The sequence below is a fragment of the Vogesella alkaliphila genome (assembly GCF_014652475.1).
Taxonomy (GTDB): Bacteria; Pseudomonadota; Gammaproteobacteria; order Burkholderiales; family Chromobacteriaceae; genus Vogesella; species Vogesella alkaliphila.
In genome coordinates this window covers 1-112,703 of record NZ_BMYW01000002.1, presented here as the reverse complement: position 1 = coordinate 112,703, position 112,703 = coordinate 1, and the positions used below count along the sequence as shown (strand labels likewise).

Sequence of the window (112,703 nt, the reverse complement as noted above, 5' to 3'; positions counted from 1 at the left end):
AACCTTGACAACGAATACCTGCTGCAGCAGGGCTCGCCGCAGGGGGTGACCTACAGCTTCACCCTGATGGAGCGCACGCCGACCGGCAACAAGGTGCGGGTGCAGGCCGACAACTTCGACCAGCCCTTCGACATCAACGAGGGCGCCAAGCTGGATCTCGGCTCCACCGCCAAGCTGCGCACGCTGGTCAGCTACCTGATGGTGATCCACGAGCTGCACCAGCAGTACGCGCAGACGAGCCGCGAGCAGCTGGCCGCCATCCGGCCCGCCGCCGGCGAGTCCGCGCTGCGCCGCTGGGCGATCGACTACCTGGCGCAGGCGGAGGACAACGACCTGACGACGATGCTGGAGGCGGCGCTGGAGCGGACCTATTCCGCCAGCCCCGGCGAGAGCTTCTTCACCGCCGGCGGGCTGCATACCTTCAACAACTTCGACGAGAACGACGACGGCAAAATACTCACCGTGCGCGAGGCCACCCGCCGCTCCGTCAACCTGGTCTACATCCGGCTGATGCGCGACATCGTGCGTTACTACACGCAGCCGGCGGCAGCCGATGGCGAAACCGCGGACGACGACGCCACGCGCCGCGAATACCTGCAGCGTTTTGCCGATCGCGAAGGGCGCACCTTCCTGGCCGGCTTCTACAACAAGTACCGCCACAAGAGCGCGGCCGAAATCGACACCCTGCTGGTGGCGCGGGCACGGCAGAGCCCGAAAAGACTGGCGGTCATTTTCCGCAGCATCCGGCCCACGGCCGGGCTGGACGCGTTCGCCGCCTTCCTGCAGCTGCATCTCGACCCGAAGCTGCTGCCCGACGCCAAAGTGCAGGCCAGGCTGTACGACGAGTTCGGCCCAGAGCGCTTCAACCTGAACGACCGCGGCTATCTGGCCGGCGTGCACCCGCTTGAACTGTGGCTGGTCGCCTACCTGCACGAGCATCCGCAGGCCAGCTGGTCGGAGCTGGTCAATGCCAGCACGCAGCAGCGGCAGGAGGTCTACCAGTGGCTGCTCAACAGCAAGAACCGGGCAGGGCAGGCGTCGCGCATCCGCGAAATCAAGGAGATCGACGCCTTCAAGAAGATCCACCAGGGCTGGAAGCGGTTGGGCTATCCGTTCGATGTGCTGGTGCCGTCCTACGCTACCGCGCTGGGCGCCTCCGCCGACCGCCCGGCGTCGCTGGCGGAGCTGATGGGCATCCTGTCCAGTGACGGCCTGCGCCTGCCGACGGTCTACCTCGACAGGCTGCACTTTGCCGCCGGCACCCCGTACGAGACCAGCCTCACCCAGCTGCCCGTCAACGGCGAGCGCGTGTTGCCGGCTGAGGTCGCACAGGTGGTGCGCAGGGCGCTGGCCGAGGTGGTGGAACTGGGCACCGCGCGCCGCATCGCCGGCGCCTTCGATCTGGCGGACGGCACGCACATCCCGGTGGGCGGCAAGACCGGCACCGGCGATCACCGCTTCAAGGTGTTTGCCAGGGGCGGGGCGCTGCTCTCCGAGCGGGTGGTCAGCCGTGCCGGGGCCTTCGCGTTCTATATTGGCGACCGCTACTTCGGCACGCTGATCGCCTACGTGGCCGGGCCGCAGGCGGGTGACTACCGCTTCACCAGCGCCTTGCCGGTGCAGGTGCTGAAGATACTGGCACCGACCCTGCGCCAGCGCCTGGCGCTGAAAGCGGCGCCGGTGATGACCGAAGCCGGTTTCCACTCCCCGGGGGCGGGTGGCCACGCCGGGCCTGCCGGCGGGTGGGGCGCGGGCTAATGTGCGTCGCTTTCCTTCCGTGTCGACTGTTCCCTGCTGCGGGGGAGGAGTGGCCCGGGCGCAGGAGGGCATCGCGGCCGGCGGATTCGGGCCTGTCGGCGGCTTGCGGCCAACGTTTGATTTGTCATGTGCAGCTTGAAAGCGCGTCAGTATCAATAAATGTCGAATGACTATTCGGCCAGTTGTGCTACATAGAAAAGGGTCTGTCCCTCGTTCTGACGCGATCCATAGTGAGTTGCCCGAACCATGCAGCGATCAGCCTCATTGCAGTACGAAGGGTTCGCCTTTCTGTCCACCTCTGCCCCCTCGCATAAACAGCAGCGGCTGATGCTGGCGGTGATTGTCATTTCCGCGCTGCTGTTCGCGGCGCTGGTGCCCTTTGCCAGCCAGCCGCAGGCCAAGGTATGGGCCTTTATCCCGGCCTACCAGTCGGCGCTGGTGCTGAACGACCTGATCACCGCGATCCTGCTGTTCGGCCAGTTCTATATCCTGCGCTCGCTGGCCCTGCTGGCGCTGGCCACCGGCTACCTGTTCACCGCCTGCATGGCGGTGGTGCATGCGCTGAGTTTTCCCGGCCTGTTTTCCCCCTCGGGCTTGCTGGGGGCCGGGCCGCAGACCACGGCCTGGCTGTACATGTTCTGGCATGGCGGTTTTCCGCTGCTGGTAATGGCCTACACCATGCTGGTGAGGCGGAAGCGGGAGCTGCCGCCGCACTGGCATCCCGGCTACGCCATCCTGCTGTGCTGCACGTTGGCCGCACTGGCCACGCTGGCCTTGTTGCTGGTGGTCACGCTGGGGCATGCCTATCTGCCGCCCATCATGCAGGGCAACCGCTACACGCCAGTCATGCGCGGGGTGGTGCTCAGCGTGTGGGGGCTCAGTCTGCTGGCGTTTGTGCTGCTGCTGCGCGACCGGCTGCGTACGACGCTGGACTTGTGGCTGAGCGTGGTGATGTTCGCCTGGCTGTGCGATATCGCCTTGTCCGCGGTATTGAACGCCGGCCGCTTCGATCTGGGCTTCTACGCCGGCCGCATCTACGGGCTGCTGGCGGCCAGCTTCGTGCTGGTCGTGTTGCTGCTGGAAAACGGCCTGCTGTACACCCGGCTGGCGCAGAGCGCCGCGGCACTGCGCGCGGCCAAACACGAGGCCGAGCAAGCCACCAGCGCCAAGTCCATGTTCCTGGCCAACATGAGCCACGAGATCCGCACGCCGATGAACGCCATCATCGGCATGTCCTATCTGGCGCTGAAAACCGAGCTCAGTCCGCGCCAGCGCGACTATGTCAGCAAGATCCACAATGCCGGCACCTCGCTGCTGGGTATCATCAACGACATCCTGGACTTCTCCAAGGTGGAGGCCGATCGCATCGAGCTGGAGACGGTGAGCTTCCGGCTGGACGAGGTGCTGGAAAACGTGTCGTCGCTGGTCGGGCAGAAGGCGGCGGACAAGGGGCTGGAGCTGCTGTTCGAGTGCAGCCCGGCAGTGCCGCAGAACCTGGTGGGCGACCCGCTTCGCCTGGGACAGGTGCTGACCAATCTGGTGGGCAACGCGATCAAGTTCACCGAACAGGGGCAGGTGACCGTGAGCATCCAGTTGCTGGAGCAGGTGGGCGACAAGGTCAAGCTGCGCATCGGCGTGAGCGATAGCGGCATCGGCATGGACGAGGCGCAGCAGGCGCGACTGTTCCGGGCCTTCAGCCAGGCCGACGGCTCCACCACGCGCCGCTTTGGCGGCACCGGGCTGGGCCTGGCGATTGCCAAGCGGCTGGTGGAGCTGATGGGCGGCACCATCCAGGTGGAGTCGGCGCCGGGCTGCGGCAGCAGCTTCCTGTTCAGTGCCTGGCTGGGGGTGTCCACAGCGGTCGATACCCGCGGCAAGTCCCTGTCCGAAGTGGCGCGCGGCTTGCGCGTGCTGGTCATCGACGACAACGCCTCGGCGCGCGACATCCTGTCCGAGCAGCTGCGCGGGCTGGGACTGGCCGTCAGCAGCTGCGCTTCCGGACGCGAGGCGCTGGACATCTATCGCCAGGCCAGCATGGATCACCCGTTCGACATCGTGTTCGTGGACTGGATGATGCCGGTGATGGACGGCGTCGAGACCGCGCGCCGCATCCGGGCGCTCAACGGTGCCAGGATCATCATGGTCACCGCTTTCGGCCGTGACGACGTGCGCGCGGCGGCAGAGGCGGTCGGCGTGGACGCCTTCCTGGTCAAGCCGGTGAGCCAGTCGTCGCTGCTGGACGTGATGCTTGGCCTGTTCGGTGCCCGGCCCGAGAGCGACACCGCACGCCCGATGCTGGCCCTGCCGTGTCTGGACGGCGTGCGCGTGCTGCTGGCCGAGGACAACAAGATCAATCAGCAGCTGACGGTGGAACTGCTGCAGGCGGCCGGCGCCACGGTCGAGGTGGTGGACAATGGCCGCGACGCGGTGATCCGCCTGGCGGAGCAGGCGGCGGATCACTACCAGCTGGTGTTGATGGACGTGCAGATGCCGGTGCTGGACGGCATCGAGGCCACACGACTGATTCGCGGTGACCCGCGCCTGCTGGAGCTGCCCATCATCGCGCTGACCGCGGATGTGCAGGCGACCGAGTACGATATTTGCATGGCTGCCGGCATGGTCGACCGCATCCTCAAACCGGTGGACCCGTACCTGATGTTCGAAACCCTGCTGCGCTGGCTGCCGCCGGGGCCGGACGCCGGCGCAGCGGCGCCGGTTACGGTGACACCGGCGGCAGCAGCGTCTGTCCCCGCGGCGCTGCTCAGCCAGAGTGCCGGCCTCGCCAGCGTGGCCGGCAACCGCAGCCTGTACCTGCACCTGTTGCGCCAGTTCGTGGCGGAAGAGGGCGACGCGGCCACGCGTGTCGCGACCGCGCTGGCCGCCGCCGACTACGAGACCGCGGTGCGGGTCGTGCATAGCCTCAAGGGGCTGGCCGGTACCCTGGGCTTTTTGCGGCTGCAGGCGGTGGCGGCCAGCCTGCAGCGGGCCATCGTCGAGCGCGAGGCCTATCAGCAGCTGCTCGCGGACTTCGACCAGCAAATGCAGCGGGTACTGGCGCTGCTGAAGGACGCGCTGGCGCAGGAAGAGGGCGCCAACGAGCCGCGCCCGGACAATACGGCGCTGCAGCTGCGCGAGTTGGCCGCACTGCTGGCGGCCAGCGACGGCGATGCGCTGGGGGTCTTTCTGGAACACTCCGATAGCCTGCGCGCGGCCTTGCCTGCCGCCAGTTATGCCGCTTTCGACAAGGCGATGCGGCAGTTCGACTTTCCCGCCGCGCGCGAGTGGCTGGAGCAGGCCGCGTCGGAGGCGGGCATCTGCTGGCAGGAGGACGCGCCATGATCGACTCTCAGCTACGGCAAGCGCGGCAGACGGTATTGGTCGTCGACGACACGCCGGAAAACCTGACCCTGCTGTACAGCCTGCTGAAAGACCGCTACCGCGTGCTGGTGGCCAACAGAGGCGAGCGCGCGCTGCAGCTGCTGGCCGGCGAGGCGCTGCCGGACCTGGTGCTGCTGGACGTGATGATGCCGGGCATCGGCGGCTTTGCCGTGTGCCGCCAGCTGAAGAGCGACCCGCGTACCGCCAGGATTCCGGTGATCTTCCTGACCGCGATGAGCGAACACGACGACGAGCAGGCCGGTTTCAATGCCGGCGCGGTCGACTACATCGTCAAGCCGATCTCGCCCCCCATCGTGCTGGCGCGGGTGAATACCCATATGCAGCTGAAGGCAGCGGCGGATTTTCTGGAGGACCAGGCTGCCTTCCTGCGGCGCGAGGTAGACATCCGCACCCGGGAGGTGCAGGTGATCCAGGACGTCACCATCATGGCTCTGGCGTCGCTGGCCGAGACCCGCGACCACGAGACCGGCAACCATATCCGCCGCACGCAGAACTACGTGCGGGCGCTGGCACGGCAGCTGCAGTCCCTCCCGCGTTTTGGCGCCGTGCTGGACGACGACACCATCGACATGCTGTACAAGTCGGCACCGTTGCACGACATCGGCAAGGTGGGGATTCCGGATGCGATCCTGCTCAAGCCGGGCAAGCTGACGCCGGAAGAGTTCGAGATCATGAAGACGCACACCACGCTGGGGCGCGATGCCATCGCCACGGCGGAGAAGCTGCTGGACGCACCCAGCAGCTTTCTGCGGCTGGCACGCGAGATCGCCAACTATCACCAGGAAAAATGGGACGGCAGCGGCTATCCGGAAGGTCTGGCCGGCGATGCCATCCCGGTCTCGGCCCGCCTGATGGCGGTCGCCGATGTCTACGACGCGCTGATCTCGCGCCGGGTGTACAAACCGCCGTTTCCGCACGAGCAGGCGGTGGAGATGATACGTGCCGGGCGCGGCCAGCATTTCGACCCCGACATGGTGGACGCCTTCGACGCGATTGCCGAGGAATTCCGCGCCATCGCCCGACGCTACGCCGACGAGTAAGGGGGCGGCAGCCCGTCTGCGGTGACGCCTGCAACAGCCATCAGGCGTCGGAAGTTCAATGCAAAAAGCCCCGGCATCGCTGCCGGGGCTTGGGCTTCACAAGCGCTGAGCACCTGTCGCTCAGGCCTGGCCTTCCAGTCTCATCTGCGGGAACAGGATGACGTCACGGATAGATGGCGAGTCGGTGAGCAGCATCACCAGACGGTCGATGCCGATGCCGCAGCCGCCGGTCGGTGGCAGGCCGTATTCCATCGCACGGATGTAGTCGGCGTCGTAGTGCATCGCCTCGTCGTCGCCGGCGTCCTTCTGCTCGACCTGGGACAGGAAGCGCGCGGCCTGGTCTTCCGGATCGTTCAACTCGGAGTAGCCGTTGGCGTGTTCGCGGCCAACGATGAACAGCTCGAAACGCTCGGTGATCGACTGGTCGGCGTCGGAGCCGCGTGCCAGTGGCGATACTTCGACCGGGTAGTCGACAATGAAGGTCGGGTTCCACAGCTGGCCTTCGGCGCACTCTTCAAACAGCGTCAGCTGCAGGCTGCCCAGGCCTGGTGCCGGTGGCAGCTTGCCGCCCAGACGCTGGATCTCAGCGGCCACCCACTCGGCGTCGAACAGCTGCGCGTCGGTGTACTGCGGGTTGTAGTGCTTGATGGCGCCGACGATGGTGAAGCGGTCGAATGGCTTGCCGAGGTCCACTTCCTTGCCGTGGTAGGTCACGGTGGTGTGGCCGGTGGCGGCGATGGCGCACTGGCGGATGATGTGCTCGGTCATCTGCATCATGCGCTGGTAGTCGCTGTAGGCCTCGTAGAATTCGATCATGGTGAACTCGGGGTTGTGGCGGGTGCTCATCCCCTCGTTGCGGAAGTTGCGGTTGATCTCGAACACGCGCTCCAGGCCGCCGACCACCAGGCGCTTCAGGTACAGCTCCGGGGCCACGCGCAGGTACAGCGACATGTCCAGCGCGTTGTGGTGGGTGACGAAGGGCTTGGCGGTGGCGCCACCCGGGATCGGGTGCATCATCGGGGTTTCCACTTCCAGATAGTGCTGGGCGACCATCACTTCACGGATGGTTTGCACGATCTTGGAGCGCTTGATGAAGGTGTTGCGGCTGTGCTCGCTGGTGATCAGGTCGACGTAGCGCTGGCGGTATTTCTGTTCCTGGTCGGTCATGCCGTGGAACTTGTCCGGCAGCGGACGCAGCGATTTGGTCAACAGGCGCAGCTCGGTCACGTTCACCGACAGCTCGCCCTTGTTGGTCTTGAACAGGGTGCCGCGCGCGGCGATGATGTCGCCCATGTCCCAGTGCTTGAACGCGGCGTGGACTTCCGGGCCGACGCCCTGGTCGTTGATGTAGAGCTGGATCTGGCCGGTCACGTCCTGGATGGTGGCGAAGCTGGCCTTGCCCATCACGCGCTTGAGCATCATGCGGCCGGCCACGGCGACCTGCACGTTCAGCGGCTCCAGCTCTTCCTTGCTGTTGTCGTTGTAGCGGGTGTGCAGGTCGCCGCTGAAGTCTTCGCGCTTGAAGTCGTTGGGGAAGGCAACGCCGGCTTCGCGCAGCGCTTTCAGTTTGTCACGGCGCTCGGCCATGATGTGGTTTTCGTCGTGCTGCGGCTGACTGGATTCGTGTTCCGACATGGTATCTCCATCAATGTAAAAGGTTGGCCGCATCGCGTGCGGCCAACCTTGGGTATCGTTTAAACGCCCTGTTTCAGGCTGGCTTCGATAAAGCCGTCCAGGTCGCCGTCCATCACGCCCTTGATGTTGCCAACTTCATAGCTGGTACGCAGGTCCTTGATGCGCGACTGGTCGAATACGTAGGAGCGGATCTGGTGGCCCCAGCCCACGTCCGTCTTGCTGTCTTCCAGCGACTGCTTGGCTTCGTTGCGCAGTTTCAGTTCGCGCTCGTACAGCTTGGCGCGCAGCATCTGCCACGCTTCGTCGCGGTTGCGGTGCTGCGAGCGGTCGTTCTGGCACTGCACCACGATATTGGTCGGGATGTGCGTCAGGCGCACCGCCGAATCGGTCTTGTTGATGTGCTGGCCGCCGGCACCGGAGGCGCGGTAGGTGTCGGTCCGCACGTCGGCCGGATTGATGGTGATCTCGAAGCTGTCGTCCACTTCCGGATACACGAACACCGAGCAGAACGAGGTATGGCGGCGCGCGTTGGAGTCGAACGGCGACACGCGCACCAGGCGATGGACGCCCACTTCGGTACGCAGCAGGCCGTAGGCGTATTCGCCCTCGATCTTGATGGTGGCGCTGGAGATGCCGGCCACTTCGCCTTCGGACTCTTCCAGGATCTCGACCTTGAAGCCCTTGCGTTCGGCGTAGCGCACGTACATGCGCAGCAGCATGCCGGCCCAGTCCTGGGCCTCGGTGCCGCCGGCGCCGGCCTGGATGTCCAGGAAGCAGTTGTTCGGGTCCATCGGGTCGTGGAACATGCGGCGGAATTCGAGCTTGCCCAGCTTGGCCTCGACCTCGTCCAGATCCGCCTTGACGGCCAGGATGGTGTCGTCGTCGCCTTCGGCGCGGCCCATTTCAAACAGCTCGGCGCAGTCGGAGAGCGTAGCGGCGATGCCTTCGATCACCAGGACCACGTCTTCCAGCTGCTTGCGCTCGCGGCCGAGTTCTTGTGCCTTTTTGGGGTCGTTCCAGATATCGGGATCTTCGGTCAGGCGGGAAACTTCTTCCAGACGGTCTTTTTTACCGTCGTAGTCAAAGATACCCCCGGATATCAGCGTTGCGGGTAGCCAGATCGTCGATCTGTGCCTGGATTTGATTGAGTACTTCGGCTTCAATCATGGTGTTTCGACCTCCAAAAAGAGCGGGATTGCGTTGTGATTCGGTAATTCGGTAAAGACAAAAAGCGCACCTCGCGGTGCGCTTTTGCCGGAACGCTCAGTGATCAACCCAGCAGGTGGGCAACGCCGGCGCGTTCTTCTTCCAGTTCGTTCAGGGTGACGTTGATGCAGTCACGGCTGAACTGATCGATCTCCAGGCCTTCAACCAGCTTGTACTCGCCGTTTTCGCAAGTCACAGGGAAGCCGAACATCACGTCTTTCGGGATGCCGTAGGAGCCGTCGGACGGGATACCCATGGTCACCCACTTGCCGTTGGTGCCCAGCACCCAGTCGCGAATGTGGTCGATGGCAGCGTTGGCGGCCGAGGCGGCGGAGGACAGGCCACGCGCTTCGATGATGGCGGCGCCGCGCTTGCCCACGGTCGGCAGGAACACGTCGCGGTTCCATTCGTGGTCGTTGATCATGTCTTTTACCGACTGGCCATCGATGGTGGCGAAGCGGTAGTCGGCGTACATGGTCGGCGAGTGGTTACCCCACACGGCCAGTTTCTCGATGGCGGCAACCGGCTTGCCGGTCTTGGCGGCGATCTGCGACAGCGCGCGGTTGTGGTCCAGACGCAACATGGCGGTGAAGTTTTTCGGATTCAGATCCGGAGCCGACTTCATCGCGATGTAGGCGTTGGTGTTGGCCGGGTTGCCGACGACCAGCACCTTGACGTTGCGGTCGGCTACCTTGTTCAGGGCGGCGCCCTGCACGGTGAAGATCTCGGCGTTGGCGGTCAGCAGGTCCTTGCGTTCCATGCCTTTGCTGCGCGGACGGGCGCCAACCAGCAGGGCAACCTGTACATCCTTGAAAGCCACTTCCGGGTCGTCGGTCGCAACCATGCCGGCCAGCAGCGGGAACGCGCAGTCTTCCAGTTCCATCATCACGCCTTTAACGGCGGTCTGGGCTTGTGGCAGATCCAGCAGTTGCAGGATGACCGGCTGGTCCTTGCCCAGCATTTCACCACTGGCAATGCGGAACAACAGGCTGTAACCAATCTGACCGGCTGCACCAGTGACGGCGACGCGAACGGGGGCTTTCATCGATGTACTCTCCTTTAGAACTTTGGAATGACTGCTCTTTGGATGCTGCTTTGCAACAGTTTCAGCGAGTTTAGCATGCTGCACTGCCTTTGTGCTGCCCTTGCACCGCTAGCTGCAATCAGGACGTGACTTTTTGTCTTATGTCTTATATAAGACTGGTGTTTACCTTGATCGCGTTTGGTGTTAAAAAGTCCATGAACAGCAAGAGTCTCAATCGTATCCCTTTGTATAGACAGGCAAGACAGCAGATTCTGGAGCGTCTGTGCGACGGGGAGTGGCAGGTGGCGGAGTCGCTGCCCAGCGAGTGGGAGCTGGCCGAACAGCTGTCCGTCAGCCAGGGCACGGTGCGTAAGGCGCTGACCGAACTGGTGGCGGACGGGGTGCTGTACCGGCAGCAGGGCAAGGGCACGTTTGTGGCGCCCGGCGCCGATGACTGGGCCGGGATGTCGATGATCTCGCCGGGGCTGTTGTCGGAGAGTCCGGACCGCCTGCAGCGCGAGTTTCTCGGTATCGCGCGCGGCAACGCGCCGGACGATGTGTCGGCGGCGCTGGGTTTGCGTCGCGCGGCGCCGGTGTTTCGCATCCGCCTGTTGTGGCGGCTGCGCGGTCAGGCGGTGGCGCTGGACGAGGTGCTGTTGTCGGCCGAGCGTTTTCCGGCGCTGGATTCGCGCTGGTTGCGGCAGTTGCCCGGCGTGTGGGCGGTGCTGCAGCAGCACTTCGGCGTCCGCTTGCGGGTGGCGACCGAGCAGTGGCGGGCGGTGGTGCTGGAGCGCGACGAGGCGCAGTTGCTGGCGGCGGTGTCCGGTACGCCGGTGCTGTCGCACCTCAGGTTGGCGGTGGATGTCAACGGTGCGGCGGTGGAGTGGCGGCAGCGCCTGTGCCTGACCGACAGGCTGGCGTTGACGCTGCAGCATTCGCCGGCATGACGCTGTGTCGCAAACGCGGTTTTGTGTGTCGCATTTCGGATAGCCCGGTCGGCAGCGACGCGCAGATTTGGTAGAATCTTCAGATTATGTTGCACGTGCAGCATCGTGCAGCATGATCTTGATGGATCAGGGGTGGCCCCTGGCTCCTAACGGCGACGGCAGTTTTCGGGCCGCCGCTAACGTAAAAAACCACTTGGTTCATGCACATCCAAGGAAGCTATATGCAGAAGCAACGACCAAAGCACTTAGATCTGAGCAAGATCAGACTGCCCGTGCCGGGTATCGTCTCGATCCTGCACCGGATCAGCGGTGTGGCACTGTTTTTCTCCCTGCCACTCCTGATTTACCTTCTCAGCGGTTCGCTCAGTTCCGCCGACGCCTTTGACAGCTACCGCGCTGTTGTCGCCCACCCCCTGGTGAAATTGATCCTGATCGGCTTGTTGTGGGGCTTCCTGCACCACGCCGCCGCCGGCATCCGTTTCCTGCTGCTGGATATCCACAAGGGTCTTGAGCTGCAAACTGCCCGCGCTACCGCGAAAATGGTTCTGGCCGTCAGCCTGAGCCTGACCGCCATCATCGGAGGCATCCTATGGTAAACCGTCAAGTTGTCGGTGCTCACTACGGCCTGAAAGACTGGATCGTCCAGCGTGCCACGGCCGTGATCATGCTGGTGTATACCGCCGCCCTGATCCTGTTCCTGCTGGCGATGCCTTCCGGCTACGAAGGCTGGAAGCTGCTGTTCGGCCAGACCTGGGTAAAAGTGCTGACCCAGACCACCTTGATCGCGCTGTTCCTGCATGCATGGGTAGGTATTCGTGATCTCTGGATGGACTACATCAAACCGGTTGGCGTGCGTTTGACCATGCACACCCTGACCGCGGTTTGGCTGGTGTCCTGTTTTATTTATTCGCTTAAGGTTGTATGGGGGCTGTAATGACCATTCCCGTTCGTCGATTTGATGCAGTAATTGTTGGCGGCGGTGGCGCAGGTCTGCGTGCTGCCTTGCAACTGTCCGAGTCCGGCCTGAAAACTGCCGTACTGTCCAAAGTATTCCCGACCCGTTCGCACACCGTTGCCGCACAAGGTGGTATCTCCGCCTCGCTGGGCAACGTGCAGGAAGACCGCTGGGAATGGCACATGTTCGATACCGTGAAGGGTTCGGACTGGCTGGGTGACCAGGACGCCATCGAATTCATGTGCCGCAAGGCGCCTGAAGCCGTGATCGAGCTTGAGCACTTCGGCATGCCGTTCGACCGTCTGGAAAACGGCAAGATCTACCAGCGCCCGTTCGGCGGCCACACCCAGAACGAAGGCGAAGCGCCGGTGCAGCGTGCCTGCGCCGCGGCCGACCGTACCGGTCACGCCATGCTGCACACCCTGTACCAGCGCAACGTGCGCGCCAACACCCAGTTCTTCATCGAGTGGATGGCGCTGGACCTGATCCGTGACGAAGACGGTGACGTAGTGGGCGTGACCGCGCTGGAAATGGAAACCGGCGAGGTTTACAACTTCCACGCCAAGGGCGTGCTGTTCGCCACCGGCGGCGCTGGCCGTATCTACGCCGCCTCCACCAACGCCTTCATCAACACCGGTGACGGCCTGGGCATGAGCGTGCGCGCCGGCATCCCGCTGGAAGACATGGAATTCTGGCAGTTCCACCCGACCGGCGTGGCCGGCGCGGGCGTGCTGATTACCGAAGGCGTGCGCGGCGAGGGCGGTATCCTGCTGAACGCCAACGGCGAGCGCTTCATGGAGCGCTACGCCCCTAACCTGAAAGACCTGGCCCCGCGCGACTTCGTGGCCCGCTCGATGGAGCAGGAAGTGCTGGAAGGTCGCGGTTGCGGCCCGAACAAGGATCACGTGCTACTGAAGCTGGACCACCTCGGTCCGGACATCATCAAGCAGCGTCTGCCTGGCATCCGCGAGATCGCCATCAAGTTTGCCGGCGTCGACCCGATCAAGGAACCGATTCCGGTGATCCCGACCTGCCACTACATGATGGGCGGTATTCCGACCAACTACCGTGGCGAAGTGGTGATCCCGAAAGGCGACAACCCGGAAGCCCGCGTCAACGGCTTCTACGCCGCCGGCGAATGCGCGTGCGCCTCGGTGCACGGTGCCAACCGTCTGGGTACCAACTCGCTGCTCGACCTGGTGGTCTTCGGCAAGTCGGCCGGTGACAGCATGGTCGAATTCATCAAGAGCGAAATGCCGACCTGGAAACCGCTGCCAGCCAACGCCGGCCAGATCTCGCTGGACCGTATCGCGCGTCTGGACAACCAGACCGGTGGCGAAGAAGTCGCCGACGTGCGTGCCGCGATGCAGCGTACCGTGCAGGCGCGTGCCGCCGTGTTCCGCAACTCGGAAAACCTGGCGCTGGGCGTGAAGGAAATCCAGGAAGTGGCCGAGCGCGTGAAGCGCACCCAGATCAAGGACAAGTCCAAGGTGTTCAACACCGCCCGCGTGGAAGCGCTGGAACTGGAAAACCTGATCGAAGTGGCGGTGGCGACCCTGATCTCGGCCGAAGCGCGCAAGGAGTCCCGTGGCGCCCACGCCCACGCCGACTACCAGGAGCGCGACGACGAAGTCTGGATGAAGCACACCCTGTACTACGGTGAAGATCGTCGTCTGACCTACAAGCCGGTACACACCAAGCCGCTGTCGGTTGAGTACATCGCACCGAAAGTGCGTACCTTCTAAGCGCCGGCCGGAGACTTATATGAAAACAGCACGTTTTTCCATCTATCGCTACGATCCGGACAAGGACGCCAAGCCTTACATGCAGGATTACGAAGTCGAGCTGTCGCCGACCGACGTGAAGCTGCTGGACGTGATCGTGAAGCTCAAGGCGATGGACGACACCCTGTCGTTCCGCCGCTCCTGCCGCGAAGGCATCTGCGGCTCCGACGCGATGAACATCAACGGCAAGAACGGTCTGGCCTGCGTGACCAACGTCGCCGACCTGAAACAGCCGATCGAGCTGCGTCCGCTGCCGGGCCTGCCGGTCATCCGCGACCTGATCGTGGACATGACCCAGTTCTTCAAGCAGTACCACTCGATCAAGCCGTACGTGATCAACGACACGCCGCCGCCTGAGCGCGAGCGTCTGCAGTCGCCGGAAGATCGCGAAGAGCTGGACGGTCTGTACGAGTGCATCCTGTGCGCCTGCTGTTCCACGTCCTGCCCGTCGTTCTGGTGGAACCCGGACAAGTTCGTCGGCCCGGCCGGCCTGCTGGCCGCGTACCGCTTCATCGCCGATACCCGCGACGAAGCCACCAACGAGCGTCTGGACAACCTGGAAGACCCGTACCGTCTGTTCCGCTGCCATACCATCATGAACTGCGTCGACGTATGTCCTAAGGGTCTGAACCCGACCAAGGCCATCGGCAAGATCAAGGACCTGATGGTCAAGCGTGCGGTATGACCGATTTTGATCCGATCGAACTGAAACGGATCCGCTGGCGCTCGCGCCGTGGCCTGCTCGAACTCGACCTGGTGCTGGAACGCTTCCTCGCCAACGGCTTCGAGCAGCTCACCACGGCCGAGCTGTTTGCGTACCAGAAGTGTCTGGATCTCGACGACAACGACTTTCTGGACTACGTGAACGGCAAGGCGGAAGTGGACGATCCCGAACTGGCGCACATCATCGGGATCTTGCGGGCAGCCTGACGCCCGCAGCAGCAAACATTACTACAACGACCATAAATTTAGACTGGGAGTATTGCTGTGGAAAACAATCGTAAAGTGACGCTCACCTACAACGACGGCAAAGACACGCTGGAAATGCCGGTACTGAAAGGTACCCTGGGTCCGGACGTCGTTGACATCCGCGCCTTCTCCAAGACCGGCATGTTCACCTTCGACCCGGGCTTCCTGGCGACCGCCAGCTGCGAGTCCGCCATCACCTTCATCGACGGTGACGTCGGCCAGCTGTACTACCGCGGCTACCCGATCGAGCAACTGGCCGAGAAGAGCGACTACCTCGAAGTCTGCTACCTGCTGCTGAACGGCGAACTGCCGACGGCGGAACAGCGCAAGGAATTCGAGCGCGGCATCATGCGTCACAACATGCTGCACGACCAGATCATCAGCTTCTACAAGGGCTTCCGCCGCGACGCGCACCCGATGGCCGTGATGGTGGGGGTGGTCGGCGCGCTGTCCGCGTTCTATCACGACTCGCTGGACATCAATAACGCGGATCACCGCAAGATCTCGGCGCACCGCCTGATCGCCAAGCTGCCGAACATCGCGGCCCAGGCGTATCGCTACAACAAGGGCCTGCCGTTCTCCTATCCGAAGAATGGCCTGACCTACGCCGAGAACTTCCTGCACATGATGTTCTCCACCCCGTGCGAAGAGTACAAGGTGAATGCCGTGACCGCGCGCGCGCTGGACCGCATCTTCACCCTGCACGCCGACCACGAGCAGAACGCCTCCACCTCCACCGTGCGTCTGGCCGGCTCCTCCGGTGCCAACCCGTTCGCGTGTATCGCGGCCGGTATCGCCTGCCTGTGGGGCCCGTCGCACGGCGGCGCCAACGAGGCCGTACTGAAGATGCTGGACGAAATCGGTTCCGTGGACAACGTGGCCGAGTTCATGCAGGGCGTGAAGGACAAGCGCTACAAGCTGATGGGCTTCGGCCACCGCGTGTACAAGAACATGGACCCGCGCGCCGCCATCATGAAGAAGACCTGCGACGAAGTGCTGACCGAGCTGGGCCTGCAGGACGATCCGAAGTTCAAGCTGGCCATGGCGCTGGAAAAGATCGCCCTGGAAGACCCGTACTTCATCGAGCGCAAGCTGTACCCGAACGTCGACTTCTACTCCGGCATCGTGCTGTCCGCGATCGGTATCCCGGTATCGATGTTCACGCCGATCTTCGCGCTGGCACGTACCGTGGGCTGGATTTCGCACTGGACCGAAATGATCGCCGATCCGGCGATGAAGATCGGCCGTCCGCGCCAGCTGTACACCGGCTCGCCGCGTCGTGACTTCATCGACGAAGGCAAGCGCTAAGCCGTAAGCAAGGTTGGCCGCAGGCTTGCGGCCAACCTTTTTCTGCCCGCCGGGGCAGGGCAGAGCGTTCTGTCAAGGGGAGCGGGGCAACCCCCACTCTCTTTGTCAAAACGGTTTTTGCAAAGCAGCAACGCAGACAAAAGGGTCGAATAATGATGCAATCCCTGTACAGTCATTCCTACCTGTTTGGTGGGAATGCACCGTTCATCGAGGATCTCTACGAGCAGTACCTCGCTGATCCGACAGTCGTTTCGCCGGAGTGGCGGGACTACTTCGACAAGCTTTCTACCGCGCCTGGTGCTGCCGACCGTGACGTCGCCCACCAGCCGATCCAGGAATCCTTCATCCAGCTGGCCAAGCGCCCGCCGGCAGCGTCGCGCAGCAGCGCCGCCACCGACTGGGAGTCGATGCAGAAACAGGTGGCGGTGCTGAAGCTGATCTCGGCCTACCGCGTACTGGGTTCGCGCCAGGCCAACCTCGACCCGCTGAAGCGCATGGACCAGGCGACGCTGCGCGAGCTGGATCACGCCACCCACGGCCTGACCGATGCCGACATGGCGGTGCACTTCAATGTCGGCTCGCTGGTGGCGCCGCAAAAGCTGCCGCTGTCCGAGATCATTGCCCGTCTGAAGCAGACCTACTGCGGCAATATCGGCGTCGAGTACATGCACATCACCAACTCCGAAGAAAAGCACTGGGTACAGAAGCGCTTCGAGGGTGACCTGTCGACCCCGCACTACAACGCCGACAAGAAAAAGCGCATCTTCAAGCAGATCACCGCTGCCGAAACGCTGGAACGCTACCTGCACACCAAGTACGTCGGCCAGAAGCGCTTCTCGCTGGAAGGTGGCGAATCCGCCATCGCCGCGCTGGACCACCTGATCCAGAACGCCACCGCCGTGGGCGTGGAAGAGCTGATCATCGGCATGGCCCACCGCGGCCGTCTGAACGTGCTGGTCAACACCCTGGGCAAGCAGCCGCGCGACCTGTTCGCCGAGTTCGAAGGCAAGGCGGCACAGGAGCTGGCCTCCGGCGACGTGAAGTACCACATGGGCTTCTCCTCCGACATCCCGACCGCCAACGGCCCGATGCACGTGTCGCTGGCGTTCAACCCGTCGCACCTGGAAATCGTCAACCCGGTGGTCGAGGGTTCGGTGCGCGCGCGCCAGGATCGCCGTAAGGACAGCGAGCGCAAGGCCGCGGTACCGGTGCTGATCCACGGTGACTCCGCCTTTGCCGGTCTCGGCGTCAATCAGGGCACCTTCAACCTGTCGCAGACGCGTGGTTACGGTACCGGTGGCACCGTGCACATCGTGATCAACAACCAGGTCGGCTTCACCACCTCCGATACCCGCGACATGCGTTCCACGCTGTACTGTACCGACGTGGCGAAGATGATCGAAGCACCGATCTTCCACGTCAACGGCGACGATCCGGAAGCGGTGTGCTACGTGATGCAGGCGGCGTTGGACTTCCGTATGAAGTTCAACAAGGACGTGGTCATCGACCTCGTCTGCTACCGCAAACTGGGCCACAACGAGGGCGACGACCCGTTCCTGACCCAGCCGATGATGTACAAGAAGATCGCCAAGCACGGCGGCGTGCGCGCGATGTACGCCGAGCGTCTGGTGAGCGAGGGCGTGCTGACCGCCGCCGAAGCCGACAACTTCATCCAGGCCTACCGCGACGCGCTGGATAAGGGCGAACACGTCGAGCAGACCGTGCTGTCCAACTACCGCCGCGAACACGCGCTGGACTGGTCGCAGTACCAGGGCACCCACTGGGCACACCCGACCGACACCTCGCTGCCGCACGCCGACATCCAGCGTCTGGCCGAGAAGTTCACCACCGTGCCGGAAAACTACAAGCTGCACCCGACCGTGAAGCGCGTGCAGGACGCCCGTCGCGCGATGGCTGCCGGCGAGCAGGCGATCGACTGGGGCATGGCCGAAACGCTGGCCTACGCAAGCCTGGTGACCAACGGTTACGGCGTGCGCATCTCCGGTGAAGACTCCGGCCGCGGCACCTTCTCGCACCGTCATGCCGTCGTGCACGACCAGAACCGCGAGCGCTGGGACCAGGGCACCTACGTGCCGCTGCGCAACATGTCCGACAACCAGGCCGATTTCCTGGTGATCGACTCGATCCTGAACGAAGAAGCGGTACTGGCCTACGAATACGGCTACGCCTGCTCGGCTCCGGACCAGCTGGTGATCTGGGAAGCCCAGTTCGGCGACTTCGCCAACGGTGCCCAGGTCGCCATCGACCAGTTCATCTCCTCCGGCGAAACCAAGTGGGGCCGTCTGTGCGGCCTGACCACCATCCTGCCGCACGGCTACGATGGCCAGGGCCCGGAACACTCCTCCGCGCGCCTGGAACGCTGGCTGCAGCTGTGCGCCGAGCACAACATGCAGATCGTGATGCCGTCCGAAGCCAGCCAGATGTTCCACGTGCTGCGCCGCCAGGTACTGCGTCCGTTCCGCAAGCCGCTGGTGATCTTCCTGTCCAAGCGCCTGCTGCGCTACAAGGATGCGATGAGCCCGCTGGAAGACTTCACCTCCCACAGCTTCCGTCCGGTGATCGGCGATGCCAGCATCAGCGACGCCAAGGCGGTGAAACGAGTGATCCTGTGTTCCGGTCAGGTCTACTACGACCTGGTCAACGGTCGCAAGGAGCGCGAGCTGGACAGCGAAGTGGCGATCATCCGCGTCGAGCAGCTGTATCCGTTCCCGACGGAACAGCTGCAGGCCGAGCTGGCACGCTTCTCCCACGTGAAGGAAATCATGTGGGTTCAGGAAGAGCCACGCAACCAGGGCGCCTGGTACCAGATCCGCCACCGTCTGGAGGCGCTGCTGGGCGCCAAGCAGAACCTGCTGTTTGCCGGTCGTCCGTCGTCGGCATCGCCGGCCGTGGGTTACATGAGCAAGCACGTTGCGCAACTGAAGGGCTTCATCGAAGAAGCCATGTCGGTTAACAAATAACACCTGTAGAACAAAGGGCGGCTGCCAGCCGCCCCAAAACGGAGAAGAACATGGCCATTATCGAAGTGAAAGTGCCGCAGTTGCCGGAATCGGTTTCCGAAGCCACCCTGATGTCCTGGCACAAGCGTGTCGGTCAGGCTGTCGCCCGTGACGAAAACCTGATCGATCTGGAGACCGACAAGGTCGTGCTGGAACTGCCGGCACCGCTGGCCGGCGTGATCGTCGAAATCATCGAGCAGGATGGCGCGACCGTGGTTTCCGGTCAGCTGATCGCCCGCATCGACACCGCCGCCACCGCCGGCGATGCCGCCCCTGCAGCGGCTGCTGCTGCTCCAGCCCCGGTTGCCGCGGCACCGGTACAGGCTGCAGCGCCAGGTGGCGCAGCGATGCCATCGGCTGCCAAGCTGGCTGCCGAAAGCGGCGTGGACCTGGCTGGCGTGGCCGGCTCCGGTCGTGACGGTCGCATCCTGAAAGAAGACGTGGCCGCTGCCGCCGCCAAACCGGCCGCTGCCGCCGCTGCCAAGCCGCTGGCGCCGCTGCCACCGGTTGCCGCCGATGCTTCCGGCCGTCCGGAGCAGCGCGTGGCGATGTCCCGCCTGCGCCAGCGCGTGGCCGAGCGCCTGCTGCAATCGCAGCAGACCAATGCGATTCTGACCACTTTCAACGAAGTGAACATGAAGCCGCTGATGGACCTGCGCGCCAAGTACAAGGACAAGTTCGAGAAAGAGCACGGCGTGAAGCTGGGCTTCATGGGCTTCTTCGTCAAGGCCGCCGTGGCCGCGCTGAAGAAATTCCCGATCGTGAACGCCTCGGTTGACGGCAACGACATCATCTACCACGGTTACTTCGACATCGGCGTCGCCGTTGGCAGCCCGCGTGGTCTGGTGGTACCGGTGATCCGCAACGCCGACCAGCTGTCGCTGGCCGACATCGAGAAGCAGATCGCCGAATTCGGCAAGCGTGCGCAGGAAGGCAAGCTGACCGTGGAAGAGCTGACCGGCGGTACCTACACCATCTCCAACGGCGGTACCTTCGGCTCGATGATGTCGACCCCGATCATCAACCCGCCACAGTCCGCCATCCTCGGCATGCACGCGACCAAAGAGCGCGCCGTTGTTGAAAACGGCCAGATCGTGATCCGTCCGATGATGTACCTGGCACAGTCCTACGACCACCGCATCATCGACGGCCGCGAAGCGGTGCTGTCGCTGGTGGCGATCAAGGACGCGATCGAAGATCCGGCCCGCCTGATCCTCGACCTGTAATCCTGTCCGGGACGGCTGGTCCCGCTTTCCCGGTTGCGGCCAACCTTGCGAGGTTGGCCGCAATGAATACAAGGAACAATCATGAGTCAACAGTTTGACGTGGTGGTAATCGGCGGCGGCCCAGGCGGCTACGTCGCGGCCATCCGTGCTGCCCAGCTGGGTTTCAGCACCGCTTGTGTGGACGCCACCAAGAACCCGGAAGGCAAGCCTTCTCTGGGTGGTACCTGCCTGAACGTCGGTTGCATTCCGTCCAAGGCGCTGCTGCAGTCGTCGGAAAACTTCCACGCGGTGCAGCACGACTTCCAGAAGCACGGCATCAGCGTCGATGGCGCCCAGATGGACGTGGCCAAGATGCTGGCGCGCAAGAACGACATCATCACCAAGAACGCCGGCGGCATCGCCTTCCTGTTCAAGAAGAACAAGGTGGCCAACGTGCACGGTCTGGGTAGCCTCAAGGGCCGCCAGGGCGACAAGTGGGTCATCGAAGTGACCGACAATGGCGCCGTGGTTGACACCCTGGAAGCCACCCACGTGATCGTTGCCACCGGCTCCAGCCCGCGTCAGCTGCCGGGCCTGCCGACCGACAACCAGATCGTGCTGGACAACGAAGGCGCGCTGGCGCTGAGCGAAGTGCCGGCCCGCCTGGGCGTGATCGGCGCCGGCGTGATCGGCCTGGAAATGGGTTCGGTGTGGAAGCGCCTCGGCGCCGACGTGACCATCCTGGAAGCCATGCCAACCTTCCTCGCCGCTGCCGACCAGCAGATTGCCAAGGAAGCGTTCAAGACGCTGACCCGCGACACCGGCCTGGACATCAAGCTGGGCGTGAAGATCGGCGAGATCGTCAAGGGCGACAAGGGCGTGACCGTGAACTACGAGCTGAACGGCGAAGCCGTGAAGGCCGAGTTCGACAAGCTGATCGTGTCCATCGGCCGCGTGCCGCACACGGCCGGCCTCGGTGCCGAAACCGTCGGCCTGCAGCTGGACGAGCGCGGCTTCGTGGTGGTCGACGACCACTGCCTGACCAACCTGCCGAACGTATGGGCGATCGGCGACGTGGTGCGCGGCCCGATGCTGGCGCACAAGGCGTCGGAAGAGGGCGTGGCCGTGGCCGAGCGTATCGCCGGCCAGAAGCCGCACGTGGACTTCGGCGTGATTCCGTGGGTGATCTACACCTCGCCGGAAATCGCCTGGGTCGGCAAGACCGAAGAACAGCTCAAGGCCGAAGGCATCGAGTACAAGAAGGGCACCTCCGGTTTCGCCGCCAACGGTCGCGCGCTGGGCCTGGGTCAGGCACAGGGTACCGTCAAGCTCCTGGCCTGCGCCAAGACCGACCGCATCCTCGGCCTGCACATGATCGGCCCGATGGTGTCCGAGCTGGTGACCGAAGGCGTGGTGTCGATGGAGTTCAAGGCGGCCAGCGAAGACCTGGCCCGCATTGTCCACGCCCATCCGTCGCTGTCCGAGGTGGTGCACGAGGCGGCACTGGCTGCCGACAAGCGCGCACTGCACGGCTAAGCACGCTGCACGATTAAACAAGACCGCCCGCACCGCGGGCGGTACAATCGCAGAATTACAGGCATAGCAAGGTTGGCCGCAAGGCCTGCCAACTATCCACCCGAAAGGAAACTCAATGAACCTGCACGAATACCAAGCGAAAGAGCTGCTGGCCAAATACGGCTTGCCGGTGCAAAAGGGCATCCTGGCGAACTCGCCGGAAGAAGCCGCTGCTGCTTACGACCAACTGGGCGGCAAGTTTGCCGTTGTGAAGGCCCAGGTCCACGCCGGTGGCCGTGGCAAGGCCGGTGGCGTGAAAGTGGTGAAAAGCCGCGAAGAAGCCGCCGAAGTGGCCAAGAGCCTGATCGGTACCAACTTGGTGACCTACCAGACCGACGCCGCCGGCCAGCCGGTTCACAGCGTCCTGGTATGCGAAGACATGTACCCGGTGCAGCGCGAACTGTACCTGGGCGCCGTGGTTGACCGTGGCTCCCAGCGCGTGGTGTTCATGGTCTCCACCGAAGGCGGCGTGGAAATCGAAAAAGTAGCGGAAGAAACCCCGGAAAAAATCATCAAGGTGGAAGTGGATCCGCTGGTCGGCATGCAGCCGTTCCAGGCTCGCGATTGCGCGTTCGCCCTGGGCCTGTCCGGCAAGCAGATCGGTGAATTCACCAAGCTGATGCTGGGCGCCTACGACGCCTTCGTGTCCAACGATTTCGCGCTGTTCGAAGTGAACCCGCTGGCGCTGCGTGAAAACGGCGAACTGGCTTGCGTCGACGGCAAGATCAACCTGGACTCCAACGCCCTGTACCGTCACCCAGAGCTGCTGGCCCAGCGCGACAAGTCGCAGGAAAACGAGCGCGAAGTGAAGGCTTCCGAGTTCGACCTGAACTACGTGGCCCTGGAAGGCAACATCGGCTGCATGGTGAACGGCGCTGGCCTGGCGATGGCCACCATGGACATCATCAAGCTGAAAGGTGGCCAACCAGCCAACTTCCTGGACGTGGGCGGTGGCGCCACCAAGGAGCGCGTGATCGAAGCGTTCAAGCTGATCCTGGCCGACACCTCGGTCAAGGGCGTGCTGATCAACATCTTCGGCGGTATCGTTCGTTGCGACATGATCGCCGAAGCGATCATCGCTGCCGTTAAGGAAGTGAACGTGACCGTTCCTGTCGTTGTGCGCCTGGAAGGCAACAACGCCGAACTGGGCGCCAAGATCCTGGACGAATCCGGTCTGAAACTGACCTCCGCCCAGGGCCTGAACGACGCAGCCGAGAAGATCGTTGCTGCCGTTGCCGCGCTTTAATCACCTGCACCGCATAAGGATTTCAAAATGAGCGTATTGGTAAACAAAGATACGAAAGTGCTGGTGCAAGGCTTCACCGGCAAGAACGGTACTTTCCACGCCGAACAGGCGCTGAAAGTCGGCACCAAGGTTGTCGGTGGCGTGACCCCAGGCAAGGGCGGTTCCGAGCACCTGGGCCTGCCGGTGTTCAACACCATGAAGGACGCCGTACGCCAGACCCAGGCTGACGCCTCGGTCATCTACGTACCGGCAGCGTTCGCCAAGGACTCCATCCTGGAAGCCGTTGATTCCGGCGTGAAGCTGATCGTGTGCATCACCGAAGGCGTGCCGACCCTGGACATGCTGTACGTGAAGAAAGCCGTCGACGAAGCCGGCATCCGCCTGATCGGCCCTAACTGCCCAGGCATCATCACTCCGGGCGAGTGCAAGATCGGCATCATGCCGTGGCACATCCACAACCCGGGCCGCATTGGTATCGTGTCCCGTTCCGGCACCCTGACCTACGAAGCCGTGGCACAAACCACCGCCCTGGGTCTGGGCCAGTCGACCTGCATCGGTATCGGCGGCGACCCGATCCCGGGCACCAGCCACATCGACGCGCTGAAACTGTTCCAGGACGATCCGGACACCGACGCCATCGTGATGATCGGTGAAATCGGCGGCTCCGCTGAAGAAGAAGCGGCCGAATTCGCCAAGGCTTACGTGACCAAGCCGGTTGTCGGCTACATCGCCGGTGTGACTGCCCCGAAAGGCAAGCGCATGGGCCACGCTGGCGCCATCATCTCCGGCGGCAAGGGTACTGCCGAAGAGAAGTTCAAGGCTTTCGAGCAGGCTGGCATCGCCTACACCCGCAGCCCGGCCGAGATCGGCAAGACCATGTTCGAACTGCTGAAAAGCAAGGGCATGATCTAAGTCGCAAGACTGCCTGATCCAAGCACAACGCCACCGTTCGCGGTGGCGTTTTTCATGGTGTCGTGGAAATGGCGCGGTGTGATGGCAACAAGGTTGGCCGCATGCCTTGCGGCCAACCTTGTGCGGTCAGGGGGCCTGGCGCGCGGCTCAGTGTCCCGGCAGCAGGATTTCGCGGGTCAGCGTGATCCAGGCGCGGGCGGCGTGCGACAGGTAGCTGTCCTTCTTCCAGATCAGGCCGATGTGCCACACGATGCGCTCCTCGTCGACCGGCACCACGTCGAAACGGTGCGGTTCCAGGTGGCGTGCCACCACCTCCGGCAGCAGCGCGATGCCTAGCCGCGCCTCCACCATCGCGGCGATGAAGTCCCAGTGCGCGCTGCGCCCGGCGATGTGCACGCTCTTGCCGAGCAGGCGGAAGGCATCGGTAATGCGTGCGCTGAGCGAGAAGTCCTCCGGATAGAACACCAGCGGCCGGTCGGCGATGTCGAGCAGGGTGACACTGGCCATGCCGTGCCACGGGCTGCCGGTAGGGGCGACCAGACACAGCCGGTCGCGTACCAGGCTCAGGCTTTCGAACACGCTGTTGTCCACCGGCAGCACCGCGGCGCCGATTTCCAGCAGGCCGTTGCGCACGCTGCTTTCGATGGCGCGGGCGCCGTCTTCCACCATCTTCAGCTCGACATTGGGGTAGCGGTCGCGAAAGGCGCCGACCACCGGCGCGAAGAAGGCGCCGCCGGTCATCGGCGGCAGACCGACCACCAGCTCGCCACGCGCCAGCTCCGCCAGCTCCGCCAGCTGGCTGTTGAGGCGCATCTGCGCCGCCAGCACGTCCTGGCCGCGCTGGTACACCACGCGGCCGGCGTCGGTGAGGTGGAAGCTCTTGCCCTCGCGGATCAGCAGCGGGCTGCCGATCTCGTCCTCCAGCTGTTTCACCATCTTGCTGATGGTGGGCTGGGTGACAAACAGCGCCTCGGCGGCGCGGGTGAAGTTCTGCTGGCGCACCAGCTCGGTAAAGTAACGCAGTGCCTTGATGTCCATCTTGACTATTCTTTAATGGAATTGATTTGATAATTTTAATTCATTTCCAGAATAGACGGGGGCTCCCTATACTGCAATCACTCTCTGTGTTGTGTTGTGGCTCGTAACGACAACCGGCACTGGCACCCAGGCTGCAGGACGGATTCTCCTCCCGACTCGCGCCGCCAGTGGCAGGTTGTGACAGCGGTAGCGATACCGCTGAAGGCATCAGCCGAGTGCTGAATCAGAATTGACTGATGCCTCGTACCACCGGGGATGAGGTACGAGCTTTATTCCTTGGATTCCCCTTACGAGCGTTGTTAGGCCGGCTACTTAGCCGGCTATTTTTTTGCCTGCCGTTGGTTGATTCCTTAATGGAATAATTTTGATAATTTTAATTCATTTCCGGAATGGCTAGGGCCTGCTTATACTGCACTCACTCTCTGTGTTGTGTTGTGGCTCGTAACGACAACCGGCGCTGGCACCCAGGCTGCAGGACGGATTCTCCTCCCGACTCGCGCCGCCAGTGACAGGTTGTGACAGCGGTAGCGATACCGCTGAAAGGCATCAGCCTAGTGCTGAATCAGAATTGACTGATGCCTCGTACCACCGGGGATGAGGTACGAGGTCTATCCTTGGAATCCCCTTACGAGCATGTTAGGCCGGCTACTTAGCCGGCTATTTTTTTGCCTGCCGTTTGTTGATTTCTTGATGGAATGATTTTTATAATTTTAATTCATTTCTGGAATGGCTAGGGCCTGCTTATACTGTACTCACTCTCTGTGTTGTGTTGTGGCTCGTAACGACAACCGACCGCTGGCACCCAGGCTGCAGAACGGATTCTCCTCCCGACTCGCGCCGCCAGTGACAGGTTGTGACAGCGGTAGCGATACCGCTGAAGGCATCAGCCGAGTGCTGAATCAGAATTGACTGATGCCTCGTACAGCCGGGGATGGTGTACGAGGTCTATCCTTGGAATCCCCTTACGAGCGTTGTTAGGCCGGCTATCTAGCCGGCTATTTTTTTGCCCGTCGCCGGCGGATGGCAGGCGCAGGGCTCGCCGCTGGAGGCGTCTTCCAGCGTCTTCAGGATGCCGCAATCGGCCAGCGTGTGCGGGCTGTGACAGCGCCCGCGCAGGGCCAGCAGCTGCCGCTCCAGCTGCTGCAGCGTCTCGATCTGGCTGTGCACGCGGCGGATCTGGTCGTCGATCAGCGCGTTGACGCGGTCGCACGGCTCCGGTGCCGGATGCCGGTGATAGTCGGCCAGCTGGCGGATGTCGGCCAGCGACATGCCCAGCGAGCGGCAGTGGCGGATGAAGTTGAGCTGCTCGACGTGGCCCGGCTCGTAGCGGCGATAGCCGCTGGCGCTGCGCGCCGGCGCCGGCAACAGCCCCTCGCGCTCGTAGTAGCGTATGGTTTCCACCTCGCAGCCAGTCTGTCTGGCCAGTTCCCCGATTTGCATTGCCTGCTCCCGCGCTCATCAATTCGTGCTTGACCCTATAGTAGCTACAGGGTGTGCAATACAGCAACGAAACCTGCGGGAGCCCGCCATGTCCTCTTGTTGCAAGCATCAACACGCCGCCACTGCAGCCCCGGCCTGCGCCACGGCGGAACACGCCGGCCACGATCATGCCGATCACACGGGCCACGCCCATGGCGAGACGCCGCCGCCGGTCAATGCTGCCGGTGCCCGCCTGCAGCTGGCGATCCCGGCGATGGACTGCCCGACCGAGGGCCAGCTGGTCGCCAAGGTGCTGCGCCCGCTGGCCGGCGTCAACGACCTGTCCTTCAACTACATCGAGCGCACGGTGACGCTGTACCACGACGGCGTGGCGGAGACCGAGGTGCTGGTCGCGCTGTCCGCGATCGGCATGCCCGCCACGCTGCACGCGAGTACTGCCCCAGCCGTCACCACCACACATGGCCAGGCCGGCTGGCCGCTGTGGCTGGCCGGGGCTCTGGCGGTGCTGGCCGAGGCGCTGGCCTTCGGCGGCGCCGGCGACGCCAGCCTGCCGGTGGTGGCCTGCGCGGTGCCGTCCATGCTGCTGGCCGGGCGCAGCACCGCGCGCAAGGGCTGGTTCGCGCTGAAGACGGCGACGCTGAACATCTACTTCCTGATGAGCGTGGCGGTGCTCGGCGCGATGCTGCTGGGGCAGTGGCCGGAAGCGGCGATGGTGCTGTTCCTGTTCGCCTTGTCGGAAAGGCTGGAGGCGCGGGCGCTGGCGCGCGCCGGCGACGCGGTGAAGGCGCTGATGGCGCTGCGTCCGGAAACCGCCTGGCTGCAGCAGGGCGACGGCTGGCAGGAAGTGGCGGTGGCCACGGTCAAGGTTGGCCGCATCGTGCGCGTGCGTCCCGGCGAGCGGGTGCCGCTGGACGGCGAGATCCTCAGCGGCCACAGCCAGTTCAACGAGGCGCCGATCACCGGCGAGAGCCTGCCGCTGGACAAGGGGCCGGGCGACGCGGTGTACGCCGGCGCCATCAACGGCGGCGCGCTGGTGCAGCTGCGCGTCACCGCGCCGGCCGACGGCAGCGTGCTGGCGCGCATCATCCGCAGCGTGCGCGAGGCGCAGGCCGGCAAGGCGCCGACGCAGCGCTTCATCGACCGCTTCGCCGCGCGCTACACGCCGCTGGTGGTGGGGCTGGCCGTGCTGCTGGCGGTGGCGCTGCCGGCGCTGGGGCTGATGGGCTGGCAGGCGGCGCTGTATCAGGCGCTGGTGCTGCTGGTGATCGCCTGCCCCTGCGCGCTGGTGATCGCCTCCCCGGTGACGCTGGTGTCGGCGCTGGCCGCCGCCGCGCGCCACGGCATGCTGATCAAGGGCGGCGCCGCGCTGGAGGCCGCCGCGCGCGTCCGCACCGTCGCGCTGGACAAGACCGGCACCCTTACCAGCGGCACGGTGGCGGTGACGCGCGTCGAGCCGTTGGCCGACGGCCACGACGAGGCAACGGTGCTGGCGCTGGCGGCGGCGCTGGAGCAGCACTCCACCCATCCGCTGGCGCGGGCGGTGTGCCGGCGCGCGGCTGCGGCCAACGTTGCCGCTGCCGTGCTGCACGGCGCGGTGACGGAGCGGCCGGGGCAGGGCATGCTGGGCCGTATCGACGGCCGGCAACTGGCGCTGGGCAACCGCCGCCTGGCGCTGGCGCAGGGCGTGGCGGCGGCGCGGCTGGACGCGCTGCTGGCACCGCTGGAGGCGCAGGGCGAGGGCTATCTGCTGTTGCTGCTGGACGGCGAACTGCTGGCGCTGCTGCACGTCAACGACACGCTGCGGCCGCTGGCCGGGCACACCATGGCCGCGCTGCAGGCGCAGGGCTTGCGCGTGCTGATGCTGTCCGGCGACCAGCCGGCGGTGGTGCGCCGCGTCGCCGCCGAACTGAAGCTGGACGAGGCCCACGGCGGCCTGTTGCCGGACGACAAGCTGCAAAGCTTGGCCGCGGCGCAGCGCCACGGCGCGGTGGCGATGGTCGGCGACGGCGTCAACGACGCGCCGGCGCTGGCGCAGGCCGAGCTGGGGGTCGCGATGGGCGCGGCCGGATCGGACACCGCGCTGGAGACGGCGCAGGTGGCGCTGATGGACGACAGGCTGGAGAAGCTGCCCTTGCTGTTCGCCCACGCGCGGCGCAGCATGGCGGTGCTGCGCGCCAATATCGCGATCGCGCTGGCGATCAAGCTGCTGTTCTTCGTGCTGGCGCTGGCCGGGGTGGCCACGCTGTGGATGGCGGTGTTCGCCGATGTCGGCGCCAGCCTGCTGGTGATCGGCAACGGCCTGCGCCTGGCGCGGGCGCGGCTGGGCGATGAAAACAGAAAGGAGGCAACATGATGCGCTGGCTGGAGTGCCGTATCCCGCCGCCACTGGTGGGCCTGACGTGCGCCGCGCTGATGGCGGCGCTGACGTGGTGGCGCGGCGGCTGGCCGCCGCCGCCGGCGGTGCAATGGCCGCTGTGGCTGCTGGCCGGGCTGGCCGTGCTGCTGGACGGCGGCGCGGTGCTGGCCTTCGTGCGCCGGCACACCACCGTCAACCCGCTGACGCCGCAGCGCAGCAGCGTGCTGGTGGTCAGCGGTTTCTACCGCCTCAGCCGCAACCCGATGTATCTGGGCATGCTGTGCCTGTTGCTGGCCTGGGCGTGGTGGCTGCAGCCGTGGCCGGCGCTGCTGGGGCCGCTGCTGTTCGTGCTGTGGCTGAACCGCTTCCAGATCGCACCGGAGGAGCGCGCGCTGCTGGCGCTGTTCGGCGAGGACTACGCCGCCTATTGCCGCCGCGTGCGGCGCTGGTGCTAGCCGCTTGCGGCCAACGTTGGCCGCAAGCGGCGGCACATAAAGTAAACAGCCCGGCAAACGCCGGGCTGTTTTCATCTAACAGGCCGCCGGATAGAGAGCCGGCCGCGATACGGCAGCTAGGCGACCTCGGCGCTGCGCTCGCCGGTCTGCAGCCGCCACAGCGCGGCGTAGCTGCCGTCCTGCGCCAGCAGCGTATCGTGGGTGCCGGATTCGATCAGGCGGCCGTGCTCCATCACGTGGATGCAGTGCGCGTGGCGCACGGTGGACAGGCGGTGCGCGATCACCACCGTGGTGCGGCCGCGCGACACCACGTCCAGCGAGCGCTGGATGGCGGCCTCGGTCTCGTTGTCCACCGCGCTGGTGGCCTCGTCCAGGATCAGGATCTTCGGGTCTTTCAGGATCGCGCGCGCCAGCGCCAGCCGCTGGCGCTGGCCGCCGGACAGCTTCTGGCCGCGCTCGCCGATCGGCGTGTCGTAGCCCTGCGGCAGGCGCTCGATGAACTCGTGCGCCTCGGCGGCGCGCGCGGCGGCGACGATGGCGTCGCGGCCAAGCTCCGGCATGCCGTAGGCGATGTTCTGCGCCACGCTGCCGTCGGTCAGGAACACGTCCTGGCTGACGTAGCCGATGGCGCGGCGCAGGTCGGTCAGCGCCAGCTGGCGGATGTCCTGGCCGTCGAGGCGGATCTCGCCGTGCTGCGCGTCGTAGAAGCGCAGCAGCAGCTTGACCAGCGTGCTCTTGCCGGAGCCGGTGGCGCCGACGAAGGCCACCGTGCGTCCCGGCGGGATGGTCAGCGAGATGTCGTGCAGCACGGTGAGATCGCCGTAGCCGAAGGACAGGTGGCTGAAGCTCAGCTGGCCGCTGACGCTGTCGTGCGGCAGCGCACGGCCGTGGTAGTCGATGGACAGCGGCGCCTGCAGCACGTCCAGCACGCGGTCGACGGCGGTCATCGAGCGCTGGTACAGGTCGGCGATGTCGGCGAGGCCGGTCAGCGGCCACAGCAGGCGCTGGGTCAGGAACACCAGCACCGAGTAGCTGCCGACGCCGATGGCGCCGCTGAGCGCCAGGTGGCCGCCGTACACCAGCGTCACCACGAAGCCGGACAGGATGGCCATGCGGATCACCGGGATGATGGCCGACGACAGGCGGATGGCGGCGGCGTTGGTGGCGCGGTAGTGTTCGCTGGCGTCGCGGATGTGCGCCGCCTCGAACGCCTCGGCGGTGAACGCCTTGATGGTGGCGACGCCGAGCAGGTTGTTGTTGAGGCGGCCGCTGATCACCGCCGCCGCCTCGCGCACCGCCGCGTAGCGCGGCGCGATGCGCTTCTGGAACCAGAAGGTGCCGTACAGGATCAGCGGGATCGGCGCCAGCGCGATCATCGCCAGCGTCGGCGCCAGGTAGAAGAACACCGCGCTGACCATCACCGTCGAGCACAGCACCTGGATGATGCTGTTGGCGCCGCCGTTGAGGAAGCGCTCCAGCTGGTTGATGTCGTCGTTCAGCACCGCCATCAGCTTGCCGGTGCTCTTGTCCTCGAAGTAGGACAGCGGCAGCTTCTGCACGTGCTGGTAGGCGTCCAGCCGCAGCTCGTGCTGCAGGTTCTGCGCCAGATTGCGCCAGCGCAGCTGGTACAGGTACTCGAACAGCGACTCGCCGCCCCAGATCAGCACCGTCAGCAGGCCCAGCCACAGCAGCTGGCTGAAGGCATCGGTCACGCCCAGCGCCGCCAGGAACGACGCCTCGCGGTTGACCACCACGTCCACCGCTACGCCGATCAGCACCTCGGGCAGGATGTCGAAGAACTTGTTGACCACGGAAAAGCAGCTGGCCAGGTACACGTCGCGGCGATAGCGGCGCGCGTACTGGAACAATCGGGACAGGGATGACATGATGGCGACGGCACAGACAAGAGGGCGGGCAACGATTGTACGCTGCCGTGCCGCAAAAATGCATAAAGGATAGGACAGAATGCTTGAACACACTGTAAACCAGCGCGAACTCACCATGTCGGTGCTGATGACGCCGGACATGGCCAATTTTTCCGGCAACGTGCACGGCGGCGTGCTGCTGAAACTGCTGGACCAGGTCGCCTACGCCTGCGCCAGCCGCTACGCCGGCTGCTACGTGGTCACGCTGTCGGTGGACCAGGTGCTGTTCAAGCAGCCTATCCACGTCGGCGAGATGGTGACCTTCCTCGCCAGCGTCAACCACGTTGGCCGCACCTCGATGGAGGTCGGCATCAAGGTGATCGCCGAGGACATCCAGAAGCGCAGCGTGCGCCACACCAACAGCTGCTACTTCACCATGGTGGCCTTCGACAACGGCAAGGCGATGCCGGTGCCGGCGCTGTCGCTGGACAGCGATACCCACAAGAAGCGCTTCCGCGAGGCGGAAATCCGCAAGAAGATGCGCATGGAAGCGGAACAGCACATGCAGGCCGCCGCCGAGTGACTCACGGCGGCGCGCTGCAGCCCTTGCTGGCCGGCGAGCAGCAGGCCGCCTACGCGCTGTACCGCAACGCGATGATGCCCGGCCTGCGCCGCGTCGCACGCTGGGACGAGGCACTGCAACGGCAGCGCTTCGCCACCAGCCAGCAGGCGGCGTCGCTGTTCTGGTTCCAGCAGGGCGACGCCAGGCAGGCGCTGCTCAGCCTGCGCCGCGACAATGCCGGCCTGATCGTCGACCTGCTGGTGGTGCCGCCGGCGCAGCAGCGCAGCGGTTGTGGCCGGCGCGCGATGCAGCTGGTGCAGGCGCTGTGCCGCCCCGGCGAGCAGGTGCGGCTGAGCTGTTTGCGCCGCGACCGCCGCGTGCGCGCCTTCTATGCCGCGCTCGGTTACCGCATCGCGCACGCCGGCACCGATTTCCTCGACCTGGTGTGGCAGGCGCCGGCCTGAACCGTTGCGGCCAACCTTGTTCCGCTCTCGCACCGCTGGCCGTACAATGCCCCCCTTGCCGCCCACCCGCTTCCCCCGACCATGACCGAACCGCTTGCCGACTTCCAGCTCACCGCGCCCGAACTGCCGCCGGCGCTGCCGATCGCGCACGTGTTCGGCCAGCCGGTACTGGAAATCCCGCAGGACCTGTTCATCCCGCCCGACGCGCTGCAGGTGATCCTGGACAGCTTCGAAGGCCCGCTCGACCTGCTGCTGTACCTGATCCGCAAGCAGAACCTCGACGTGCTCAACATCCCGCTGGCCGAGGTCACCGCGCAGTACATGAGCTATGTCGAGGTGATGAAGGCCGGCCAGTTCGAGCTGGCGGCGGAATACCTGCTGATGGCGGCGCTGCTGATCGAGATCAAGTCGCGGCTGCTGCTGCCGCGGCCGCCGGTGGAAGGCGAGGACGACCCGGACGACCCGCGTGCCGAGCTGGTGCGCCGGCTGCTGGAGTACGAACAGATGAAGCTGGCGGCACTGGCGCTGGACAAGCTGCCGCAGGCCGACCGCGACTTCGCCTGGCTGGCGGTGCTGGTGGAGCAGTCCGCCGAACAGCGGCTGCCGGAAGTCAGCGCACTGGACCTGCGCCAGGCGTGGCTGTCCATCCTGTCGCGCGCCAAGCACAACCGCCACCACAAGGTGAAGCAGGACGAGCTGTCGGTGCGCGAGCAGATGAGCTGGATCGTGCGCTACCTCGACGGTCGCGACTATGTGGCCTTCGAGGAGCTGTTCGACATCGGCAAGGGCGTCGCCCACCTGGTGGTCAACTTCATCGCGGTGCTGGAGCTGGTGAAGGAGGGCATGGTCAGGGTCAGCCAGGACGAACCGTACCAGCCTATCTATGTGCGCTTGGCGGTTGTGTAGGGGGAGGATAGCTAACGTGGAGTTGAGGCGCCTGCGCTGTTTTTTGCGCAGGTCGCCTTGAACGAAAGGTTATTGCTATACGGTGAGATCGGGAAGTTGGCGAGGGTTTGAGGTAGGAAGCAAATGACCACTGCGGTTGTATTCCACAAATGGGAAGGCTGATTTGTTCGAAAGAGCTTTTACCTCCGCAGTGACAGTCCGCACCATTTCGTCTTGGACTGCTTTATGCACCTTGAACATTTCTTCGTCAGCTTCCTTGATAGTTTTACTAAGCGCTTCTAGAGCAGTGCCTAGTACAGGGAGCTTTGAGAGTTCGCCCCACATATAGTTGTTCAGGAAACTCAGCAGAAACTCCCACGCACTGTTAAGCGAAAAGTATGAGCCGTCCTTGCACTTCCGAATAGTGGCAATTACTTTCGCAAGTGCCCTAAGCATACTGACACTGTCGACCTCACCACTAGCTTCAATCTCTTCTAGAAGTCGGATAATTTCGTCGAACAGCTCGGGGAGGCGGCTACCTTTTTTGTAGTGTTCGAAGATCGAGTCAAAATCAAATGCTGCCTCAGCTACGTGGTCAAACTGCCAGCGATGGAGATCAAGCTGAGCCTTAATATTCACAAAGTTGGTGATAAAGTCCTTCGCTCTCCAATTTCCGGCAGTGAATTGGGAAATGTAGTTAATCGTGTCGTTGAGCCATCCTGGAACATCGGATCGCGAAAGAATGGTGCGCAGATCGGTTGCAACTCGCAAAGCTTTTTCGGCTGATGATTTTTTCGTCGCTGGATCATCACCGGCAAGATCACGAAGCAGAGTGTTTGCAGCCGCCTTCAGCTCTGAATCTTTTTCTTGAACCAGACGAACGAATAGCTGGACGCTTTGGTTTGTTGTCATAAATCACTACCTGTTGTGCGGAGTTCAAACGTGAAAGGTACACATACCCAGTGTGTATAACGTATTGGATGGTGTGCCTAACGGCACTTTGTCATGTGGAGTATTCTGCCTTATCAAGGCCGTGCGGCTTAGTCTCTCAGCAAGGGCTCGTGATAATGAGGCGTCTGTTCAGTGGCAAGCCACCTGCATGAATAATTAGCTGTTCATGATAATGGCAAATTTCATTCGGGCAAATTGTTCTGGCTTGCCGGTTTGTCTGCCATCAAGCCTTGCGGCCAACCTTTGGGCGTTCGAGTCGTCCCGATACGCCACCCCATACGCTGTGGCATCATGCCGCCCCATCGCAAGCGACGTCGTAGGCAAACAAGGTTGGCCGCAAGCACAGCGCCATACCGGCCGTAGCAACGGCTTGCCATCGCTCCCGCAATCAACAAGACACCAGTAAAGGACACCCCATGCACACTCTCGGCTTGTTCGTGCTGACGGCATTGGCCGAGATCGTCGGCTGCTATCTGCCGTGGCTGTGGCTGAAAAAGGGCGGTTCGCCGTGGTTGCTGCTGCCGGCGGCGATGAGTCTCGCGCTGTTCGCCTGGCTGCTGACGCTGCATCCGGACGCGTCGGGGCGCATCTATGCCGCGTACGGCGGGGTTTATGTCAGCGTGGCGCTGGTGTGGCTGTGGGCGGTGGATGGCGTGTGGCCAACGTTGTGGGATGTGGCCGGGGTCGGGCTGTGCCTGGCCGGTATGGCGGTGATCGTGCTGGCGCCGCGCTCGTGAATAAATGCGCGGTTTGGCAAAAAATCGTGTAAAATCCGCACCTTCCGTTCTGTTGTGCCCGTTGTTCCGGGGCTGTCATGTCGACCATTACCGACCTTAATTACCTCAAGATCGTGCTGGAAACCGCGCTGTTGACGGCGCAGGAGCCGCTCACCGTCGGCCAGCTGAAAAAGCTGTTCACCGAAGACGTGAAGGCGGCGCTGATCAATGACATCCTCGACGAGATCCGGCAGAACTGGAAGGGCAGGGGCGTGGAGCTGGTCAAGCTCGCCTCCGGCTGGCGCTTTCGGGCGCGCGCCGAGTTCACGCCCTACCTTGCGCGACTGACGCCGGAAAAACCGCCGCGTTATTCGCGTGCCGTGATGGAAACACTGGCCATCATTGCCTATAAACAGCCGGTTACCCGCGGGGATATCGAATCCATCCGCGGTGTGTCGGTGTCCACCAGTGTGATGCAGACCCTGCTGGAGCGGGGCTGGATCGAAGTGATCGGGCATAAGGACGTGCCCGGCCGTCCCGGGCTGTACGCCAGCACCCACAAGTTTCTCGATGATCTGGGTTTCAACACCCTGCGTGACCTGCCGCCGCTGGCGGAGCTGGGCACGCTGGTGTTGCCGGAGCAGCTTGCGGCCAACGTGGATGAGGACGGTGAAGTGCCCCTCGCTGATGAGGCGCCCCAAAATACTGAACAGGAATCATGATGTCTAAAGGACAACGCAATCACGCGCGCCAACCCGTCGCCCGCGTCCGTGGCCAGGAATCCGGCCAATCCCGCAACCCGGCCTTCGGCGGCAAACCGCTGCAACCGAAGGCGCCGGCCAGCTTCAACGCGCGTCCGGCACCTGCCGCGGCGCCAAGCGGCAAGCCGCAGCCGAAAACCGTGCTGAAAACCCGCCGTGACGGCAGCACCTATCCCGCCGATGCCCGCACCGTGGCCCCGGCCGCGCAGAGCCGCCGCGACGCGACCGCGCCCGATAGCCGCCGCGCACCCGCCACCAGCCGCCGTGACGGCAAGCCGCTGGACCCGGATACCCGTCCGGCCACCCGCCGCGATGGCCAGGCCTTCCACCAGGACGACCGCCGCACTGCCGGCCGTGGCGAGGCCGCGTTCAAGCACGAGCGCCAGTTCGGCAACAAGAATTTCGCGGTTCCGGGCGGCGCGCCGTCGCCGGACGGCCGCGGCAGCAACGAGTTCGGCAAGGCGCGCCGCGAGGCGCCGGCGGCGAAGGTGCCGCGTGCCAAGAAACTGGCGCTGCGCGCGCCGAAGCAGGAGATCGCCGAGCGCTCCGCCCGTCTGCGCGAAACCCGCGTCGACTACAGCAATATCGAGCCGGTACGCCTGCAGAAGGCGCTGGCCGCCTCCGGCGTCGGCTCCCGTCGCGAGATGGAAGAGTGGATCGAGGCCGGCTTCATCACCGTCAACGGCAAGAAGGCGGAGCTGGGCGACAAGGTCGGCCCGCAGGACCGCGTGACCGCCAAGGGCAACCCGATCAAGCTGAAGTGGGCCGACCGCCTGCCGCGCGTGATCATGTACCACAAGCAGGAAGGCGAGATCGTGTCGCGTGACGACCCGGGCGGCCGCATCACCGTGTTCGACCGCCTGCCGCAGGCCAAGTCCAGCCGCTGGGTGGCGATTGGCCGTCTCGACGTCAACACCTCCGGCCTGCTGCTGGTGACCACCAGCGGCGAACTGGCCAACCGCATGATGCACCCGAGCTTCGAGTTCGACCGCGAGTACGCGGTGCGTGTGCTGGGCGAGCTGACCCGCGAGCAGATGAAGGAAATGACTTCCGGCATCGAACTGGAAGACGGCACCGCCCACTTCCAGCGCATCAGCGAGCAGGGCGGCGCCGACGAGGGCGCCAACCGCTGGTACAAGGTGGTGATCCGCGAAGGCCGCAACCGCGAAGTGCGCCGCATGTTCGAGCACTTCGGCATCACCGTCAGCCGCCTGATCCGCGTCCGTTTCGGCAATATCGGCTTGCCACCGCGCCTCAAGCGCGGTCAGTATTACGAGCTGAACGAGGCCGAAGTGGCCGCGGTGATGAAGTGGGCCGGGCTGACCGCCACCGGCCAGATCAAGGTACGCGGCGGCGACGCCAAGTAAGCCTGCTGCCGGCCAGCAACGCCTCCTGCTCCGGCCGGGGGCGTTTTTTCATTCCGGGATGTATACATGAGCAAAGCCTTTACCCGCGAGCAGGACGACGAACACGACGACGAGCTGCCGGCGGAACAGCGGCTGCCGGCCGCGAGCAAGAACTACATCACGCCGGCGGGCTGGCACCGCCTGCGCGAGGAGCTGAACCAGCTGGTCAAGCACGAGCGCCCGCACATGACGCAGGTGGTGAACTGGGCGGCCAGCAACGGCGACCGCTCGGAGAACGGCGACTACCTGTACGGCAAGCGCCGCCTGCGCGAGATCGACCGTCGCATCCGTTTCCTCACCAAGCGGCTGGAAATCGCCGAGGTGGTCGATCCGGAGCTGCGCGAGGCCACCGACCAGGTGTTCTTCTCGGCCACGGTGCTGATCCAGCGCGGCCACGGCGGTGAGCAGCTGCTGCGCATCGTCGGCGTCGACGAGATCGACCTGGCGCGTGGCCACATCAGCTGGATTTCGCCGATCGCGCGCACGCTGATCAAGGCGCGCGAGGGCGACACGGTGTTCTTCCGTGGTCCGGACGGCGAGGAGGAAATCGAGATTCTGGAGGTGCGCTACGAGCGCATAGCCTGAGGGGCGGGGAGGGGGCGCTTGCGGCCAACGTTGGCCGCAGCGCATGTCAGCTGCGCGGGATGTCGGACTTGCTGAGCAGGCTCATCGCCTGGTTGACCTTGAGCCAGCCTTCGGTGGCGTCCTGGCCGGCCTCGGCGAATGCCTGCATCAGCAGGCGCGCCTGTTCGCGGTGCAGCGCCTCTTCCAGCTTGCGGCCTTCCTCGGTCAGGCGCAGCTCCTTCACCCGCTTGTCGTGGCTGGCGGTGTCGGTGGCGATCAGCCCCATCTCGATCAGCTGCCGCAGCGGGATGTTGATCGCCTGTTTGGTGACGTCGAGACAGGCCAGCAGGTCCTTGATCGACAGCGCGGGATACAGTGCCACGAAGAACAGGATGCGGTGATGCACCCGCGCCAGGCCGCGCCGCGCCAGCATTTCGTCCGGCTTGTCGGTAAAGGCCTGGTAGGCATGAAAAAACGCCTTCATGGCGTCGCGCAAAACAAAGGAATCTGGCAAGGAAATCATGGTTGACGTAAAGGTCATTAAGCGTTAAGTTGGTCAAACAATTTGACTAATAAAAACCTGTCTTCCAGAGGAGAGTACCATGTTTTCAGAGCGCGTCGAACGCCTGTCCGGTTCCCTGATCCGCGAGATCCTGGCCGCGGCACAACGTCCGGAAGTGATCTCGTTTGCCGGTGGCCTGCCGGCCGCCGATTGCCTGCCGGCACTGGATTTCAAGGGCGTACCGCCAGCCCTGGCGCAGTACGGCACCAGCGAGGGCGAACCGGAGCTGCGCGAGCAGATCGCACGTGAAGTTGGCCGCATCGGCCTGCAGTGCGACCCGTCGCAGGTGCTGGTGCTGTCCGGCTCGCAGCAGGCGCTGGACCTGGCCGCCAAGCTGTTCATCGATCCGGGCACACCGATCATCACCGAAGGCCCGACCTATCTCGCGGCGCTGCAGGTATTCAAGCTGTTCGGTGCCGACATCACCACCGTGCAGCAGGTCGACGGCCAGCTGCCGGCGGCCACGCTGGCCGCGGCACTGGACAGCAGCAAGGCCCGCCTTGCCTACCTGATCCCGACCTTCCAGAACCCGTCCGGCGCCTGTTACACACCGGACACGCGCAAGGCGCTGGCCGAGGTCATCGACGCCGCCGGCACCGTGCTGATCGAGGACGACCCGTACCGCGCGCTGTCCTACGACGGCGACGCGCCGGCCCCGCTGGTCACCCACCTGAAGTCGGCGTCGTGGATCTACTGCGGCTCCTTCTCCAAGACGCTGGCACCGGGCCTGCGCATCGGCTACCTGATCGCCTCGCCGGACCTGATGCCCTACCTGCTGAAGCTGAAGCAGGCGGTGGACCTGCACTCCAATCGTCTGGGCCAGTGGTTCATCAGCGAATGGCTGAAGAGCGGCAACTACCCCGCGCATCTGGCCGGGCTGCAGGCCAAGTACAAGGTTGGCCGCGACGCGATGCAGGCCGCGCTGGAGAAGCACTTTGCCGATCTCGCCGACTGGCAGGTGCCGCAGGGCGGCCTGTTCTTCTGGCTGAAGCTGAAAACCACGCGCGACACCCGCGAGCTGCTGAAGGTGGCGCTGGGCGAGCACAACGTGGCGTTCATGCCCGGCGAGCCGTTCTACGCCAACCAGGCCGACGGCATCGGCCGCCTGCGCCTGAACTTCAGCCACGCCACGCCGGCGCGCATCGAGGAAGGTGTCGCCCGTCTCGCCAAGCTGATCCGCGACACGCAGTAAACCATCGCACGGCGGAAGAGCGAGTTATGTACGAATTGATCGTTGAACAGCAGCCGGATACGGATTTGCTTGATCTGCTGGAGCAAAAGATCGACGAGTTCAATGCTGAACACTGGGAAGTGAAACAACGCTTTCCGCTGGCTGTGAGTGTCAAGGACGAAGCGGGGGCATTACTCGCCGGTGCAGCCGGGCGTACTTTTGGCAAGTGGCTGCTGCTGGATAATCTATGGGTGTCGCCGGAATTGCGGGGGCAGCGGATGGGGCAGCAGCTCTTGCTGAAGCTGGAAGAGGCCGCGTGCGAGCGGGGATGTGAATTCGTGCTGCTGGATACGCTGGGTTTTCAGGCGCGGCCGTTTTACGAGAGCAACGGCTACCAGATGCAGTGGACGCAAGCACAGTACCCTAGCACCGGCTGCAAGTATTTCATGACGAAATCATTGCTGGATGTGTCAGCCTGAGCGGATTTTGCCAAAGGTTGGCCACAATGCAAAAGCACCTGTCGCGACAGGTGCTTTTTATTTGCGGCCAACCTTGTGTTTATTCCTCGTCATCGCCGTGGTGCAGCGCGGCGTCCACTTCCTTGCGGTGCAGGTGCGGCGCGAACAGCTCGATGAAGGTGTAGGCGTAGCCGCGCAGGTAGGCGTCCTTGCGCAGCCCGATCTTGGTCACCGAGGCGTCGAACAGGTGGCTGGCATCGCGCGCCTGCAGTCCGATGTCGCGCTCGGCCTCGAAGGCCATGCTGGCGATGATGCCGATGCCGAGGCCGAGCTTGACGTAGGTCTTGATCACGTCGGTGTCGATCGCGGTCAGCACCACGTTCGGCGTCTTGCCGATGCTGCTGAAAGCCTGGTTGATCTTGGAGCGGCCGGCAAAGGCGAAGTCGTAGGTGATGATCGGATGGGCGACGATGTCTTCCAGCGTCAGCGGTCGCTGCAGCGCCAATAGCGGGTGGCCGTCCGGTGCCACGATGCTGCGGTTCCACTCGTAGCAGGGCAGCATCGCCAGTTCCTTGTACAGCGAGATGCCTTCGGTGGCGATGGCGAGGTCGGCCTCGCCGGACACCACCATGTCGCAGATCTGCGTCGGGCTGCCCTGTTTGATCGACAGCCGTACCTTCGGGTAGCGCTGCACGAATTCGGCGATCACCTTGGGCAGCGCGTAGCGGGCCTGGGTGTGGGTGGTGGCGATGGTGAGCGCGCCTTCGGCTTCCTTGGAGAATTCGTCGCCGACGCGCTTGAGGTTCTGCGCCTCGCGCAGGATGCGCTCCGAGATGCGCAGCACTTCCTTGCCCGGCTCCGACACCGCGACCACGCGCTTGCCGTTGCGGATGAACACCTGGATGCCGAGCTCGTCTTCCAGCAGGCGGATCTGCTTGGAGATGCCCGGCTGCGAGGTGTGCAGCTTTTCCGCCGCTTCGGACACGTTCAGGCCCTGCTTGGCCACTTCGACCAGATAGCGTAACTGCTGGAGTTTCATCGTGCGCTCCTTAAAACCTAAAGTAATTAAATACTAACACAATATTCTTTTCGGCTTTAAAGGCTTTCGCTACCATGGCAGACTTCACACCGAACGCCCATGGAGGCCCCACGATGAGCCTTGCCGACAAGCTAGCGCATACCGAAGCCCTGCTCGATACCATCGCCCGCGACCACGCGCCCGTTGCGCTGGCCAACAGCTTTGGTGCCGAAGACATGGTGCTGATGCACCTGATCGCCAGCCGCAAGCTGCCGATCGGCATTTTCAGCCTCGATACCGGGCGCCTGCCGGTGGAAACCTACACCCTGATGCAGCAGGTCGGCGAGCGCTACCCCAGCCACCCGATCCGTGTTTACTATCCGGATGCGACGGCGCTGGAAGCCTACGTCAACCAGAACGGCATCAACGCTTTTTATAACAGCGTCGAGCTGCGCAAGTCCTGTTGCCATATCCGCAAGATCGAGCCGCTGAAGCGCGCGCTGAACGGCCTGTCGGCGTGGATCACCGGCCTGCGCCGTGAGCAGTCGCCGACGCGGCAGGATCTCACCGACCGCGAGTTCGACGCCGACAACGGCCTGATGAAGTTCAACCCGCTGATCGAGTGGACCGAGAAAGAGGTGTGGGAATATATCCGCGCCAACGACGTGCCCTACAACAGCCTGCACGACAAGCATGTGCCGTCCATCGGCTGTGCGCCCTGTACCCGGCCGATTTCCGTCGGCGAGGATATCCGTGCCGGTCGCTGGTGGTGGGAAAACCCGGAATCCAAGGAATGTGGCCTGCACGTGAAGGCCAGTCCGCTGAAACGCCCGAATGCCTGACAAGGTTGGCCGCAGCCAGTGCGGCCAATACCGCTTGAGGAAACAGAAGCATGTACAAGTACGATGAAGTGGATCACCGCCTGGTGCGCGAGCGCGTCGAGCAGTTCCGCGACCAGACCCGCCGCTACCTGGCCGGCGAGCTGTCGGAAGACGAATTCCGCCCGCTGCGGCTGATGAATGGCCTCTATGTGCAACGCCACGCGCCGATGCTGCGCGTCGCCATTCCCTATGGCCACCTGTCCAGCACCCAGCTGCGCAAGCTGTCCCACATCGCCCGTACCTACGATCGCGGCTATGGCCACTTCACCACGCGCCAGAACATCCAGTTCAACTGGCCGGCGCTGGAGCGGGTGCCCGACATCCTCGCCGAGCTGGCCGAGGTCGAGATGCACGCGATCCAGACCTCCGGTAACTGCGTGCGCAACACCACCACCGACGCCTTTGCCGGTGTTGCCGCCGACGAGTACCTGGACGGCCGCGCCTACTGCGAGATCATCCGCCAGTGGAGCACGCTGCACCCGGAGTTCGCCTACCTGCCGCGCAAGTTCAAGATCGCCGTCTCCGGCAGTGCCGACGACCGTGCCGCCACCCAGGTGCACGACATCGGCCTGCACGTGGTAAAGAACGACGCCGGTGAAGTCGGCTTCAAGGTCATCGTCGGCGGCGGCCTCGGCCGCACCCCGCTGGTCGGCAAGACCATCCGCGAATTCCTGCCGACCCGCCATCTGCTGACCTACCTCGACGCCGTGCTGCGCGTGTACAACCGCTTCGGCCGTCGTGACAACAAGTACAAGGCGCGCATCAAGATCCTGGTGCAGGCGATGACGCCGGAAGCCTTCGCCGCCAAGGTGGAAGACGAGTGGGCGCACCTGAAGGATGGCCCGGCCACGTTGCGCGACGAGGACGTGGCGCACTACGCCAGCTTCTTTACCGACCCGGCCTACGAGCAGCTGGCCGCCAACCCGGAAGCCTTCACCGTGCCGCTGGTCAGCGATGCGGCATTCGCCAAGTGGGTGGCGCGCAATACCCGTAGCCACAAGCAGACCGGCTACCGCTCGGTGGTACTGTCGCTGAAGAAGACCGGCGTACCGCCGGGCGACATCACGGCCGAGCAGATGGATGCGGCCGCCGACTGGGCCGACCGTTTCGGCTTCGGCGAGCTGCGCGTGGCGCACGAACAGAACCTGATCCTGCCGGACGTGAAGGAAAGCGACCTGTACGAGGTGTGGCAGCTGGCACGCCAGCACGGCTTCGCCACCCCGAACGTCGGCCTACTCACCGACATCATCTGCTGTCCGGGTGGCGACTTCTGCTCGCTGGCCAATGCCCGTTCCATTCCGGTGGCGGAAGCGATCCAGCAGAAGTTCGACAACCTCGACTACCTGTTCGACCTCGGCGACATCGACTGCAACTTCTCCGGCTGCATGAACGCCTGTGGCCATCATCACATCGGCAACATCGGTATTCTTGGCGTTGATAAAAATGGCGAAGAGTGGTACCAGATCACCCTCGGCGGCAGCCAGGGCAACCACACCGCCATCGGCAAGGTGATCGGACCGTCGTTCGCGCAGGCCGACGTGCCGCTGGCATTCGAGAAGATCATGAACCTGTATGTCGAGCAACGCCTGGCTGGCGAACGCTTTATCGAGACCGTACGCCGTATCGGGCTGGAGCCATTCAAGGAGCGCGTTTATGCAAAATCTCATTAAGAACGACGCGGTCACGGAAGATGCATGGCACCTGATCCGCAGCGAAGACGAAAGCTATGGCGCGGCGGAGGACGTCATCCTGCCGCTGGCCGCCTGGCTGGCGCTTGATCCTGCCCGTAGCGGCCAGGCCGCGCCATGGCTGGCACCGGATGCCGACCTGAGCCTGCTGTTGCCGGTGCTGGCGCAGCTGCCGCTGATCGCCATCGATTTCCCGGCCTTTACCGATGGCCGTGGCTATAGCCTTGCCCGATTGCTGCGCGAGCGCTACGGTTATCAGGGGGAGTTGCGTGCCATTGGCGACGTGCAGCGCGATCAGCTGGCGTACCTGTCCCAGGTCGGCTTTACCGTGTTCGCGATCCGCGACGACCGTCCGGCCCAGGCGGCACTGGATGGTCTGCGCGATTTCAGCGACCAGTACCAGGCCACCGTGCTGCAGCCGGAGCCGTTGTTTAAAAGACGCACTTCGCGCTAAATTGTTGCTTGTTAGCAACTGAAAGTGTGGTGTTTCGATAGAATGGTCCGCTTTTGTGTTGCTTTTTTTGTCGCATTCCATTGAGCTAAAGTTGACATGGTGGTGATCGACTACCTATAGTCACTCCAACTATCTGGCAACGGATGAATTTCGCGTTTGTCTTAAAGCTTGACGTGCTGTGCTTGTCATAAGCAGTTTTGCGAAGCTGGTAGACTTATCCAACAAAGAGGAAATGCTATGAAAAAATCGATCAAACTGAGCGCTCTGGTTGTTGCCATGATGCTGTCCAGCGGCGCTTTCGCTGCCAAGGCCGGCTACGCGACTGACGGCGTTGTTGATAACGTGGCTCGCAACGCCTACGGCGAATGCTGGAAAGACGGCTACTTCAACAAGGAAGCCAACGGTCTGGTTGAGTGCGGCGACAAGGAAGCTCCTAAGCCAGTTGCGGTAGCGCCTGCCGCTCCGGCTCCTGCGCCAGTGGTTTCCCAGATCAAGTCCTTCTCCCTGTCGGCAGCCGGCCTGTTCGCCTTCGACAAGACCGTGATCACTTCCGGCAACGCAGCGCTGGACGGCGTGGTTGCGGAACTGAAGGGCGACAAGTACCTGAAGTCGGTTGCCATCGTTGGCCACACTGACTCCATGGGCGCCGAAGCCTACAACCAGAAGCTGTCCGAGCGTCGTGCCAACGCCGTGAAGGACTACCTGGTTGCCGGCGGCATCCCTGCCGAGAAGATCACCGCTTCCGGCGCTGGCGAATCGCAAGCCAAGATGACCGAGCAGTGCTCGAAGATCAAGGCCCGCAACCAGCGCATCGCCTGCATGGAGCCGGATCGTCGCTTCGAAGTGACTGTAGAAACCGCCAAAGAAGTGAAGATGTAAGTCTCGCTTCTTGCCAGAAAGCCCCGGCTCCTGCCGGGGCTTTTGTTTTTTGGCTTTGGGCTGGCGCGGCTCAGGGTGGCTGGTTAAAATCACCGTTTGTTTCTTTTCGAGCACGACTGTCCATGCGAGCGTTTCTGGGCGACCCGCGTCGCCATGACTTGTTGCCCTGTGCGCTGACCATCGGTAATTTCGACGGTGTCCACCTTGGCCATCAGAAGATGCTGGCCCGTTTGCGGCACGAGGCCGCCGCCCGCGGCCTGCCCACCGCGCTGCTGACTTTCGAGCCGCATCCGCGCGAGTTCTTTGCCCGCAGCCAGCCGCCGGCGCGGCTGTCGGTGCTGCGCGACAAGCTGCAATTCCTGGCGGAAGAAGAACGGGTCGACTACGTGTTTGTCTATCGTTTCAACCACGCCTTTTCGCGCATGCCGGCCGAGTTGTTCATGCGCGAGGTGCTGCAGCAGCAATTGCAGACCCGTTACCTGCTGATCGGCGACGATTTCCAGTTCGGTGCCGACCGCAAGGGCAATTTCGAGCTGCTCAGCGCCTGTCCCGATTTCGTCACCGAAGCGATGCCGTCGGTGCTGGTGGCCGGCGAGCGCGCCTCCAGCACCCTGGTGCGCGATACCCTGGCCGCCGGCGACCTGCAGCGCGCGGCGACCCTGCTGGGGCGGCCGTACCAGATCAGTGGCAAGGTGATGCACGGCCAGAAGCTGGGGCGCACCATCGGCTTTCCGACCGCCAACGTGCACCTGCCGCATCTGCGACCGGCGCTGCAGGGGGTGTTCGTGGTGGAGGTCGACACGCCGCAGGGGCGTCTCGGCGGCGTGGCCAGCCTCGGCAAGAACCCGACGGTCACCGACAGCCAGCACTACAAGCTGGAAGTGCATTTGTTCGATTTTCACGGTGATCTGTACGGCCAGCGTGTTTCGGTGCACTTTCTGAAAAAATTGCGCGATGAAGCGCGTTATGATGATTTGAACGAGCTGGTGGCGCAGATTGAACGCGATGCCGCCAGCGCCAAGACCTATTTGACCAGTTTGCAACGAGATCAGGCATGAGCATCGACTATCGCAAGACCGTAAACCTGCTGGATACCCCGTTCCCGATGCGGGGTGATCTGGCCAAACGTGAACCCGCTTGGCTCAAGCGCTGGACCGAACAGCAGCGCTACCAGAAACTGCGCAAGGTCGCCGCCGGCCGTCCCAAGTTCATCCTGCACGACGGCCCACCGTACGCCAACGGCGATATCCATATCGGCCACGCCGTCAACAAGGTGCTGAAGGACATCATCGTCCGCTCCAAGACCCTGTCCGGCTTCGACGCACCCTACGTGCCGGGCTGGGACTGTCACGGTCTGCCGATCGAGCTGATGGTGGAGAAACTGCACGGCAAGGACATCCCGGCCGCCAAGTTCCGCGAACTGTGCCGCGAATACGCGCACGAGCAGATCGCGCGCCAGAAGAAGGACTTCATCCGTCTGGGCGTGCTGGGCGACTGGGACAACCCCTACCTGACCATGGATTTCAAGACCGAGGCCGACATCGTGCGCACCCTCGGCAAGATTTACGAGAACGGCTACCTGTTCAAGGGCGAGAAGCCGGTGCACTGGTGCATCGAGTGCGGCTCGGCGCTGGCCGAGGCGGAAGTCGAATACGAAGACAAGACCTCGCCGGCCATCGACGTCGGCTTCACGGTGCTGGAAGGCGACAAGTTGGCCGCAGCCTTCGGCCTGGCGGGCAGCGTCGATGACGCGCAGGCCATCATCTGGACCACCACGCCGTGGACGCTGCCGGCCAACCAGGCGGTGTCGGTCAATGCCAAACTGGTGTACCAGCTGCTGGACACCGCCAAGGGCAAGCTGATCCTGGCCAAGGATCTGGTCGAAGCGACTCTCAAGCGCTACGGCGTGGACGGCACCGTGCTGGCGGAAACCAGCGGCGACAAGCTGGAGCTGATCCGCCTGCAGCACCCGTTCTACGACCGCCAGGTGCCGATCATCTGCGGTGAGCACGTGACCACCGACGCCGGTACCGGCCTGGTGCACACCGCGCCGGCGCACGGTCTGGAAGACTTCCAGGTCGGCCAGCAGTACGGCATCCCGGTGGACAACCCGGTGGCCGACAACGGCCGCTACAAGTCCACCACCGCGCTGTACGCCGGCCTGTCGGTGTGGGAAGCCAACCCGAAAGTGATCGAAACGCTGGCCGAGCAGGGCGCGCTGATCCACCAGGAAAAGCTGCTGCACAGCTACCCGCACTGCTGGCGCCACAAGACCCCGATCATCTTCCGCGCCACCGCGCAGTGGTTCATCGGCATGGACAAGTCCGGCAAGGACAGCGAGGTGCTGCGCGAGCGCGCCAAGCAAGCGGTGGACAGTACCGAGTTCTTCCCGGCCTGGGGTCGTGCCCGTCTGGAAGCGATGATCAGCAACCGCCCGGACTGGTGCGTGTCGCGCCAGCGTAACTGGGGCGTGCCGATGACCTTCTTCGTGCACAAGGAAAGCGGCGAGCTGCATCCGGACTCCGCCGCGCTGCTGGAACAGGTGGCGCTGCGCATCGAACAGCAGGGCATCGAAGCCTGGTTCAGCCTCGATGCCGCCGAGCTGCTGGGCGAGGATGCGGCCAACTACCGCAAGCTCAGTGACACTCTGGACGTGTGGTTCGATTCCGGTTCCACCCACTTCGCGGTGCTGAAACAGCGCCCGGAACTGGCGTGGCCGGCCGACCTGTATCTGGAGGGCTCCGACCAGCACCGCGGCTGGTTCCAGTCGTCGCTGCTCACCGGTTGCGCCACCATCGGCCGCGCGCCGTACCAGCAGCTGCTGACCCACGGCTTCGTGGTCGACGGCAAGGGCCTGAAGATGTCCAAGTCCAAGGGCAACGTGGTGGCACCGCAGAAGGTCAACGACAGCCTCGGCGCCGACATCCTGCGCCTGTGGGTGGCGTCCACCGACTACTCCGGCGAGCTGGCGATCTCCGACGAGATCCTCAAGCGCGTCACCGAGAGCTACCGCCGCCTGCGCAATACCTTCCGCTTCCTGCTGGCCAACCTGTCGGACTACGACCCGATGGAGCACGCGGTGCCGTTCGGCAGCATGCTGGAGATCGACCGCTACGCGCTGCTGATGGCCAAGGAAATGCAGGAGAAGGTGACCGGCGAGCTATACCCGCGCTACGCCTTCCACCACGCGGTGCAGGAAATCGTCAACTACTGCTCCGAGGATCTGGGTGCCTTCTACCTCGACATCCTCAAGGACCGCCTGTACACCACCAAGGCGGGCAGCCATGCGCGCCGCAGCGCGCAGACCGCGCTGTACCACATCACCCGCAGCCTGCTGCTGCTGGTGTCGCCCATCCTGTGCTTCACCGCCGATGAGGCGTGGGAAGTGCTGGTCGGCAGCGACGAGGAATCGCCGCTGTTCCACGTATGGCATGAGTTCCCGCTCACCGGCGAGCAGCAGGAAGCGGACCTGGTCGGCAAGTGGCAGGCCATCCGCGCCTTCCGCGCTCAGCTGAACAAGGATATCGAGGCGCTGCGCAGTGCCGAGCAGCTCGGTTCCGCGCTGCAGGCCGAGGTCGATGTCGTGGCCGATGAGGTGCTGTTCCCGCTGCTGGCCAGCCTGGGCGACGACCTCAAGTTCGTGCTGATGGTGTCGCGCGTCAGCGTCAGCGAAGGCAGCGCGCTGAGCATCACCGTCACGCCGTCGGCGCACGCCAAGTGCGACCGTTGCTGGCACTACCGCAGCGACGTCGGCAGCCATGCCGGCCACGGCAATGTCTGCGGCCGCTGCGTCGACAACATCGATGGTAAAGGTGAGGCCCGTGTCCACGCCTGACGTCGAACTGCAAACGGCAGCGCCGGCCACGGCGCTGCGTGACAGCCTGAAGTGGTTCGTGCTGGCGCTGCTGATCATCGTGATCGACCAGCTCAGCAAGATCCACTTCAATACCAGCTACCAGTTCGGCGAGTACCGCGCGGTGATCCCGGGTTATTTCGGTTTCACCCTGCTGTACAACCCGGGGGCGGCGTTCAGCTTCCTCGCCGACGCCGGCGGCTGGCAGAAGTTCTTCTTCACCGCGCTGGCCTTCGCCGTCTCCGGCTGGCTGGGCTGGCAGATGGTGAAAGGGCGCTTCAGCACGGTGATGAGCCTGGCGGCATCGTTCATCATCGGCGGCGCGCTGGGCAATGTGATCGACCGCCTGCTGCACGGCCACGTCATCGATTTCATTCAGGTGCACTACTACGACAGCTGGTACTACCCGGCCTTCAACCTCGCCGACAGCTTCATCTGTGTCGGCGCCGTGTTGATGGTGATCGACAGCTTCCGCCACCCGCAACCATGACGACAACGTTGGCCGCAGCCTTGCGGCCAACCTTTTAGCTACTGAAGGATACCCGATGACGAAGACCATCATGCTGGCCAACCCGCGCGGTTTCTGCGCCGGCGTCGACCGTGCCATCGCCATCGTCGAGCGCGCGCTGGAAATCTACGGCGCCCCGATCTATGTCCGCCACGAGGTGGTGCACAACCGTTTCGTGGTCGACAACCTGCGCGACAAGGGCGCCATTTTCATCGAGGAGCTGCAGGACGTGCCGCCCGGCGCCACCCTGATCTACTCGGCGCATGGCGTGCCGCAATCGGTGCGCCAGGAGGCGGAAGCCCGCGGCCTGACGGTGTACGACGCCACCTGTCCGCTGGTGACCAAGGTGCACGTCGAGGTCAAGCGCATGCACCAGGCCGGCATGAGCATCATCATGATCGGCCACAAGGGCCACCCCGAGGTGGAGGGCACCATGGGCCAGGTCGAGCACGGCATGTACCTGGTGGAGACGGTCGACGACGTCGCCACGCTGCAGCTGCCGGACGAGTCGCGGCTGTCCTACGTCAGCCAGACCACGCTGTCGGTGGACGAGACCCGCGACATCATCAACGCGCTGAAGGCGCGCTTCCCGCAGATCACCAGCCCGAAGAAGGACGACATCTGCTACGCCACGCAGAATCGTCAGGATGCGGTGAAGGTGCTGTCCGACGAGTGCGACATCGTGATCGTGGTCGGCTCGCCGAACAGCTCCAACTCCAACCGCCTGCGCGAAGTGGCGGCCTTGCGCGGCGTGACCGCCTACATGGTCGACAACGCCACCCTGCTGCAGCGGGAATGGTTCGACGGCAAGCAGCGCGTCGGCGTCACCGCCGGTGCCAGCGCGCCGGAGGTGCTGGTGCAGGCGGTGATCGAGCAGATCCGCCAGTTTGGCGCCACCAGCGTCAGCGAGCTGAACGGGGTGGAGGAGAGCATCGTGTTCGCGCTGCCGCCCGGCCTGCGCGAGAAGAAGGACGGCGCCGGCGCCTGATACGCGCACCCGCCCTCCGCAACCCGGCTACCGGCAGGTGCCGGGTTTTTTCATGCCCGCAGCCGGTCGCGTGCGCCGGCTCTTGAAGAATCTGCGCCTGTCGCCATCTTGTCCTCTGTTATCAACTCTTCATTCAGACATAGCCATGAGCGCACAGAAAGAAACCCTGGGTTTTCAGACCGAAGTCAAGCAGCTGCTGAAACTGATGATCCATTCCTTGTACTCCAACAAGGAAATCTTCCTGCGTGAGCTGGTGTCCAACGCCAGCGATGCGGCCGACAAGCTGCGTTTCGAGGGGCTGAACAATGCCGCCCTGTTCGAGAATGATCCCGAGCTGAAAATCCGCATCAGCGTCGACAAGGATGCCAAGACCATCACCATCGCCGACAACGGCATCGGCATGAGCCGCGACGAGGTGATCGCCAACATCGGTACCATCGCCAAGTCCGGCACCAAGGCCTTCTTCGAGCAGCTGTCCGGCGACGCCAAGAAGGACGCCAACCTGATCGGCCAGTTCGGCGTCGGCTTCTACTCCGCCTTCATCGTCGCCGACAAGGTAACGCTGACCACCCGCCGCGCCGGCAGCGCCGCCAGCGAAGGCGTGCGCTGGGAGTCGGCCGGCGAGGGCGACTTCACCCTGGAGCAGGTGGACAAGGTTGGCCGCGGCACCGAGATCGTGCTGCACCTGAAGGACGGCAACGAGGACTTCCTCAACGACTGGTCGCTCAAGCGCATCGTGCGCACCTACTCCGACCACATCTCGATCCCGATCGAGATGAAGAAGGGCAACAGCTACGGCGAGAACGGCGAAGTGATCGTCAGCGACGATTTCGAAGTGGTGAACGAGGCCTCCGCGCTGTGGACCCGCAGCAAGAACGACATCAGCGACGAGCAGTACCAGGAATTCTACAAGCACGTGGCGCACGACTTCACCGAGCCGCTGGCCTGGAGCCACGCCCGCGTCGAAGGCCGCCAGGAGTACACCGAGCTGCTGTACATCCCGTCGCGCGCGCCGTTCGACATGTGGGACCGCGAGCGCAAGCAGGGCGTGAAGCTGTACGTGCGTCGCGTGTTCATCATGGAAGACAGCAACAAGCTGATGCCGCAGTACCTGCGCTTCGTGCGCGGCGTGATCGACAGCAACGACCTGCCGCTGAACGTGTCGCGCGAGATCCTGCAGGAGTCCAAGGACATCGACGCCATCCGCGCCGGTTGCGTGAAGAAGGTGCTGGGCCTGCTGGATGACCTGGCCGCCAACGACAAGGACAAGTACGCCGCCTTCTGGAAGGAATTCGGCCAGGTGCTGAAAGAGGGCGTGGGCGAGGACTTTGCCAACAAGGAGCGCATCGCCAAGCTGCTGCGCTTCGTGTCCACCACTTCTGAAGGCGACGTGCCGGACGTGTCGCTGGCCGACTACGCCTCCCGCATGAAGGAAGGCCAGGACAAGATCTACTTCATCACTGCAGATACCCTGTCCGCTGCGCGCAACAGCCCACATCTGGAAGTGTTCAAGAAAAAGGGCGTGGAAGTGCTGCTGCTGACCGACCGCGTCGACGAGTGGGTGACCGGCTCGCTGACCGAGTTCGACGGCAAGCAGCTGCAATCTGTCGCCAAGGGCGCACTGGATCTGGGTGCGCTGGAAGACGAGGCTGACAAGGAAGCGCAGAAGCAGGTGGAAGAAGCCGCCAAGCCGGTGGTGGAGCTGGTGCAGAAGGCGCTGGGCGAGCGGGTGAAGGACGTGCGTGCCACCGCACGCCTGACCGACAGCCCGGCCTGCCTGGTGGTGGGCGAGCACGAGATGAGCGCGCACCTGGAGCGCATGCTCAAGGCCGCCGGCCAGCCGGTGCCGGAAGGCAGCAAGCCGACACTGGAGATCAACCCGGAACACGTGCTGGTCAAGCGTCTGGCCGCAGAAAGCGACGACAGCCGCCGCGAAGACCTGGCGCACGTGCTGTACGATCAGGCATTGCTGGCGGAAGGCGGCAAGCTGGAAGACCCGGCCACCTTCGTGAAGCGGATCAACAAGCTGATGCTGGAATTGTCTGTCTGATCCGGCGCATTGCGGCCAACCTTGGCCGCAGTGGCTTGCCCCTTACGAACCGTCCTGCCCGTTGGCAGGGCGGTTTTTTTATTGGGGTGCCGTCCGGTAGTGGGGCTGCGCTGGCAGGGTGTGGCAGTCGGCGCGCTTAGCGGGCCGCGGCGATGTAGGCATCGCCCTGATAGTGTGCACTGGACAATCCCAGTGCCGAGTTGAAGGTCACCATGAAACGGCGGCCAACCTGGCGGATGGCGATGACTTCGTAGGCGACGGTGTGGTCAAGACGTTGTTCGGTGATGCGATCACCTGGTTGCAATTCCTGGATTTTCATTAAATTCCTTGTTCAATTCTCAATATCAGCGGCGGAAGTGCTGTGGTGCACCTTCCGGGCGCGCTGTCGGGTGGCGGAAGTTGATCCGTCCCTTGCTCAAATCATACGGTGACATTTCTACGGTGACGCGGTCGCCCATCAGCACGCGGATGCGGTGCATGCGCATTTTGCCGGAGCCGTAGGCGAGGATTTCCACGCCGTTGTCCAGCAATACACGAAAGCGCGATTCAGGCAGCATTTCGGTAACGACACCTTGCAGTTCGATCATATCTTCTTTAGACATTGTATTCTTTCGGGTAGCTGGTTCCGTGCCCGGTCGTCAGACCATGCACCAAGGCCCGTTCATAAGCGGCATGAACGGGAAAGAAATGTGAAACCGTGTTGGGGAGTGTCGCCTGCGAGGTAGGGCAGGGCAGGCAAAAACAGACGGCAGCAGTACGAGAACAGTGCCAGCAAGACGGAAACAAACCGTACTATACCGCTAAATCCATGATTTGTCAGTTTTTTCGTGCCACGGGACGACGAGCCCCAGTCAGCGATCGCAGGCCAGATAAAAAGCAGGCGGATACCGCGCGGGCATCCGGCCGCTTTTGACGGGCTGGCTTTAGCTGGATAGCTGCTTCATTGCACTGCGAAAGCGCGCATGCGCGCGTGAAACGGTAGAGAGACTGATATCGAGTTGGCGCGAGGCGGCATAACCGGTCATGCCGTCGATCTCCATCAGGCAGACTGCTTCACGGGACTTTTTCTTCAGGCCGATCATGTCCGCGATGCGTTTCATTTGTTCCAACCGCATGATGATTCTCCTTGCTGGATAACAGGCGACAGCGCATGCCTGATATAAGCTTAGTCCGTATTGGCCGAATTGCCATGCTGTCTGGCACAAGCCGTTTACGCCGGCGGCAGCGTGTCGCTGAAGCTGCTGCGCTGCTGCAGGCGTAGCGCCAGGCTGGCCAAATTCGGATGTAGCGTGCGCCAGTCGAAGTCGGCAAAGCGGAAGTCGAGGTAGCCCAGGCAGCAACCGACGCTGATGTCGGCAATGCCGTAGCTGTCGGCGCAGCACCAGTGGCGCTCGCCGAGGTCGTGCGCGAGGGCGGCCAGGCCGCGGATGATCTTGTCGTGCTGGCGGTTGATCCAGTCGGCGCTTTGCAGTGCCGGCGGGCGGCGTTGCTCGATCACGATATTGGCGGCGGCATCGCAGATGCCATCGGCCAAAGCCTCCCAGCGGCGGGCTTCGATCAGCTGGCGGCGTTCCTGCGGGAACAGCCGTGCCACCGGGGAAATACTGTCCAGGTACTCGACGATGACGCGGGAATCAAACAGCGTGCTGCCGTCGTCCAGCAGCAAGACCGGCACCTTGCCCAGCGGGTTGAACTCGGGGACCCGGCTGCCGGCCTCCCAGGGCATGTCCAGTTCCAGCGGGCAGTCGATCTTTTTCTCGGCCAGCACCACGCGCACCTTGCGGGCAAACGGGCTGGTCAGTGAGGCAATCAGTTTCATGATGGTGTGTGTGCTTGGCGGCTTGTGTCGCGGGAGTGCGATATTGTAAGCGCAGTATCAGCAACGGCGGGATGAGCGTCAATCTCGCCGTTGCCGCGCATCGCCTTATTGCAGCTCGATGCGACCGCTGACATTGAGCTGGATGGTGCTTTTACCCGGTTGCCATTCCGGCGTGGTCACCTCGGCTGCGGCATCGGCCGTCATTGCCTTGGCGCGCATCAGCAGCGGCGGCATGTTCGGCTGGCTTTCGCCTATGGTCAGCTCGCGCACCTGCTGTTGCGGCTTGCCCAGTGCCTTGCCGGCGGCGGTGGCCTGGTGCTGCAGCAGGGCAATCGCCTCCGGAATCAGCGTCTGCTCGGTGGCCTTGCGCGTGCTGTCGGCGACGCTGAACTGCACGCCCTCCAGCAGCATGTATTTCTGCAGCTGGGCGATCAGCTCGGCAGCGGCGGCAAAGTCGCGGCTGTGCAGGCGGATGTCGGCGCGGCCTTGCCAGCCGTTGATCTTGCCGTTCTTGTCGTAGCTGGGCCAGCTGTTGTAGTTGCCGCTGCTGATGGTCACCTTCGGGTAGCCGGCGGCGTCGGCCTTGGCGCGGTTGAGGGCGCGGTTCAGCTTGTCCGCCAGCTGTGCCGCCTGTGGCTGCCGCTCCTGGATGTAGAGCGTCGCATTCAGCTGGTCATTCGGCAGCTCGCGCTGGGCGCTGGCGCTGAGGTGGAGGACGGTGGCGGGCTCGGCCGCCTGGGCCGGTGCCAGCTGGCTCAGCAGCAGGGTGACGCCGAGCAGCAAGGGACGGGAAGAACGCAGGAACAGGGACATGATGGGCCTTTCGCGGTGAAAACAGCGCTGTGACTGTGGCGATGCGTGATGGTTGCAATCGTACCGGCTCATTATGGCATCCGGATGTGGTGCCGGCGCCTGCTTTGCGGCCAACCTTGTGATGAAAAAGCACGGCCCGGGGGCCGTGCTGTCGGGAGTGCGCGCCGGTCTCAGCCCAGCAGCAGCGCGTCGTCGTCGATCTGTTCGCCGCGGGTCTTCTCGAACATCGCCAGCAGGTCGCTGACCTGCATCTGCTTGCGCTCGTCGCCGCTGACATCCAGCACCACGCGGCCCTGGTGCAGCATCACCGTGCGGTGGCCGTGATCCAGCGCCTGGCGCATGGAGTGGGTGACCATCATCGCGGTGAGCTTGTTCTCCTGCACGATGCGGTCGGTCAGCTCCAGCACGAAGGCGGCGGTTTTCGGGTCCAGCGCCGCGGTGTGCTCGTCCAGCAGCAGGATGCGAGACGGCTGCAGCGAGGCCATCAGCAGGCTGACCGCCTGGCGCTGGCCGCCGGAGAGCAGGTCGATGCGGTCGGCGAGACGGTTTTCCAGCCCCAGCTTCAGCATCGCCAGCTTGTCGCGGAACAGCTCGCGCTGCTCGGCGCGGATGGCACGGCCAAAGCCGCGGCTACGGCCGCGGTGCCAGGCCAGCGCCATGTTTTCCTCGATGCTGAGCCCTTCGCAGGTGCCGGCCATCGGGTCCTGGAACACGCGCGCCACCATGCCGGCGCGTTGCCAGGCCGGTACGCGGGTGACGTCCTGCTCGTCGATGTGCAGGCTGCCGCTGTCGACGAACAGGTCGCCGGAGATCGCGTTCAGCAGCGTGGATTTGCCGGCGCCGTTGCTGCCGATCACGGTCACGAACTGGCCGGACTCGATGGTCAACGACAGGCCGCGCAGCACCGGATTCTCGATCGGGGTGCCGGGGTTGAAGGTCTTGAACAGCTGTTCGGCGCGCATCATGATGCTTTACCTCCTTTGCGGCGCAGTTTGGCTTTCAGTTGCGGCAGCACCAGCGCGCCACCCACCAGCAGCGCGGTGATCAGGTTCAGGTCCTGCGCCTGCAGGCCGATGAAGTCGGCGTTCAGCGCCACCGCGATCAGCAGGCGGTAGAGCAGGGCGCCGATGATGGTGGCCAGCGTGATCACCCACAGCTTGCGCGACGGCAGCAGGGTTTCGCCGATGATCACCGCGGCCAACCCCACCACGATGGTGCCGACGCCCATCGACACGTCGGCGCCACCCTGGGTCTGCACGTACAGCGCGCCGGCCAGCGCGATCAGCGCATTGGACAGCGCCATGCCGGCCAGCACCATGCGCTCGGTGGCCACGCCCTGGGCGCGTGCCATGCGCGGGTTGGCGCCGGTGGCGCGCATCGCGAGGCCGGTCTGCGATGCAAAGAACAGGTCCAGCGCGATCTTGGCTGCGACGATGATCACCGCCAGCACCGCCGGCTGTACCAGCCAGCTGTTTTCCAGCGCCTCGCCGATGAACGGGGCAAACACCGTCGGCGAGCCGATCAGCGGCATATTGGGCGCGCCCATGATGCGCAGGTTGATCGAGTACAGCGCGATCATCACCAGGATGCTGGCCAGCAGCTGCAGGATGTTGAGGCGCACGTGCAGCCAGGCGGTGACCAGGCCGGAGACGGCGCCGGCCAGCGCGCCGAAGCCGCAGGCCAGCCACGGGTCGTGGCCGCCGGCGATCAGGGTGGCGGCGACGGCGCCGCCCAGCGGGAAGCTGCCGTCGGCGGTGAGGTCGGGGAAATCAAGGATGCGGAAGGAAATCAGCACGCCCAGCGCCACCAGCGCAAAGATCAGACCGATTTCCAGGGCACCCATCAACGCGATAGGGGTCATGGCTTACCTGCAATAACAAGCGCTCCTGTGCGCCAATCGGTAATCGGGCATCGCGGAGCGCGGGGTGAACAAGGTTGGCCGCAACGGTGGCTGCGGCCAACGTTGGCATTACTTGATGATTTCCTTGGCTTCCTTCAGCAGGGCCGGGGACAGGGTGACGCCCTGTTTCTGCGCGGCGCCCTGGTTCAGCGTCAGCGACAGCTTCTCGCCGACCTGCGGCGCGATGGCGGCGGCTTTCTCGCCCTTCAGGATGCGCACCACCAGCTTGCCGGTCTGGCGGCCGATGTCGTAGTAGTTCTGGCCCAGCGCCGCGGTGGCGCCGCGCTTCACCGAATCGGTATCGGCGGCCACCAGCGGGATCTTGGCCTGCTGTGCCACGCCGACCAGCGACTCGTAGGTCGACACCACGTTGTTGTCGGTGCTGGTGTAGATCACGTCCACCTTGCCGATCAGGCTCTTGGCGGCCGGGGCCACGTCCACGGTGCGCGCCGCCGGGGCTTCCACCAGGGTCATGCCGCGCTTGGCCAGCTCGGCCTTCAGCTCCTTGGCCACGATCACCGAGTTGACTTCACCCGGGCTGTACACCATGCCGACGCGCTTGGCGCCCGGCTTCACCTTGGCGATCAGGTCAACCTGCGACGACAGCTTCAGCATGTCGGAGACGCCGGTGACGTTGCCGTTGCCGGCTTTCCAGCTTTTCACCAGCTTGGCGGCCACCGGGTCGGTCACCGCGGTGAACACCACCGGAATGCTGCGGGTGCCGGCGACGGCGGCCTGCGCGCTCGGCGTGGCGATGGCCACGATCACGTCCGGACCGTCACCGATGAACTTGCGGGCGATCTGCGCGGCGGTGGCCGGGTTGCCCTGCGCGCTCTGGTATTGGTACTTGATCTGCTTGCCGGCTTCGAAGCCGGCGGCCTTCAGTTCGTCTTCCACGCCCTTGCGCGCAGCATCCAGTGCCGGGTGATCGACAATGGCGGTGACGGCGACCGATTTCATGTCGGCGGCAGTGGCGAACGGGCTGAGGCTGGCGGCCAGCAGCGCGGCCAGTACGGTGCGGCGAGGGAAGTTCATCATGGCGATACCTTTGGTTCCGGATGGTATTGTTGACTTGGTAATGCGGCTTTCGCGCAATGATATTGCAAAACGACACGAATTTCAGTTTGTGCAAAGCAATAATATTTCAAATATTGTATCCATGAGAAGCAATCTGCCACCGCTTGGTGCATTGCGAAATGAAAAGGCCCCATAACGGGGCCTGGGCGCTGTTTGCTATCAAAATGAGCAGGGCGGCGGCTCAGTCCAGATACTCGTTGCCGGGCAGGGTCAGGAAGTCGATGAACTCGTCGCTGCTGATCAGCAGGTCGAACAGCTGCGCCGCGTCCTCGAACTGGCGGCGCCAGCGGCTGCCGTACTCGGCGCGCAGCTTGTTGATCTCGTCGGCGGCCAGGTCGCGGAACAGGCCCAGCGTCACCTTGCGGCCGTCGTCCAGCACCCCTTTCGGGCTGCGTATCCACTGCCAGATCTGCGAGCGGGCGATCTCGGCGGTGGCGGCCTCTTCCAGCAGGTTGTGGATCGGCACGCAGCCGTTGCCGCTGAACCAGGCGCCGAGGTACTGGATGCCGACGTTGATGTTGTTGCGCAGGCCGTGCTCGGTGATCGGCGTTTCCGGCTGGAAGTTGAGCAGGTCGGCGGCGGTGATCAGCACGTCGTCGCGCCGGCGTTGCCACTGGTGCACGGCACCGCCCAGCACGCTGCGGAAGGCTTCGTGCGCCAGCGGCACCAGTCCGGGATGGGCGACCCAGCCGCCGTCGTAGCCGTCGCGCGCGTCGCGTTCCTTTTCTGCGCGGATTTCGGCCAGCGCCAGCTCGTTGCGGCTGGGGTCGTGCTTGATCGGGATCAGCGCCGACATGCCGCCGATGGCCGGCGCGCCGCGCTGGTGGCAGGTCTTGATCAGCAGCAGGGTGTAGGAGCGCATGAAGGGCACGCGCATGGTGATGCGTTCACGGTCGGCAAGGCAGAACTCGCGGTTGTGGCGGAAGTGCTTGATGCAGCTGAAGATGTAGTCCCAGCGCCCGGCGTTCAGCCCGGCGCTGTGCTCGCGCAGCTCGTACAGGATTTCGTCCATCTCGAAGGCAGCGAGGATGTTCTCGATCATCGCGGTGGCCTTGATGCTGCCGCGCGGCAGCTGCAGCAGTTCCTGGGCACAGATGAAAATATCGTTCCATAGCCGCGCCTCGAGGTGCGACTCCAGCTTGGGCAGGTAGTAGTAGGGCGCGCGGCCAAGCTCGTGCAGGGCGGCGGCACTATGAAAGTACGACAGCGCAAAATCGAACAGGCTGCCGTTGACCATCTGGCCGTCGACCAGCAGGTGCTTCTCCGGCAGGTGCCAGCCGCGCGGGCGCACCATCAGCGTGGCGATCTCGTCATTGAGGCGGTAGTGGCGGCCGTCGTGGCCGTGGTAGGCCAGCGTCTTGCGCCAGGCGTCGCGCAGGTTGATCTGGCCCTGCAGCTGGTTGTCCCAGCTCGGGCATTGCGCATCCTCGAAATCGACCATGAACACGCCGGCGCCGGAGTTCAGCGCGTTGATCATCACCTTGCGTTCGGCGGGGCCGGTAATCTCGACGCGGCGGTCGTGCAGGTCGGCCGGCAGCGGCGCGATCTGCCAGTCACCCTGGCGGATGGCGGCGGTTTCCGGCAGGAAGTCGGGCAGGGCGCCGGCATCGAGGCTGGCCTGGCGCTGCTGGCGGCGCTGCATCAGCTCGCGACGCTGCGGCTCGAAGCGGCGGTGCAGCGTCGCGACAAAGGCCAGCGCCTCGGGGGTAAGGATGGCGGCAAACGAGCCGGTGACCGGGGCGTTGATGTCCACGCCTGGCGGCAGGGCCTGCGTCATGGGGATTCTCTCCTGGGCTTGTCGGGTGGTGGCGGCAAGTTTCTGTTTTTATTTGCGATCTTGCTTAGCAACTGCTTGCTTTTTCGATGGCAGTTTAGCATGTGGCAGTGTGGGAAAATCCGGTAAGATCGCGAAACATATTTTACTTTTTGTGAGGTAATGCCCGGTGCTGAAGCAGATGGAAACCTTTGTCGCGGTGGTCAACCTGGGCAGCCTGTCGGCGGCGGCGCGGCAGGAGGGCGTGGTGGCGGCGATGATAGGCCGGCGCCTGGATGCGCTGGAGGAGCGGCTGGGGGTCAAGCTGCTGGTGCGCACCACGCGCAGCGTGACGCTGACGCAGGAGGGCAGCGCCTTTTTCGAGGATTGCCAGCGCATCCTGGCCGAGCTGGCCGAGGCCGAGGCGGCGGTGGCCTCCGGCAGCGGCCGGGCCCGCGGCCACCTGCGCTTGTCGGCGCCGGCCGGTTTTGGCCGCCGCCACGTCGCACCGCACATCGCGTCCTTCCTGCAGGCGCATCCCGACCTGCGCGTCACGCTGGACCTGTCCGACCGGCTGGTGGACCTGGCGCGCGACCGCATCGACTGCGCCATCCGCATTTCCGATCTGGCCGACTCCTCGCTGGTGGCGGTACGGCTGGCGGAAAACCGCCGCGTAGTGGTGGCATCGCCGGCCTATCTGGCGCGGCACGGCATCCCGCGCACGCTGGAGGATCTGGCCGGCCACAACTGCCTGTCGCTGGGCGAGAGCCAGAGCCGCGGCTGGACCTTCAAGGTCGACGGCGAGCTGCTCAACCTGCGCGTGCGCGGCGTGCTGGAGTGCAACGACGGCGCGGTGCTGCACGACTGGGCGCTGGCCGGGCTGGGGCTGGCGTGGCGTTCGCTGTGGGAGGTGAAGGACGACCTGTCCGACGGGCGGCTGGTGACGGTGCTGGAGCGCTTTTCGTCGCCGGATTACCCGGTGTACGCGGTGGTGCCGCAGCGGCGCTTCCTGCCCGGGCGGGTGCGGCTGTTCATCGACCACCTGAAGGCGTGCTACAGCAGCCCCGGCTACTGGGACTGATGGGACAGGCTTGCGGCCAACCTTGGGGCGGCGGGTCCCTGATTGCGGGGCGGATTCGGTGAGGGGGGCGGGTAGACGGGCAGCACGCACCGGTGCGGCCACCCGTTGCTAAGATCAGGGCGTTTCCGCCGACAGGGTGCGGTTCTTGCCGGCCAGCTTGGCGCGGTACATGGCGCTGTCGGCGCGTTCGATCACGTCGCTATCGCACTCGCCGAGGTGCCACAGCGCGACACCGGCGCTGAAGGTCACCACCAGCCTGTCCTGGTTGGCGAGGAAGAAGTTCTTGGTCAGTTCGCGCTGCAGACGTTGCACCAGCTCGACCGCCTCGTTGATGCCGGTATCCGGCAGCAGCACCACGAACTCTTCGCCGCCGAAGCGGGCGACGATGTCGGAGCTGCGCAGCGAGCGGTGCATCAGCTCCACCAGATACTTGAGCACGTCGTCGCCGGTCAGGTGGCCGTAGCGGTCGTTCAGCTGCTTGAAGTTGTCGACGTCGATCAGCGCCACCGACAAGGGTTGGCCGCTGCGCTTGGCGCGGCTGATCTCGCGCTCGAAGTGTTCTTCCAGTCCGCGGCGGTTGTAGGCGCCGGTGAGCTGGTCTTCCTTGATCTTGGCGCTGGCCGCTTCCAGCGCGTGCTCCAGCTCGCTGATGCGCTGCTGCGCGCTGTGTACCTCGTTGCGGGCGGCCAGCAGTTCGCCGTGCGATTCGCTGAGGTTGGTCTGCATGCTGGCGGTGTCGCTCAGCAGCGATTGCAGGATGTCGTTCAGCTGGTTGACGTCCCGGGTGCCGCGGATACTTTCGCTGTGGCTGTGCAGGCGTTGCTGGAAATCGCCGGTGCTATTGCTCATCAGCGACAGCTTGTCAAGGAAGGTGTCAAGCAACGCGCGCAGCGAGCTGGTGGCCTCGTCCAGCGAGTGTTTCAGCGTGCCCTGCTTGTGGATCACTTCCTTGAGGCTGGCTTCCAGCTGGTAGATGTGCTGGATCGAGATGTTCGGTTGCGCCAGGATCTGCTGCAGGCCGCTGATCTGGCCGAGCAGATAGCTGTCGGACTGGTTCAGCTCGGCGACATTCTGCAGCATCAGCTGCATCAGGTTGGACAGGCCGGTGACCAGCCGTTCGTCGTCCTGCGACTGCAGTTCGAGGCGGATCAGGAAGCTGCGCAGCTGCGGGAAGAAGTTGTCGACATCGTGGCTGCTGTGGATGCTGCCCAGTGCGCTGCGGGTGTCGCTGAAGTGCTGCGACAGTTCCGGATAGTGCACCAGTCGCGGCTCGATGCCGAACTTGAGGGTGTAGTCGAAGACATCCTTCCACACCTGGCAGCGGTCGTCGCCGTCCGCCTCGTCGGCGACTGCGGCCGGGCTTGGCTCCGGCACGCTGCCGGCGGCTGCGGCCGCAGCATCGGCTTCCGGCTGGCCGGCCTGGACGCTTGCCGGTTGCAGCCAGCTTTTCACCAGGTTGTGCAGTTTTTCGTTGAGTTCGTCCGGGGCGTTGCCGAAGGATAGCAGCACCCGTTCCAGTGCCGACTGCTTGTAGTTCTGGCTCAGGGCCGGATTGCGGATTTCCCAGGCCTTCATCAGGTCCTGGATCAGGCTGCCCCAGCTTTGCGCCAGCTGGCGCTTGCGGCCGTTGAGCTCGGCCAGCTCCAGCGTCAGCTGTGGCACTAGCTCCCATTTTTCGTCGTCGATGGCGCGGCGCAGCTTGGCGATGGCGATCTTGCTGGATGCTTCTTCCGCCGGCAGGCTCTCGTAGGCGCGCAGCAGCAGGTCGGCCAGCTTGTTGGTGCGCGCCTCGGCGGGCACGCCCATGATTTCGCTGTAAACGCGTTCGAAATTGTCCGGAGTCGGGAGGAGTTTGCGCAGCGTCAGTTGTTTCAGCGTCTCGCGCGCGGTGTCGATTGGATTGTGCGTCGTCATGGACCAGACCCTGGAGCTTTTATGAGCAGCCATTATGTTTTTTTGAGCCTGCAGTGAAGGTCAGAACCGGTGCGGCTAGGGAGTCTCCGAGGCGGTGCTGTTGTCCAGCAGCTGGAAAAATACCTCGTTGTTGCGGATCATACCAAGTTCATTCCGCGCACGCTCTTCGATTGCGGCAGAACCTTGTTTCAGGTCACGCACTTCGGCGTCGAGTGCGGCGTTGCGGCCAACCAGGACTGCGTTGGCCGCACGTTGTTCCTCGACCTGGGAGTCGAGTTGCCAGACCCTGAGCCAGCTGCCCTTGCCTAGCCAGAGTGGCCATTGCAGGGCAGCGATCAGGACAATCAGCGTCAGGGTCAGCCAGCGCATTGCTTATTTCAGGTGGTAGAAGGCAGCGCGGCCCGGGTACCAGGCGGCATCACCCAGCTCTTCTTCGATACGCAGCAGCTGGTTGTACTTGGCCATGCGGTCGGAACGCGACAGCGAGCCGGTCTTGATCTGCATGCAGTTGGTGGCCACGGCCAGGTCGGCGATGGTGCTGTCTTCGGTTTCGCCGGAACGGTGGCTCATCACGCTGGTGTAGCGCGAGCGCTTGGCCAGGTCGACGGCTTTCAGGGTCTCGGACAGGGTGCCGATCTGGTTCACCTTCACCAGCAGCGAGTTGGCGAGGCCGCCTTCGATGCCTTTGGCCAGGATCGCCGGGTTGGTCACGAACAGGTCGTCGCCGACCAGCTGCACGCGCTCGCCCAGACGCTCGGTCAGGATCTTCCAGCCGTTCCAGTCGTGCTCGCTCATGCCGTCCTCGATCGAGATGATCGGGTACTTGTCGGCCAGCGTTTCCAGGTAGTCGGTGAACTGCTCGGAAGTCAGCGACAGGCCTTCGGCGGTCAGGTGGTACTTGCCGTCCTTGTAGAACTCGGAGGAGGCGCAGTCCAGGGCCAGCATCACGTCCTGGCCGGCAACGTAACCGGCGGCGTCGATGGCTTCCAGAATCAGCGTGATCGCTTCTTCGTGGCTGGTCAGGTTGGGCGCGAAGCCGCCTTCGTCGCCGACGGTGGTGGCGTAGCCCTTGCTGTCGCACAGTTTCTTCAGCGCGTGGAAGATCTCGGCGCCGCAGCGCAGTGCTTCGCGGAAGGTGGCTGCGCCGACCGGCAGGATCATGAATTCCTGGATGTCCAGGGTGTTGTTGGCGTGCGCGCCACCGTTGATCACGTTCATCATCGGTACCGGCAGGGCCATCGGGCCGGCGCCGCCGAGGTAGCGGTACAGCGGCAGGCCGGCGTCTTCGGCGGCGGCGCGGGCCACGGCCATCGACACCGCCAGCATGGCGTTGGCGCCGAGGCGGGATTTGGTTTCGGTGCCGTCCAGCTCGATCAGGGTCTTGTCGATGAAGGCCTGGTCGGAGGCGTCGAGGCCGATGATGGCTTCGCAGATCTCGGTGTTGATGTTCTCAACGGCCTTCAGTACGCCCTTGCCGAGGTAGCGACCCTTGTCGCCATCGCGCAGTTCCAGTGCTTCCTTCTCGCCGGTGGAGGCGCCGGACGGTACGGCAGCGCGGCCCATCACGCCGGAGTCCAGCAAGACGTCGGCTTCAACTGTCGGGTTGCCACGGGAATCGAGGATTTCGCGGGCAATCACGTCGATGATCGAACTCATGAATGTTTCCTTCAAGGGGTCTAGGTTAGTCAAACCGGAATACGGTGCGGCCAACCTTGCAACAGGTTGGCCGTGAAATCAACCTGTTACAGCGTTTGTTCGGCAAATGGCTGACCCTTGACCAGCGCATCGATCTGCTTGAGCGTGTGCAGCAGTTCTTTCATGCGCGGCAGCGGCCAGGCGTTGGGGCCGTCGGACATGGCCTTGGCCGGATCCGGGTGGGTCTCCATGAACAGGCCGGCGATGCCGGTGGCGACCGCGGCGCGCGCCAGTACCGGCACGAATTCGCGCTGGCCGCCGGAGCTGGTGCCCTGGCCGCCGGGCAGCTGTACCGAGTGGGTGGCGTCGTACACCACCGGGCAGCCGGTCTCGCGCATGATCGCCAGCGAGCGCATGTCGGACACCAGGTTGTTGTAGCCGAAGGAGGCACCGCGTTCGCAGGCCATGAAGCTGTCCGGGTCGAGGCCGGCTTCCAGCGCCGCTTCGCGTGCCTTGTCGATCACGTGCTTCATGTCGCCCGGCGCCATGAACTGGCCCTTCTTGATGTTCACCGGCTTGCCGCACACGGCGACGGCGCGGATGAAGTCGGTCTGGCGCGCGAGGAAGGCCGGGGTTTGCAGCACGTCGACAACGGCGGCAACGTGCGGCACCTGTTCCTCGGTGTGCACGTCGGTCAGCACCGGCACGCCGATCTGGCGGCGGACCTCGGCCAGGATGCGCAGGCCTTCTTCCATGCCGAAGCCGCGGAACGACTTGCCGGACGAGCGGTTGGCCTTGTCGAAACTGGACTTGTAGATGAAGTTGATGCCCAGTTCGCTGGTGATTTCCTTCAGCTGACCGGCGGTGTCCAGCGCCATCTGTTCGCTCTCGATCACGCAGGGACCGGCGATCAGGAACAGCGGCTGGTCAAGGCCGACTTCGAATCCGGCGAGTTTCATGGTGTGTGTCCTTCAGCTGGAAGCAGGGTTGGCCGCAGTGCCGCGGCCAACCCTGGATGGCATCAAGCCTTGGCTATATCAGCCTGGTAGGCGAGCGCCGCTTTGACGTAGGCGATGAACAGCGGGTGGCCGTCACGCGGGGTGGAAGTGAATTCCGGATGGAACTGGCAGGCGAAGAACCAGCGGTGGTTGCCCAGCTCGATGGTTTCCACCAGCTTCTCGTGACCGGCGGACAGGCCGCTGATGGTCAGGCCGGCGTCCGACAGGCGGCCAACGTAGTGGTTGTTCACTTCGTAGCGGTGACGGTGGCGCTCGGTGATCTCGGTGCTGCCGTACACGCGTGCCGCCAGCGAGCCTGGCGTCAGGTCGCACTGCTGGCTGCCCAGGCGCATGGTGCCGCCAAGGTTGGAGTTCTCGTCGCGGGTTTCGATCTTGCCGTCGTGGTTCACCCACTCGTCGATCAGGGCCACCACCGGGTAGTCGGTTTCGAGGTCGAATTCGGTGGAGTTGGCGCCAGTCATGCCGGCCACGTCGCGGGCGTACTCGATCAGCGCGATCTGCATCCCCAGGCAGATGCCGAGGTAAGGGATGTTGTTCTCGCGGGCGAACTTCACCGCCTTGATCTTGCCTTCCACGCCGCGCTTGCCGAAGCCGCCAGGTACCAGGATCGCGTCCATGTCCTTCAGCGATTCGGCGCCGTCGCGCTCGATCTCTTCCGAGTCGACGTAGATGATGTTGACGTTGGTGCGGGTGTGCACGCCGGCGTGCTTCAGCGCCTCGGTCAGCGACTTGTACGATTCGGTCAGGTCGACGTACTTGCCGACCATGGCGATGTTGACTTCGTGCTGTGGGTGCTCGATGGCGTCGATGATGCCGTTCCACACCGACAGGTCCGCCTTCGGCAGCTCCAGCTGCAGCTGTTCGCAGATGATGTCGTCGATACCCTGCGCGTGCAGCATGCCCGGTACCTTGTAGATGGAGTCGGCGTCGTAGCAGCCGATCACCGCGTTCTCTTCCACGTTGCAGAACAGCGCGATCTTGCGCTTTTCGTCTTCCGGCAGCTCGCGGTCCATGCGGCACAGCAGGATGTCCGGCTGGATGCCGATCTCGCGCATCTCCTTCACCGAGTGCTGGGTCGGCTTGGTCTTGATCTCGCCGGCGGTGGCGATATAAGGCACGTAGGAGAGGTGCACGAACAGGGTGTTCTTGCGGCCCAGGTTGGAGCGCATCTGGCGGATCGCTTCCAGGAAGGGCAGCGATTCGATGTCGCCGACAGTGCCGCCGATTTCCACGATGGCCACGTCCACGTCACCGGCGCCTTCGCGTACTTTCAGCTTGATCTCGTCGGTAATGTGCGGGATCACCTGCACGGTGCCGCCCAGGTAGTCGCCGCGGCGTTCCTTGGTGATCACCGATTCGTAGATCTGGCCGGTGGTGAAGTTGTTGCTTTTCTTCATCTTGGCCTTGATGAAGCGCTCGTAGTGACCCAGATCCAGGTCGGTTTCCGCACCGTCTTCGGTCACGAAGACTTCGCCGTGCTGGAACGGGCTCATGGTGCCCGGATCGACGTTGATGTAGGGGTCGAGCTTCAGCATGGTGACTTTAAGCCCGCGAGACTCAAGGATAGCGGCGATGGACGCAGCGGCGATGCCCTTGCCGAGGGAGGACACCACACCGCCGGTTACGAAGATGTACTTGGTCATGGGAATGCAACTCTGTTGGAATCTGTGATTTTAACCGAAAGCCGCACTTTTTTGAATGGGCAATGCGCGACTGTTTGCCGTTTGCCCGCAATTACTTGCCGCCAGCGTGCCGGGTGGGCGGCGCGGGTTTTTGCGGTGCAAGCCACAGTTGTCCGCCGTCTCCGCGCTTCATGACAATTAAAGCGTGCGTGCGCCGTAGCCTTGTTGTATTATTGCGGATTCTTTTAGCCGCTCACGCATGGCGGGTGATACTGTCGGGTTGCACAACCGGCAGGGCGCCGTCTTGTCGAATGGCTTCTTAATATGGTATAAGTTTACCTTTTACCGGCTTTTGGGAGTGATGAACCATGGCGCGTGTTTGCAAAGTCACCGGCAAGCGTCCGATGACCGGGAACAATGTGTCCCACGCCAATAACAAGACTAAGCGTCGTTTTCTGCCTAACCTGCAATATCGCAAGTTCTGGGTAGAGAGCGAAAATCGTTGGGTGCGTCTGCGTATTTCTAACGCAGCACTGCGTACCATCGATAAGGTAGGCATCGACGCCGTTCTGGCCGACCTGCGTGCTCGCGGCGAGCTGTAATTTTTCGACCGACGAAATCGACAATAAGGAATAGCCATGCGCGACAAGATCAAGCTGGAATCGACCGCAGGTACCGGTCACTTCTACACTACCACCAAGAACAAGCGTACGATGCCTGAGAAAATGGAGATCAAAAAGTTTGATCCCGTTGCTCGCAAGCATGTTCTGTACAAGGAAATCAAACTGAAGTAATTCAGTCTGGTTGTCTTGTTGAAAAAAGCCCTTTGATTCGTCAAAGGGCTTTTTGTTTGGTGCTTGCGCTTATCGAGCAGCAAGGACACGCTGCGGCCAGGGTTGGCCGCAGCGTGTTTTCATTTGCCGGGCAGGCCGATGCGCAGGCCGCGCGCCAGCGGCGACAGGCCCAGAGCGTAGCGCACCACTTCCTGTTTCAGCCGGCCGGGGCGGTTGGCCAGCTTCAACGCCAGATTGCGCAGCAGGCGCAGCGTCGGCGCGCTGTTGCCGAAGCCGTAGCAGAAGGCATCCATCAGCCGCTGCATGGCGTGGTTGGGCAGCATGCGCTGGCGCTGGTAGCGCTGCAGCAGCACCGGTGCCGCCGGGTCCTGCCCCAGGCGGAAGGCCTCGTGCAGCAGCGCGGACAGCGCCTGCACATCCTGGAAGCCGAGGTTGACGCCCTGTCCGGCCAGCGGGTGGATGGTGTGCGCGGCGTCGCCGGCCAGCACCACGCGGCCGCGATAGTACTGCTGCGCGTGGCGGCGGGTGAGGGCGAAGCTGCCGCGGCTGACCAGCTGGCGCAGCACCGGCAGGCGGGTGGGGAATTCGCGCTGGAAGGCGGCGATCAGCGCCGCTTCGCTGAGGGTTTCCAGCTCGCGTACCCGTGCCGGCTGGTGGTACCACACCAGCGACGCGTAGTCGCCGGGCAGTGGCAGCAGCGACTGCGGGCCGTCGGCGGTGAACTGCTGCCAGGTGATGTCGCGCTCGCCGCCCTCGATGGCGAAGGTGGCGACAAAGGCGTGCATCGGGTAGTCGTGGCTGTTGATGCCGATGCCGGCCAGCCGGCGCGCGGCGGACTGGGCGCCGTCGGCGGCCACCACCAGTCGGGCGGCGAACTGGCGACCGCTGCCCAGCGTCACCAGGCAGTGATCGCCCTGTTCGCTCAGCGATTGCAGCAGGTCGGGGCAGATCAGTTCGACATTGCCGTGCTGCGCTAACGCCTGCTGACAGGCCAGCTGCACGATGCGGTTCTCGATGATGTGGCCCAGCTCGGCCTCGCCCAGTTCGGCGGCGTCGAACAGCGTGCCTTCCTGCTCGTCGTTTTCCCACACCAGCATGCGCCGGTACGGCGCGCTGCGCATCGCCTCAATATATGGCCAGGCGCCGATGGCGGACAGCAGTTGACGCGATGCCGGGCTGATGGCGGACACGCGCAGGTCCGGCGCGCTGGCCGGATCGAAGGCGGCGGGCGCCTGTTGTTCCAGCACCACGATGCGGCGGCCGGTGTCGGCCAGCGCCGCGGCCAGTGCCGCCCCGACCATGCCGCCACCGACGATGAACAGATCAGCTTGTTCGACCATGTTTAGCCTCTTGTACCGAATAAAGTCGGGGCCGACTTTAGCAGTACGCCTTGCGGCCAACCTTGGTCTGGGTCAAATCCCGTCCAGCGCCGCCTGCAACCGCGGAATGATGAAGGAGATGAAGGCTTGGTGCTTGCGCGGCATCGGCTGGTGGTAGGCAAACACCAGGAACACCGGCCAGCCGGCGGCGCGCCACTGCGGCAGCACCGCGACAATGTCGCCTTTTTCCAGCAGCGGCCTGGCCATGTAGCTGGGCAACAGGCCGATGCCGTGCCCCGCCTGGATGATGCTGGACACCACCGCGTACTGGTCCACCACCAGCGACGGGCAGATGTTGAGGGTGGCGCTGGTGTCGTCGCAGGCCAGCCGCCATTCGCTGCCCTGCTTGCCGTAGTAGGCGTTGCTGATCAGGCGGTGCTGGTGCAGCTGCTCGGTGCTGTCCGGCGCCGGGTGCTGCGCCAGATAGGCCGGGCTGGCGTACAGCGCCTCCCACACCAGGCCCACCGGGCGCGCCACCAGCCGGTCGTCGTGGACATTGCGCGTGCGCAGGGTAAAATCCAGCCCCTCGCCGACCGGGTCCTGGATGCGGTTTTCCACGATCAGTTCGATGCGCAGCGCCGGGTACAGCATGGTCATCTCCGCCAGCAGCGGCCCCAACAGCTGTTGCGCGAGGCCGGCGGAGCAGCCGATGCGCAGCACGCCTTCCACGCTGTCGCGCGCCTGTTCGATGTCGTGACGCACGCTGTCCAGCAGCTCGCGCAGGCGGGTGGCGTGCGCGGCCAGGCGCTGGCCGCTCTCGGTGAGCGCCACGCGACGGGTATTGCGCAGCACCAGCACGGTGCCCAGCTCCTGTTCCAGTTCCTTGATCAGCTGGCTGATGCGGCTCTTGGCGCAGTGCAGCGCCTCGGCGGCGGCGGTGAAACTGCCGTGACGGGCGAGGGCGTCGAAAGCCAGAAGCGCGTCAGGCGAAAGGGTGGGTGTTGTTTTCATTGCAGAACAATCTGTTTAGCATCTTGTGGTATTCAGTAGTGTAACGCGGGATTAAGCTGTCGTTCACCTCGCTGTCATGGTTTCGCAACCTGCGCGACGGTTGATGCACTCCAGTGTGACCTATGGCCGACCGCCCATGTCGGCCATTTTTTTTGCCGCCGCGCCGGCTGCCAGACGGAAAATCATGTTGCCCTATATCGCCTTGACCACGGCCATGCTGCTGTGGGCCAGCTCCTTCATCGCCCTGAAAACGGTGTTCCAGGTATTCGACCCGCTGTTCGTGCTGTTCTGCCGCATGGTGATCGCCACCGCGCTGCTGCTGCCGCTGATGGCGTGGCGGGGCAGTCGCTGGCACTACCGCGCCGGCGACTGGAAGTGGATCCTGCTGCTGGGCCTGTGCGAGCCGTGCCTGTACTTCCTGTTCGAGGCGCAGGCGCTGCTGTACACCAGCGCCTCGCAGGCCGGGCTGATCACCGCCACGCTGCCGGTGCTGGCCGCGCTCGGCGCGCTGCTGTTCCTGCGCGAGCGCCTTGGCCGGCGCGCCTGGTGCGGCATCGCCATCTCGCTGCTGGGCGTGGCGTGGCTGACGCTGACCAGCGAATCCTCGGCCGCGGCGCCCAATCCGCTGCTGGGCAACACGCTGGAGTTCCTCGCCATGGTCTGCGCCACCGGTTACGTGCTGATGGCGAAGAAGCTGTCCAGCCGCTACTCGGCGCTGGCGATCACCGCGATCCAGACGGTGATGGGGTGCGTCTGGTTCGGCGTCAGCCTGCTGACGCCGTGGGCCAGCTGGCCGCAGGCGTTCCCGGCCGACGCGGTGTTCTGGGTGGTGTACCTCGGCGCCTTCATCACCCTTGGCGCCTACGGTCTGTACACCTGGTCGGTGTCCAAGGTGCCGGTGGCGATGGCGGCGGCCTTCATCAACCTGATCCCGGTGTTCACCCTGCTGCTGGCCGGCCTGCTGCTGGACGAGCGCCTCAACGGCTGGCAGTGGCTGGCCTGCCTGCTGGTGCTGGGCGGGGTGATGCTGAGCCAGAGCAAGCGCGGTGCGGCCTGAGTTTGCCGCCGGGCGATAGTGTATTACCCTTGCACTTTGGCATTATTCACCGGTGGCTTTTCATGACGTCTTATCTCGCGGCGCTCGCCGCTTCCTGCTGCCTGCTGCTGCCGGCACTATCCCAAGCCCAGACGCCGGCCATCGCCCACGGCGCGGCCGTGCCGGCCACACCGGCCGCCGCCCACGACATACCAAAGGCGGCGCCGCACGAGAAGCTGCCACCGTCGATGCGGCCGCTGTCGCCGCCGGTGCCGGTCTACCATCCGCCACGGCGCCTGCCGCAACAGGCCGTGCACTACGCCCGGCCGGCGGCCAAGCGTCAGCAGCACGCCGCGGCGGCGCGCCGGCCGGCGATGGCCCCGTCGCTGCGCGCCGCCGCCGCGCTGGCTAGCCGGCTGTTGCCGCGCGGCCAGCATGGCGACAAGTCGCCGCGGCTGGCGGTGCTGGCCTGTGCCGACGGTGCGCCGCGCCACGGCGCGCAGGGCACGCTGTACCTGGTGCAGAACCCCGGCAACCAGCTGCTGCTGGGCGAGGCGGGTGTCAGCCACGCGGTGCGTCAGCTGCGCACGCCGCTGCTGCTGGTGCTGGCCAGTGCCGACTGCAAGGCGGTCAACACCGCGCGCGGCGATTTCTCGGCACTGCCGCTGGCCGAGCAGCGCACGTTGCTGAGCATCAATGTGGACAAGGGCGGCACGCCGCTCTCGGCGCAGCTGGACAACCTCGACAACCAGGTCGAGGCGGCGGTGCTGCACTACGGCGGCGAGGTCGAGGCCGGCCGGCTGTCGGTGATCGGTGCCTACTACGATGCCGCCGGCCAGCTGGGCAAGCGCGGCCAGCTGGTGGTGACCAGCATCAACGGCGAACGCGACAAGGCCACCATCGCGCGCCTGCTGCGGCAGCGGGCGGTGTTCAATGCCGCCACCGGCATCGGCACGCCACTGGCCGGCGCCGGCCACTGAACCCTGCGGCGCCTGAGGCGATTGCGGCCAACCTTGTACGGCAAGGTTGGCCGCAATGCCTTGTGGCGTCGTTCGCGCCTGCCGTGACGGCGCGCCTGTACTACGCTACACAGCAACAGCCTGTCGAAAGCCCGCGCCATGTCCGCCTCTGCCCGCCGCATCCTGAAACGACGCCTCGCCCGCTATTGCCGCGACATCCTGCTGGCACGGCAGCAGCTGAGCGCGGCCGACAACGGCGAGGCGCTGCACCAGTTGCGCATCGGCCTGCGCCAGCTGCGCAGCCTGCTGCGCGGCCTCAGTACCTTGCCGGGCGCGGCGCCGCTGCTGCGGCTGTCCGCGCAGTTGCGGCAGCTGGCCTGCGCCGGCAATGACTGGCGCGACCGCGAGGTGCGGCTGGCGCTGCTGCAACAGGCGGCCGGCGCGGCCGACAGCAGCGACTTTGCCGCCTGGCGCCGGCGCGAGCTGACGGCGCTGCAGGCCGGACGCCTGGACTTGCAGCAGCAGGCGATGGCGCTGGATGCGCTGCTGCCGGCCTTGCAGCGCGCCTGCATCCCGCTGCTGGCGCGCCGCAACCGGCGTCTGCGGTGCACGCTGCGGCGGGCGCTGCTGCAGACGCGGCGCCGCTATCGCCGCGCCCGGCGCGACTGGCGACGGCAGCCGGACGACGCCTTGCTGGCGCACCGGCTGCGGCTGCTGGCCAAGCGGCTGCGCTACCAGATCGAGGCTTGCGGCAAGCTGCTGGGCCGGCGCTGGCAGCGGCGGGCGCAGCGTGCCCGCGACTGGCAGCAGCAGCTGGGCGACGAGCGCGACCGGCAGTTGCTGCTGCAGAGCATCGAGCGCGATCGCATCCCGCTGCCGGCGGCGGCGCGGCGCTGGCTGGAGCAGGGTGCCGGCGCCAAGCTGGGCGGCCTGCTGTCTGCGACCGGAGGAGCCTGAATACCGGGCCTTGCCGGTTCCAGCAATGAACTGCTTGCGGCCAGGCTTGCGCGCACGCTACGTCGTCGGCGGCGGAGGGTGAACCGGCGAACGTCTATCGCCTGGCGCCGCCGCGCGCACGGCTGGCCGCCGCCATCCCCGCGCGACCGGATCAGCCCGGCCTGGCCTGGGGTGCACCAGACTGCCACGTCGCACTCACTCGCTTTTCCTGGTGCGCGGCTTGCGCGGCGCAGTGGTCGGCAACCCTTGCTGGATGCGGTGCAGGCGGTGGCGGATGTCGTCGGTATCGAGCCAGATGTCCTCGCCGCGGAAGATGCGCTCCAGCTCCTCCGCGCTGAGGAAGGGCATGCACACGTGGCGCATCACCTTCTCGAACCACTTGCCGCTGGCCATCACCTGCGCCTGCTGCTCGTTGCCCTTGCCGATCAGCGCCGACGAGTAATTGTGGAACATCAGCTGGCAGGTGTCGTGCACGATCAGCTCGTCGCCGGCGAGGAAGATCAGTGCGCCCATCGAGTAGGCACGCGCCTCCAGGATGGTGATCACGTGCGCCGGGCTGGCGGCGATGTTGTTGATGATCTGCAGCCCGGTATCGAAATTGCCGCCCTGGGTGTTCAGGTGCAGGAAGATGATGTCGGATTCGCTGGTGCTGCGCAGCGTATACAGCAGGTCGGTGTAGTGGATCGGCTCGCCGATCTCGCCGGACAGGTAGAACGAGATCTGGCGGATCACGCCCTGGGTTTCGTAGCGGCGGAACAGCGGCACCTTCTTGCTGTCGTCGTCTTCGTCTTCTTCCAGCGCGGCGCTTGGGATGAGGTGTGGCTTGTGCATCGCGGCTCCTTGGCTGAAATCGAGAACAGGTACTTGGCAGCCATGTCTTGATGGTAGTGCCATCCGCCGCCGTCTGCTGCCGGATGGCGGGCAGACGGCCGAGCCGGGCGTTGCAGCTTACTGCACCTTGTACACCTTGCCGCTGTTGGCGCCTTCCACACTCTTGCTGTACGCCAGCGCCACCCGTGCCGCCGGCGCGGATTCAAAGCCGCGGAAGTACGGGGCGTGCTCCGGCAGCGATTCGGTCAGCACCGTCGGGCTGACCACGTTGATGCGCAGCCCGCGCCGCAGCTCGATGGCGGCGCTGCGCACAAAGCCTTCCAGCGCGGCGTTGGCCATGCTGGCGCCACTGCCGTACACGATGGGCTCCTCGCCGAGAATGCCGCTGGTGAGGGTGAAACTGCCGCCGTCGTTGAGCAGGTGCTGGCCGGCCAGTACCAGGTTGACCTGGCCCAGTAGCTTGTCCTGCAGGCCGATCTGGTATTGCTCCGGGGTGAACTCGGCCAGCGCGCCAAAATGCACGTTGCCGGCGGCGCTCACCACCGCGTCCAGCGGGCCGGCGGCGGCGTACATCGCCTGCACGCTGGCCAGATCCGCCATGTTCACCCGCAGCTCGCCGCTGTTGCGGCCGGCGGTAATGATCTGGTGGCGGGCTTGCAGTTCGGCGCTGACCGCGCGGCCGATGGTGCCGTTGGCACCGATGATCAGGATACGCATCACTCACTCCTTGGTTTTAGTTTGTTCACGTGATTAATGCTATCTGGACTTTTTGCCGCGATAATCGGCCTAATGGTGAATAAACTGTCAACCTGATGAAAACAATCGATCTGGCCGGAGAGGCACAGCAACTGCAGTGGGCGATGGCCTTCGTGGCGGTGGTGGAGCAGGGCAGCTTTACCGCCGCCGCCGACAGCCTGCTGGTATCCAAGTCATTGCTCAGCAAGCAGCTGCGCCAGCTGGAGGCGGCGCTGGGCGCCCAGCTGCTGTATCGCACCACCCGCCGCCTGCTGCTGACCGAGGCCGGCGAGCTGTACCTGTCGCACTGCCGCGACTGGCTGCAGCGGGTGCAGGCGGCACGGCAGGCGCTGGCCGAGCTGCGCGAAGACATCGCCGGCAGCCTGCGGCTGACGGTGCCCACCAGTTTCGGCGGCGTCTTCATGGCGCAGGCGATGCTGGCGCTGCGGGCGCAATACCCGGCGCTGCAGCTCGAGCTGGATCTGTCGTCGCATACCCGTGATCTGGAAGCGGACGGCTTCGATCTGGCTATCCGCGCCAATATCCCGCCGCCGGAGCGGCTGGTGGCGCGGCCGCTGGCCGAGGTGGCGGACTGGCTGGTGGCGGCGCCAGCCTATCTGGAGACACGCGGCACGCCGCAGCAGCCGGCCGAGCTGGCCGCCCACGATTGCCTGTGCAACAGCCACTTTGCGCATGGCCGCCACTGGGTGTTCCAGCGCGACGGCGCGCTGCAGACCGTGGACGTGCGCGCGCCGCTCGCGGTGAACGACTACAACCTGATCCGCAACCTGGCCTTGCAGTCGGCAGGCATCGCGCGGCTGCCGGCCTATCTGGTGGGCGGCGATGTGGCGGCCGGACGCCTGCAACGGCTGCTGCCGGACTATCGCAGCGGCGGGCAGCAGCTGTACCTGGTCTACCCGCAGCGGCTGCCGCAACCGGCCAAGCAGCGGGTGCTGGTGGCGTTCCTGCTGCAGTGGTTCGCCGCGCCGGAACAGGCGGCGCTGCTGGGGCATCAGCCGGGCTGATGCCAACAAAAACGGGCCGCAGTGCGGCCCGTTGCCGGTGAGGTCCGGCCTACATGTCCAGCCGGGTGATGCGGGTGCCCTCCAGCGTCAGGTTGGCCATCAGCCCGCTGTTGGTCATCACGAAGCCGATCACCGGCTGCGTCGCGGTGTTGAGGTCGATCTCGCCGTTGGCGCCGACATTGAGCAGCGCGACGGAGGCATCGGCGCCCACGGTCCAGCCGCTGCCGGTGCGGAATTTGTTGAGCGCGTCCTGGGTCATGAACAGGAAGATCACCGCCTTGGATTGCGCGCCGATCTGCCAGCCGAAGGAGCCGCTGACGGTCTGGTAGTAGCCGGCGGGCTTGCCTTCCATGCGCAGCGCGCCCTTGCCGTATTCGGCGCCCACCACCAGCCCGGCGGCGATCACCGACGGGAATACCAGCACACCCTTGGCCTTGGCCACCAGCTCCTGCGAGCCGCGCGCGTTGCCGTACAGCCGCGTCAGGGTGCTGTCGTAGGCGCTGTCGATCTCGCGTTTTTCGTTGGCGATGCTGGCGGCGTCGCGGTTGGCCTGCGTGGTGGTGAGATGACCGCCGCCGGTGGTGGTGCAGCCGGCCAGTAGCGACAGCGTGACGCCGAGGGCGACACCCAGTTTGCGAACTTGCATGATGTTCTCCTGATACTTGCCATCCGGCGTACCGCGCGGTTGCCGTGCGGCGTCCGGTGATGCGGGAAAAGGGCAGGGCCGGGGCCGCGGGCGGATCGGGGCGGGCAACAGGGGGCGGATGGCGTGGGGATAAGGGGGAACGGCTCTCCTGAAGGGCGTGGAATGACGCCAACCCGGCCACCCGAGCACGAGCGGCATGACGCGGCATAAGGGAGAAGTGGCTCACGGCTGGCGGCCGGGTGTCACCGGGCTGGTGCATTCCTTCCGTCGTTATAGGCGATGAAGATGGCGCCAGCCCGTTGATTTAGCAAACAATTCATTGCGGATGCGGTGTTTCGCATTTCATGCTTTATGGCTAAAAAAGCGCCAGTTCGGGCCACGGCGGGGGAGGCCAGAAAGCCTTGCGGCCAACCCTGGTGACAAGGTTGGCCGCAAGGGGCGGACGAGGCTCCGGCTTTCGCTCAGCCCAGCTCGCGCAGCAGCTCCTTCACCCGCACGATGCGCATCGCCACGTCCGGGATGCTGCTTTCCACGCGCAGCTTGTCCTGGCCAGCCAGCCGGTAGTTACGCTTGGTCTGGATCAGCTGGATGATCTTCATCGGGTCGATGGGCGGGTTCTTGATGAAGGTCAGCTGCAGCGCCACCTCGCTGGCGTCCAGCTTCTGGATGCCGATCACCTTCGCCGCCAGCCGCAGGCGGTGGCTTTCGATCAGCGTCTTCACGCTTTGCGGCGGCAGGCCGAAGCGGTCGATCAGCTCCTCGTGGATGGTGTCGATCTCGTCCTCGCTTTCGCAGGTGGCGAGGCGCTTGTAGATGATCAGCCGCTCGTGCACGCCGGGGCAGTACTCGTCCGGCAGCAGCGCCGGGCTGTGCAGGTTGATCTCGGTGGTCACGCCCAGCGGCGCGTCCAGGTCCGGCTCGCGGCCCTTTTTCAGGTCGCGCACCGCCTGCTTCAGCATCTCGGTGAACAGCGAAAAACCGACTTCCTGCATCTCGCCCGACTGGCCCTCGCCCAGCACCTCGCCGGCGCCGCGGATCTCCAGATCGTGCATCGCCAGGTAGAAGCCGGCGCCCAGTTCCTCGGACGCCTGGATCGCCTCCAGCCGCTTCTGCGCGTCGCGGGTCATGCCGTCGCCGGTGAGCAGGTAGGCGTAGGCCTGATGGTGGCTGCGGCCAACCCGACCGCGCAGCTGGTGCAGCTGGGCGAGGCCGAACTTGTCGGCGCGGTTGATCAGGATGGTGTTGGCGTTGGGGATGTCGATGCCGGTCTCGATGATGGTGGAGCACAGCAGCACGTTGTAGCGCTGCTGCAGGAAGTCGCGCATCACCTGTTCCAGCTCGCGCTCGCGCAGCTGGCCGTGGGCGACGCCGATGCGCGCCTCCGGCACCAGTCCGGCCAGCTTCTCGCGCATGTTCTCGATGGTGTCGACCTCGTTGTGCAGGAAGAACACCTGCCCGCCGCGCTTGAATTCGCGCAGCATCGCCTCGCGGATGATGCCGTTGCCGATCGGGCTGACGAAGGTCTTCACCGCCAGCCGGCGCGACGGCGCGGTGGTGATGGCGGAGAACTCGCGCAGCCCTTCCAGCGCCATCGACAGCGTGCGCGGGATCGGCGTCGCGGTCAGCGTCAGCACGTCGACGTTGGCGCGCAGCCGTTTCAGCTGCTCCTTCTGCCGCACGCCGAAGCGGTGCTCCTCGTCGATGATGACGAGGCCGAGGTTCTTGAACTCGACATCCGGCTGCACCAGCTTGTGGGTGCCGATCACGATGTCGATGCTGCCGGCGGCCAGGCCTTCCATCGCCTGCTTCACTTCCTTCGCGCTCTTGAAGCGCGACAGCTCGGCGATCTTCACCGGCCAGTCGGCAAAGCGGTCGGAGAAGTTCTGGTAGTGCTGCTCGGCCAGGAGCGTGGTCGGCACCAGCACCGCCACCTGCTTGCCGCCCATCACCGCGACGAAGGCGGCGCGCAGCGCGACCTCGGTCTTGCCGAAGCCGACGTCGCCGCACACCAGGCGGTCCATCGGCCGGCCGCCGGTCATGTCGGCGATCACCGCCTCGATGGCGGCGGCCTGGTCGACGGTTTCCTCGAAGCCGAAGCCGGCGGCGAAGGCGTCGTAGTCGTGGTGGCTCAGCGTGAAGGCGTGGCCTTCGCGCGCCGCGCGCTGCGCGTACAGGTTGAGCAGCTCGGCGGCGGTGTCGCGCGCCTTCTCGGCGGCCTTTTTCTTGGCCTTGTCCCAGGCCGGGTTGCCCAGCCGGTGCAGGGTGACCTCGTCGCTGGCGCGGCCGGCGTAGCGGCTGATCAGCTGCAGCTGCGACACCGGCACGTACAGCGTGGCGCCCTCGGCGTACTCCAGCTGCATCATCTCGGTTTCGCCTTCGCCGAGGTCGATCGACACCAGGCCCATGTAGCGGCCGATGCCGTGCGCCTCGTGCACCACCGGGTCGCCGACCTTGACCTCGGCCAGGTCGCGCAGCATGGCGTCGGAGCTGGCCGCGCTCTTGCGGCGCTTGCCGTGGCTGCGCGCGATGTGCTGGTACAGCTCGGCCTCGGTGACGATGGCCAAGTTGGCCGCAGCGATTTCAAAGCCGGAGAACAGCGGCGTGGCGGCCAGCGCCAGCGGCTGCCGGCCGTCGGCGAAGGCCTGCCAGCTGTCCACCGGCTGCGGCTGGATGCCGTTGTCGCGCAGGAACTGGAACAGCGTCTCGCGGCGGCCCAGGCTCTCGGCGGCGATCAGCACCCGGCCGCCGTAGCGCTGGATGAAGCCGGCCAGCTTGGCCAGCGGGTTGTCGGCGCGGCGCTCGACGCCGAGGTCGGGCAGCGGCAGGTAGTCGCCCTGCGACTCGCCGTCGCTGGTCAGCTCGATGCGCGGGTAGGGTTTCAGCGCCGCCATCAGCTCGTCCGGACGCAGGAACAGTTCGCCCGGCGGCAGCACCGGTCGTTCCGGATTGCCGCCGGCCATGTTGTAGCGGCTCTGCGCGTCACGCCAGAAGCCTTCCGCCTCGGCCAGCACGTCGCCGTGCACGATCACGCCCGCCGCCGTGCCGAGGTAGTCGAACAGCGTGGCGGTGGCGTCGAAGAACAGCGGCAGGTAGTACTCGATGCCGGCCGGCCACAGGTTGTTGGACACGTCCTTGTAGATGCGGCTCTTGCTCGGATCGCCCTCCATCTGCTCGCGGTAGTGCTGGCGGAAGGCGGTGACGCCGGCCTCGTCGGTCGGGTACTCGCGCGCCGGCAGCAGGCGGATCTCCGGCACCGGGTACAGCGTGCGCTGGGTGTCCGGGTCGAAGGTCTTCAGGCTGTCGATCTCGTCGTCGAACAGGTCGATGCGGTAGGGCAGCGCGCTGCCCATCGGGAACAGGTCGATCAGGCCGCCGCGGAGCGAGAACTCGCCGGGGGCGACCACCTGCGACACGTGCTGGTAGCCGCCGGTGACCATGTCCGCGCGCAGCTTGTCCACGTCCAGCCGCTGCTTCTGCTTCAGCCAGAAGGTGCGCGACAGCAGGAAGCTGACCGGCGACAGGCGGGTGATGACGGTGGACACCGGCGCGATCACCACGTCGCACTCGCCATTGCGGATTTGCCACAGCGTGGCCAGCCGTTCCGACACCAGGTCGCTGTGCGGCGAGAAGTGGTCGTAGGGCAGCGTTTCCCAGTCCGGCAGCAGGGCGATGCGCAGCTCGGGGCGGAAGAACGGCAGCTCGGCCTGCAGCCGCTGCGCGTCCTGCGCGCTGGCGGTGAGGATCAAAACCGGCTGTCCCGGATGCGGCAGCGCAGCAATCAGCGCGCTGTCGGCACTGCCCGCCGGCCGTGCCAGCCGGGTTCTTTGCCCGCTGGCGGGCCACGATCGCAAAGAGGAGGTCATATCGCTATACATTCGCAAAGAGGCGGGTATTATAGCAACGCCACCGGATGACATGGCCGCGCAAGACGGCTAACCAATATCGATAAAATCCGGGGTATTACCCGCGTACGTTTTCACCAGAAAACCCTGTCTTCCCGGCCTGTTACCGGGCCGGCAGGCCATACGCCATCAGCTGATAAGGGTAGGGGAGCAGTGGAGAGACAAACCCGGAACGCCGTACTGGCGTTCGTCGTTTTCGTGGCCGGCATGTCTGCGTGGCCCGCGCAGTTGGCCGCGCCCTTGTTGCCGGCGATGTTCCTGTCGCACGGGGCGCTGGCGTGGCGCGCCGGCAGTGCCGGCCTGCGAGGCAGCCTTGCCTGGTGTGCGCTGGGCGTGGCCGCCGCGCTGTGGCTGCTGCCGCCGCTGCCGGCGCTACTGTGGAGCGCCACGCTGTGCCTGCCGCTGCTGGGGTTGCGCCGGGTGCTGCCGCCGCGCCATTTCCGCCTGTACAGCGCCTTCGGCATCGAGCGGCTGATGCTGCGCCTGTGCCTGCCGGCGCTCCTGATCGTGCTGCCGCTGGCGCTCTCGTCGCTGGCGTCGCCGCTGCAGTGGCTGGGCTGGTTTGCGCTGGCGTGGCTGTCGCTGCTGCTGGGCTGCGGCCTGCTGTTCACGCCGGCCCCCGGCCGCGCGATGCAGCTGCGCACGCTGTGGCTGGGCGCGCTGATGGCCGGCGGCTTTGCGCTGCTGTGGCTGCCGTTTGGCCAGCCGCAACTGCTGTACTGCCTGATTTTGCTGCTGCCGCTGCTGGTGTTCGCCGCGCCGCGCTACGGCAGCGTCGGCCAGAGCGCGCTGCTGGCGCTGGCCTTGCTGCTGCTGTCGCTACCCTTGCGCCTGGGCGTGCCGGGCTGGGCGGTGCTGCAGGAGACCCAGGCGGCGCTGACCATGGCGCTGTGCGCCGGCCTGCTGTGCGGCGTGGCGGTGATGGGCGATCTCTACCGCCGCCGCGAACGCCTGCTGCGCGACGTGCGAGCGCAGTTCGAATCCCTGCTCAACCAGAGCACCAGCCTGATGACGCTGAAGGACACCAACGGCCGCTACCTGCTGGTGAACCTGAACTTTGCCCGCCTGTTCGGCCTGCCGGCCGAGCACTTCAAGGGCAAGACCTCGCGCGACGTGTTCGACGCCGACGAGGCGGCCCGCATCAATGGCCACGACCTGCAGGTGATGCACAGCCTGGAGTCGCGCCAGTTTGAGCAGCGCGTCAGCAGCGGCGGCAAGAGCTACCTGATGCTGTCCAGCGTGTTCCCGTTGTTCGACAGCGACGGCCTGCCGGCCGGCGTCGGCAGCATCTCGGTGGACATCAGCCAGCGCGAGGAAGAAGAACGCCAGCGCCACGAGGCGATGGAGAAGTACCGCGCGGTGGTGGAGCAGTCGCTGATCGGCATCTACATCGTGCAGGGCGACACCCTGGTCTACGTCAATCCCAAACTGTCCGACCTGGTCGGCTACGCGGCGGAGGACTTGCTCGGCCGCTCGATCACCTCGGTGCTGGTGGCCGGCGAGGACGAGCGCATCCGCCTGCAGATCCGTCGCCGCCTGCGCGAGAACATCCAGGTGATGCACTACACCACGCGCCTGCTGCACCAGAGCGGCGACATCGTCGATGTCGAGATCCACAGCCGGCTGTTCGACTACCAGGGCAGGAAGGCGATCATCGGCGTGGTGATGGACATCTCCGAGCGCGTGGCCGCCAGCGCCGAGCTGAGGTTGGCCGCAACAGTGTTCGACAACGCCACCGAGGGCATCCTGGTCACCGACGGCGACGGCGCGGTGGTGATGGTCAACAAGGCCTTTACCCGCATCACCGGCTTTGCCTCCGACGAGGCCATCGGCCGCACCTCGCGCATGCTGAAAACCGCCAACCGCGAGCGCAACAAGCCGCTGATCGACGCGCTCAACCAGCAGGGCTTCTGGAAGGGCGAGATGTTCGACCGCCGCAAGTGCGGCGAGCCGTACACCGCCGAGCTGTCGATCAGCGCGGTGCGCGACGCCCACGGCGCGCTGTCGCACTACGTCGGCGTGTTCTCCGACATCACCGGCCGCAAGCAGGCGGAAGACCGGTTGCAGTTCCTCGCCAGCCACGATCCGCTGACGCGGCTGCCGAACCGCTCGGCGCTGATCGAGGCGCTGGACAGCGCCATCGCCAGCCCGGACGAGGCGCTGCCGACCATGGCGCTGATGTTCATCGACCTCGACCGTTTCAAGCTGATCAACGACTCCTTCGGCCACCAGGCCGGCGACGAGGTGCTGCACGAGATCGCGGGGCGGCTGCTGCAGGCGGCGGAGCGCTTCGGCATGGTGGCGCGCCTGGGCGGCGACGAGTTCACCCTGCTGGTGCGCGACTTCGACAACCACGAGACGCTGGCGCGGATGGCGGAAGAGGTGCTGCACGCGCTGGCGCGGCCGATGCGGGTGGAAAGCCACGAGGTGTTCGTCAGCGGCAGCATCGGCATCAGCGTCTATCCCAACGACGGCGTCGACGCCGCCGCGCTGCTGAAGAACGCCGACGCCGCGATGTACCGCGCCAAGGAAGCCGGCAAGAATACCTACCAGTTCTTCGACGCGCAGATGAACGCGCAGACCTTCGAGCGGCTGCTGATGGAGAGCGGCCTGCGCCAGGCGCTGGAGCGCGGCGAGTTCGAGCTGCACTACCAGCCGCAGGTGGCCTGCGACGATCACCAGCTGGTCGGCGTCGAGGCGCTGATCCGCTGGCGCCATCCGCACCTGGGGCTGGTGTCGCCGGCGCGCTTCATTCCGCTGGCGGAGGAAACCGGCCTGATCAAGCCGATCGGCGCCTGGGTGCTGCGCGAGGCCTGCCGCCAGATGACGGAATGGGACGCCGCGGGGCTGGCCATTCCGCGACTGGCGGTGAACCTGTCGGCGCGCCAGTTCGAACAGCAGAGCCTGCTGCACGACGTGGCCGAGGTGCTGGCCAGCACCGGGCTGGAGCCGGCGCGGCTGGATCTGGAGATTACCGAGAGCATGCTGATGCAGAACCCGCAGGAGGCGGTGCTGCTGCTGGGCGAACTGAAGGCGCTGGGGGTGAGGCTGTCGATCGACGACTTCGGCACCGGCTACTCCTCGCTGTCCAACCTGAAGCGCTTCCCGCTGGACTACCTGAAGATCGACCGCTCCTTCATCGAGGGCCTGCCCGGCGACGAGGACAGCGCCGCCATCACCGAAGCCATCATCGCGATGGCGCGCAAGCTGCACTACACGGTGATCGCCGAAGGCGTGGAGACCGCGGAGCAGGGCGCCTTCCTGCGCCTCAACGGCTGCGCGATCCTGCAGGGCTACTACTTCAGCAAGCCGCTGCCTGCGGCCAACCTTGCCGGCTGGCTGCTCAAGCACCAGCAGCGCTGCCAGGCCAGCCTGACCTGAGAACCTGTTCAATGTCTGCTGCGACTGATCCCAACTTGGGGCGATACGGCGTTGAAAACGGCTTCGGCATGCTTGTCTATATCCAGCCAGGCGCCGCTTCCTCAGCCGTTTTCGCCTTGTCTCGCGTGAGCGCGCGAGACTTTGAACAGGCTCTGAGCACGGCCGTCATGCGCGGGCGAATAAAGCGCTACAATGCGCGCTTGATTTTTACTGGTGATGCCTCATGAGCAACAAGAAACTCATTCACGGCTTCCATGCCGTCAATGCCCGCCTGTGGCAAAACCCGAAAAGCGTACTGGAAATCTTTCTGGCCGGCGGCCGTCAGGACGTGCGCGCGCAGGCGGTGCTGGACAAGGCTGCCGCCGAGGGCGTGAAGGCGCACATCGTCGACAAGGAGCGCCTGGACAGCATGACCGGCAAGGCGCGCCACCAGGGCGTGGTGGCGATGATCGACGCCAACCAGAACTTCGTCACCCTCGACGACGTGCTGGAAAACCTGTCCGAGCCGCCGCTGCTGCTGATCCTCGACGGCGTCACCGACCCGCACAACCTGGGCGCCTGCCTGCGCGTGGCCGACGCCATGGGCGCGCACGCGGTGATCGCGCCGAAGGACCGCTCGGCGACGCTGAACGCGACGGTCTCCAAGGTGGCCTGCGGCGCCGCCGAGGTGGTGCCCTACATCACCGTCACCAACCTCGCGCGTACGCTGCGCGACCTGAAGGATGCCGGAGTGTGGATCGCCGGCACCGACATGGAAGGCAGCACCGACCTGTACCACTTCGACGGCAGCGGCCCGCTGGCGTGGGTGATGGGCGCCGAGGGCGAGGGCATGCGCCGCCTGACGCGCGAACACTGCGACGTGCTGGTGTCGATCCCGATGTTCGGCACCGTGGAGAGCCTCAACGTGTCGGTGTCCGCCGGCATGGTGCTGTCCGAAAGCCGCCGCCAGCGGGTGCTGAAGGCGTCGTAAGCCGCCGCCGTGCGCGACAAGGTTGGCCGCAACGTGCAAGCGTTGCGGCCTTTTTGTTGCCCAATGCCCGGTGCGCTGACTCGTCGCTCGCCTGAACTTGCAGCCCGCGCGCGCTCATTGCCTGCATACCTTGTGGGGGTATAGGATGACGGGTATTGAACAGGAGCCCGTGATGGAGCGTCGCTTTTTCCTGCAGGCCGGCAGCGTGCTGCCCGGCCTGCGCATGTATCACTGCCACATCCTGGAACACGAAGACCAGGGCATGATGGCGCAAATCGACTTTTTGCCGAGGTAACCATGGACGACCCGCAACATGACTGCTGCAGCGACAAGCGCGTGGTGCAGCCGGACAAGGCGGCGCTGCTGAAACGGCTGGCGCGGCTGGAAGGCCAGGTGCGCGGCGTGGCCGGCATGATCGACGCCGACCGCTACTGCGTCGACGTGCTGACCCAGATCGCCGCCGCGCGCTCGGCGCTGGACGCGGTGGCACAGCAGCTGCTGGAAAGCCACCTCAAGGGCTGCGTGGCCCGAGCGGTGAACGAGGGCAACAGCGACGAGGCCATCGCCGAGGTGATGGCCCTGCTCAAGAAAATGCGTTAACGCAAGTTTTTATCCGACTGGAGAACGATATGACCAACCTGATCCTGACCGTCGACGGCATGACCTGCGGCGGCTGCGCCAACAGCGTCAAGAAGGCGCTGGCCGGCGTGCCCGGCGTCGCCGAAGTGGAGGTCGATCTCGCCGCCAAGCGCGTCAGCGTGCGGCACGACGGCAGCGCCGACGAAGGCGCGCTGCGCAGCGCCATCGAAAACGCCGGTTTCGACGTGATCGGCTGAGCGCTTTGCCACAGGTTGCACGGCAAAAGCGCGCAATACGTGCCGCGACATTGCGGCACGGCGCATAAGTCCGTACAATCTTCAGCTTTTAACCCTTGCCCTTCGCTATTTCGCATGACGAAGGGTTTTATAGCCACAAGGAGTTCACATGCGGCACTACGAAATCGTGTTCATCGTCCATCCGGATCAGAGCGAACAGGTTGGCGCCATGGTCGAGCGTTACAAGGGCATGGTCCTGAACGCTGGCGGTCAGATTCACCGTCTGGAAGACTGGGGCCGTCGTCAACTGGCTTACCCGATCCAGAAAGTTCACAAGGCTCACTACGTGCTGATGAACGTTGAATGCGCACCAGAGACCCTGGCTGAAATCGAACACGCCTTCAAGTTCAACGACGCCGTTCTGCGTCACCTGACCATCAAGATGAATCGCGCTATCGTCGAAGCATCCCCGATGATGAAGGACGAAAAGGCGAAGAGCTTGCTGGATAACCAGGCAGCTGCAGCCGAGGCTGAAGTTACTGCCTAATCGGCAGGTAACGGATCCTTGCAGAACCGAATTGAACTGACCGCAACGGTCGAACGCGAAGACTCGCTGAGATGCACGCCCGCCGGCTTGCCGGTGCTGGAAATGTGGCTCAGGCATCAATCCCGTCAGAGTGCGGCCAACCTGGAACGTGATGTGGTCTGTGAAATACAGGCCGTGTTGCTGGGGGAGGCCGCCAGAAAAATGGCCGGCAAGATGGCAGGCAATACCGTGCAGTGCACCGGTTTCCTCAGTCAGCGCAGTTTGCGCAATCCACGGTTGGTTCTACACATCGAACACGTTGAATTTGTAAAAGGTTAATCAAATGGCACGTCAACTCTTCAAGCGCAAGAAGTTCTGCCGCTTCACCGCGGAAGGCATCAAAGAAATCGACTACAAGTCTGTCGATCTGCTGAAAGACTTCATCGCCGAAAACGGCAAAATCATCCCGGCTCGTATCACCGGCACCAAGGCTGGCTACCAGCGTCAACTGACAGAAGCTATCAAGCGCGCGCGCTTCCTGGCTTTCCTGCCATTCACTGACCAGCACTAAGACCGGGAAAGGACCGACAAGATGCAAATCATTCTGCTCGAACAAGTCGCCAACCTGGGTACCCTGGGTGACGTGGTAAACGTGAAGAACGGCTACGCCCGTAACTTCCTGATCCCGCAAGGCAAAGCCAAGCGTGCAACTGAAGCCAACCTGAAAGAATTCGAAGCTCGCCGTGCCGAGCTGGAAGCCAAACAGGCTGAAATTCTGGCAGACGCCAAAGTCCGCGCTGAAAAACTGAACGAAGCTACCGTTACCATCGCGCAAAAAGCCGGTGTTGACGGCCGCCTGTTCGGTTCCGTAACCAACGTTGACGTTGCTGAAGCGGTTACCGCTTACGGCGTAGCGATCAAGCGTTTCGAAGTTCGTCTGCCAAACGGCCCGCTGAAGGCCATCGGCGAGTACGACGTCGAAATCGCCCTGCATCACGACGTTGTGGTTGCGATCAAGGTTGTTATCGTTCCTGCTGTTTAAGCAACGATACACCGCGCAAGAAAAGCCGCCTTCGGGCGGCTTTTTTCATGCGCGCTGCCGGCGACGCCGTGTTATGTCGCATTGCACAACGTCAATGTCCTGTTCTCGAACGCCCGTTTGCCCCGCTTGGCGCATAATGTCAACAGATCAATGGAGGGCGCGATGATGGAACTGGTAATTGCTGCGGTATTGTTATTATTCTTTGTTTTTCCGCTGTTCGGTGGCGTGCTGGCCTTTGTCAGCGGCGCGATCCGGCCGCGTTTTCACCATGGCAAGGTGCTGTCCGGCTGGCATCCGCTGAACCCGTACTACAGGCTGTCGCCGTACCACTTCGGCAAACGTTGAGCCGATACCGCCTGCTGCAGAATGGCCCCGCCCGCGCGGGGCTTTTGTTTTGCGGCCAACCTTGGCCGCAGCGTCAGTCCCGTTGCCCGTCTCCCAGCCGGCGCGCTTCCACCTCGAACGGGTTGTCCCGGTACGGCCGCTTGCCGCGCAGCCACAGCCACAGGCTGGCGGCGGGGTAGGCGAGCAGAAACAGCGCGCCCCAGCGCTGGTACTGGCGCACGTGCACCTGCTCGTGCGCGCGCAGCCGTGCCAGCAGCTGCCGGTTCTGGCCGATGATCACGTGGCCGAAGGTGATGGCGGCGAACGGCAGGCGTCGTGCTTTGTCATCCGGCCACAGCGCGATCTCCAGCGCGCCGTGCTGCCGGCTGGCACGGGCGCCGCACAGCAGCAGCGGCAAGGCCAGCAGCAGGCCCAGCAGCGAGCAGGGCGCCGCCCACAGATAGGCGGCGAGGCGACGCAGGCGGCGCATGGCTACTTCGCCGCTCGCGCCAGGCGCGGGTGGTGCTGGCGGGGCGGGTGGAGGAAAACAGTTGGGCTGGCGTGGTGCATGGGCTGGCTTTCGGGTTGGCAGGCTGCTTGCGATAGTGGGCGGCATCGAGCGTCACAGCATGCCATGCGGCGGTGCCGAATGACAAAGCCCGTGCGGCCAACGTGGTGGCGGCACGGGCAGGTGGCGGGATGAGGCTTAGCGTCGCGGCTGTGTCGCGCTATCCACCAGCACCATCAGGTGTTGGTAGGGAATGCCGCTGTGGCTGGACAGGCCGATTTCGCAGGTGGCGCTGGTGGAGAAGCCGCCGCAGCAGCCGGCCACCTGTTGTTGCAGCCCGCTCAGCGCGCTCTCATTCAGCTCCGGGTGCGAAAAGCCCTTGTCGCCGGCAAAGCCGCAGCAGGTGATGCCGGCCGGCTCGATCACCGTCTTAGCACAGCGTTTGGCCAGCGCATTGAGGGTGGCGGACTGGCCTTTCTTGCGCATCGAGCACACCACGTGCAGCGCCACGGTTTCGTCCTGCGGGCTGAACTGCAGATACGGCGCCGCTTCTTCTTCTACAAACGTGGTCACGTCCACGATGCGCAGCCGCGGGTCCTGCATGCCGTCCAGCAGTGCCGCGGTGCACACGCCGTTGTCGATGATCACCGGCCAGCGGCCGTTGTCGCTGGCGATTAGCAGCGCGGCTTCCATCTCGTTGATTTTCTTCTGCGCCGCATCGGCCGCACCCTTGGACTTGAACGGCGTGCCGCAGCACAGGTTGGCGAGGTTGTCCGGGTACAGCAGCTGGTAGCCGGCCTTGTTCAGCACCGAGGCCACCACCTCGTTCAGCGGCCGCGCATCCGGCGCCTTGGCGGACGGCACGAAGGTGCGGGTCAGGCAGGACGGCAGGTACACCACCTTGCGTGCGCTGCTGCTCTGGCCGCTGGCCAGCTGCAGCTTGCCGGCGGCGCGCGGGAAGTACGGTGTCCAGCGCGGGATCTTGCGGCCAAGCACCTGGCGCAGCCCGCGCATGATGGCGCCGGTGGCGGTGTCGCCGGCCACTGCATGCAGGGTGTCCAGCGCCTTCAGCCCCAGCCTGGCGCCGCTGGCGGCGGTGGCGAAGTTGTCGGCCAGGGTGTTGGCGGTAGCCCAGCCGATGTCGGACAGCTGGGCCTGGCGGATCAGGCTGGTCAGGCTGCCGGTGTTGATGCCCACCGGGCAGGCGGTTTCGCACAGCCCGCAGGTGGTACAGGTTTCATCGCCGGCGTACTGGTAGGCGGCGCGGATGTCGGCCAGCCGCTCGCGGTCGCCGGTTTTTTCCAGCAGTGCCATCTCGCGGTTGGCGACGATGCGCTGGCGCGGGGTGAGGGTGATGGCGCGGCTGGGGCACATCACCTCGCAGAAGCCGCATTCGATGCACTTGTCGATCAGCGGGCCCACCGCCGGAATCGGCTTCAGGTCGCGCACGTGCAGCAGCTTGTCGTGGGTGATGATCACGTCCGGGTTGAGGATGCCCTGCGGGTCGAACAGCGCCTTGATTTCCTGCATCAGGCGATAGGCGGCCGGGCCCCACTCCATCTCCACGAACGGCGCCATATTGCGGCCGGTGCCGTGCTCGGCTTTCAGCGCGCCTTCGTACTCCACCGCCACCAGCTGGCACACCGCCTCGATAAACGCTTCGTAGCGGGCGATTTCCTCCGCGCCGCTAAAGTTGGGGGTGAACACGAAGTGCAGGTTGCCTTCCAGCGCGTGGCCGAAAATGATGGCCTCGTGGTAGCCGAACTGGCGGAACAGCGCCTGCAGCTTGAGTGTGCCCTCGGCCAGGTGCTCGATCGGGAAGGCGACGTCCTCGATGATCACCGTGGTTTCCGCCGCGCGCATCGCCCCCACGCTTGGGAACATGCCCTTGCGGATGTTCCAGTACTGGGTGTACTCGGCCACGTCGCTGGTGAAGCGGATGCCGGTTGCGGTGGCGATGTGCTGGATAAAGCCGCTGATGGCCGCCACGTTGGCCGCAATGGCGTCCGGGCTGGCGGCGCGGGTTTCCATCAGGATGGCGGCGGCGTCCGGCCCCAGCGTCTTGATGAAGTCCGGCACCCCGGCCTTGTTCTCCACCGATTTCAGGCTGGCGCGGTCCAGCAGCTCGGCCGACGACACCACATCCTTGTGCTGCGCCAGGATGGCGATCGCGTCGCAGGCGGCCTTGATGCTGTCGTAGAACACCAGCGCCGACGCCTTGTGCGGGTGCTCCACCACGCTGTGGTAGGTGACCTCGGACACGAAGGCCAGCGTGCCTTCGCTGCCCACGATCAGGTGCGTCAGCATCTCTAGCGGGTCGGCAAAATCCAGCAGCGCGTTCAGGCTGTAGCCGGTGGTGTTCTTCATCTTGTACTTGCGGCGGATCTTGGCCGCCAGATCGGCATCGTCCAGCACGCGCTGGCGCAGCGCGGCCAACTGGGCCAGCAGGCCGGCGTGGCTGACGCGGAACGCCGCCACGCTGGCGGCGTCGCCGCTGTCCAGCAGCGTGCCGTCGGCCAGCAGCAGGCGCAGCGATTTCAGCGTCTGGTAGCTGTTCTCGGCGGTGCCGCAGCACATGCCGCTGGAGTTGTTGTTGACGATGCCGCCGATCATCGCCGAGTTGATGGTGGCCGGGTCCGGGCCGATCTTGCGGCCGTACGGCAGCAGCGCGGCATTGGCCTCGGCGCCGATCACCCCCGGCTGCAGGCGGATGGCGGCGCCGTCATCCAGCACCTGCAGCTTCTTCCAGCCGTGGCTGGCCACCACCAGGATCGAGTCGCTCACCGCCTGGCCGGACAGCGAGGTGCCGGCGGCGCGGAAGGTCACCGGCAGCTGCAGGCTGGCGGCCTCGCGCAGGATGGCACGTACCTCGTCCTCGTGCTCGGTCTTGATGACGAGCTTGGGCGTCAGCCGGTAACAGGAGGCGTCGGTGCCGTAGGCCAGCGTCGACAGCGGGTCGCTGAACACCCGGCGCGCGGGTAGCACTTCCAGGATGCGTTGATGGAATTCGCGGTAGGCACCTTGCAGCATGAGACTCTCCGTGTGGCCGTGGCCGGCCTGTTCTGTTCTGGGTTGCTAGCGATGTTGCCACAACACAAACGCTTTCCCATCAGGGGTTTGCCCTTGTTTATGGCAAGCGGTTAAGCTGTTTGCAGCCATGGAGGAGAAATCATGCTGATCGACAAGGAACGGGCCACCCTGCTGGTGGTGGACATCCAGGAAAAACTGCTGCCGGCGGTGCTGGATGCGGAGGGAATGCTGGCGCGCTGCCGCTGGCTGATTGCGGCGGCACACGATGTCGGCCTGCCGGTGGTGTTTTCCGAGCAGTACCCGCAGGGACTGGGCCATACCGCACCATCGCTGCTGGCGGCGGCCCCCGGCGCGGCGGTGGTGAGCAAGCTGCACTTCTCCTGCGTCGCCAGCCAGTGCCTGCCACCGGACTTGCTGCAGCGGCCGCAGGTGGTGGTGTGCGGCATGGAGACCCATGTCTGCGTGCTGCAGACGGTGCTGGAGCTCTTGGCGCACGGCAAGCAGGTGTTCGTGGTGGCGGACGCGGTGTCCAGCCGCAGCCAGATCGACCGCGACGTGGGGCTGCAGCGCATGCGCGATGCCGGCGCGGTGCTGGTGACGCGCGAGATGGTGCTGTTCGAGGCGCTGCAGGTGTCCGGCACCGAGCTGTTCCGCCAGATGAGCAAGCGTTATCTGGTGGGCGCGCAGCCGTCCTGAGGGCGGGGCGAGCGGCCGGCGCGGCGGCCCCAAAAAGGAAAAGGTTGGCCGCAATCGCTTGCGGCCAACCTTGCCTGTTGAGATGACGGCTGAGCCGTTCTGGTTCTCCCTCTATCAAACCCTGCACGTCGTCGTGCCGACGCCGTGTGACTATCCGGAAAAGAAGCCCCGAATTGGCGCATTGCACCAATTCGGGTGGCTTTGCTGCACCACTATTGTGCAAAAAAACTTCGTCAACTGAGCGTTTGGTCGATCGGACCACGCTGCAAACGAAGAACAACACCTGTCGCTCCGTGGAGCAGGGTAATAGTTAGCAAGGAGTGTGCCAGCCTAGCTAGATCAGCCTGCCCGGAAGGCGATGCGATAGATGTGGCCGTTCTGGTGCAGGTCCAGCAGCCAGTCCGGGCTGCCGCTGACGCAGGCCGGCAGCGTGACGCGCGCTTGCCAGTGGTCGCCGCCATCGACGAAGCGGTAGCGGTTGAAGCCCATGTCCATGTCGCGCATCGAGAACTCCGCCGTCGGCGCCTCGCCGCCGTGCTTGCTCAGCGTCAGCGTGAACGGGCTGCGCTGGCGCGGGCCATCGGCAAAGCGCAGCACGCTGCCGTCCGGCAGCGCACAGCCCTGTTGCAGCGTGCTGCAGCTGACGCTGGTGACGGCCGGTGCGGCCGGCTGGCGCTGCTGCAGATACCAGGTGATCAGCGCCACCTTGAGCGCGGCGAACACCAGCAGTGCCAGCGCGATGAACTGCCATTGCCTGCGGCTGAGTGCCTTCATCGCCACGCTCCCCGCATCAGCGCGATGCCGTGCGCGCCGTGCGCACGGGCGGTGTCCAGGTCCGCCGCCTGCAGGCCGCCGATGGCGAATACCGGCAGCGGGATCTCGTCCTGCAGCAGGCGGGCGAAGCCGTCCCAGCCCAGCGCCGCCTGTTGCGGGTGGCTGGCGGTGGGCTGCACGTGGCCGAGCAGCGCGTAGTCGAGGCCCAGTGCCGCGGCGCGCGCCAGTTCCGCGCGGCTGTGCACCGAGGCACCGACCCAGGCCAGGTGCGGCGGGCGCTCGTCCAGTGCGGCCAACCTTTGGCCGCTCAGGTGCAGGCCGTCCACCGGCCAGCCCTTGATCCATGCCGGATCGGTATTGACCAGCAGCTTGCCGCCCCTGGGGTGGACGATGTCGGCCACTTCGGCGACAAAGTCGGCCAGCTGTTCGCGGCTCTTTTGCGGTTCGCGCACGATGACCCAGCCCGGATCGTCACGCTGCGCCAGCACTTCCAGCGTGTGGTCGCGGCCGCACTCGCCGACGCAGCTGATCTGCAGCACGTCCGGCAGTTGCAGCGAGCGCAGCACCGGGTCGTTGGCCGGCAGCATCGGCGTGACGCTGTGATGGCCCGGCGTCTGCCAGGCAAAGGACTGGCCTTCGTGCGGCTGCGGCGTGCCCTGCCACGCCCAGATGCGGAAGAAGCGCAGGTGCACCGATGCGTGCTCGTAGTGGTGGGTGCGCGTCAGCCACGGCGTGGCGTGGCTGATCTCGATGCCCATTTCCTCGCGGAATTCGCGCACCAGCGCCGCCAGCGGCGTCTCGCCGGGCTCGACCTTGCCGCCGGGGAATTCCCAGTAGCCGGCGTAGGGCTTGCCCGCCGGGCGACTGCCGAGCATGAAGCTGCCGTCGGCGTGCATCAGCGCACCGGCGACAACGGAAACAACAGGTTTGGATTCAGACATGATCGGGATCCCGGATGAGGTATTGCGGTGGGGAAGGGCGGCAAGCAAAACGCCGCCGCTGACAGGCAGCGGCGGCGTGGCGGGCTAGCCGGATCATTTGGCGCCTTTGACGTGCTGCTCCAGCTCGTTGAACGACGGGCGTTCGGTGGAGTACAGCACCTTGCGGCCGAATTCGATCGCGCTTTGCGGCGCATAGCCTTGCAGGCTGGCCAGCAGCGTGGTCTTGATGCACTGGAATTCCTTGGTGCTGTCCTCGACCTTCTGTTCCAGCAGCGAGCCCAGTGGCGACACCACGCCGTAGGCCAGCAGAATGCCGAGGAAGGTGCCGACCAGCGCGCTGCCGATCATGGCGCCGAGAATGGCCGGCGGCTGGCCGACCGAGCCCATGGTGTTCACCACGCCCAGCACCGCCGCCACGATACCGAAGGCCGGCAGCGCATCGCCCAGCTTGGTCACCGCCGAAGCCGGCATCGCCGCCTCGTGGTGGTGGGTCTCGATCTCGTTGTCCATCAGGTTCTCGATCTCGAAGGCGTTGAGGTTGCCGGACACCATGATGCGCAGGTAGTCGGTGAGGAATTCGATCACGTGGTGATCGTTGGCGATATTCGGATACTTGCTGAACAGCGGGCTGTCGTGCGGGTGCTCGACGTCGTTCTCGATCGCCATCAGGCCTTCCTTGCGGATCTTGACCATGATCTCGTACAGCAGCGACAGCAGCTCCATATAGCGCGCCTTGGTGTACTTGGAGCCCTTGAACGCGCCCGGCAGCGCGGCCTTGACCGCTTTCAGCGTCTTGCCCTGGTTGCTGACCACGAAGGCGCCGATGGCGCCGCCCAGAATCGCCAGCATCTCGGTGGGCAGTGCCTTGATGATGACCGTCATGTTCCCGCCGTGCACGATGTAGGCGCCGAAGATACAGCCCAGCGTGATCACATAACCAATGATGACATTCATAAGCAAGACTTCCTGAAATGGGGCGGTAAAGAGGGTTGTTCGGCTGCGCGCTGGCGCAGGGCGCCGGACGGCGGCAGGGCGCGGGCCGGCCGGCGCCGGATCGCTGACATGATATTGCATCGCGACAAGCGCCGTGCATTTTTACCGCGCGGCGCCCGAATTGCGTTGCATACGCCGCGCTGTCCGCGCGCAAGAGCCGGGGACGGCACGGCAATCGACAGGTGGCTCACTCGGCGCGGCGCTCCTTACTGCTGCGCCCGGCCCAGTCGCAGGCAAACTGGTAGGCCACGCGGCCGGAGCGGCTGCCGCGCAGCTGGCTCCACTGCAGCGCCGCGCGTTCGCTGTGCTTGCCGGGCTTGAGGCCGAAGTGCGCCAGCCAGCCGGCCACGGCGGCGAGGTAGGCGTCCTGGTCGAACGGGTAGAAGGACAGCCACAGCCCGAAGCGGTCGGACAGCGAGACTTTCTCCTCGGTGGTCTCGCCGGGATGGATCTCGCCGTCCTTGAGCCAGCCCTCGCGGTTCTCGCTGGCCTTTTCCGGCATCAGGTGGCGGCGGTTGGAGGTGGCGTACACCAGCAGGTTGGCCGCACGCCGCGCGAGGCCGCCGTCCAGCGCCGACTTCAGCGCCTTGTAACTGTCTTCGCCTTCCTCGAACGACAGGTCGTCGCAGAACAGGATGAAGCGTTCCGGTCGTGCCGCGACGGCCTCGACGATCTGTACGAGGTCGGGCAGCTGCGCCTTGTCGACCTCGATCACGCGCAGGCCCTGCGCCGCGTACTGGCCCAGCAGCGCCTTGATCAGCGACGACTTGCCGGTGCCGCGCGCGCCGGTGAGCAGCACGTTGTTGGCCGGGCGGCCGGCGAGGAACTGCTCGGTGTTGCGCAGCAGGCGCTGCTTCTGGCGTTCGATGTGGATCAGCTCGTCCAGTGCCACGCTGTGTGGCTGGTGGATGGCCTCCAGCCAGGCATTGGCGCCGAGGCGACGCCAGCGGAAGGCCGGCGCGCTCCAGTCGGTGGCCGGCAAGGCCGGCGGCAGCAGCGGCTCCAGCCGTGCCAGCATCGCTTCGGCACGGGCGAGAAAGGCTTCGAGTCGGTCCATGTCGATTTTAGGTTCCAATGGATTCCAGTGATCGGCTCCAGCGTACCATGGTGTCAGGCTGGCAATAAAAACCCTCATAGCGGCTGAACGGTAGCAAGTGCTCACGATCACCGCAGACTAGGGAGTAATGGCTATCCCAATGGCTGCACAACATGATGGAGCCATCGGCAGAGAAATAGCGGGCATGAATATGGGAGTTCATCGGATCGGTTAATGGCATGCGCTGGCAGGCATCGCCAAACTCATTACCGTACCACAGCCAGCCCTTGTCTCTCGCCAGCAGTGCTAGCCAGTCATCGTGCCACAGATCGGGAAGCTCCCCTGCACTTGGTGGGATCAGGCCGTTCTGTTCGCAAGCCTGATCAAGCTGTAGAGCAAAGTCTTCGCGACAAAGGTCCTGGCGCAGGGAGAGTGATCTGGTACGCAGGGCAAGATCCACTGCGGCGATATCCGGCAGACCGGTCAGGGTGACTACGGACTGCCAGCTCACTGGATGACAATCGGCAACGATCTCCTCGCGCGACGGATAATGTTCAGGGGTGAAGCGCGTTGCCGGAAGTGTTTGTGGTCGCAGGAAAGGGGGTAGCAATACATAGGCCGCGCTAAATTGCCCTCCCAGCTCTGTCAGCACATAGCCATCCTGCGGACAGAAACAAGCGAGTTTGTCGGCAAGTACGTTGGCTGGCATGGTGATGGTCCTGGTTCGATCTGGTCTGATGTCAGTCGCGCAGGGTGATCACCGGCCAGCCGTGGGCTTCGGCGTGCGCCTTCAGGGTGGCGTCGGCATCGACCGCCACCGGGTTGCTGACGATGGACAGGAGCGGCAGGTCGTTGCGCGAGTCGCTGTAGAAGAATACCTTGTCGTAGCTGTCCAGCGTTTCGCCGCGTGCGGCCAACCATTCGTTGAGACGGGTGATCTTGCCGGCCTGGAAGCTGGGGGTGCCGGTGGGTTTGCCGGTGAAGTTGCCCTGGCCGTCTTCTTCCAGCTCCACCGCGATCAGGTGTTCCACGCCCAGTTCGCGGGCGATGGGGCCGGTGATGAAGCGGTTGGTGGCGGTGATGATCATCACCTCGTCACCCTGGGCGAAGTGCGCCGCCAGCAGATCGCGCGCCTTTTGCGGGATGATGGGCTTGATGTGCTCTTCCATGTAGGCGGCGTGCAGGGTGTCCAGCTCGCTGCGGGAGAAGCGGGTCAGCGGCGCCAGCTGGAAATCGAGGAATTCGTAGATGTCCAGCGTGCCGGCCTTGTACTGCTCGTAGAAGTAGTCGTTCTGCCGCGCGTGGTGCTCGGCGTCGAGGATGCCGCGTTTGATCAGGAATTTCGGCCATTCGCTGTCGGAATCGCCAATGATCAGGGTGTTGTCCAGGTCAAACAGGGCAAGATTCATAGTGCTTCAGCTTTCGGTGGGGGCGGTTTGTAACACGTTCTTGACCAGCGGCACCGTGATCGGGCGGCGCATGGCCAGCGAGTAGCGGTCGAGCATGTCCAGCATGCCGATCAGGCTGGACAGGTCGCGGCGCCAGTGGGTGAGCAGGTAGCGGAACACGTCGTCGCCGATGGCCAGCTGGCGCTCGGCGGCGTGGTGGCGCAGCGCCGCCAGCTTGTCGTCGTCGGACAGCGCCTTCACCTCGAACACCAGGCCCCAGCCGAGGCGGGTGCGCAGGTCGTCGCGCACCGGCGCCTGCATCGGCGGCTGGTGTCCGGCCATCAGCAGGCGGCCTTCGCCGCTTTGCTTCAGCGAGTTGTAGATCGAGAACAGCATGATCTGGTCGTCCGGCGCCAGTTCGTCGACATGGTCGACGGCGATGAAGCTGGCCTCGCGGGCGAAGTCGGGCAGCTGCTCGTGCTTGGCGTCGAGGTAGATCGAGGCGCGGCCGAGCAGCTCGGCGTGGGCGATCCACGCCTGCAGCAGGTGGGTCTTGCCGCAGCCCGGTTCGCCCCACAGGTAGACGAAGCGCTCCCCGCCTTCCGCGGTCAGCGCGGCGATGATTTCGCTGTTGCGCTGGGCAAGAAAGTTGTCAAACCCGGGCAGGGGCGTGGGGCTGAGGTCGAGGACGAGCTGATCCAACATGCGGCAAGGTTCTAAATAGAGTCAGGAATCGATTTTACGCTGATAAAAGCCGCTGTTGAAATAACGCTGCACCAGATGACGTGCCAGCACCACGCTGATGGCCGCCAGCGGCAGCGCCAGCAGCACGCCGACGAAGCCCATCAGCTCGCCGAAGGCCATCAGTGCGAAGATCACCGTCACCGGCGACAGGCCGATGCGCTCGCCCACCAGGTAGGGCGTGATCAGGAAGCTTTCCAGCGTCTGGCCGACCACGAACACGCTCCACACCAGCACGAGGCCGCTGAAGCCGTTGTACTGCAGGACGGCGGCCAGCGTCGCCAGCAGCAGGCCGAGAAAGGCGCCGACGTAGGGGATGAACACCAGCAGGCCGGCGACGATGCCGATGGCGAGGCCGGACTCCAGCCCCACCAGCGCGAGACCGCCGCCGTAGATGATGGCCATCAGCAGCATCACCGACAGCTGGCCGCGCAGGAACTGGCCCAGCACCTCGTCCAGCTCGCGGGCGATGCGGCCAACCTCCGGCGCCCATCGCCGCGGCACCAGCGTGCCGACGCGCGCCACCATCTGGTCCCAGTCGTGCAGGAAGTAGAACAGCAGCACCGGCAGCAGGCTGAGGTTGGCCAGCATGGTCAGCAGCAGCGCGCCGCCGTAACCCAGCTGCGGCGCCAGCTTGGCCAGCAGCTGGCGCAGGTTGCCGGTATTGCTGCTGAGCGTGTCGCGCCAGCTCTGCGTGTCCAGGCTCAGCTCGGTGCCGAGCAGCCGGTTCAGCCACGGCAGCGCCTGTTGCTGGATGAAATCCACCACCGCCGGCAGCCGCTCCACCAGCGCATGGCCCTGGCTGACCAGCATCGGGATCACGATCAGCAGCAGCGCAAGGATGGCAAAAAATCCGGCGAACATCACGCAAACAAGCGACAAGATGCGCGATAAGCCGTGTTTTTGCAGGTAATCGACGGCGGGGTCGAGGATGTAGGCGAGCACGATGGCGGTGACAAAAGGCGTCAGCACCGAGGACAGGCGGTCAAGCAGCCATACCGCGCCGGCGAGGGTGATAGCGACAATCAACCACGGAAGATAGTTTGTGCGGGAGCGTTCCATCGGCTTTTCAGTTAAAATACAGGCGCTTCGGGCCAAGAGCCCGTTTGCCGCAGCAGGAAAACGATCACGTTAGCAGAAAGCGAGTAGACCTTGAATACCACGTCCCTCAGTTACCGCGATGCCGGTGTCGATATTGATGCCGGTGACGCGCTCGTCGAAAACATCAAGCCGTTTGCCAAACGCACCATGCGTCCCGAAGTCCTCGGTGGCCTCGGCGGTTTCGGCGCACTGGTGGAAATCTCCAAGAAATACAAGGAGCCGGTGCTGGTTTCCGGCACGGACGGTGTCGGCACCAAGCTGAAGCTGGCCTTCGACTGGAACCAGCATGATACCGTCGGCATCGACCTGGTGGCCATGAGTGTCAACGACATTCTGGTGCAGGGCGCCGAGCCGCTGTTCTTCCTGGACTACTTTGCCTGCGGCAAGCTGGATGTGCCGCAAGCCACCGACGTGATCAAGGGCATTGCCCAGGGTTGCGAACAGGCGGGCTGCGCACTGATCGGCGGTGAAACCGCCGAAATGCCGGGCATGTACCCGGTGGGCGAATACGACCTCGCCGGCTTCGCCGTCGGCGTGGTGGAAAAGAGCAAGGTCATCACCGGTCGCGACATCAAGCCGGGCGACGTCGTGCTGGGCCTGAAGTCCAACGGCGTGCACTCCAACGGCTACAGCCTGGTGCGCAAGATCATCGATCGCGCGCAGCCGGATCTGGACGCGCCGTTCGAAGGCGACACCACCCTGCGTCAGGCCGTCATCGCCCCGACCCGCATCTACGTCAAGCCGCTCTTGGCGCTGATGGAAAAGCTGACCGTGAAGGGCATGGCGCACATCACCGGTGGCGGCATCACCGAGAACACCCCGCGCGTGCTGCCGGAAAACACCGTGGCACAGATCGACGCCAAGAGCTGGGAGCTGCCTAAGCTGTTCCAGTGGCTGCAGGCCGAAGGCAATGTCGATGCGCAGGAAATGTATCGCACCTTCAACTGCGGTATCGGCATGGTGGTGATCGTGGACGCGGCCGATGCCGACGCCGCGGCCGCCTTCCTGACCGAGCAGGGTGAAACCGTGTCGCGTATCGGCGTGATCCGTGCGCGTAACGGTGACGAGCATCAGACCCAGGTTGCCTGAGCGCCTGAGCTGATGTGACCGGCGCCGCTGGCACTGCTGGCGGCGTTTGTCATTTTTCGGGCGCAGCCCGAGGTAGTCGTTATTGAATGTGGTCCTGCCCGCGGTGGCGCCCCCAATGTGGCGCGCCGGCTACCGGCAGGACCGACGCTGAATTGCAGACATGAAAAACATCGTAATCCTGATCTCCGGCCGCGGCTCCAACATGCAGGCCATCGTCGATGCCGACATCCCCGGCGCCCGCATTGCCGCGGTGATCGCCAACCGTCCCGATGCCGCCGGCCTCGCCTGGGCGGCGGCGCGTGGCATCGCCACCGTCGGTCTGGATCACAAGCAGTTCGCCAGCCGCGAGGCGTTCGACGCGCAGCTGGCGGCCGAGATCGACGCCTTCCAGCCTGATCTCGTGGTGCTGGCCGGCTTCATGCGCATCCTGACGCCGGCGTTCACCGCGCGTTACGAGGGCCGGATGCTGAACATCCATCCGTCGCTGCTGCCGTCCTTCCCCGGCCTGCATACCCACCAGCGCGCCATCGACATGGGCTGCAAGGTGGCCGGCTGCACCGTGCACTTCGTCACCGCCGAGCTGGACCACGGCCCGATCGTGTCGCAGGCGGTGGTGCCGGTGCTGGATGACGATACCGAGACCACGTTGGCCGCACGCGTGCTGCAGCAGGAACACCGGCTGTATCCGGAAGCGGTGCGCCGCTTCGCCGCCGGCGAGCTGCAGATCCGCAACGGCCGCATCGGCGGTGTCGACGCCGCCGCCGCCGGCCTCGCACTGCGGGTGCCGGTACTCTGAACACGATGCCCGCGCGGCGGCGCTGGCGGTGGCCGTTGTTGCTGGCGCTGCTGGCGTCGCTGCTGCTGCATCTGCTGCTGTTCGGCGGCAGCCTGTTGTCCTTCGACGGTGCCGCGCCGGCAGAGGCGCCGCTGCGCAAGCTGACCATCTCGCTGCAGGCGATGGCGCCGGAGCAGGAAGCCTCGGCGCCGGCGGCGGTGGCGCTGGGTATGGCTGCCGCCACCGAAGATGGCGTGGCGGCCGACGCCTCGGCGCCGCCGGCGCAGGCGCCGCGGCCAGCCAGGCCCGTTAAGCCCGTCAGGGCCAAGCCGGCGCCGGTCAGGCCGGTCACCGCGCCGCCCGCGCTGCCGCACTCGGTGGCAACGGTGGCGCAGGCCGGCAGTGATGGCCGCGCGGCCGAGGCGTCGGCGCCGGCAGCCTCAGCAGAGCCGGTCGAGCAGCCCGCACCGAAGCGGACACGCTTTCCCGATGCGGCGCGGCTGGAGTACGCGCTGCTGAGCAGCGGCCTGCCGCTGGGACGCGGCGAGATGAGCTGGCAGCGCAGCGGTGGCGACTACCGCATCGTCACCACGGTCAAGCCGCTGATCGGCCCGACGCTGCGCTACGAGGTGCACGGCGAGCTCGGCCGCAACGGCCTGCAGCCGCAGCGCTTCAGTGCCAGCCGCAACGATGCGCCGCGCGAATACGCCCGTTTCGACTGGGCCGGCGGCGTGCTGGACTACGGCGACAAGGAGGCGAAACAGGCGCCGCTGCAGCCGGGCGCGCTGGACTGGCTGAGCCTCGCCTTCGAGCTGGGTTTGCGCGGCGAGCCGCCGGGCGCGGCGACGCGGCAGGTGACCACCGGCAAGAAGGTGTACCAGTTTGCGTTGCAGCTGGCCGGTGAAACGGATTTCGAGGCGGGGGGCGGCACGCTGCGTGCGGTGGTGCTGCGCGCCCGCAACGACAAGGATTTGATCGAGTTCTGGCTGGCGCCGGACTTTGCCAATCTGCCCATCCGCATCATGCGGGTGGATAACGACAAGCGCTTTGAATTGCGCGCGACACTGATTGAATTTAACGGTGCGGTAGTGTGGACACCGCCACCCCAAAGGCCCAATAAAGATGAAAATTAACCTGCAGCAATTCAACCAGATCGAACAGGTGCTGTTCGCGATGGTGAAGTTCGACCGCCCGGCCGACGCCGTGCTCACCGCCCACTTCCGTGCCAACAGCAAGCTGGGCGCCACCGACCGTCACCTGATCGCGGAAACCGCCTTCGCCTGCCTGCGCCACCTGGAAACGCTGCGCGCGCTGTGCGGCCAACGTGCCAACACCCGCAAGCTGGCGCTGGCCACGCTGGTGCGCATCGGCGGCGCCAACCTGCGCGAGCTGGACGGCATCATCAAGGAAACCGAGCGCGAATGGCTGTCGTCGCTGAAGGGCGCGCCGCTGCCGGACACGCTGACCGCGCGCGCGGCGCTGCCGCAGTGGGTGCTGGACCTGCTGCCCGCCATGCCGGAAGAAGAAGTGGTGGCGCTGGGCAAGGGCCTGGCCTCCGCCGCGCCGCTGGACATCCGCGTCAACACCCTCAAGCTCAAGCGCGACGACGCGCTGGTGCAGCTGCAGGATTCCGGCGTCGCCTGCGAGGCGACGCCGTACTCGCCGATCGGCATCCGCCTGAAGGGCAAGCCGTCGCTGACCAAGCACCCGCTGTTCGTCGGCGGTGCGATCGAGGTGCAGGACGAGGGCAGCCAGCTGCTGGGCCTGCTCACCGGTGCCCGCCGTGGCGAAATGGTGGTCGACTTCTGCGCCGGCGCCGGCGGCAAGACCCTGCTGCTGGGCGCGCAGATGGCCTCCACCGGCCGCCTGTACGCGTTCGACGTGTCGGAAAAACGCCTCGCCAACTTCAAGCCGCGCATGGCGCGCTCCGGCCTGTCCAACGTCAACACCACGCTGATCGCGCACGAGAACGACACCAAGGTGAAGCGTCTGGCCGGCAAGGCAGACCGCGTGCTGGTCGATGCGCCGTGCTCCGGCCTCGGCACACTGCGCCGCAACCCGGACCTCAAGTACCGCCAGAGCGCGGACAGCGTGGCCGAGCTCAACGCCAAGCAGCAGTCCATTCTCGCCTCCGCCGCGCGGCTGGTGAAGGCAGGCGGCCGGCTGGTGTACGCCACCTGCAGCCTGCTGCCGCAGGAAAACCAGGCCATCGTCGAGGCCTTCCTTGCGGCCAACCCGGCGTTCGAGCTGGTGCCGGCCAACCAGGTGCTGGCGGAGCAGAAGATCGCGCTGGACACCGGCGACTATCTGGCACTGCGTCCGCACCAGCACAATACCGACGGCTTCTTTGCCGCGGTATTGCAGCGCAAGGCTGGCGTGGCGGATGCCGCACTTGAGCCGGAAGCCGAAGCGGGTCTACAATAACCCATTGATTTAGTCGGGTATGCGCCCGGCGCGACCACTTGAAAGAGGAATACCATGTCGATCCAGGACACCATCCGTCAGACCGTGACCGAAAACCCTGTCGTGCTTTTCATGAAGGGCTCGGCGCAGTTCCCGCAGTGCGGCTTTTCCGGCCGCGCGGTACAGATCCTCAAGGCTTGTGGCGTGAACAACTTCGTCACCGTTGACGTGCTGGCCGATCCGGAAATCCGCCAGGGCATCAAGGACTACGCCAACTGGCCGACCATTCCGCAGCTGTACGTCAACGGCGAGTTCCTCGGCGGCTCCGACATCATGTACGAGATGTACCAGTCCGGCGAACTGCAGGAAGTGCTGAAAGACCTGGCCAACTAAGCCGTGTCTGCCTCGCCCCGACAGCCCGTGTGCCTCGCGCCACGGGCTGTTTTGTTTGGGCGGGGCAGAAAGGGCCGCGTGCAGCGGGGCGTTTCAAATGATTGTATAATCCCGCCCCATGCCTGACGCCTGCACCGCCCGGTGCAGCCGGTTTTATCGATTACCGAAAGCGGTTTGCGGGAATTCGTTTCCCCGGCCACTTTTTGCCAAGGTCTGGGATCCTGCCATGAACATTACCGTCGTCAATCATCCCCTGGTGCAGCACAAGCTCGGCCTGCTGCGCGAGGGCGATATCAGCACCATGAAATTCCGCCTGCTGACCCAAGAGCTGGCGCGCCTGCTGGCCTACGAGGCCACCCGCGATTTCGAACTGGAAACCGTCACCATCAACGGCTGGTGCGGCCCGATGGAAGTACAGCAGATCAAGGGCAAGAAAGTGACCGTGGTGCCCATCCTGCGCGCCGGCATCGGCATGCTGGACGGCGTGCTCGATCTGGTGCCGTCGGCCAAGATCAGCGTGGTCGGCCTCGCGCGCAACGAGGAAACGCTGGAGCCGGTGTCCTACTTCGAGAAGTTCGTCGGCAACCTGGACGAGCGCATCGCCATGATCATCGACCCGATGCTGGCCACCGGCGGCTCGCTGATCGCCACCATCGACCTGCTCAAGCGCAACGGCTGCAAGCAGATCAAGGCGGTGGTGATGGTGGCGGCGCCGGAGGGCGTCAAGGCGGTCAACGACGCGCACCCGGACGTGCAGATCGTGGCCGCGTCGCTGGACAGCCACCTGAACGAGCACGGCTACATCATCCCGGGCCTGGGCGACGCCGGCGACAAGATCTTCGGTACCAAACACGCCTGATGGGCCGCTGCCGCCGGCTTGCGGCCAACCTTGCGCGGGGGAATGTCGATGCAGCACAACGTCTATCAACAGCTGGAACATGATTTCCTGTTGCGCTTCCCGCACGGCCTGCAGGACGAGGCGTGGCTGGCGCTGGGCAAGAAGCACCGCGGCATCGAGCGCGTGCTGCAGCTGTGCCGCGACGGCCTGGGCGAGCCGCAGCTGCGCGCCGCCATCGACAGCGGCAATACGGCGGCGGTGATCGACTGCTGCCGCCAGATCGTCAGCCGCTGCACCACGGTCAGCACCTTCGAGCGCATGGCCTTCCGCAACTATCTGGCCTTCAGCGACGTGCACCGCCCGTTCGTGGCGGCGCTGCATGGGCTGCTGTACCGCTTCGACGAGGCCAGCTTCGCTGACTTCGTCGAGGTGCTGCAGCTGTGCCGCCACGACGGCAAGGCCAATGCCGCCAAGTGGCCGCTGGTGAGCTGCTTCCTCGCCTACAGCGACCCGCAACGGCACGTGTGCATCAAGCCGACCACCATCAAAAGGTTGGCCGCACGACTGGAGGTCGACATCGCCTACCGGCCGTTGCCCAATTACGACACCTACCGCCGGGTGCAGCAGATGGTGCAGCAGTTCCGCGCGCACAGCGCGCTGGCGGCGGGGCAGAACAACATCATTGCCCAGGCGGTCATGTATTGCGCGGCAGCCTGAGGCGCGGCGCACGATTTCAACAACAATAAGGAAACACAGCATGTTTCAACAACTGAAGACGGCGGTGTCTGGTGCCCAGATCCTGTTCGTCGCTTTCGGCGCGCTGGTGCTGGTGCCGCTCTTGACCGGCCTCAATCCGGCGATGGCGCTGCTCGGCGCCGGTGTCGGCACGCTGGTGTTCCAGCTGTGTACCGGCCGCCAGGTGCCGATCTTCCTCGGCTCCTCGTTCGCCTTCATCGGTCCCATCATCTACTCGATGCAGACCTGGGGGCAGGGCGCCACCATGTTCGGCCTGTTCTGCGCCGGTTTCATGTACTTCGTGTTCGCCGCCATCGTGCGCTGGCGCGGCATGGCGATGGTCAATCGCCTGCTGCCGCCGGTGGTGACCGGGCCGGTGATCATGATCATCGGCCTCTCGGTGGCCAACGCCGCGTCGAACATGGCGATGGGCCGTGCCGGCGGCAACCAGGTGATGCCGTACGAGACCTCGCTGCTGCTGGCGGCGGTATCGCTGGCCACCACCATCGTGGTGTCGATCTTTGCGCGCGGCATGTTCAAGCTGGTGCCGATCCTGGCCGGCGTCACCGTTGGCTACGTCGTGGCCGCCTTCATCGGCGTGGTGGATTTCGACAAGCTGGCCAACGCGCCGTGGTTCGTGGTGCCGACCTTCGGTAGCATGGAGGTGAACTGGGCGGCGGCGTTGTTCATGCTGCCGGTGGCGATCGCCCCGTCGATCGAGCACATCGGCGGCGTGATGGCGATCGGCGGCGTGACCGGCAAGGACTACACCAAGACCCCGGGCCTGCACCGCACCCTGGCCGGCGATGGCCTGGGCGTGTGCATCGCCGGTGCCATCGGCGGGCCGCCGGTGACGACTTACGCCGAGGTGACCGGCGCGGTGATGATCACCCGCAACTTCAACCCGGTGGTGATGACGTGGGCGGCGCTGTTCGCGATCGCGATGGCCTTCTTCGGCAAGTTCAACGCGCTGCTGCAGTCCATCCCGATGCCGGTGATGGGCGGCATCATGGTGCTGCTGTTCGGCACCATCGCCTCCATCGGCCTGAAGACGCTGATCGAGGCCAAGGTCGACCTGATGGAGCCGCGCAATCTGGTGATCATCTCGGTGGTGCTGACCTCCGGCATCGGCGGGCTGGCACTGAAGTTCGGCAGCTTCGAGCTGGTCGGCGTCGGCCTGTGCTCGGTGCTGGCCATCGTGCTGAACCTGATCCTGCCGCAGCAGGCCGCCAGCCACGACGGCATCGTCGAAGGCCAGGATGTGTAGAGATCGGTTCGTGTAGCAACCCTGGCGCATGACGCGCGGCGGGGGAGTGCCGCCGCGCGTTGTCATGAAAAAACCCGCCAGTGCTGGCGGGTTTTTTTGCGGCCGTACGGATCAGGCCTCGGTGCTGTCGTCCAGCACGATGCGCACGCGCAGGCCGGGCGCGTCCTGTTCGGCAATCGCCAGCAGGCGGTCGATATTGGGATGCTTGCCGGGGTGGGCGCGGGCGTCGTCGGTGTGTTCGGCGTACAGCGCCAGGCCTTCGCGCGCCGCCGCCTTGTCGATGTGGCCGAAGCGTTTGACCAGCGCGTGGTAGACGCGCACCGAGCCGGCGGTGCCCGGCTTGTTGTCGAGGCGTTGCAGCGGTTCGCCGGCGGCATCCAGCAGCATCAGCGCGGCAATGCCGTCGATGGCGGGCAGGGTGGCGAGAATGTCGGCAAATTTCATGATGATCAAAGCTCCGTGGGCAAGATGTTTCGTAGAATGGAATCAGACCCTTCTTATCCCCCCGAGTTTACCCGACATGACGCGCCGCAAAATCCTGCTGTCCCTGTTTTTGCTGTTGCCGCTGCTGGCCGCCGGCTACTGGTGGTGGCGGCCGGCGGCGGTGACGGTGGTGACGCTGGCCGCGCAGGACGTGGTGCGCACGGTGGTCACCAGCGGCCGCGTCGAGGCCAGCCGCCAGAGCCGGCTCGGCGCCACTATCGGCGGCCGGGTGGTGGCGACGCCGGTGGCCAAGGGCCAGACGGTGACCGCCGGCACCGTGCTGCTGCAGCTGGAACCGGAAGAGCTGCTGGCGCAGTTGCAGCAGACCCGCGCCCAGCTGGAGGATGCCGGCCAGCAGCAGGCCGACGCCGAGCGCCAGCTGCAGCGCCAGCTGGCGCTGTTCCGCCAGGGCTTCGTCAGCCAGGCGGCGCTGGATGGCCAGCAGCGCAGCCGCGACCAGGCGCGCTTGCGGGTGGCGCAGCTGCAGGCGCAGCTGGCGCAGTACCAGGCACGGCTGGCGCAGGCGCAGATCCGTGCTCCGGCCGACGGCGTGCTGCTGGCGCGCGAGGTGGAGGTCGGCGACCTGCTCACCGCCGGCAGCGCCAGACTCAGCTTTGCCGCCGCCGGCCCGAAGCACGTGCTGCTGGATGTCGACGAACGCCAGCTGGCGCAACTGGCCAGCGGTCAGCCGGCGCTGATCGCGGCCGACGCCTTCCCGACGCGGCGGGTGGCCGGCAAGGTTGGCCGCATCGCGGCGCAGGTGGATAACGACCGTGGCACCTTGGAGGTGGAGGTGTTGCTGGGCGAGGACGGCGGCTTCCTGCTGCCGGGCATGACGGTGTCGGCGGAGATCGAGACCGCACGCTTGCGCCAGGTGCTGCTGCTGCCGGCCGAGGCGGTGAAGCGCGGCCAGGTGGCGCTGGTGCAGCACGGCCGCCTGCAGCTGCATCCGGTGCAGGCCAGCGCGGTGGTGGACGGCAAGGTGCAGATCCTGCGGGGGCTGCGCGCCGGCATGGCGGTGGTCTCGCCCTTCCCCTTGCTGGCGCCCGGCAGCCGCGTGCGCATCGTGGAGGCGGGGCCATGAACTTCGTGTGGATGGTGGCGTGGCGGCTGCTGCGCGAGGGCCGCTTCCAGACCGCTCTGATCCTGGCCGGGGTCAGCATCGGCGTCGGTGTCATCGTCTACATCACCGCCATCGTCAGCGGCCTGCAGGCCAACATCATCGAGCGCACCCTGTCGACGCAGGCGCACGTGGTGCTGCGCCCGGCCGACATCGTCAACCAGGCGCCGCTGACGGTGCCAGGCAGCGTCAAGCTGGCCGACATCGCCAAGCGCACGCAGCGCGAGAACACCATCGCCAACTGGGGCGGCATCGTGGCGCGGGTGCGCGGCATGCCCAATGTCAGCGCGGTGGCGGCGATGGCCAGCGGCCCCGGGGTCGCGCAGCAGGGCGGCGTGCGCAAGTCGGTCGTGCTGATGGGGGTCGAGCTGGAGGACTATCAGCAGGTGGTGCGGCTGGACAACAAGCTGCAAGCCGGGCGCCTGCTGCTGCCGACCGGCACCGCGCTGATCGGCAAGGAGCTGGCGGCGGACCTGGGCCTACAGCCGGGCGGACGCCTGCGCGTGCAGACCGCGACCGGCGGCAGCCAGAGTGTGACGGTGGGGGCGGTGCTCGACTTCGGCCTCAAGGACCTCAACAAGCGCTGGGTGCTGTTGCCGCTGCGCGAGGCGCAGAACCTGCTCGGCTTCCAGCGCGACGTCACCGAAATCTACGTCAAGAGCGAGCGCCTGTTCGAGGCGGAAAGCCTTGCGGCCAACCTTGCGCTCGTCACCGGCCTGACCGCGGACAGCTGGCAGTCCAGCAACGGCCAGCTGGTGACGGCGCTGAAAAGCCAGACCGCCTCCAGCCTGATGATCCGCGTGTTCGTCACCTTTGCCGTGGCGCTGGGCATCGCCAGCGTGCTGGTGGTGTCGGTGGTGCAGCGCCAGCGCGAGATCGGCATCCTGCGTGCGATGGGCACGCCGGCGTCGCGCATCCTGGCGGTGTTCCTGCTGCAGGGCGGCCTGGTCGGCCTGTTCGGTTCGCTGTTCGGCTCGCTGCTGGGTGCCGTGATGGCGGAGGGCATCAGCCGGATGGCGAAGACTGAGGACGGCAGCCCGCTGTTTCCGGTGGCGCTCGACGGCGAGCTGTTCGTCACCACCGCGCTGATCGCGACCCTGGTCGGCGTGCTGGCGGCGCTGCTGCCGGCGCTGCGCGCCGCCAGGCTGGACCCGGTGGTGGCGATCCGTGGCTGAGATCATGACGCTGGAAGGGGTGAAGAAAAGCTACGGCGGCGGCAAGTCGCCGCTGGTCGAGGTGCTGCACGGCATCGAGCTGCAGCTGGTGGAAGGCGAGTTCGCCGCGCTGCTGGGGCCGTCTGGCTCCGGCAAGTCGACGCTGCTCAACATCATGGGCTTGCTGGAGACGCCGACGGCCGGCGAGCTGCACATTGCCGGCACCGCCACCGCCGGCCTCGACGACGCGGCGCGCACCGCCTTGCGCAATCGCTATCTGGGTTTCGTGTTCCAGTTTCACCATCTGCTGCCGGCATTCTCGGCGCTGGAAAACGTGATGATGCCGCTGTTCGCCGGCCAGGGGCGGGTCACGCCGCAGGACCGGCAGCGCGCCGCGATGCTGTTGCAGCGCGTCGGACTGGCCGATCACGCCGCCAAGCGGCCGGTGCAGCTGTCGGGCGGGCAGCAGCAGCGCGTCGCCATCGTGCGGGCGCTGATGAACCGCCCGCGGCTGGTGCTGGCCGACGAACCGACCGGCAACCTCGACACCCAGACGGCGGACGAGGTGTTTGCGCTGCTGCATGAACTCAATCGCGAGGATGGCACCACCTTCCTGATCGTCACCCACGACCAGCGGCTGGCCGATGGTTGTCCGCGCCAGATACGGCTGCTGGACGGACGACTGCAGCCGGACGGATTGCTCAGTCCAGCGCCTTCAGCCAGTGGCCGCTGACGGTGGCGATCAGCGCCGGCTCCTGCACCACCGGGCCGGACAGGTTGAAGGCGTTGCTGTCGCTCATGAAGTGGCCGTTCAGCGACAGCAGGTATTGCATGGCCGGGCCGAACAGCGTGCGCTCGGCTTCCTTGTGGCGTGACACGTTCATCTGCATCGCCACGTGCTGGCCGGAAAGATGGAATCGCCCCTGATAGCGCGAGGTGGCATCGGTGCCCTGCAGCGAATGGTTGTCGATCACCCACTGGCCATCGCTGTGCTGGCCGTCGCTGGTGGATACCGTGACGTGATAGATCCCGTTGATCATGGTGCGTCTCCTTCGAGGGGAAGATCTGTTGTCTGCCGGCAGGCAGCTACCTGTTTCAACTTAGACTACAAATCACGACAGATAAATCTGGATGACCCCGCCGGCGCGGCGACAAAACAAAGCGGGCAGCCACCGGCTGCCCGCTTTGCGTGTGGCGGGGTGTCGCTTCAGCGCAGGGCGTAAGCCAGCACCAGCCCGGCAAAGATCACCGCGCCGACGCGGTTGTTGTCGAGAAAGGCCTTGAAGCACAGTGCGCGGTCGCGGTGGCGGATGTCCAGGTACTGGCGCCCGATCAGCAGTACCGACAGCAGCAGCGACAGGTAGTAGGGCCAGCCGAGGTCGAGGCTGTGGCCGATGCCGGTCATCAGCGCGATGAAGGCGGCGTGGCACAGCATCACCGCGAGCACGTCGTGATCGCCGAAGGTGATCGCCGAGGTCTTGATGCCGATCTTCAGATCGTCCGGCTTGTCGGTCATCGCGTAGGCGGTGTCGTAGCCGATGGTCCACAGCGCCTTGGCCAGGAACAGCAGCCAGGCCAGCAGCGGCACGTCGCCAGTCACCGCGGCAAACGCCATCGGGATGCCGAAACCGAAGGCCAGGCCGAGATAGGCCTGCGGCAGCGGGAAGAAACGCTTGGTGAACGGGTAGCTGGCGGCGAGGAACACTGCCGGCAGCGACAGCAGCAGGGTTAGCCGGTTCAGCGGCAGGATCAGCAGCAGGCTGAGCAGGGCGAGCAATGCGGCCAGCAGCAGCGCTTCCTTGCCGCTCACCGCGCCGCGGGCGAACGGCCGCTGTTTGGTGCGCGCCACGTGCATGTCGATGTGGCGGTCGGCGAAGTCGTTGATCACGCAGCCGGCGGAGCGCATCAAAAAGGTACCGAGGCTGAAGATCAGCAGCAGCCGCCAGTCCGGCTGGCCGGCGGAGGCGATCCACAGCGCCCACAGCGTCGGCCACAGCAGCAGCAGGGTGCCGATAGGCTTGTCGATACGCATCAGCTGGCCGTAGACCGTCAGCCGCTCCTTGATAAAGTCCATGCTCATCACAGCAATTGCTCCAGTTCCGGCAAGAAGATTTCACAAACCAGCAGGCCTTGCCCGTCCAGCTCGAAGCGGCAGCGGCGGGCCAGGTAGCGGCTGCTGCCATGGGGATCGTGTGCCTGCGCCAGTGCAAACAGCGGGTGTCCGGCGCGCAGCTCGGCAAAGCTCAGCTCGCCGCGCTGCAGTTGCGGCAGGCCGCCGAACAGCGTCAGCCCCAGCGAACGGCTGCCACGCTCCAGTATCGGCCGCCACACCGGGCACGCCGGCAGGCACACGCTGCGCGCCACCACCACCGGTTTGCCGGCCAGGGACAGGCTCACGTGCCTGGCATGCAATTGGCTATCTGGGGTAAGCTCGAACAGGGCGGTTTCGTCGGCATGAATCGCGTCGTTGCCTTGCTGCAGTACGCTGACGGCGAAGTCGTGGCCGGTTGCCATCAGGTAGTTGGTGAGTGAGCCGCTGACGGTGATGCACTCTGCCAGCAGCGGTGAAGTTGGCGGCAACCGGGCCGACCAGTCAGAAAAAGGCGTCATGCGGCGCATTATGCCAAAACCCGTCCTGTCCCGCCGCTGTCGCGTGCGGCCAACCTTGTGACCATCCTGCGAGTTGTCGATGATCGAAACCTTCCTGTGGCTGCTGGGCTACCAGTTTGCCGGCGAGTTGCTGGCGCGCAGCCTCGGCTGGCCCATCCCCGGTGCCGTGCTCGGCATGCTGTTCCTGTTCCTGACGCTGTGCGTGCGCAAGGGCATTCCCGACACGCTGCGCCACAACGTGCCGCGGCTGATGACGCACATGTCGCTGCTGTTCATTCCCGCCGGTGCCGGCATCCTCGCCTTCTGGCCGCTGCTGGCCGAGCGACCGCTGGCGATGGCGGCGGTGCTCTTGCTGTCGACACTGGCGACGCTGCTGATCAGCGCGCTGACGCTGACACTGCTGCTGCGCCGTCAACAAGGCAGAAAGGCCAGACCATGACGCCGACACTCCATGAATGGCTGCACCAGTCGCCGCTGACCGGCATCTTCCTGACGCTGCTGGCCTACCGCGTCGCACTGAGCATCAGCCGCCGCTATCACGGTCATCCGCTGGCCAATACGGTCCTGGTCGGCGCCGGGCTGCTGATCGTCAGCCTGCTGGCGCTGGGGCTGAGTTTCGATGAGTACTTCCGCGGCGCCGGTTTTATCCAGTTCCTGCTCGGGCCGGTCACCGTCGCGCTGGCGATACCGCTATACAACAATCTGGCGCGCCTCAAGCGCAGCGCCTTCGCCATCCTGTGCAGCATCGTGGTCGGCAGTGTCGCCGGCGTGGCCAGCGCGGTACTGATTGCCGTCGCCTTCGACTTGCCGCCGCAGATCGTGCTCAGCCTGGCACCGCGCTCGGCCACCACGCCGATCGCGATCGGTGTGGCCGAGGCCATCGGCGGCATTCCCACCCTGGCCGCCGCCTTTGTCATCGTGACCGGCATCATCGGCGCGGTGCTGGCCAGGCCGCTGCTGGCACTGTTGCGGATGAACGATGACGTGGTGCTGGGGGTTGCCACCGGCATCGCCGCACACGGCATCGGTACCGCCCGCGTGTTCCAGATCTCGGAAACTGCCGGTGCCTTTGCCGGTCTGGCGATGGGGCTGACCGGGTTTGTCACGGCGGTGGTGGCACCATTATTGGTGCATTTCTTGCTGTCGTAACACGCATGGCACAGCATGTAGCAGCCAAACAATAAGACTAAGGAACGATATGGATCTCATCTTGTGGCGTCATGCCGAAGCCGAGGAAGGCTCTGACGACATGCAGCGCGCGCTGACCCGGCGTGGACAGAAGCAGGCGAGTGCGATGGCAGCATGGCTGCGCAAGCAGCTGCCCGACGATTTTGCGCTGCTCGCCTCCGAGGCGCTGCGCTCGCAACAAACCGCGGCACTGTTTGCCAAGAGCTATGAAGTCATGCCGGCACTGAACCCGGACGCCTCGGTCGAGCAGGTGCTGAGCGCCATCGACTGGCCGCGCAGCGGCAAGACCATCGTGCTGGTCGGGCATCAGCCTTATATCGGCCGTCTCGCCGCCACGTTGATGAGCGAACAGCCGCTGCTGTGGAGCGTCAAGAAGGGCGCCATCTGGTGGCTCAGCCATCGCGAACGCCACGGTATCGAGCAAATTCGCCTCAAGGCGATGATGACACCGTCGATGCTGGGTATCGATTGATACGGTCATCACGCTTTATTTTCCATGCCCAAGGTTGGTCGCAAGCGTTGCGGCCAACCTTTTTCATTTTTGTTGCTGGTGGGGTACTTGTGAAATCAACGACTTG

General features: G+C 64.9%; 110 protein-coding genes (1 of these 110 running past the window's edge). 67 read left to right on the top strand and 43 right to left on the bottom strand.

The window, feature by feature from the left end; translation table 11 throughout:
- The 3 genes from IE100_RS03680 to IE100_RS03670 all read left to right on the top strand — a co-directional run.
- Positions 1-1,758 carry the 3' portion of a transglycosylase domain-containing protein gene (locus IE100_RS03680; RefSeq protein WP_189372792.1) on the top strand. It extends 1,362 nt beyond the left edge of the window, so the window shows 1,758 of its 3,120 coding nt (coding positions 1,363-3,120); the start codon falls outside the window, past its left edge; the stop codon is at positions 1,756-1,758.
- Between the two features lie 327 nt (positions 1,759-2,085).
- Positions 2,086-5,097, top strand: a complete 3,012-nt coding sequence (locus IE100_RS03675) for a response regulator (protein WP_189372791.1) — start codon at positions 2,086-2,088, stop codon at positions 5,095-5,097.
- Positions 5,094-6,197 carry a response regulator gene (locus IE100_RS03670; protein ID WP_189372790.1) on the top strand — a complete coding sequence of 368 codons (1,104 nt, stop codon included), beginning with the start codon at positions 5,094-5,096 and terminating at the stop codon, positions 6,195-6,197. The genes IE100_RS03675 and IE100_RS03670 overlap by 4 nt, the downstream gene beginning before the upstream one ends.
- A 120-nt stretch (positions 6,198-6,317) precedes the next feature.
- Here IE100_RS03670 and lysS read toward each other — a convergent pair whose 3' ends face one another.
- The 3 genes from lysS to IE100_RS03655 form a co-directional block, all read right to left on the bottom strand.
- On the bottom strand, positions 6,318-7,832 hold the full coding sequence (lysS, locus tag IE100_RS03665) for a lysine--tRNA ligase (RefSeq protein ID WP_189372789.1): 1,515 nt from the start codon (positions 7,830-7,832) through the stop codon (positions 6,318-6,320).
- 59 nt (positions 7,833-7,891) lie between these two features.
- Positions 7,892-8,996, bottom strand: a protein-coding gene (gene prfB, locus IE100_RS03660; protein ID WP_189373099.1) for a peptide chain release factor 2 whose coding sequence is annotated in 2 segments (ribosomal slippage) — positions 7,892-8,914 and positions 8,916-8,996 — 1,104 coding nt in all. Because the reading frame shifts where the segments join, the coding sequence is not laid out codon by codon here.
- Between the two features lie 106 nt (positions 8,997-9,102).
- Complete coding sequence (locus IE100_RS03655; RefSeq protein WP_189372788.1) at positions 9,103-10,083, bottom strand: malate dehydrogenase; 981 nt, start codon at positions 10,081-10,083, stop codon at positions 9,103-9,105.
- Between the two features lie 194 nt (positions 10,084-10,277).
- Between IE100_RS03655 and IE100_RS03650 the strand changes: the two genes are divergently transcribed.
- The 12 genes from IE100_RS03650 (at position 10,278) to sucD (ending at position 23,983) form a co-directional block, all read left to right on the top strand.
- Positions 10,278-11,009, top strand: a complete 732-nt coding sequence (locus IE100_RS03650; RefSeq protein WP_189372787.1) for a GntR family transcriptional regulator — start codon at positions 10,278-10,280, stop codon at positions 11,007-11,009.
- 221 nt (positions 11,010-11,230) lie between these two features.
- On the top strand, positions 11,231-11,605 hold the full coding sequence (sdhC, locus tag IE100_RS03645) for a succinate dehydrogenase, cytochrome b556 subunit (protein ID WP_047966892.1): 375 nt from the start codon (positions 11,231-11,233) through the stop codon (positions 11,603-11,605).
- Positions 11,599-11,943, top strand: a complete 345-nt coding sequence (sdhD, locus tag IE100_RS03640) for a succinate dehydrogenase, hydrophobic membrane anchor protein (protein ID WP_047966807.1) — start codon at positions 11,599-11,601, stop codon at positions 11,941-11,943. Before sdhC ends, sdhD begins: the two co-directional genes overlap by 7 nt.
- Complete coding sequence (gene sdhA / locus IE100_RS03635) at positions 11,943-13,709, top strand: succinate dehydrogenase flavoprotein subunit (protein ID WP_189372786.1); 1,767 nt, start codon at positions 11,943-11,945, stop codon at positions 13,707-13,709. Before sdhD ends, sdhA begins: the two co-directional genes overlap by 1 nt.
- 19 nt (positions 13,710-13,728) lie before the next feature.
- Complete coding sequence (locus IE100_RS03630; protein ID WP_189372785.1) at positions 13,729-14,433, top strand: succinate dehydrogenase iron-sulfur subunit; 705 nt, start codon at positions 13,729-13,731, stop codon at positions 14,431-14,433.
- Positions 14,430-14,678 (top strand): FAD assembly factor SdhE, encoded by a 249-nt coding sequence (locus tag IE100_RS03625; protein ID WP_189372784.1) that lies wholly within the window; start codon positions 14,430-14,432, stop codon positions 14,676-14,678. The genes IE100_RS03630 and IE100_RS03625 overlap by 4 nt, the downstream gene beginning before the upstream one ends.
- 57 nt (positions 14,679-14,735) lie before the next feature.
- A complete protein-coding gene (gene gltA / locus IE100_RS03620; protein WP_189372783.1) occupies positions 14,736-16,025 on the top strand; it encodes a citrate synthase in 1,290 nt (429 codons plus the stop codon).
- Positions 16,026-16,177: 152 nt separating this feature from the next.
- A complete protein-coding gene (locus IE100_RS03615; protein WP_189372782.1) occupies positions 16,178-19,006 on the top strand; it encodes a 2-oxoglutarate dehydrogenase E1 component in 2,829 nt (942 codons plus the stop codon).
- A gap of 50 nt (positions 19,007-19,056) precedes the next feature.
- Positions 19,057-20,271 (top strand): 2-oxoglutarate dehydrogenase complex dihydrolipoyllysine-residue succinyltransferase, encoded by a 1,215-nt coding sequence (gene odhB / locus IE100_RS03610; protein WP_189372781.1) that lies wholly within the window; start codon positions 19,057-19,059, stop codon positions 20,269-20,271.
- A gap of 81 nt (positions 20,272-20,352) precedes the next feature.
- Complete coding sequence (gene lpdA, locus IE100_RS03605) at positions 20,353-21,786, top strand: dihydrolipoyl dehydrogenase (RefSeq protein ID WP_189372780.1); 1,434 nt, start codon at positions 20,353-20,355, stop codon at positions 21,784-21,786.
- A 115-nt stretch (positions 21,787-21,901) separates the two neighbouring features.
- Positions 21,902-23,071: an ADP-forming succinate--CoA ligase subunit beta gene (sucC, locus tag IE100_RS03600; RefSeq protein ID WP_189372779.1), complete on the top strand. Its 1,170-nt coding sequence runs from the start codon at positions 21,902-21,904 to the stop codon at positions 23,069-23,071.
- A gap of 27 nt (positions 23,072-23,098) precedes the next feature.
- On the top strand, positions 23,099-23,983 hold the full coding sequence (sucD, locus tag IE100_RS03595) for a succinate--CoA ligase subunit alpha (protein WP_189372778.1): 885 nt from the start codon (positions 23,099-23,101) through the stop codon (positions 23,981-23,983).
- Positions 23,984-24,130: 147 nt separating this feature from the next.
- Here sucD and IE100_RS03590 read toward each other — a convergent pair whose 3' ends face one another.
- Positions 24,131-25,021, bottom strand: a complete 891-nt coding sequence (locus IE100_RS03590) for a LysR family transcriptional regulator (protein WP_189372777.1) — start codon at positions 25,019-25,021, stop codon at positions 24,131-24,133.
- Positions 25,022-26,008: 987 nt separating this feature from the next.
- Complete coding sequence (gene cadR / locus IE100_RS03585) at positions 26,009-26,461, bottom strand: Cd(II)/Pb(II)-responsive transcriptional regulator (RefSeq protein ID WP_189372776.1); 453 nt, start codon at positions 26,459-26,461, stop codon at positions 26,009-26,011.
- Positions 26,462-26,549: 88 nt separating this feature from the next.
- On the opposite strand from cadR, the gene IE100_RS03580 reads away from it, so the two are divergent.
- Together IE100_RS03580 and IE100_RS03575 are read left to right on the top strand one after the other, a co-directional pair.
- Entirely contained in the window at positions 26,550-28,814 is a 2,265-nt protein-coding gene (locus IE100_RS03580) for a heavy metal translocating P-type ATPase (protein WP_189372775.1), read from the top strand.
- Complete coding sequence (locus IE100_RS03575; RefSeq protein ID WP_229800209.1) at positions 28,811-29,272, top strand: methyltransferase family protein; 462 nt, start codon at positions 28,811-28,813, stop codon at positions 29,270-29,272. Before IE100_RS03580 ends, IE100_RS03575 begins: the two co-directional genes overlap by 4 nt.
- A 116-nt stretch (positions 29,273-29,388) precedes the next feature.
- Here IE100_RS03575 and IE100_RS03570 read toward each other — a convergent pair whose 3' ends face one another.
- Positions 29,389-31,158 carry an ABC transporter ATP-binding protein gene (locus IE100_RS03570; RefSeq protein ID WP_189372774.1) on the bottom strand — a complete coding sequence of 590 codons (1,770 nt, stop codon included), beginning with the start codon at positions 31,156-31,158 and terminating at the stop codon, positions 29,389-29,391.
- Between the two features lie 79 nt (positions 31,159-31,237).
- On the opposite strand from IE100_RS03570, the gene IE100_RS03565 reads away from it, so the two are divergent.
- From IE100_RS03565 to IE100_RS03555, 3 genes are all read left to right on the top strand, one after another.
- Complete coding sequence (locus tag IE100_RS03565) at positions 31,238-31,720, top strand: acyl-CoA thioesterase (protein ID WP_189354752.1); 483 nt, start codon at positions 31,238-31,240, stop codon at positions 31,718-31,720.
- Entirely contained in the window at positions 31,717-32,163 is a 447-nt protein-coding gene (locus tag IE100_RS03560) for a GNAT family N-acetyltransferase (RefSeq protein WP_189372773.1), read from the top strand. Before IE100_RS03565 ends, IE100_RS03560 begins: the two co-directional genes overlap by 4 nt.
- An 81-nt stretch (positions 32,164-32,244) precedes the next feature.
- Positions 32,245-33,069 (top strand): segregation and condensation protein A, encoded by an 825-nt coding sequence (locus IE100_RS03555; RefSeq protein WP_189372772.1) that lies wholly within the window; start codon positions 32,245-32,247, stop codon positions 33,067-33,069.
- Between the two features lie 75 nt (positions 33,070-33,144).
- Here the strand turns inward: IE100_RS03555 and IE100_RS03550 are convergent, their stop codons facing one another.
- Positions 33,145-33,960: a hypothetical protein gene (locus IE100_RS03550; protein WP_189372771.1), complete on the bottom strand. Its 816-nt coding sequence runs from the start codon at positions 33,958-33,960 to the stop codon at positions 33,145-33,147.
- 455 nt (positions 33,961-34,415) lie between these two features.
- Here IE100_RS03550 and IE100_RS03545 point away from each other — a divergent pair, with 455 nt between their 5' ends.
- From IE100_RS03545 to greB, 4 genes are all read left to right on the top strand, one after another.
- The gene (locus tag IE100_RS03545) at positions 34,416-34,736 is read left to right on the top strand and encodes a YnfA family protein (RefSeq protein WP_189372770.1); all 321 of its coding nucleotides are present in this window, start codon (positions 34,416-34,418) and stop codon (positions 34,734-34,736) included.
- A 77-nt stretch (positions 34,737-34,813) separates the two neighbouring features.
- On the top strand, positions 34,814-35,437 hold the full coding sequence (gene scpB, locus IE100_RS03540; RefSeq protein WP_120810590.1) for an SMC-Scp complex subunit ScpB: 624 nt from the start codon (positions 34,814-34,816) through the stop codon (positions 35,435-35,437).
- A gap of 179 nt (positions 35,438-35,616) precedes the next feature.
- On the top strand, positions 35,617-36,843 hold the full coding sequence (locus tag IE100_RS03535; protein WP_444545883.1) for a pseudouridine synthase: 1,227 nt from the start codon (positions 35,617-35,619) through the stop codon (positions 36,841-36,843).
- A 66-nt stretch (positions 36,844-36,909) separates the two neighbouring features.
- Entirely contained in the window at positions 36,910-37,467 is a 558-nt protein-coding gene (gene greB, locus IE100_RS03530; RefSeq protein ID WP_189352919.1) for a transcription elongation factor GreB, read from the top strand.
- Positions 37,468-37,513: 46 nt separating this feature from the next.
- Here greB and IE100_RS03525 read toward each other — a convergent pair whose 3' ends face one another.
- Positions 37,514-37,930 carry a MarR family winged helix-turn-helix transcriptional regulator gene (locus IE100_RS03525; protein WP_120810591.1) on the bottom strand — a complete coding sequence of 139 codons (417 nt, stop codon included), beginning with the start codon at positions 37,928-37,930 and terminating at the stop codon, positions 37,514-37,516.
- 118 nt (positions 37,931-38,048) lie between these two features.
- Here IE100_RS03525 and IE100_RS03520 point away from each other — a divergent pair, with 118 nt between their 5' ends.
- Positions 38,049-39,200 carry an aminotransferase-like domain-containing protein gene (locus tag IE100_RS03520; RefSeq protein ID WP_189372768.1) on the top strand — a complete coding sequence of 384 codons (1,152 nt, stop codon included), beginning with the start codon at positions 38,049-38,051 and terminating at the stop codon, positions 39,198-39,200.
- A 26-nt stretch (positions 39,201-39,226) separates the two neighbouring features.
- The gene (locus IE100_RS03515; protein WP_189372767.1) at positions 39,227-39,658 is read left to right on the top strand and encodes a GNAT family N-acetyltransferase; all 432 of its coding nucleotides are present in this window, start codon (positions 39,227-39,229) and stop codon (positions 39,656-39,658) included.
- 79 nt (positions 39,659-39,737) lie between these two features.
- On the opposite strand, the gene cysB is transcribed toward IE100_RS03515, so the two are convergent.
- Positions 39,738-40,676, bottom strand: a complete 939-nt coding sequence (gene cysB, locus IE100_RS03510; RefSeq protein WP_189372766.1) for an HTH-type transcriptional regulator CysB — start codon at positions 40,674-40,676, stop codon at positions 39,738-39,740.
- Between the two features lie 113 nt (positions 40,677-40,789).
- Between cysB and IE100_RS03505 the strand changes: the two genes are divergently transcribed.
- The 9 genes from IE100_RS03505 (at position 40,790) to htpG (ending at position 51,956) form a co-directional block, all read left to right on the top strand.
- Positions 40,790-41,497 (top strand): phosphoadenylyl-sulfate reductase, encoded by a 708-nt coding sequence (locus IE100_RS03505; protein WP_189372765.1) that lies wholly within the window; start codon positions 40,790-40,792, stop codon positions 41,495-41,497.
- 50 nt (positions 41,498-41,547) lie between these two features.
- Positions 41,548-43,206 (top strand): nitrite/sulfite reductase, encoded by a 1,659-nt coding sequence (locus tag IE100_RS03500; RefSeq protein WP_189372764.1) that lies wholly within the window; start codon positions 41,548-41,550, stop codon positions 43,204-43,206.
- On the top strand, positions 43,190-43,678 hold the full coding sequence (locus tag IE100_RS03495) for a DUF934 domain-containing protein (protein ID WP_189372763.1): 489 nt from the start codon (positions 43,190-43,192) through the stop codon (positions 43,676-43,678). Before IE100_RS03500 ends, IE100_RS03495 begins: the two co-directional genes overlap by 17 nt.
- A gap of 237 nt (positions 43,679-43,915) precedes the next feature.
- Positions 43,916-44,557: an OmpA family protein gene (locus IE100_RS03490; RefSeq protein WP_189372762.1), complete on the top strand. Its 642-nt coding sequence runs from the start codon at positions 43,916-43,918 to the stop codon at positions 44,555-44,557.
- Positions 44,558-44,679: 122 nt separating this feature from the next.
- Positions 44,680-45,615 carry a bifunctional riboflavin kinase/FAD synthetase gene (locus IE100_RS03485; RefSeq protein WP_189372761.1) on the top strand — a complete coding sequence of 312 codons (936 nt, stop codon included), beginning with the start codon at positions 44,680-44,682 and terminating at the stop codon, positions 45,613-45,615.
- On the top strand, positions 45,612-48,392 hold the full coding sequence (gene ileS / locus IE100_RS03480) for an isoleucine--tRNA ligase (protein ID WP_189372760.1): 2,781 nt from the start codon (positions 45,612-45,614) through the stop codon (positions 48,390-48,392). Before IE100_RS03485 ends, ileS begins: the two co-directional genes overlap by 4 nt.
- Positions 48,379-48,900, top strand: a complete 522-nt coding sequence (lspA, locus tag IE100_RS03475; protein ID WP_373295290.1) for a signal peptidase II — start codon at positions 48,379-48,381, stop codon at positions 48,898-48,900. The genes ileS and lspA overlap by 14 nt, the downstream gene beginning before the upstream one ends.
- Before the next feature lie 55 nt (positions 48,901-48,955).
- Positions 48,956-49,906 (top strand): 4-hydroxy-3-methylbut-2-enyl diphosphate reductase, encoded by a 951-nt coding sequence (gene ispH, locus IE100_RS03470; protein ID WP_189372758.1) that lies wholly within the window; start codon positions 48,956-48,958, stop codon positions 49,904-49,906.
- 145 nt (positions 49,907-50,051) lie between these two features.
- Positions 50,052-51,956, top strand: a complete 1,905-nt coding sequence (gene htpG, locus IE100_RS03465) for a molecular chaperone HtpG (RefSeq protein WP_189372757.1) — start codon at positions 50,052-50,054, stop codon at positions 51,954-51,956.
- Positions 51,957-52,092: 136 nt separating this feature from the next.
- Here the strand turns inward: htpG and IE100_RS03460 are convergent, their stop codons facing one another.
- The 9 genes from IE100_RS03460 to aceB form a co-directional block, all read right to left on the bottom strand.
- Positions 52,093-52,275 (bottom strand): hypothetical protein, encoded by a 183-nt coding sequence (locus IE100_RS03460; RefSeq protein ID WP_047967330.1) that lies wholly within the window; start codon positions 52,273-52,275, stop codon positions 52,093-52,095.
- A 25-nt stretch (positions 52,276-52,300) separates the two neighbouring features.
- Positions 52,301-52,558, bottom strand: coding sequence for a translation initiation factor IF-1 (gene infA / locus IE100_RS03455; RefSeq protein WP_189372756.1), 258 nt, complete (start codon positions 52,556-52,558; stop codon positions 52,301-52,303).
- Between the two features lie 321 nt (positions 52,559-52,879).
- On the bottom strand, positions 52,880-53,071 hold the full coding sequence (locus IE100_RS03450; RefSeq protein WP_047967332.1) for an RNA polymerase sigma factor: 192 nt from the start codon (positions 53,069-53,071) through the stop codon (positions 52,880-52,882).
- Between the two features lie 95 nt (positions 53,072-53,166).
- Complete coding sequence (locus IE100_RS03445; protein WP_189372755.1) at positions 53,167-53,775, bottom strand: glutathione S-transferase; 609 nt, start codon at positions 53,773-53,775, stop codon at positions 53,167-53,169.
- Between the two features lie 105 nt (positions 53,776-53,880).
- Complete coding sequence (locus tag IE100_RS03440) at positions 53,881-54,588, bottom strand: SIMPL domain-containing protein (protein ID WP_189372754.1); 708 nt, start codon at positions 54,586-54,588, stop codon at positions 53,881-53,883.
- A gap of 170 nt (positions 54,589-54,758) precedes the next feature.
- Positions 54,759-55,553 (bottom strand): ABC transporter ATP-binding protein, encoded by a 795-nt coding sequence (locus IE100_RS03435; protein WP_189372753.1) that lies wholly within the window; start codon positions 55,551-55,553, stop codon positions 54,759-54,761.
- Complete coding sequence (locus IE100_RS03430) at positions 55,550-56,449, bottom strand: ABC transporter permease (protein WP_189372752.1); 900 nt, start codon at positions 56,447-56,449, stop codon at positions 55,550-55,552. Before IE100_RS03430 ends, IE100_RS03435 begins: the two co-directional genes overlap by 4 nt.
- Positions 56,450-56,557: 108 nt before the next feature.
- Positions 56,558-57,526, bottom strand: a complete 969-nt coding sequence (locus IE100_RS03425) for an ABC transporter substrate-binding protein (protein ID WP_229800208.1) — start codon at positions 57,524-57,526, stop codon at positions 56,558-56,560.
- A 220-nt stretch (positions 57,527-57,746) separates the two neighbouring features.
- A complete protein-coding gene (aceB, locus tag IE100_RS03420) occupies positions 57,747-59,342 on the bottom strand; it encodes a malate synthase A (RefSeq protein WP_189372751.1) in 1,596 nt (531 codons plus the stop codon).
- Between the two features lie 178 nt (positions 59,343-59,520).
- Here aceB and IE100_RS03415 point away from each other — a divergent pair, with 178 nt between their 5' ends.
- The gene (locus IE100_RS03415; protein WP_189372750.1) at positions 59,521-60,399 is read left to right on the top strand and encodes a LysR family transcriptional regulator; all 879 of its coding nucleotides are present in this window, start codon (positions 59,521-59,523) and stop codon (positions 60,397-60,399) included.
- A gap of 114 nt (positions 60,400-60,513) precedes the next feature.
- Here the strand turns inward: IE100_RS03415 and IE100_RS03410 are convergent, their stop codons facing one another.
- The 5 genes from IE100_RS03410 to pyrG all read right to left on the bottom strand — a co-directional run bounded on the left by IE100_RS03410 (position 60,514) and on the right by pyrG (position 66,610).
- On the bottom strand, positions 60,514-62,313 hold the full coding sequence (locus tag IE100_RS03410) for a GGDEF domain-containing protein (protein ID WP_189372749.1): 1,800 nt from the start codon (positions 62,311-62,313) through the stop codon (positions 60,514-60,516).
- Between the two features lie 75 nt (positions 62,314-62,388).
- Positions 62,389-62,682 carry a cell division protein FtsB gene (gene ftsB / locus IE100_RS03405; RefSeq protein ID WP_047967340.1) on the bottom strand — a complete coding sequence of 98 codons (294 nt, stop codon included), beginning with the start codon at positions 62,680-62,682 and terminating at the stop codon, positions 62,389-62,391.
- Between the two features lie 3 nt (positions 62,683-62,685).
- Positions 62,686-63,969, bottom strand: coding sequence for a phosphopyruvate hydratase (eno, locus tag IE100_RS03400; RefSeq protein ID WP_189372748.1), 1,284 nt, complete (start codon positions 63,967-63,969; stop codon positions 62,686-62,688).
- Positions 63,970-64,055: 86 nt separating this feature from the next.
- The gene (gene kdsA / locus IE100_RS03395) at positions 64,056-64,907 is read right to left on the bottom strand and encodes a 3-deoxy-8-phosphooctulonate synthase (RefSeq protein WP_189372747.1); all 852 of its coding nucleotides are present in this window, start codon (positions 64,905-64,907) and stop codon (positions 64,056-64,058) included.
- A gap of 62 nt (positions 64,908-64,969) precedes the next feature.
- Complete coding sequence (gene pyrG, locus IE100_RS03390; RefSeq protein WP_189372746.1) at positions 64,970-66,610, bottom strand: CTP synthase; 1,641 nt, start codon at positions 66,608-66,610, stop codon at positions 64,970-64,972.
- A gap of 347 nt (positions 66,611-66,957) precedes the next feature.
- Here pyrG and rpmB point away from each other — a divergent pair, with 347 nt between their 5' ends.
- Positions 66,958-67,191 (top strand): 50S ribosomal protein L28, encoded by a 234-nt coding sequence (gene rpmB, locus IE100_RS03385; protein WP_026107616.1) that lies wholly within the window; start codon positions 66,958-66,960, stop codon positions 67,189-67,191.
- 36 nt (positions 67,192-67,227) lie between these two features.
- Positions 67,228-67,383 carry a 50S ribosomal protein L33 gene (gene rpmG, locus IE100_RS03380; protein WP_047967345.1) on the top strand — a complete coding sequence of 52 codons (156 nt, stop codon included), beginning with the start codon at positions 67,228-67,230 and terminating at the stop codon, positions 67,381-67,383.
- 119 nt (positions 67,384-67,502) lie between these two features.
- Here rpmG and IE100_RS03375 read toward each other — a convergent pair whose 3' ends face one another.
- Entirely contained in the window at positions 67,503-68,723 is a 1,221-nt protein-coding gene (locus IE100_RS03375; protein ID WP_189372745.1) for an FAD-dependent monooxygenase, read from the bottom strand.
- Positions 68,724-68,795: 72 nt separating this feature from the next.
- The gene (locus IE100_RS03370; RefSeq protein WP_189372744.1) at positions 68,796-69,713 is read right to left on the bottom strand and encodes a LysR family transcriptional regulator; all 918 of its coding nucleotides are present in this window, start codon (positions 69,711-69,713) and stop codon (positions 68,796-68,798) included.
- 184 nt (positions 69,714-69,897) lie between these two features.
- On the opposite strand from IE100_RS03370, the gene IE100_RS03365 reads away from it, so the two are divergent.
- From IE100_RS03365 to IE100_RS03355, 3 genes are all read left to right on the top strand, one after another.
- The gene (locus IE100_RS03365; protein WP_189372743.1) at positions 69,898-70,770 is read left to right on the top strand and encodes a DMT family transporter; all 873 of its coding nucleotides are present in this window, start codon (positions 69,898-69,900) and stop codon (positions 70,768-70,770) included.
- A gap of 62 nt (positions 70,771-70,832) precedes the next feature.
- Complete coding sequence (locus tag IE100_RS03360; RefSeq protein ID WP_189372742.1) at positions 70,833-71,729, top strand: hypothetical protein; 897 nt, start codon at positions 70,833-70,835, stop codon at positions 71,727-71,729.
- A gap of 138 nt (positions 71,730-71,867) precedes the next feature.
- Positions 71,868-72,665, top strand: coding sequence for a CHAD domain-containing protein (locus IE100_RS03355; protein WP_189372741.1), 798 nt, complete (start codon positions 71,868-71,870; stop codon positions 72,663-72,665).
- 195 nt (positions 72,666-72,860) lie between these two features.
- On the opposite strand, the gene IE100_RS03350 is transcribed toward IE100_RS03355, so the two are convergent.
- A complete protein-coding gene (locus IE100_RS03350) occupies positions 72,861-73,496 on the bottom strand; it encodes a Clp protease ClpP (RefSeq protein WP_189372740.1) in 636 nt (211 codons plus the stop codon).
- 117 nt (positions 73,497-73,613) lie between these two features.
- A complete protein-coding gene (locus tag IE100_RS03345) occupies positions 73,614-74,213 on the bottom strand; it encodes a short chain dehydrogenase (RefSeq protein WP_189372739.1) in 600 nt (199 codons plus the stop codon).
- A gap of 95 nt (positions 74,214-74,308) precedes the next feature.
- Here IE100_RS03345 and IE100_RS03340 point away from each other — a divergent pair, with 95 nt between their 5' ends.
- Entirely contained in the window at positions 74,309-75,256 is a 948-nt protein-coding gene (locus tag IE100_RS03340) for a LysR family transcriptional regulator (protein WP_189372738.1), read from the top strand.
- 49 nt (positions 75,257-75,305) lie between these two features.
- On the opposite strand, the gene IE100_RS03335 is transcribed toward IE100_RS03340, so the two are convergent.
- Complete coding sequence (locus IE100_RS03335) at positions 75,306-75,902, bottom strand: BPSL1445 family SYLF domain-containing lipoprotein (protein ID WP_189372737.1); 597 nt, start codon at positions 75,900-75,902, stop codon at positions 75,306-75,308.
- A 461-nt stretch (positions 75,903-76,363) separates the two neighbouring features.
- Positions 76,364-79,765, bottom strand: coding sequence for a transcription-repair coupling factor (gene mfd, locus IE100_RS03330; RefSeq protein ID WP_189372736.1), 3,402 nt, complete (start codon positions 79,763-79,765; stop codon positions 76,364-76,366).
- A 246-nt stretch (positions 79,766-80,011) separates the two neighbouring features.
- Here mfd and IE100_RS03325 point away from each other — a divergent pair, with 246 nt between their 5' ends.
- The 10 genes from IE100_RS03325 (at position 80,012) to IE100_RS03280 (ending at position 86,883) form a co-directional block, all read left to right on the top strand.
- Entirely contained in the window at positions 80,012-83,185 is a 3,174-nt protein-coding gene (locus IE100_RS03325) for a sensor domain-containing protein (RefSeq protein ID WP_229800207.1), read from the top strand.
- A 223-nt stretch (positions 83,186-83,408) separates the two neighbouring features.
- Positions 83,409-84,155: a 23S rRNA (guanosine(2251)-2'-O)-methyltransferase RlmB gene (gene rlmB / locus IE100_RS03320; protein WP_189372734.1), complete on the top strand. Its 747-nt coding sequence runs from the start codon at positions 83,409-83,411 to the stop codon at positions 84,153-84,155.
- Between the two features lie 172 nt (positions 84,156-84,327).
- The gene (locus IE100_RS03315) at positions 84,328-84,450 is read left to right on the top strand and encodes a multicopper oxidase domain-containing protein (protein ID WP_229800206.1); all 123 of its coding nucleotides are present in this window, start codon (positions 84,328-84,330) and stop codon (positions 84,448-84,450) included.
- 2 nt (positions 84,451-84,452) lie between these two features.
- Positions 84,453-84,755: a metal-sensitive transcriptional regulator gene (locus IE100_RS03310; protein ID WP_189372733.1), complete on the top strand. Its 303-nt coding sequence runs from the start codon at positions 84,453-84,455 to the stop codon at positions 84,753-84,755.
- Between the two features lie 29 nt (positions 84,756-84,784).
- Positions 84,785-84,991, top strand: coding sequence for a heavy-metal-associated domain-containing protein (locus IE100_RS03305; protein WP_189372732.1), 207 nt, complete (start codon positions 84,785-84,787; stop codon positions 84,989-84,991).
- 148 nt (positions 84,992-85,139) lie between these two features.
- Positions 85,140-85,517: a 30S ribosomal protein S6 gene (gene rpsF, locus IE100_RS03300; RefSeq protein ID WP_189353388.1), complete on the top strand. Its 378-nt coding sequence runs from the start codon at positions 85,140-85,142 to the stop codon at positions 85,515-85,517.
- Between the two features lie 18 nt (positions 85,518-85,535).
- Positions 85,536-85,835, top strand: coding sequence for a primosomal replication protein N (priB, locus tag IE100_RS03295; protein ID WP_189372731.1), 300 nt, complete (start codon positions 85,536-85,538; stop codon positions 85,833-85,835).
- A 4-nt stretch (positions 85,836-85,839) separates the two neighbouring features.
- The gene (gene rpsR / locus IE100_RS03290) at positions 85,840-86,067 is read left to right on the top strand and encodes a 30S ribosomal protein S18 (RefSeq protein ID WP_189372730.1); all 228 of its coding nucleotides are present in this window, start codon (positions 85,840-85,842) and stop codon (positions 86,065-86,067) included.
- A 21-nt stretch (positions 86,068-86,088) separates the two neighbouring features.
- Complete coding sequence (gene rplI, locus IE100_RS03285; RefSeq protein WP_189372729.1) at positions 86,089-86,538, top strand: 50S ribosomal protein L9; 450 nt, start codon at positions 86,089-86,091, stop codon at positions 86,536-86,538.
- 162 nt (positions 86,539-86,700) lie between these two features.
- The gene (locus IE100_RS03280) at positions 86,701-86,883 is read left to right on the top strand and encodes a hypothetical protein (RefSeq protein WP_229800205.1); all 183 of its coding nucleotides are present in this window, start codon (positions 86,701-86,703) and stop codon (positions 86,881-86,883) included.
- Positions 86,884-86,956: 73 nt separating this feature from the next.
- Here the strand turns inward: IE100_RS03280 and IE100_RS03275 are convergent, their stop codons facing one another.
- Positions 86,957-87,352: a hypothetical protein gene (locus tag IE100_RS03275; RefSeq protein WP_189372728.1), complete on the bottom strand. Its 396-nt coding sequence runs from the start codon at positions 87,350-87,352 to the stop codon at positions 86,957-86,959.
- A 216-nt stretch (positions 87,353-87,568) separates the two neighbouring features.
- A complete protein-coding gene (locus IE100_RS03270; RefSeq protein ID WP_189372727.1) occupies positions 87,569-90,400 on the bottom strand; it encodes an FAD-binding and (Fe-S)-binding domain-containing protein in 2,832 nt (943 codons plus the stop codon).
- 141 nt (positions 90,401-90,541) lie between these two features.
- Between IE100_RS03270 and IE100_RS03265 the strand changes: the two genes are divergently transcribed.
- Positions 90,542-91,096: a hydrolase gene (locus IE100_RS03265; protein ID WP_189372726.1), complete on the top strand. Its 555-nt coding sequence runs from the start codon at positions 90,542-90,544 to the stop codon at positions 91,094-91,096.
- 339 nt (positions 91,097-91,435) lie between these two features.
- Here the strand turns inward: IE100_RS03265 and IE100_RS03260 are convergent, their stop codons facing one another.
- The 8 genes from IE100_RS03260 to IE100_RS03225 all read right to left on the bottom strand — a co-directional run bounded on the left by IE100_RS03260 (position 91,436) and on the right by IE100_RS03225 (position 98,031).
- Positions 91,436-91,870, bottom strand: coding sequence for a hypothetical protein (locus tag IE100_RS03260; RefSeq protein WP_189372725.1), 435 nt, complete (start codon positions 91,868-91,870; stop codon positions 91,436-91,438).
- On the bottom strand, positions 91,867-92,811 hold the full coding sequence (locus tag IE100_RS03255; protein ID WP_189372724.1) for a Nudix family hydrolase: 945 nt from the start codon (positions 92,809-92,811) through the stop codon (positions 91,867-91,869). The genes IE100_RS03260 and IE100_RS03255 overlap by 4 nt, the downstream gene beginning before the upstream one ends.
- A 93-nt stretch (positions 92,812-92,904) precedes the next feature.
- On the bottom strand, positions 92,905-93,765 hold the full coding sequence (gene motA, locus IE100_RS03250) for a flagellar motor stator protein MotA (RefSeq protein WP_189372723.1): 861 nt from the start codon (positions 93,763-93,765) through the stop codon (positions 92,905-92,907).
- A 226-nt stretch (positions 93,766-93,991) separates the two neighbouring features.
- Positions 93,992-94,861, bottom strand: a complete 870-nt coding sequence (locus tag IE100_RS03245; protein WP_189372722.1) for an ATP-binding protein — start codon at positions 94,859-94,861, stop codon at positions 93,992-93,994.
- 7 nt (positions 94,862-94,868) lie between these two features.
- On the bottom strand, positions 94,869-95,549 hold the full coding sequence (locus IE100_RS03240) for a DUF2711 family protein (protein WP_189372721.1): 681 nt from the start codon (positions 95,547-95,549) through the stop codon (positions 94,869-94,871).
- 31 nt (positions 95,550-95,580) lie between these two features.
- Positions 95,581-96,249 carry a histidinol-phosphatase gene (locus tag IE100_RS03235; RefSeq protein WP_189372720.1) on the bottom strand — a complete coding sequence of 223 codons (669 nt, stop codon included), beginning with the start codon at positions 96,247-96,249 and terminating at the stop codon, positions 95,581-95,583.
- Between the two features lie 6 nt (positions 96,250-96,255).
- Positions 96,256-96,933: a DnaA regulatory inactivator Hda gene (hda, locus tag IE100_RS03230; protein ID WP_189372719.1), complete on the bottom strand. Its 678-nt coding sequence runs from the start codon at positions 96,931-96,933 to the stop codon at positions 96,256-96,258.
- A gap of 21 nt (positions 96,934-96,954) precedes the next feature.
- On the bottom strand, positions 96,955-98,031 hold the full coding sequence (locus IE100_RS03225; protein ID WP_189372718.1) for an AI-2E family transporter: 1,077 nt from the start codon (positions 98,029-98,031) through the stop codon (positions 96,955-96,957).
- Between the two features lie 90 nt (positions 98,032-98,121).
- On the opposite strand from IE100_RS03225, the gene purM reads away from it, so the two are divergent.
- The 8 genes from purM (at position 98,122) to IE100_RS03185 (ending at position 105,570) form a co-directional block, all read left to right on the top strand.
- Positions 98,122-99,159, top strand: coding sequence for a phosphoribosylformylglycinamidine cyclo-ligase (gene purM, locus IE100_RS03220; protein WP_189372717.1), 1,038 nt, complete (start codon positions 98,122-98,124; stop codon positions 99,157-99,159).
- 160 nt (positions 99,160-99,319) lie between these two features.
- Positions 99,320-99,955, top strand: coding sequence for a phosphoribosylglycinamide formyltransferase (gene purN, locus IE100_RS03215; RefSeq protein ID WP_189372716.1), 636 nt, complete (start codon positions 99,320-99,322; stop codon positions 99,953-99,955).
- Between the two features lie 38 nt (positions 99,956-99,993).
- Positions 99,994-101,067: a DUF3108 domain-containing protein gene (locus tag IE100_RS03210; protein WP_189372715.1), complete on the top strand. Its 1,074-nt coding sequence runs from the start codon at positions 99,994-99,996 to the stop codon at positions 101,065-101,067.
- Positions 101,063-102,358: an RsmB/NOP family class I SAM-dependent RNA methyltransferase gene (locus tag IE100_RS03205; protein ID WP_373295297.1), complete on the top strand. Its 1,296-nt coding sequence runs from the start codon at positions 101,063-101,065 to the stop codon at positions 102,356-102,358. The genes IE100_RS03210 and IE100_RS03205 overlap by 5 nt, the downstream gene beginning before the upstream one ends.
- Positions 102,359-102,412: 54 nt before the next feature.
- The gene (grxD, locus tag IE100_RS03200) at positions 102,413-102,730 is read left to right on the top strand and encodes a Grx4 family monothiol glutaredoxin (protein WP_189372713.1); all 318 of its coding nucleotides are present in this window, start codon (positions 102,413-102,415) and stop codon (positions 102,728-102,730) included.
- A 226-nt stretch (positions 102,731-102,956) separates the two neighbouring features.
- Positions 102,957-103,589 carry a uracil phosphoribosyltransferase gene (upp, locus tag IE100_RS03195; RefSeq protein WP_189372712.1) on the top strand — a complete coding sequence of 211 codons (633 nt, stop codon included), beginning with the start codon at positions 102,957-102,959 and terminating at the stop codon, positions 103,587-103,589.
- A gap of 48 nt (positions 103,590-103,637) precedes the next feature.
- The gene (locus IE100_RS03190) at positions 103,638-104,285 is read left to right on the top strand and encodes a hypothetical protein (protein WP_189372711.1); all 648 of its coding nucleotides are present in this window, start codon (positions 103,638-103,640) and stop codon (positions 104,283-104,285) included.
- 40 nt (positions 104,286-104,325) lie between these two features.
- A complete protein-coding gene (locus tag IE100_RS03185) occupies positions 104,326-105,570 on the top strand; it encodes a uracil-xanthine permease family protein (protein WP_189372710.1) in 1,245 nt (414 codons plus the stop codon).
- Positions 105,571-105,681: 111 nt separating this feature from the next.
- Here the strand turns inward: IE100_RS03185 and IE100_RS03180 are convergent, their stop codons facing one another.
- Entirely contained in the window at positions 105,682-106,014 is a 333-nt protein-coding gene (locus IE100_RS03180) for a DUF2322 family protein (RefSeq protein WP_189372709.1), read from the bottom strand.
- Positions 106,015-106,090: 76 nt separating this feature from the next.
- On the opposite strand from IE100_RS03180, the gene IE100_RS03175 reads away from it, so the two are divergent.
- From IE100_RS03175 to IE100_RS03165, 3 genes are read left to right on the top strand one after another with little or no spacing between them, the layout of a single operon-like run.
- The gene (locus IE100_RS03175; protein WP_189372708.1) at positions 106,091-107,137 is read left to right on the top strand and encodes an efflux RND transporter periplasmic adaptor subunit; all 1,047 of its coding nucleotides are present in this window, start codon (positions 106,091-106,093) and stop codon (positions 107,135-107,137) included.
- The gene (locus tag IE100_RS03170; RefSeq protein WP_189372707.1) at positions 107,134-108,348 is read left to right on the top strand and encodes an ABC transporter permease; all 1,215 of its coding nucleotides are present in this window, start codon (positions 107,134-107,136) and stop codon (positions 108,346-108,348) included. Before IE100_RS03175 ends, IE100_RS03170 begins: the two co-directional genes overlap by 4 nt.
- Positions 108,341-109,060, top strand: a complete 720-nt coding sequence (locus tag IE100_RS03165) for an ABC transporter ATP-binding protein (RefSeq protein WP_229800204.1) — start codon at positions 108,341-108,343, stop codon at positions 109,058-109,060. Before IE100_RS03170 ends, IE100_RS03165 begins: the two co-directional genes overlap by 8 nt.
- On the opposite strand, the gene IE100_RS03160 is transcribed toward IE100_RS03165, so the two are convergent.
- The 3 genes from IE100_RS03160 to IE100_RS03150 form a co-directional block, all read right to left on the bottom strand.
- A complete protein-coding gene (locus IE100_RS03160; protein WP_189372706.1) occupies positions 109,029-109,367 on the bottom strand; it encodes a GrlR family regulatory protein in 339 nt (112 codons plus the stop codon). The genes IE100_RS03165 and IE100_RS03160 overlap by 32 nt on opposite strands.
- 167 nt (positions 109,368-109,534) lie before the next feature.
- Positions 109,535-110,407, bottom strand: a complete 873-nt coding sequence (gene ubiA / locus IE100_RS03155) for a 4-hydroxybenzoate octaprenyltransferase (protein ID WP_373295288.1) — start codon at positions 110,405-110,407, stop codon at positions 109,535-109,537.
- Positions 110,407-110,937 carry a chorismate--pyruvate lyase family protein gene (locus tag IE100_RS03150; RefSeq protein WP_229800203.1) on the bottom strand — a complete coding sequence of 177 codons (531 nt, stop codon included), beginning with the start codon at positions 110,935-110,937 and terminating at the stop codon, positions 110,407-110,409. Before IE100_RS03150 ends, ubiA begins: the two co-directional genes overlap by 1 nt.
- 79 nt (positions 110,938-111,016) lie before the next feature.
- Between IE100_RS03150 and IE100_RS03145 the strand changes: the two genes are divergently transcribed.
- Genes IE100_RS03145 through IE100_RS03135 form a run of 3 tightly spaced genes read left to right on the top strand, consistent with a single transcriptional unit; the run spans position 111,017 to position 112,597 of the window.
- Positions 111,017-111,376 (top strand): CidA/LrgA family protein, encoded by a 360-nt coding sequence (locus IE100_RS03145; protein WP_189353412.1) that lies wholly within the window; start codon positions 111,017-111,019, stop codon positions 111,374-111,376.
- Positions 111,373-112,086, top strand: coding sequence for an LrgB family protein (locus tag IE100_RS03140; protein WP_189372704.1), 714 nt, complete (start codon positions 111,373-111,375; stop codon positions 112,084-112,086). The genes IE100_RS03145 and IE100_RS03140 overlap by 4 nt, the downstream gene beginning before the upstream one ends.
- A gap of 49 nt (positions 112,087-112,135) precedes the next feature.
- Positions 112,136-112,597 carry a SixA phosphatase family protein gene (locus IE100_RS03135; RefSeq protein WP_189372703.1) on the top strand — a complete coding sequence of 154 codons (462 nt, stop codon included), beginning with the start codon at positions 112,136-112,138 and terminating at the stop codon, positions 112,595-112,597.
- Positions 112,598-112,703: the final 106 nt, after the last annotated feature.

Coding starts and splice junctions, on each gene's coding strand:
- IE100_RS03310 (WP_189372733.1), top strand. CDS start 84,453: ATGGACGACCCGCAACATGACTGCTGCAGCGACAAGCGCGTGGTGCAG.
- IE100_RS03430 (WP_189372752.1), bottom strand. CDS start 56,449: ATGACCCCTATCGCGTTGATGGGTGCCCTGGAAATCGGTCTGATCTTT.
- IE100_RS03325 (WP_229800207.1), top strand. CDS start 80,012: ATGTCTGCGTGGCCCGCGCAGTTGGCCGCGCCCTTGTTGCCGGCGATG.
- IE100_RS03180 (WP_189372709.1), bottom strand. CDS start 106,014: ATGAAATTTGCCGACATTCTCGCCACCCTGCCCGCCATCGACGGCATT.
- IE100_RS03520 (WP_189372768.1), top strand. CDS start 38,049: ATGTTTTCAGAGCGCGTCGAACGCCTGTCCGGTTCCCTGATCCGCGAG.
- IE100_RS03550 (WP_189372771.1), bottom strand. CDS start 33,960: ATGACAACAAACCAAAGCGTCCAGCTATTCGTTCGTCTGGTTCAAGAA.
- IE100_RS03350 (WP_189372740.1), bottom strand. CDS start 73,496: ATGCACAAGCCACACCTCATCCCAAGCGCCGCGCTGGAAGAAGACGAA.
- IE100_RS03460 (WP_047967330.1), bottom strand. CDS start 52,275: ATGAAAATCCAGGAATTGCAACCAGGTGATCGCATCACCGAACAACGT.
- sdhD (WP_047966807.1), top strand. CDS start 11,599: ATGGTAAACCGTCAAGTTGTCGGTGCTCACTACGGCCTGAAAGACTGG.
- IE100_RS03515 (WP_189372767.1), top strand. CDS start 39,227: ATGTACGAATTGATCGTTGAACAGCAGCCGGATACGGATTTGCTTGAT.
- rplI (WP_189372729.1), top strand. CDS start 86,089: ATGCAAATCATTCTGCTCGAACAAGTCGCCAACCTGGGTACCCTGGGT.
- rpsR (WP_189372730.1), top strand. CDS start 85,840: ATGGCACGTCAACTCTTCAAGCGCAAGAAGTTCTGCCGCTTCACCGCG.
- IE100_RS03270 (WP_189372727.1), bottom strand. CDS start 90,400: ATGCTGCAAGGTGCCTACCGCGAATTCCATCAACGCATCCTGGAAGTG.
- IE100_RS03315 (WP_229800206.1), top strand. CDS start 84,328: ATGGAGCGTCGCTTTTTCCTGCAGGCCGGCAGCGTGCTGCCCGGCCTG.
- IE100_RS03160 (WP_189372706.1), bottom strand. CDS start 109,367: ATGATCAACGGGATCTATCACGTCACGGTATCCACCAGCGACGGCCAG.
- IE100_RS03240 (WP_189372721.1), bottom strand. CDS start 95,549: ATGCCAGCCAACGTACTTGCCGACAAACTCGCTTGTTTCTGTCCGCAG.
- IE100_RS03500 (WP_189372764.1), top strand. CDS start 41,548: ATGTACAAGTACGATGAAGTGGATCACCGCCTGGTGCGCGAGCGCGTC.
- sdhA (WP_189372786.1), top strand. CDS start 11,943: ATGACCATTCCCGTTCGTCGATTTGATGCAGTAATTGTTGGCGGCGGT.
- ftsB (WP_047967340.1), bottom strand. CDS start 62,682: ATGCGCTGGCTGACCCTGACGCTGATTGTCCTGATCGCTGCCCTGCAA.
- kdsA (WP_189372747.1), bottom strand. CDS start 64,907: ATGAAACTCGCCGGATTCGAAGTCGGCCTTGACCAGCCGCTGTTCCTG.
- lpdA (WP_189372780.1), top strand. CDS start 20,353: ATGAGTCAACAGTTTGACGTGGTGGTAATCGGCGGCGGCCCAGGCGGC.
- eno (WP_189372748.1), bottom strand. CDS start 63,969: ATGAGTTCGATCATCGACGTGATTGCCCGCGAAATCCTCGATTCCCGT.
- IE100_RS03425 (WP_229800208.1), bottom strand. CDS start 57,526: ATGATGAACTTCCCTCGCCGCACCGTACTGGCCGCGCTGCTGGCCGCC.
- IE100_RS03580 (WP_189372775.1), top strand. CDS start 26,550: ATGTCCTCTTGTTGCAAGCATCAACACGCCGCCACTGCAGCCCCGGCC.
- IE100_RS03565 (WP_189354752.1), top strand. CDS start 31,238: ATGCTTGAACACACTGTAAACCAGCGCGAACTCACCATGTCGGTGCTG.
- ubiA (WP_373295288.1), bottom strand. CDS start 110,407: ATGAGCATGGACTTTATCAAGGAGCGGCTGACGGTCTACGGCCAGCTG.
- IE100_RS03275 (WP_189372728.1), bottom strand. CDS start 87,352: ATGCGCCGCCTGCGTCGCCTCGCCGCCTATCTGTGGGCGGCGCCCTGC.
- IE100_RS03140 (WP_189372704.1), top strand. CDS start 111,373: ATGACGCCGACACTCCATGAATGGCTGCACCAGTCGCCGCTGACCGGC.
- IE100_RS03365 (WP_189372743.1), top strand. CDS start 69,898: ATGTTGCCCTATATCGCCTTGACCACGGCCATGCTGCTGTGGGCCAGC.
- IE100_RS03170 (WP_189372707.1), top strand. CDS start 107,134: ATGAACTTCGTGTGGATGGTGGCGTGGCGGCTGCTGCGCGAGGGCCGC.
- IE100_RS03375 (WP_189372745.1), bottom strand. CDS start 68,723: ATGGTCGAACAAGCTGATCTGTTCATCGTCGGTGGCGGCATGGTCGGG.
- IE100_RS03245 (WP_189372722.1), bottom strand. CDS start 94,861: ATGGACCGACTCGAAGCCTTTCTCGCCCGTGCCGAAGCGATGCTGGCA.
- IE100_RS03410 (WP_189372749.1), bottom strand. CDS start 62,313: ATGACGACGCACAATCCAATCGACACCGCGCGCGAGACGCTGAAACAA.
- IE100_RS03340 (WP_189372738.1), top strand. CDS start 74,309: ATGAAAACAATCGATCTGGCCGGAGAGGCACAGCAACTGCAGTGGGCG.
- IE100_RS03545 (WP_189372770.1), top strand. CDS start 34,416: ATGCACACTCTCGGCTTGTTCGTGCTGACGGCATTGGCCGAGATCGTC.
- IE100_RS03445 (WP_189372755.1), bottom strand. CDS start 53,775: ATGAAACTGATTGCCTCACTGACCAGCCCGTTTGCCCGCAAGGTGCGC.
- IE100_RS03280 (WP_229800205.1), top strand. CDS start 86,701: ATGATGGAACTGGTAATTGCTGCGGTATTGTTATTATTCTTTGTTTTT.
- grxD (WP_189372713.1), top strand. CDS start 102,413: ATGTCGATCCAGGACACCATCCGTCAGACCGTGACCGAAAACCCTGTC.
- ispH (WP_189372758.1), top strand. CDS start 48,956: ATGACGAAGACCATCATGCTGGCCAACCCGCGCGGTTTCTGCGCCGGC.
- IE100_RS03575 (WP_229800209.1), top strand. CDS start 28,811: ATGATGCGCTGGCTGGAGTGCCGTATCCCGCCGCCACTGGTGGGCCTG.
- IE100_RS03360 (WP_189372742.1), top strand. CDS start 70,833: ATGACGTCTTATCTCGCGGCGCTCGCCGCTTCCTGCTGCCTGCTGCTG.
- IE100_RS03505 (WP_189372765.1), top strand. CDS start 40,790: ATGAGCCTTGCCGACAAGCTAGCGCATACCGAAGCCCTGCTCGATACC.
- IE100_RS03175 (WP_189372708.1), top strand. CDS start 106,091: ATGACGCGCCGCAAAATCCTGCTGTCCCTGTTTTTGCTGTTGCCGCTG.
- hda (WP_189372719.1), bottom strand. CDS start 96,933: ATGTTGGATCAGCTCGTCCTCGACCTCAGCCCCACGCCCCTGCCCGGG.
- IE100_RS03435 (WP_189372753.1), bottom strand. CDS start 55,553: ATGATGCGCGCCGAACAGCTGTTCAAGACCTTCAACCCCGGCACCCCG.
- IE100_RS03675 (WP_189372791.1), top strand. CDS start 2,086: ATGCTGGCGGTGATTGTCATTTCCGCGCTGCTGTTCGCGGCGCTGGTG.
- IE100_RS03670 (WP_189372790.1), top strand. CDS start 5,094: ATGATCGACTCTCAGCTACGGCAAGCGCGGCAGACGGTATTGGTCGTC.
- IE100_RS03265 (WP_189372726.1), top strand. CDS start 90,542: ATGCTGATCGACAAGGAACGGGCCACCCTGCTGGTGGTGGACATCCAG.
- rlmB (WP_189372734.1), top strand. CDS start 83,409: ATGAGCAACAAGAAACTCATTCACGGCTTCCATGCCGTCAATGCCCGC.
- IE100_RS03345 (WP_189372739.1), bottom strand. CDS start 74,213: ATGCGTATCCTGATCATCGGTGCCAACGGCACCATCGGCCGCGCGGTC.
- IE100_RS03145 (WP_189353412.1), top strand. CDS start 111,017: ATGATCGAAACCTTCCTGTGGCTGCTGGGCTACCAGTTTGCCGGCGAG.
- IE100_RS03370 (WP_189372744.1), bottom strand. CDS start 69,713: ATGAAAACAACACCCACCCTTTCGCCTGACGCGCTTCTGGCTTTCGAC.
- pyrG (WP_189372746.1), bottom strand. CDS start 66,610: ATGACCAAGTACATCTTCGTAACCGGCGGTGTGGTGTCCTCCCTCGGC.
- cadR (WP_189372776.1), bottom strand. CDS start 26,461: ATGCAAATCGGGGAACTGGCCAGACAGACTGGCTGCGAGGTGGAAACC.
- IE100_RS03255 (WP_189372724.1), bottom strand. CDS start 92,811: ATGTCTGAATCCAAACCTGTTGTTTCCGTTGTCGCCGGTGCGCTGATG.
- IE100_RS03525 (WP_120810591.1), bottom strand. CDS start 37,930: ATGAAGGCGTTTTTTCATGCCTACCAGGCCTTTACCGACAAGCCGGAC.
- IE100_RS03185 (WP_189372710.1), top strand. CDS start 104,326: ATGTTTCAACAACTGAAGACGGCGGTGTCTGGTGCCCAGATCCTGTTC.
- IE100_RS03415 (WP_189372750.1), top strand. CDS start 59,521: ATGGAAACCTTTGTCGCGGTGGTCAACCTGGGCAGCCTGTCGGCGGCG.
- IE100_RS03555 (WP_189372772.1), top strand. CDS start 32,245: ATGACCGAACCGCTTGCCGACTTCCAGCTCACCGCGCCCGAACTGCCG.
- IE100_RS03490 (WP_189372762.1), top strand. CDS start 43,916: ATGAAAAAATCGATCAAACTGAGCGCTCTGGTTGTTGCCATGATGCTG.
- mfd (WP_189372736.1), bottom strand. CDS start 79,765: ATGACCTCCTCTTTGCGATCGTGGCCCGCCAGCGGGCAAAGAACCCGG.
- IE100_RS03355 (WP_189372741.1), top strand. CDS start 71,868: ATGTCCGCCTCTGCCCGCCGCATCCTGAAACGACGCCTCGCCCGCTAT.
- IE100_RS03590 (WP_189372777.1), bottom strand. CDS start 25,021: ATGGACATCAAGGCACTGCGTTACTTTACCGAGCTGGTGCGCCAGCAG.
- aceB (WP_189372751.1), bottom strand. CDS start 59,342: ATGACGCAGGCCCTGCCGCCAGGCGTGGACATCAACGCCCCGGTCACC.
- rpsF (WP_189353388.1), top strand. CDS start 85,140: ATGCGGCACTACGAAATCGTGTTCATCGTCCATCCGGATCAGAGCGAA.
- IE100_RS03440 (WP_189372754.1), bottom strand. CDS start 54,588: ATGTCCCTGTTCCTGCGTTCTTCCCGTCCCTTGCTGCTCGGCGTCACC.
- IE100_RS03150 (WP_229800203.1), bottom strand. CDS start 110,937: ATGACGCCTTTTTCTGACTGGTCGGCCCGGTTGCCGCCAACTTCACCG.
- motA (WP_189372723.1), bottom strand. CDS start 93,765: ATGAATGTCATCATTGGTTATGTGATCACGCTGGGCTGTATCTTCGGC.
- cysB (WP_189372766.1), bottom strand. CDS start 40,676: ATGAAACTCCAGCAGTTACGCTATCTGGTCGAAGTGGCCAAGCAGGGC.
- sdhC (WP_047966892.1), top strand. CDS start 11,231: ATGCAGAAGCAACGACCAAAGCACTTAGATCTGAGCAAGATCAGACTG.
- htpG (WP_189372757.1), top strand. CDS start 50,052: ATGAGCGCACAGAAAGAAACCCTGGGTTTTCAGACCGAAGTCAAGCAG.
- purN (WP_189372716.1), top strand. CDS start 99,320: ATGAAAAACATCGTAATCCTGATCTCCGGCCGCGGCTCCAACATGCAG.
- IE100_RS03235 (WP_189372720.1), bottom strand. CDS start 96,249: ATGAATCTTGCCCTGTTTGACCTGGACAACACCCTGATCATTGGCGAT.
- IE100_RS03485 (WP_189372761.1), top strand. CDS start 44,680: ATGCGAGCGTTTCTGGGCGACCCGCGTCGCCATGACTTGTTGCCCTGT.
- rpmG (WP_047967345.1), top strand. CDS start 67,228: ATGCGCGACAAGATCAAGCTGGAATCGACCGCAGGTACCGGTCACTTC.
- rpmB (WP_026107616.1), top strand. CDS start 66,958: ATGGCGCGTGTTTGCAAAGTCACCGGCAAGCGTCCGATGACCGGGAAC.
- IE100_RS03135 (WP_189372703.1), top strand. CDS start 112,136: ATGGATCTCATCTTGTGGCGTCATGCCGAAGCCGAGGAAGGCTCTGAC.
- ileS (WP_189372760.1), top strand. CDS start 45,612: ATGAGCATCGACTATCGCAAGACCGTAAACCTGCTGGATACCCCGTTC.
- IE100_RS03225 (WP_189372718.1), bottom strand. CDS start 98,031: ATGGAACGCTCCCGCACAAACTATCTTCCGTGGTTGATTGTCGCTATC.
- IE100_RS03630 (WP_189372785.1), top strand. CDS start 13,729: ATGAAAACAGCACGTTTTTCCATCTATCGCTACGATCCGGACAAGGAC.
- greB (WP_189352919.1), top strand. CDS start 36,910: ATGAGCAAAGCCTTTACCCGCGAGCAGGACGACGAACACGACGACGAG.
- IE100_RS03450 (WP_047967332.1), bottom strand. CDS start 53,071: ATGCGGTTGGAACAAATGAAACGCATCGCGGACATGATCGGCCTGAAG.
- IE100_RS03625 (WP_189372784.1), top strand. CDS start 14,430: ATGACCGATTTTGATCCGATCGAACTGAAACGGATCCGCTGGCGCTCG.
- IE100_RS03655 (WP_189372788.1), bottom strand. CDS start 10,083: ATGAAAGCCCCCGTTCGCGTCGCCGTCACTGGTGCAGCCGGTCAGATT.
- IE100_RS03650 (WP_189372787.1), top strand. CDS start 10,278: ATGAACAGCAAGAGTCTCAATCGTATCCCTTTGTATAGACAGGCAAGA.
- IE100_RS03570 (WP_189372774.1), bottom strand. CDS start 31,158: ATGTCATCCCTGTCCCGATTGTTCCAGTACGCGCGCCGCTATCGCCGC.
- lysS (WP_189372789.1), bottom strand. CDS start 7,832: ATGTCGGAACACGAATCCAGTCAGCCGCAGCACGACGAAAACCACATC.
- scpB (WP_120810590.1), top strand. CDS start 34,814: ATGTCGACCATTACCGACCTTAATTACCTCAAGATCGTGCTGGAAACC.
- IE100_RS03305 (WP_189372732.1), top strand. CDS start 84,785: ATGACCAACCTGATCCTGACCGTCGACGGCATGACCTGCGGCGGCTGC.
- infA (WP_189372756.1), bottom strand. CDS start 52,558: ATGTCTAAAGAAGATATGATCGAACTGCAAGGTGTCGTTACCGAAATG.
- upp (WP_189372712.1), top strand. CDS start 102,957: ATGAACATTACCGTCGTCAATCATCCCCTGGTGCAGCACAAGCTCGGC.
- IE100_RS03495 (WP_189372763.1), top strand. CDS start 43,190: ATGCAAAATCTCATTAAGAACGACGCGGTCACGGAAGATGCATGGCAC.
- sucD (WP_189372778.1), top strand. CDS start 23,099: ATGAGCGTATTGGTAAACAAAGATACGAAAGTGCTGGTGCAAGGCTTC.
- IE100_RS03615 (WP_189372782.1), top strand. CDS start 16,178: ATGATGCAATCCCTGTACAGTCATTCCTACCTGTTTGGTGGGAATGCA.
- IE100_RS03260 (WP_189372725.1), bottom strand. CDS start 91,870: ATGAAGGCACTCAGCCGCAGGCAATGGCAGTTCATCGCGCTGGCACTG.
- sucC (WP_189372779.1), top strand. CDS start 21,902: ATGAACCTGCACGAATACCAAGCGAAAGAGCTGCTGGCCAAATACGGC.
- IE100_RS03335 (WP_189372737.1), bottom strand. CDS start 75,902: ATGCAAGTTCGCAAACTGGGTGTCGCCCTCGGCGTCACGCTGTCGCTA.
- IE100_RS03190 (WP_189372711.1), top strand. CDS start 103,638: ATGCAGCACAACGTCTATCAACAGCTGGAACATGATTTCCTGTTGCGC.
- odhB (WP_189372781.1), top strand. CDS start 19,057: ATGGCCATTATCGAAGTGAAAGTGCCGCAGTTGCCGGAATCGGTTTCC.